The 115,343-nt window shown below is 70.6% G+C and carries 88 protein-coding genes, 2 tRNA genes, 1 other RNA gene and 11 pseudogenes (2 of these 102 running past the window's edge); 53 read left to right on the forward strand and 49 right to left on the reverse strand.

Annotation, left to right across the window (positions count from 1 at the left end):
* Both B1L07_04185 and B1L07_04190 read left to right on the forward strand, forming a co-directional pair.
* Positions 1–494, forward strand: the 3' portion of a protein-coding gene (locus tag B1L07_04185) for a 3-deoxy-D-manno-octulosonic acid kinase (GenBank protein AUZ54438.1). It extends 256 nt beyond the left edge of the window; the window shows 494 of its 750 coding nt (coding positions 257–750); the start codon falls outside the window, past its left edge; it ends in the stop codon at positions 492–494.
* Positions 494–1,258 (forward strand): MBL fold metallo-hydrolase, encoded by a 765-nt coding sequence (locus B1L07_04190; GenBank protein AUZ54439.1) that lies wholly within the window; start codon positions 494–496, stop codon positions 1,256–1,258. The genes B1L07_04185 and B1L07_04190 overlap by 1 nt, the downstream gene beginning before the upstream one ends.
* Positions 1,259–1,385: 127 nt before the next feature.
* On the opposite strand, the gene ffs is transcribed toward B1L07_04190, so the two are convergent.
* An RNA gene (gene ffs / locus B1L07_04195) (signal recognition particle sRNA small type) lies at positions 1,386–1,482 on the reverse strand.
* 74 nt (positions 1,483–1,556) lie between these two features.
* A tRNA-Ser gene (locus B1L07_04200) sits at positions 1,557–1,649 on the reverse strand.
* A gap of 331 nt (positions 1,650–1,980) precedes the next feature.
* On the opposite strand from B1L07_04200, the gene B1L07_04205 reads away from it, so the two are divergent.
* The 5 genes from B1L07_04205 to B1L07_04225 all read left to right on the forward strand — a co-directional run bounded on the left by B1L07_04205 (position 1,981) and on the right by B1L07_04225 (position 6,653).
* Entirely contained in the window at positions 1,981–3,900 is a 1,920-nt protein-coding gene (locus tag B1L07_04205; GenBank protein AUZ54440.1) for a DNA polymerase III subunit gamma/tau, read from the forward strand.
* Between the two features lie 6 nt (positions 3,901–3,906).
* Entirely contained in the window at positions 3,907–4,227 is a 321-nt protein-coding gene (locus tag B1L07_04210) for a YbaB/EbfC family nucleoid-associated protein (GenBank protein AUZ54441.1), read from the forward strand.
* A 93-nt stretch (positions 4,228–4,320) separates the two neighbouring features.
* Positions 4,321–4,920, forward strand: a complete 600-nt coding sequence (locus B1L07_04215; protein ID AUZ54442.1) for a recombination protein RecR — start codon at positions 4,321–4,323, stop codon at positions 4,918–4,920.
* Positions 4,921–4,971: 51 nt separating this feature from the next.
* Complete coding sequence (locus tag B1L07_04220; GenBank protein ID AUZ54443.1) at positions 4,972–5,322, forward strand: histidine triad nucleotide-binding protein; 351 nt, start codon at positions 4,972–4,974, stop codon at positions 5,320–5,322.
* Between the two features lie 23 nt (positions 5,323–5,345).
* Positions 5,346–6,653, forward strand: coding sequence for a hypothetical protein (locus B1L07_04225; protein ID AUZ54444.1), 1,308 nt, complete (start codon positions 5,346–5,348; stop codon positions 6,651–6,653).
* Between the two features lie 66 nt (positions 6,654–6,719).
* Here the strand turns inward: B1L07_04225 and B1L07_04230 are convergent, their stop codons facing one another.
* From B1L07_04230 to B1L07_04245, 4 genes and pseudogenes are all read right to left on the reverse strand, one after another.
* Positions 6,720–7,247, reverse strand: a complete 528-nt coding sequence (locus B1L07_04230; protein AUZ54445.1) for a hypothetical protein — start codon at positions 7,245–7,247, stop codon at positions 6,720–6,722.
* Positions 7,244–9,252, reverse strand: a pseudogene (locus tag B1L07_04235) (hypothetical protein). Before B1L07_04235 ends, B1L07_04230 begins: the two are co-directional and overlap by 4 nt.
* 33 nt (positions 9,253–9,285) lie before the next feature.
* On the reverse strand, positions 9,286–10,242 hold the full coding sequence (locus B1L07_04240; protein ID AUZ54446.1) for a hypothetical protein: 957 nt from the start codon (positions 10,240–10,242) through the stop codon (positions 9,286–9,288).
* Between the two features lies 1 nt (position 10,243).
* A complete protein-coding gene (locus B1L07_04245; protein AUZ54447.1) occupies positions 10,244–11,194 on the reverse strand; it encodes an ATPase in 951 nt (316 codons plus the stop codon).
* A 40-nt stretch (positions 11,195–11,234) separates the two neighbouring features.
* On the opposite strand from B1L07_04245, the gene B1L07_04250 reads away from it, so the two are divergent.
* The 3 genes and pseudogenes from B1L07_04250 (at position 11,235) to B1L07_04260 (ending at position 15,946) form a co-directional block, all read left to right on the forward strand.
* Positions 11,235–13,082 carry a hypothetical protein gene (locus tag B1L07_04250; protein ID AUZ54448.1) on the forward strand — a complete coding sequence of 616 codons (1,848 nt, stop codon included), beginning with the start codon at positions 11,235–11,237 and terminating at the stop codon, positions 13,080–13,082.
* Between the two features lie 67 nt (positions 13,083–13,149).
* The gene (locus B1L07_04255) at positions 13,150–14,094 is read left to right on the forward strand and encodes a glycosyl transferase (protein ID AUZ54449.1); all 945 of its coding nucleotides are present in this window, start codon (positions 13,150–13,152) and stop codon (positions 14,092–14,094) included.
* Positions 14,095–14,345: 251 nt separating this feature from the next.
* A pseudogene (locus tag B1L07_04260) lies at positions 14,346–15,946 on the forward strand (hypothetical protein).
* Between the two features lie 7 nt (positions 15,947–15,953).
* Here B1L07_04260 and B1L07_04265 read toward each other — a convergent pair.
* Positions 15,954–16,526, reverse strand: coding sequence for a septum formation inhibitor Maf (locus B1L07_04265; protein AUZ54450.1), 573 nt, complete (start codon positions 16,524–16,526; stop codon positions 15,954–15,956).
* Positions 16,527–16,639: 113 nt separating this feature from the next.
* On the opposite strand from B1L07_04265, the gene B1L07_04270 reads away from it, so the two are divergent.
* The 13 genes from B1L07_04270 to B1L07_04330 all read left to right on the forward strand — a co-directional run bounded on the left by B1L07_04270 (position 16,640) and on the right by B1L07_04330 (position 27,349).
* The gene (locus B1L07_04270) at positions 16,640–17,149 is read left to right on the forward strand and encodes a hypothetical protein (protein ID AUZ54451.1); all 510 of its coding nucleotides are present in this window, start codon (positions 16,640–16,642) and stop codon (positions 17,147–17,149) included.
* 106 nt (positions 17,150–17,255) lie between these two features.
* Positions 17,256–17,450, forward strand: a complete 195-nt coding sequence (locus B1L07_04275) for a 50S ribosomal protein L32 (protein AUZ54452.1) — start codon at positions 17,256–17,258, stop codon at positions 17,448–17,450.
* A gap of 90 nt (positions 17,451–17,540) precedes the next feature.
* Positions 17,541–18,506, forward strand: a complete 966-nt coding sequence (locus tag B1L07_04280) for a 3-oxoacyl-ACP synthase (GenBank protein AUZ54453.1) — start codon at positions 17,541–17,543, stop codon at positions 18,504–18,506.
* 72 nt (positions 18,507–18,578) lie between these two features.
* Entirely contained in the window at positions 18,579–19,361 is a 783-nt protein-coding gene (locus B1L07_04285) for a serine/threonine protein phosphatase (protein AUZ54454.1), read from the forward strand.
* Between the two features lie 95 nt (positions 19,362–19,456).
* Positions 19,457–20,401 carry a [acyl-carrier-protein] S-malonyltransferase gene (locus tag B1L07_04290; GenBank protein ID AUZ54455.1) on the forward strand — a complete coding sequence of 315 codons (945 nt, stop codon included), beginning with the start codon at positions 19,457–19,459 and terminating at the stop codon, positions 20,399–20,401.
* A gap of 76 nt (positions 20,402–20,477) precedes the next feature.
* Positions 20,478–21,221 carry a 3-oxoacyl-ACP reductase gene (gene fabG / locus B1L07_04295; protein ID AUZ54456.1) on the forward strand — a complete coding sequence of 248 codons (744 nt, stop codon included), beginning with the start codon at positions 20,478–20,480 and terminating at the stop codon, positions 21,219–21,221.
* 148 nt (positions 21,222–21,369) lie between these two features.
* The gene (locus tag B1L07_04300) at positions 21,370–21,609 is read left to right on the forward strand and encodes an acyl carrier protein (GenBank protein ID AUZ54457.1); all 240 of its coding nucleotides are present in this window, start codon (positions 21,370–21,372) and stop codon (positions 21,607–21,609) included.
* A 237-nt stretch (positions 21,610–21,846) separates the two neighbouring features.
* Positions 21,847–23,109 (forward strand): beta-ketoacyl-[acyl-carrier-protein] synthase II, encoded by a 1,263-nt coding sequence (locus B1L07_04305; protein ID AUZ54458.1) that lies wholly within the window; start codon positions 21,847–21,849, stop codon positions 23,107–23,109.
* A 166-nt stretch (positions 23,110–23,275) separates the two neighbouring features.
* Positions 23,276–24,619, forward strand: a complete 1,344-nt coding sequence (locus B1L07_04310) for an aminodeoxychorismate synthase, component I (GenBank protein ID AUZ54459.1) — start codon at positions 23,276–23,278, stop codon at positions 24,617–24,619.
* Between the two features lie 130 nt (positions 24,620–24,749).
* Positions 24,750–25,811 carry an aminodeoxychorismate lyase gene (locus B1L07_04315; GenBank protein ID AUZ54460.1) on the forward strand — a complete coding sequence of 354 codons (1,062 nt, stop codon included), beginning with the start codon at positions 24,750–24,752 and terminating at the stop codon, positions 25,809–25,811.
* Entirely contained in the window at positions 25,808–26,767 is a 960-nt protein-coding gene (locus tag B1L07_04320) for a DNA polymerase III subunit delta' (protein AUZ54461.1), read from the forward strand. The genes B1L07_04315 and B1L07_04320 overlap by 4 nt, the downstream gene beginning before the upstream one ends.
* Positions 26,764–27,117 carry a pilus assembly protein PilZ gene (locus B1L07_04325; GenBank protein AUZ54462.1) on the forward strand — a complete coding sequence of 118 codons (354 nt, stop codon included), beginning with the start codon at positions 26,764–26,766 and terminating at the stop codon, positions 27,115–27,117. The genes B1L07_04320 and B1L07_04325 overlap by 4 nt, the downstream gene beginning before the upstream one ends.
* Positions 27,118–27,274: 157 nt before the next feature.
* Positions 27,275–27,349: transfer RNA gene (locus tag B1L07_04330), tRNA-Val, on the forward strand.
* A 121-nt stretch (positions 27,350–27,470) separates the two neighbouring features.
* Here B1L07_04330 and B1L07_04335 read toward each other — a convergent pair.
* From B1L07_04335 to B1L07_04355, 5 genes are all read right to left on the reverse strand, one after another.
* Complete coding sequence (locus B1L07_04335; GenBank protein ID AUZ54463.1) at positions 27,471–28,718, reverse strand: hypothetical protein; 1,248 nt, start codon at positions 28,716–28,718, stop codon at positions 27,471–27,473.
* 82 nt (positions 28,719–28,800) lie between these two features.
* Entirely contained in the window at positions 28,801–30,417 is a 1,617-nt protein-coding gene (locus B1L07_04340; protein AUZ54464.1) for a hypothetical protein, read from the reverse strand.
* 63 nt (positions 30,418–30,480) lie between these two features.
* On the reverse strand, positions 30,481–33,825 hold the full coding sequence (locus B1L07_04345; GenBank protein AUZ54465.1) for a hypothetical protein: 3,345 nt from the start codon (positions 33,823–33,825) through the stop codon (positions 30,481–30,483).
* A 125-nt stretch (positions 33,826–33,950) separates the two neighbouring features.
* Positions 33,951–34,940, reverse strand: a complete 990-nt coding sequence (locus B1L07_04350; GenBank protein ID AUZ54466.1) for a hypothetical protein — start codon at positions 34,938–34,940, stop codon at positions 33,951–33,953.
* Entirely contained in the window at positions 34,915–35,505 is a 591-nt protein-coding gene (locus tag B1L07_04355; protein AUZ56450.1) for an RNA polymerase subunit sigma-24, read from the reverse strand. The genes B1L07_04350 and B1L07_04355 overlap by 26 nt, the downstream gene beginning before the upstream one ends.
* 438 nt (positions 35,506–35,943) lie before the next feature.
* Here B1L07_04355 and B1L07_04360 point away from each other — a divergent pair.
* Both B1L07_04360 and B1L07_04365 read left to right on the forward strand, forming a co-directional pair.
* A pseudogene (locus tag B1L07_04360) lies at positions 35,944–36,929 on the forward strand (hypothetical protein).
* The gene (locus tag B1L07_04365) at positions 36,926–38,881 is read left to right on the forward strand and encodes a hypothetical protein (GenBank protein AUZ54467.1); all 1,956 of its coding nucleotides are present in this window, start codon (positions 36,926–36,928) and stop codon (positions 38,879–38,881) included. Before B1L07_04360 ends, B1L07_04365 begins: the two are co-directional and overlap by 4 nt.
* Positions 38,882–38,976: 95 nt before the next feature.
* On the opposite strand, the gene B1L07_04370 is transcribed toward B1L07_04365, so the two are convergent.
* Entirely contained in the window at positions 38,977–39,816 is an 840-nt protein-coding gene (locus tag B1L07_04370; protein AUZ54468.1) for a pyrroline-5-carboxylate reductase, read from the reverse strand.
* Between the two features lie 267 nt (positions 39,817–40,083).
* On the opposite strand from B1L07_04370, the gene B1L07_04375 reads away from it, so the two are divergent.
* The 5 genes from B1L07_04375 (at position 40,084) to B1L07_04395 (ending at position 54,376) form a co-directional block, all read left to right on the forward strand.
* The gene (locus B1L07_04375) at positions 40,084–41,121 is read left to right on the forward strand and encodes a twitching motility protein PilT (GenBank protein ID AUZ54469.1); all 1,038 of its coding nucleotides are present in this window, start codon (positions 40,084–40,086) and stop codon (positions 41,119–41,121) included.
* Positions 41,122–41,255: 134 nt separating this feature from the next.
* Positions 41,256–42,386, forward strand: coding sequence for a type IV pili twitching motility protein PilT (locus B1L07_04380; GenBank protein AUZ54470.1), 1,131 nt, complete (start codon positions 41,256–41,258; stop codon positions 42,384–42,386).
* A 560-nt stretch (positions 42,387–42,946) separates the two neighbouring features.
* A complete protein-coding gene (locus tag B1L07_04385; protein AUZ54471.1) occupies positions 42,947–43,540 on the forward strand; it encodes a hypothetical protein in 594 nt (197 codons plus the stop codon).
* A gap of 107 nt (positions 43,541–43,647) precedes the next feature.
* The gene (locus B1L07_04390) at positions 43,648–50,640 is read left to right on the forward strand and encodes a hypothetical protein (protein AUZ54472.1); all 6,993 of its coding nucleotides are present in this window, start codon (positions 43,648–43,650) and stop codon (positions 50,638–50,640) included.
* Between the two features lie 28 nt (positions 50,641–50,668).
* A complete protein-coding gene (locus B1L07_04395; GenBank protein ID AUZ56451.1) occupies positions 50,669–54,376 on the forward strand; it encodes a hypothetical protein in 3,708 nt (1,235 codons plus the stop codon).
* A 53-nt stretch (positions 54,377–54,429) separates the two neighbouring features.
* On the opposite strand, the gene B1L07_04400 is transcribed toward B1L07_04395, so the two are convergent.
* Positions 54,430–54,975: a DNA-3-methyladenine glycosylase gene (locus B1L07_04400; protein ID AUZ54473.1), complete on the reverse strand. Its 546-nt coding sequence runs from the start codon at positions 54,973–54,975 to the stop codon at positions 54,430–54,432.
* Positions 54,976–55,143: 168 nt separating this feature from the next.
* Here B1L07_04400 and B1L07_04405 point away from each other — a divergent pair, with 168 nt between their 5' ends.
* From B1L07_04405 to B1L07_04415, 3 genes are read left to right on the forward strand one after another with little or no spacing between them, the layout of a single operon-like run.
* Complete coding sequence (locus tag B1L07_04405; protein AUZ54474.1) at positions 55,144–55,710, forward strand: hypothetical protein; 567 nt, start codon at positions 55,144–55,146, stop codon at positions 55,708–55,710.
* Positions 55,703–56,170 carry a Holliday junction resolvase RuvX gene (locus tag B1L07_04410; GenBank protein AUZ54475.1) on the forward strand — a complete coding sequence of 156 codons (468 nt, stop codon included), beginning with the start codon at positions 55,703–55,705 and terminating at the stop codon, positions 56,168–56,170. The genes B1L07_04405 and B1L07_04410 overlap by 8 nt, the downstream gene beginning before the upstream one ends.
* Positions 56,171–56,185: 15 nt before the next feature.
* Complete coding sequence (locus B1L07_04415; protein AUZ54476.1) at positions 56,186–57,136, forward strand: aspartate carbamoyltransferase; 951 nt, start codon at positions 56,186–56,188, stop codon at positions 57,134–57,136.
* 42 nt (positions 57,137–57,178) lie between these two features.
* Here B1L07_04415 and B1L07_04420 read toward each other — a convergent pair whose 3' ends face one another.
* The gene (locus B1L07_04420; protein AUZ54477.1) at positions 57,179–57,979 is read right to left on the reverse strand and encodes a phospholipase; all 801 of its coding nucleotides are present in this window, start codon (positions 57,977–57,979) and stop codon (positions 57,179–57,181) included.
* 66 nt (positions 57,980–58,045) lie between these two features.
* A complete protein-coding gene (locus B1L07_04425) occupies positions 58,046–58,312 on the reverse strand; it encodes a hypothetical protein (protein ID AUZ54478.1) in 267 nt (88 codons plus the stop codon).
* A 136-nt stretch (positions 58,313–58,448) separates the two neighbouring features.
* On the opposite strand from B1L07_04425, the gene B1L07_04430 reads away from it, so the two are divergent.
* Both B1L07_04430 and B1L07_04435 read left to right on the forward strand, forming a co-directional pair.
* Complete coding sequence (locus tag B1L07_04430) at positions 58,449–59,033, forward strand: hypothetical protein (protein AUZ54479.1); 585 nt, start codon at positions 58,449–58,451, stop codon at positions 59,031–59,033.
* Positions 59,033–59,245, forward strand: a complete 213-nt coding sequence (locus B1L07_04435) for a hypothetical protein (GenBank protein ID AUZ54480.1) — start codon at positions 59,033–59,035, stop codon at positions 59,243–59,245. The genes B1L07_04430 and B1L07_04435 overlap by 1 nt, the downstream gene beginning before the upstream one ends.
* Positions 59,246–59,296: 51 nt before the next feature.
* Here the strand turns inward: B1L07_04435 and B1L07_04440 are convergent, their stop codons facing one another.
* From B1L07_04440 to B1L07_04505, 14 genes and pseudogenes are all read right to left on the reverse strand, one after another.
* Positions 59,297–60,658 (reverse strand): magnesium transporter, encoded by a 1,362-nt coding sequence (locus B1L07_04440; protein AUZ54481.1) that lies wholly within the window; start codon positions 60,656–60,658, stop codon positions 59,297–59,299.
* Positions 60,659–60,786: 128 nt separating this feature from the next.
* A complete protein-coding gene (locus B1L07_04445; GenBank protein ID AUZ54482.1) occupies positions 60,787–62,511 on the reverse strand; it encodes a phosphoenolpyruvate--protein phosphotransferase in 1,725 nt (574 codons plus the stop codon).
* Between the two features lie 58 nt (positions 62,512–62,569).
* Positions 62,570–62,839 (reverse strand): phosphocarrier protein HPr, encoded by a 270-nt coding sequence (locus B1L07_04450; protein AUZ54483.1) that lies wholly within the window; start codon positions 62,837–62,839, stop codon positions 62,570–62,572.
* Positions 62,832–63,224, reverse strand: a complete 393-nt coding sequence (locus tag B1L07_04455) for a PTS fructose IIA subunit family protein (GenBank protein AUZ54484.1) — start codon at positions 63,222–63,224, stop codon at positions 62,832–62,834. The genes B1L07_04450 and B1L07_04455 overlap by 8 nt, the downstream gene beginning before the upstream one ends.
* A gap of 65 nt (positions 63,225–63,289) precedes the next feature.
* Positions 63,290–64,168 (reverse strand): RNase adaptor protein RapZ, encoded by an 879-nt coding sequence (locus B1L07_04460; protein AUZ54485.1) that lies wholly within the window; start codon positions 64,166–64,168, stop codon positions 63,290–63,292.
* Positions 64,165–65,114: pseudogene (locus tag B1L07_04465) on the reverse strand (HPr kinase/phosphorylase). The gene B1L07_04460 and the pseudogene B1L07_04465 overlap by 4 nt, the downstream one beginning before the upstream one ends.
* Positions 65,111–65,563, reverse strand: a complete 453-nt coding sequence (locus B1L07_04470; protein ID AUZ54486.1) for a PTS fructose transporter subunit IIA — start codon at positions 65,561–65,563, stop codon at positions 65,111–65,113. Before B1L07_04470 ends, B1L07_04465 begins: the two are co-directional and overlap by 4 nt.
* 24 nt (positions 65,564–65,587) lie before the next feature.
* Entirely contained in the window at positions 65,588–65,902 is a 315-nt protein-coding gene (locus B1L07_04475) for a ribosomal subunit interface protein (protein ID AUZ54487.1), read from the reverse strand.
* Between the two features lie 58 nt (positions 65,903–65,960).
* Positions 65,961–67,391, reverse strand: a complete 1,431-nt coding sequence (locus B1L07_04480; GenBank protein AUZ54488.1) for an RNA polymerase factor sigma-54 — start codon at positions 67,389–67,391, stop codon at positions 65,961–65,963.
* Between the two features lie 42 nt (positions 67,392–67,433).
* The gene (locus B1L07_04485; protein AUZ54489.1) at positions 67,434–68,153 is read right to left on the reverse strand and encodes an LPS export ABC transporter ATP-binding protein; all 720 of its coding nucleotides are present in this window, start codon (positions 68,151–68,153) and stop codon (positions 67,434–67,436) included.
* A complete protein-coding gene (locus tag B1L07_04490; protein AUZ54490.1) occupies positions 68,153–68,683 on the reverse strand; it encodes a lipopolysaccharide transport periplasmic protein LptA in 531 nt (176 codons plus the stop codon). The genes B1L07_04485 and B1L07_04490 overlap by 1 nt, the downstream gene beginning before the upstream one ends.
* A complete protein-coding gene (locus B1L07_04495; protein AUZ54491.1) occupies positions 68,661–69,236 on the reverse strand; it encodes an LPS export ABC transporter periplasmic protein LptC in 576 nt (191 codons plus the stop codon). Before B1L07_04495 ends, B1L07_04490 begins: the two co-directional genes overlap by 23 nt.
* Entirely contained in the window at positions 69,233–69,781 is a 549-nt protein-coding gene (locus B1L07_04500; GenBank protein AUZ54492.1) for a phenylphosphate carboxylase subunit delta, read from the reverse strand. The genes B1L07_04495 and B1L07_04500 overlap by 4 nt, the downstream gene beginning before the upstream one ends.
* 63 nt (positions 69,782–69,844) lie before the next feature.
* Positions 69,845–70,846: a D-arabinose 5-phosphate isomerase gene (locus B1L07_04505; protein ID AUZ54493.1), complete on the reverse strand. Its 1,002-nt coding sequence runs from the start codon at positions 70,844–70,846 to the stop codon at positions 69,845–69,847.
* Positions 70,847–70,898: 52 nt separating this feature from the next.
* Here B1L07_04505 and B1L07_04510 point away from each other — a divergent pair, with 52 nt between their 5' ends.
* From B1L07_04510 to B1L07_04520, 3 genes are read left to right on the forward strand one after another with little or no spacing between them, the layout of a single operon-like run.
* Positions 70,899–71,129, forward strand: coding sequence for a BolA family transcriptional regulator (locus B1L07_04510; protein ID AUZ54494.1), 231 nt, complete (start codon positions 70,899–70,901; stop codon positions 71,127–71,129).
* A 33-nt stretch (positions 71,130–71,162) separates the two neighbouring features.
* Positions 71,163–72,434, forward strand: coding sequence for a UDP-N-acetylglucosamine 1-carboxyvinyltransferase (locus B1L07_04515; GenBank protein ID AUZ54495.1), 1,272 nt, complete (start codon positions 71,163–71,165; stop codon positions 72,432–72,434).
* Positions 72,431–72,751, forward strand: a complete 321-nt coding sequence (locus tag B1L07_04520) for a hypothetical protein (protein ID AUZ54496.1) — start codon at positions 72,431–72,433, stop codon at positions 72,749–72,751. Before B1L07_04515 ends, B1L07_04520 begins: the two co-directional genes overlap by 4 nt.
* Positions 72,752–73,065: 314 nt before the next feature.
* Here B1L07_04520 and B1L07_04525 read toward each other — a convergent pair whose 3' ends face one another.
* Complete coding sequence (locus B1L07_04525) at positions 73,066–73,950, reverse strand: outer membrane protein assembly factor BamD (protein ID AUZ54497.1); 885 nt, start codon at positions 73,948–73,950, stop codon at positions 73,066–73,068.
* Between the two features lie 110 nt (positions 73,951–74,060).
* Here B1L07_04525 and B1L07_04530 point away from each other — a divergent pair.
* From B1L07_04530 to B1L07_04545, 4 genes and pseudogenes are all read left to right on the forward strand, one after another.
* Positions 74,061–75,043 (forward strand): annotated as a pseudogene (locus B1L07_04530) (23S rRNA pseudouridine(1911/1915/1917) synthase).
* A gap of 3 nt (positions 75,044–75,046) precedes the next feature.
* Positions 75,047–75,826, forward strand: a complete 780-nt coding sequence (locus tag B1L07_04535) for a multi-copper polyphenol oxidoreductase (GenBank protein ID AUZ54498.1) — start codon at positions 75,047–75,049, stop codon at positions 75,824–75,826.
* Positions 75,811–76,422: a hypothetical protein gene (locus B1L07_04540; GenBank protein ID AUZ54499.1), complete on the forward strand. Its 612-nt coding sequence runs from the start codon at positions 75,811–75,813 to the stop codon at positions 76,420–76,422. The genes B1L07_04535 and B1L07_04540 overlap by 16 nt, the downstream gene beginning before the upstream one ends.
* On the forward strand, positions 76,415–76,843 hold the full coding sequence (locus B1L07_04545) for a hypothetical protein (protein AUZ54500.1): 429 nt from the start codon (positions 76,415–76,417) through the stop codon (positions 76,841–76,843). Before B1L07_04540 ends, B1L07_04545 begins: the two co-directional genes overlap by 8 nt.
* Before the next feature lie 220 nt (positions 76,844–77,063).
* On the opposite strand, the gene B1L07_04550 is transcribed toward B1L07_04545, so the two are convergent.
* The 4 genes and pseudogenes from B1L07_04550 to B1L07_04565 form a co-directional block, all read right to left on the reverse strand.
* Positions 77,064–78,431, reverse strand: a complete 1,368-nt coding sequence (locus B1L07_04550; protein ID AUZ54501.1) for an alpha,alpha-trehalose-phosphate synthase (UDP-forming) — start codon at positions 78,429–78,431, stop codon at positions 77,064–77,066.
* Positions 78,428–80,208, reverse strand: a pseudogene (locus B1L07_04555) (glucoamylase). Before B1L07_04555 ends, B1L07_04550 begins: the two are co-directional and overlap by 4 nt.
* 84 nt (positions 80,209–80,292) lie before the next feature.
* Positions 80,293–80,985 carry a trehalose-phosphatase gene (locus B1L07_04560; protein ID AUZ54502.1) on the reverse strand — a complete coding sequence of 231 codons (693 nt, stop codon included), beginning with the start codon at positions 80,983–80,985 and terminating at the stop codon, positions 80,293–80,295.
* A gap of 157 nt (positions 80,986–81,142) precedes the next feature.
* Entirely contained in the window at positions 81,143–83,578 is a 2,436-nt protein-coding gene (locus B1L07_04565; protein AUZ54503.1) for a ligand-gated channel, read from the reverse strand.
* A gap of 197 nt (positions 83,579–83,775) precedes the next feature.
* On the opposite strand from B1L07_04565, the gene B1L07_04570 reads away from it, so the two are divergent.
* The 3 genes and pseudogenes from B1L07_04570 to B1L07_04580 all read left to right on the forward strand — a co-directional run bounded on the left by B1L07_04570 (position 83,776) and on the right by B1L07_04580 (position 87,111).
* The gene (locus B1L07_04570) at positions 83,776–84,249 is read left to right on the forward strand and encodes a hypothetical protein (GenBank protein ID AUZ54504.1); all 474 of its coding nucleotides are present in this window, start codon (positions 83,776–83,778) and stop codon (positions 84,247–84,249) included.
* Between the two features lie 74 nt (positions 84,250–84,323).
* Positions 84,324–85,930: pseudogene (locus tag B1L07_04575) on the forward strand (hypothetical protein).
* Between the two features lie 435 nt (positions 85,931–86,365).
* Positions 86,366–87,111 (forward strand): annotated as a pseudogene (locus B1L07_04580) (hypothetical protein).
* A 155-nt stretch (positions 87,112–87,266) separates the two neighbouring features.
* Here B1L07_04580 and B1L07_04585 read toward each other — a convergent pair.
* From B1L07_04585 to B1L07_04620, 8 genes and pseudogenes are all read right to left on the reverse strand, one after another.
* Positions 87,267–88,026: pseudogene (locus B1L07_04585) on the reverse strand (hypothetical protein).
* Complete coding sequence (locus B1L07_04590) at positions 88,023–88,871, reverse strand: hypothetical protein (GenBank protein ID AUZ56452.1); 849 nt, start codon at positions 88,869–88,871, stop codon at positions 88,023–88,025. The pseudogene B1L07_04585 and the gene B1L07_04590 overlap by 4 nt, the downstream one beginning before the upstream one ends.
* A 16-nt stretch (positions 88,872–88,887) precedes the next feature.
* Entirely contained in the window at positions 88,888–89,220 is a 333-nt protein-coding gene (locus B1L07_04595) for a hypothetical protein (protein AUZ54505.1), read from the reverse strand.
* 54 nt (positions 89,221–89,274) lie between these two features.
* Positions 89,275–90,285 carry a cytochrome-c peroxidase gene (locus tag B1L07_04600; GenBank protein ID AUZ56453.1) on the reverse strand — a complete coding sequence of 337 codons (1,011 nt, stop codon included), beginning with the start codon at positions 90,283–90,285 and terminating at the stop codon, positions 89,275–89,277.
* Between the two features lie 167 nt (positions 90,286–90,452).
* Positions 90,453–90,752, reverse strand: coding sequence for a hypothetical protein (locus B1L07_04605; protein ID AUZ54506.1), 300 nt, complete (start codon positions 90,750–90,752; stop codon positions 90,453–90,455).
* 16 nt (positions 90,753–90,768) lie between these two features.
* Complete coding sequence (locus B1L07_04610; GenBank protein ID AUZ54507.1) at positions 90,769–93,171, reverse strand: hypothetical protein; 2,403 nt, start codon at positions 93,169–93,171, stop codon at positions 90,769–90,771.
* 520 nt (positions 93,172–93,691) lie between these two features.
* Positions 93,692–94,678: a hypothetical protein gene (locus tag B1L07_04615; GenBank protein AUZ54508.1), complete on the reverse strand. Its 987-nt coding sequence runs from the start codon at positions 94,676–94,678 to the stop codon at positions 93,692–93,694.
* Complete coding sequence (locus tag B1L07_04620) at positions 94,668–95,162, reverse strand: RNA polymerase subunit sigma (GenBank protein ID AUZ54509.1); 495 nt, start codon at positions 95,160–95,162, stop codon at positions 94,668–94,670. The genes B1L07_04615 and B1L07_04620 overlap by 11 nt, the downstream gene beginning before the upstream one ends.
* Before the next feature lie 390 nt (positions 95,163–95,552).
* On the opposite strand from B1L07_04620, the gene B1L07_04625 reads away from it, so the two are divergent.
* Positions 95,553–98,135 carry an ATP-dependent chaperone ClpB gene (locus B1L07_04625; GenBank protein AUZ54510.1) on the forward strand — a complete coding sequence of 861 codons (2,583 nt, stop codon included), beginning with the start codon at positions 95,553–95,555 and terminating at the stop codon, positions 98,133–98,135.
* Between the two features lie 91 nt (positions 98,136–98,226).
* Here B1L07_04625 and B1L07_04630 read toward each other — a convergent pair whose 3' ends face one another.
* Positions 98,227–99,891, reverse strand: a complete 1,665-nt coding sequence (locus B1L07_04630) for an enterochelin esterase (protein AUZ54511.1) — start codon at positions 99,889–99,891, stop codon at positions 98,227–98,229.
* Between the two features lie 200 nt (positions 99,892–100,091).
* Here B1L07_04630 and B1L07_04635 point away from each other — a divergent pair, with 200 nt between their 5' ends.
* On the forward strand, positions 100,092–101,378 hold the full coding sequence (locus tag B1L07_04635) for an O-acetylhomoserine aminocarboxypropyltransferase (protein AUZ56454.1): 1,287 nt from the start codon (positions 100,092–100,094) through the stop codon (positions 101,376–101,378).
* 90 nt (positions 101,379–101,468) lie between these two features.
* On the opposite strand, the gene B1L07_04640 is transcribed toward B1L07_04635, so the two are convergent.
* Positions 101,469–102,119 (reverse strand): histidine kinase, encoded by a 651-nt coding sequence (locus tag B1L07_04640; GenBank protein ID AUZ54512.1) that lies wholly within the window; start codon positions 102,117–102,119, stop codon positions 101,469–101,471.
* Between the two features lie 123 nt (positions 102,120–102,242).
* Here B1L07_04640 and B1L07_04645 point away from each other — a divergent pair, with 123 nt between their 5' ends.
* The gene (locus B1L07_04645) at positions 102,243–103,148 is read left to right on the forward strand and encodes a LysR family transcriptional regulator (protein ID AUZ56455.1); all 906 of its coding nucleotides are present in this window, start codon (positions 102,243–102,245) and stop codon (positions 103,146–103,148) included.
* A 23-nt stretch (positions 103,149–103,171) separates the two neighbouring features.
* Here B1L07_04645 and B1L07_04650 read toward each other — a convergent pair.
* Both B1L07_04650 and B1L07_04655 read right to left on the reverse strand, forming a co-directional pair.
* Positions 103,172–104,868: pseudogene (locus B1L07_04650) on the reverse strand (Kef family K(+) transporter).
* A 148-nt stretch (positions 104,869–105,016) separates the two neighbouring features.
* Positions 105,017–107,406: pseudogene (locus tag B1L07_04655) on the reverse strand (ligand-gated channel).
* A gap of 308 nt (positions 107,407–107,714) precedes the next feature.
* Here B1L07_04655 and B1L07_04660 point away from each other — a divergent pair.
* The gene (locus B1L07_04660; GenBank protein AUZ54513.1) at positions 107,715–109,592 is read left to right on the forward strand and encodes an ABC transporter ATP-binding protein; all 1,878 of its coding nucleotides are present in this window, start codon (positions 107,715–107,717) and stop codon (positions 109,590–109,592) included.
* 28 nt (positions 109,593–109,620) lie between these two features.
* Here the strand turns inward: B1L07_04660 and B1L07_04665 are convergent, their stop codons facing one another.
* A complete protein-coding gene (locus B1L07_04665) occupies positions 109,621–110,490 on the reverse strand; it encodes a LysR family transcriptional regulator (protein ID AUZ54514.1) in 870 nt (289 codons plus the stop codon).
* Between the two features lie 166 nt (positions 110,491–110,656).
* Here B1L07_04665 and B1L07_04670 point away from each other — a divergent pair, with 166 nt between their 5' ends.
* From B1L07_04670 to B1L07_04680, 3 genes are all read left to right on the forward strand, one after another.
* A complete protein-coding gene (locus tag B1L07_04670; protein AUZ54515.1) occupies positions 110,657–111,547 on the forward strand; it encodes a class A beta-lactamase in 891 nt (296 codons plus the stop codon).
* 70 nt (positions 111,548–111,617) lie between these two features.
* The gene (locus B1L07_04675; GenBank protein AUZ54516.1) at positions 111,618–112,865 is read left to right on the forward strand and encodes a sodium:proton antiporter; all 1,248 of its coding nucleotides are present in this window, start codon (positions 111,618–111,620) and stop codon (positions 112,863–112,865) included.
* A gap of 311 nt (positions 112,866–113,176) precedes the next feature.
* On the forward strand, positions 113,177–113,818 hold the full coding sequence (locus B1L07_04680) for a hypothetical protein (GenBank protein ID AUZ54517.1): 642 nt from the start codon (positions 113,177–113,179) through the stop codon (positions 113,816–113,818).
* Positions 113,819–113,851: 33 nt separating this feature from the next.
* Here B1L07_04680 and B1L07_04685 read toward each other — a convergent pair whose 3' ends face one another.
* Positions 113,852–114,829, reverse strand: coding sequence for a hypothetical protein (locus B1L07_04685; GenBank protein AUZ54518.1), 978 nt, complete (start codon positions 114,827–114,829; stop codon positions 113,852–113,854).
* Positions 114,830–114,987: 158 nt separating this feature from the next.
* Between B1L07_04685 and B1L07_04690 the strand changes: the two genes are divergently transcribed.
* A protein-coding gene (locus tag B1L07_04690) for an aspartate--tRNA ligase (GenBank protein AUZ54519.1) crosses the window boundary here: on the forward strand, positions 114,988–115,343 show its 5' portion. Its footprint extends 1,402 nt past the window's final position; 356 of the gene's 1,758 nt are visible here — the first part of the coding sequence; the start codon lies at positions 114,988–114,990; its stop codon lies off the right edge, out of view.

Genomic DNA, 115,343 nt, shown 5'->3' on the forward strand with positions numbered 1-115,343 from the left:
ACCTGTGGCAGGGCGCCGACCGTACCCGCAGCTTTGCCGAATTCCGCCTGATGCGGAAGCTGATCGCGCTGAAACTGCCGGTGCCGCGGCCGCTGGCGGCGTTCTACATGCGCCAGGGCGCCAGCTACCGCGCGGCGATCCTGATGGAGCGGCTCGATGGCGTGCGCTCGCTGGCCGACCGCGCGCTGGTGGCCGGGCGTGGCGCGCCCTGGGAGGAAGCCGGGCGCCTGGTCGCGCGCTTCCATCGCGCCGGGCTGGATCACGCCGACCTCAACGCGCACAACATCCTGTTCGATGCCGGTGGTCATGGCTGGCTGATCGATTTCGACCGCGGCGTGCTGCGCATTCCCGCCACGCGCTGGCGCGAGCGCAACCTCAAGCGCCTGTTGCGCTCGCTGCTCAAGCTGCGCGGCGAGCGCAGCCGCGAGGACGTGGAAAAGGACTTCGCGCGCCTGCGCCGCGCCTACGACCTGGCCTGGAACCGGGGCGTGTGATGGAGTGGTCGCTGCGCTTCCTCGGGGTCGGCAATGCCTCGGCGGTGGAACTCGGCTCGCCGATGGCGGTGATCGAGCGCGACGCCCGGCCGTGGTTGACCATCGACTGCGGCGGCGAAGGGCTGACCGCCTACCGGGCCCGCTATGGCGCGATGCCCGATGCGCTGTTCGTCACCCACGTGCACCTGGACCACGTCGCCGGCTTCGAGCGGCTGTTCGTCGATGCGTACTTCAATCCGGGGCGACGCGGGCGGGTGCGGCTGTACGTGCCGGCGCCGCTGGTGCCGCTGTTGCACCGGCGCGTCGGCGATTACCCCAACGTGCTCGCCGAAGGCGGTGCCAATTTCTGGGATGCGTTCCAGCTGGTGGTGGTCGGCGAGGCGTTCTGGCACGACGGCATGCGCCTGGAGGTGTTCCCGGTACGCCATCACTGGCCGGAGACCGCCTGGGGCCTGCGCCTGCAGGGCGCGCTGGTCTGGACCGGCGATACCCGGCCGATCCCGGAGATGCTGGCCCGCCATGCCGATGACGGCGAACTGGTCGCCCACGACTGCGGCCTGCATGGCAACCCGTCGCATACCGGCGTGGATGACCTGGAGCGCGAGTACCCGGCGGAACTGCAGGCGCGCATGGTGCTGTACCACTACGCCAGCGCGGCCGATGGCCAGGCGCTGCGCGCGCGCGGCCACCGCGTGGCCGATCCCGGCGAATGCCTGGCACTGGCCGAACCCACCGCGCCGCGGGCGCTGCCGTTCCAGGGCTGATCGCGGCAGCGGCGCCGGTCGCATCTGGAGCAGCGGTCATCTGGCGTCGTAGGGCTGTACGCGGCGGGCGGCGCGTGCCCAAGCCGTGACCAGGCGTGGTGGGTGCATGGGCCCGGAAAAGGTGGCGGCCCCGCCGGCTGACCTCGGCGCCCGCGTCGATCGATACCGTTGCTGCCTTCCGGCCCTGGCGGGATTTTCGACCTAGCGTCGCGAGGGGCCGACGGGGCCACCATAGACGCGGGCCGCGCATCGCGCGGCCCGGGTTCACTGTTCCGGATCAAGACCGGACGCATGAATCTGGCGGAGAGAGGGGGATTCGAACCCCCGAAGCGCGGTTTAGACGCTTACACACTTTCCAGGCGTGCTCCTTCAACCACTCGGACACCTCTCCGTGACCTGCCGCTTCCCGAAGGCGCTGCAGGGGCGCAGATTCTATAGGGCCGGCGCTGCGGCCACAAGTCGAATGTGCGGCGGCGCGCGCCGGGCCATCGCGCGCGCCCGGCGGGGTGGCGCCGGTGCCGCGGCACCGCGGCCGATCCATCATGCCGGCACGGGGCGGGCCGCCGGCGACCGGCGCTGTTCCCCGGCCGTTGGCGGCCTGTGCGCGTCCCGGCGCCGGGCGCGGCCCATCCATTCAGCGGCCGCCGCCGCGTCCCTGTCCGGGGCGGGCCGGCGGAGCGGGGGCGTGGCACAATGTGGGTTCAGATGAAGACGGTTGCCTGATGTCCTATCTCGTCCTCGCCCGCAAGTGGCGCCCGAAGCGTTTCGCCGAGCTGGTGGGCCAGGAACACGTGGTCCGCGCGTTGAGCAATGCGCTGGACAGCGGCCGCGTCCACCATGCCTTCCTGTTCACCGGCACCCGCGGCGTCGGCAAGACCACCATCGCGCGCATCTTCGCCAAATCGCTGAACTGCGAGCATGGCACCAGTGCCGACCCGTGCGGCCAGTGCCCGGCCTGCCTGGACATCGACGCCGGCCGCTACATCGACCTGCTGGAGATCGACGCCGCGTCCAACACCGGCGTGGACGACGTGCGCGAGGTGATCGAGAACGCGCAGTACATGCCGTCGCGCGGCAAGTACAAGGTCTATCTGATCGACGAAGTGCACATGCTGTCCAAGGCGGCGTTCAACGCGCTGCTGAAGACGCTGGAGGAACCGCCGGAGCACGTGAAGTTCCTGCTGGCCACCACCGACCCGCAGAAGCTGCCGGTCACCGTGCTGTCGCGCTGCCTGCAGTTCAACCTCAAGCGCCTGGACGAGGAGCAGATCCGCGGGCAGATGACGCGCATCCTCGGTGCCGAGCAGATCGAGTTCGAGGATGGCGCGATCACCCAGCTGGCGCGCGGCGCCGACGGTTCGCTGCGCGATGGCCTGTCGCTGCTCGACCAGGCCATCGCCTATGCCGGCGGCGCGCTGCGCGACGACGTGGTGCGGGCGATGCTCGGTACCGTCGACCGCACCCAGGTGGCGGCGATGCTCGACGCGCTGGCGGCGGGCGACGGCGCGCGCCTGCTGCAGGTCGTGGCGACCCTGGCCGATTTCTCTCCGGACTGGAGCGGCGTGCTCGACGCGCTGGCCGAAGCCCTGCATCGCATCCAGGTACAGCAGCTGGTGCCGGGCGCGCCGGTGCCCGGTGACGGCATCGACGCGGTGGCGTTCGCCGCGCGGCTGCGCCCGGAGGTGGTGCAGCTGTGGTACCAGATGGCACTGGGCGGCCGCCGCGACCTGCACCTGGCGCCGAGCCCGCGCGCCGGTTTCGAAATGACCGTGCTGCGCATGCTGGCGTTCCGCCCGGCCGGTGCGGTGCCGGCGGTGCCGGAAGGCGAAGGTCCGGGCACCGGGGCGGTGTCGTCGTCGGCTGGCGGTTCCACGCCTGCCGTGACCGCGGCTGCCGTCGCTGCACCGGCGGCGCAGCCGGTGGCGGCTGTGCCGGTCGCCGACCCCGTTTCCGCCCACGCGGCCCCGAAGCGCGAAGACGTCGTGCCGCTGGCGGCGCGCGCGCCGCAGGCCGATGCGACGTCGCTTTCCCCGGTGCCGGCCGCCAACCCGGTGCAGGCGCGCGCGGACGACGACCTGCCGCCATGGATGGAGGAAACCGCCGCGGCGCAGGCGCACCACGAGGTGGCCGACTCCATGCCGCCGGCGCCACGCCAGGCGCCACCGTCGCCATTCCGTGCCGAGGGCATCGCCATCGCGCCGGCCGCGCGCCCTGCGGCGCCGGCAACGGCCGCGGCCGGCGAACCGCCGCGCGCGCTGGACAACGCCGAACAGTGGCTGGACCTGGTCGCCACCAGCGGCCTGTCCGGGCCCTCGCGCGAGCTCGCCGCCAACGCCGCGTTCGTCGGTTACCACAACGGCGTGCTGCGGCTGGCGCTGCTGCCGGGCTTCGAATACCTGCAGTCCGAACGTTCGCTGGGCGCGCTGGCGCAGACCCTGGCGCAGGCGCTGGGCAACGCGCCGAAGATCGTGATCGAGACCGGCAACGCGCCGGCCGAAACCCTGCACGAGCGCGCCGACCGCCAGCGCGGCGAGCGACAGAATGCGGCCGAGGCCGTTTTCATGGCCGACCCCCAGGTGCAGCACCTGCTCGCGCAGGGCGCCCGGGTCGTGCCCGATTCCATCCGTCCCCTTGAAGAGTAGGAAACCATGCGCGGCAATATCGCCCAACTGATGCAACAGGCCCAGAAGATGCAGGAGAACCTGCAGAAGGCCCAGGAAGAACTGGCCAAGCTGGAAGTCACCGGCAGTGCGGGTGGCGGCATGGTCAGCGTGACTCTGACCGGCAGCAAGGAGTGCCGCAAGGTGCGCATCGATCCGTCGGTGCTGTCCGACCAGGAAATGGTCGAGGACCTGATCGCCGCGGCGTTCAATGACGCCTCCAACAAGATCGATGCCGAGTCGCAGGCGCGCATGGGCTCGGCCACGGCCGGCATGAAGCTGCCGCCGGGGATGAAGCTGCCGTTCTGATCACGCTGTGCCGGCCGCGCCCGGCCACCCGTACTGCCCACGTCGCGAAGCCCCCGGGCTTCGCGCGTTCGTTTCGACCATGAGCCCGATGCGATGAGCCTGCCGCTGCTGGAACAACTGATCGAGGCCTTCCGGGTGCTGCCCGGCGTCGGCCAGAAGAGTGCGCAGCGCATGGCCTACCACGTGCTCGAGCGCGCGCGCGATGGCGGCCTGCGGCTGTCGCAGGTGCTGGGCGAGGCGATCGAGCGGATCGGGCACTGCGCGCAGTGCCGCGATTTCAGCGAGGCCGAGGTGTGCCCGCTGTGCGCCAGCGCCAGCCGCGAGCGGGAGACGCTGTGCGTGGTGGAGTCGCCGGCCGACCGCCTGGCCATCGAGCACGCCACCAGCTACCGCGGCCTGTACTACGTGCTGCAGGGACGGCTGTCGCCGCTGGACGGCATCGGCCCGCGCGAACTCGGCCTGGACCAGTTGGAGGCGCGGCTGGCGCAGGGCGAAGTGGTCGAACTGATCATCGCCACCAATTCCACCGTCGAGGGCGAAGCCACCGCGCATTACCTGGCGCAGCTGGCGCGCCGCCACAAGGTGCGGCCGAGCCGGCTGGCGCAGGGCCTGCCACTGGGCGGCGAGCTGGAATACGTGGACCGCGGCACGCTCTCGCACGCCTTTGGCAGCCGCAGCGAAATCGGCGAATAGGCCACGGCGGGGCGGTAAGCTGTAGGCCGTTCAACGCCAGTGAGCCGCCGCATGACCGATACGATTTTCGGCAAGATCATCCGCCGCGAAATTCCCGCCAGCATCGTCTACGAAGACGACGAGGTGCTGGGCTTCAAGGACATCGCCCCGCAGGCGCCGGTGCATGTCCTGTTCATTCCCAAGAACGAGGTCATCCCCACCCTGGACGACCTGCAGCCGGCGCAGGCGCACCTGGTCGGCAAGCTGGCGCTGGCCGCCGCCGAGTACGCGCGTCGGGAAGGTTTCGCGCAGAACGGCTACCGCATCGTCATGAACTGCCGCGAGGATGCCGGGCAGACGGTGTTCCATATCCACCTGCACCTGCTGGCCGGCGCGCCGCTGGGGCATTTCGGCGCGGCATGAGCCGGCATCCGCGGGACCCGGCGATGCAGGCCGTGCGCGGTCGCCTCCGCCGGTGCATCGGCCTGTTGCTGCTGGCGCTGCCATCGGTGGCGTCCGCGCAGGCGCTGCCGGACGCATCGGCGGCGGGCGCGGTCTTCCAGCGCATGCAACAGTTGTGCGCGGCCGATGACGGCAAGGCCTGGGGGGTGAGCCTGTGCGGGCCGGTGCTGCTGGTCGATCCGGCCAGCCGCCAGTTCGTTGCCAGCATCGACGGGGCCGATACCGCACTGGAACGCGACGGCCCGGTGTTCCGTGGCCGCCTGCCCGACAACGTCCCGGTCGCCAATACCGCCGTGGGCTGGAACGGGCGCACCTGGACCATGTTGATGCTGCCGCTGCCCGAAGACCCGGCGGCCCGCTCGATCCTGCTCATGCACGAGGCCTGGCACCGCATCCAGGCCGGAATCGGGCTGGCCGCGACCCACGCCGACCAGGAGCAGCTGGAGACCGAGCAGGGACGCACGGCGCTGCGGCTGGAGCTGCGTGCGCTGGCGGCGGCGCTGGAGGCAACCAGCGCGGAGCAGCAGCGGCAGGCCATTGCCGACGCGATGACCTTCCGCGCCTGGCGCCACGCGCGGTTCCCGCAGGCGGCTGCCGCCGAGGATGCGATGGAGCGCCACGAGGGCATCGCCGAGTACACCGGGCGCATCCTCGCGCAGGACGACGCGCTGCAGGCCCGGCTCGCCGCGCATCTGCGCCGTGGCGACGCGGTGACGGCCTATGCCCGCTCCTTCGCTTACTACACCGGCCCGGCCTACGGTGTCCTGCTGGACGGTGCCGCGCCGGGCTGGCGCAGTCGCTGGAACCGGCAGGACGGCCTGCCAGGGCTGCTCGCGGCCGCGCTGGGCATGCAGGCCGATGCCGGCGATGCCGCCTTCCGGCGTGCGGGCGCGCGCCATGGCCTGGCCGAGGTGGCGGCCGCCGAGCAGGCCCGCGCGCGGCACCAGGCCGGCGTGGTGGCTGCCCTGCGCGCGCGCCTGGTCGACGGCCCGGTGCTGGCCGTGCCGGTCAACGGTGCCAGTTTCAGTTTCGATCCGAACCGGGTGACGCCGTTGCCGCCGCAGGGTTCGGTGTATGGCGTGATCCGCGCCGCGGCCGCCTGGGGCGTGCTGGAGGTGCGCGGCGATGGGCTGTTGTCCACCGACTGGAAGCGGCTGTCGGTGGCCCACGCCGGGGTGCGGCAGACGGCGGCTGGCTGGGAAGGCGAGGGCTGGGTGCTGACGCTGGCGCCGGGCTGGGCGCTGCAGCCCGGTGCCCGCCACGGCGACTGGACGCTCCGCAGGCTGGAGTGAGCCCTGCGGCCACAACGGGAAACGCCGCCCGAAGGCGGCGTTTGCAGTGTGCTGCGGACGCCGGGCTTACCACCAGCCGCCGCGCCAACCCCAGCCCCAGCCGGGGCCCCAGGCCGGTCCCCACGGACCGTACGGGTAGGCCGGCACTACTTCGACTTCGCGCTGCACCGGCCACAGATACACCACGTCGGCGGCGATCTTCGGCAGTGGGTAGTCGTATTCGCCGATCTTGGTGGTCTGGTAGCCGTCGATGCGGCCGATGAAGGTCACGTCGCGGCCGGGCTCGAACACCGCCGGGTCGTAGAAGCCGGCGCGGCAGGCGAGGAAGCGGCCATCGCTGGCGTCGGCGGAGGTGGTGCTCGGGCGGCCATTGCCGTTGAGCGGACGGGCGATCATTTGGAAACAGGTTTCGCCCTGGCCGGGAATGGTCTCGATGATGCGGCCACCCCAGCGCACCGGCGTGCCGGTCTGCTTCTGCGCGACGCTGTCACGCGGGGACACCGTGCTGAACTGTCCCTGCAGCGGCTTGGGCGCGGTGGCACAGGCGGCCAGGGTCAGGCTGGCGGCGATGGCAATGAGGATGCGGGTCTTCATGTTCGTGCTCCGGTCGGTAATCCGGGTTGGGGGCGGTGCCTGTGCAGGTCACGCAATAATGAAGCCAGGTCCGACGAGGCGCCAGCGTAGCGCGCATCGCTGAAACGCTGGCTGAGCAGTACCAGCCCGCTGCCGGGCCGCACGGCGTCCACGCGTGCGGCCCAGGCGCCGGCGGTTTCGTGCGCCTGCCGGCCGAGGCCGAGGCGGGTGTAGCGGCGGTCCAGCCGGCGCCAGGCGCGCAGCAGCGGATCGCGCTCGCGTTCGCCGCGCGCCAGCAGCCAGGCCATGGCGGCGACGGCGACAAGCGCGAAGGCGGCGAGCAGCCCGACCAGCTGCGCCGGTTCCAGTCGCTCGATGCCGAACGGGCTGAGCAGCCGCTGCTGGCGGCGCGCGTCGAAGGACAGCACCAGGCCGTTCCAGCTGCGGCGCAGCCAATCGCCGGCCTGCGCGAGCTGCAGCCAGCGCGTTCCCATGTCCAGTCCGCCGCCGGCGGAGTCGCCGCGCGCCAGGCGGTCCTCCAGGGTGTCGCGGATACGCTCCGGGGCGACCGCCGCGGTCGGGTCGACGCGGGTCCAGCCGCGCTGTGGCAGCCACACCTCGGCCCAGGCGTGCGCGTCCATCCTGCGTACCAGCCAGTAGTCGCCGTAGCGGTTGCGGGTGCCGCCGGCGTAGCCGGTGACGACCCGCGCGGGGATGCCGGCGCCACGCATCAGCACCACGAAGGCGGAACTGAAGTGCTCGCAGAAGCCCGCTTGCCAGTCGAACAGGAACTCGTCGGCGCCGTGGCGGCCGGGCAGCGGCGTGCTCAGGGTGTAGCTGAAGTCGCGGCGGATCCACTGCATCGCGCGGCGGACGATGGCGGCGTCGTCATTGCCGGCCTCCAGGCGCCACTGCCGGGCCAGCGCCAGCGTGCGTGGATTGAAGCCGCGCGGCAGTTGCAGCGCCTGCGCGCGCAGCTCCGGCGGCAGCACCTGCTGGAAGCGCACCGGCGCCGCCGAACGCAGGTGCCAGCGGGTCAGCGTGGCCAGCGGCCGGGTGCTCACCAGGGTGTAGTCGGCGTCCAGCCAGGTTTCCTCGGGTGCGGCCAGCGGCAGGTCCAGCGCCACCAGTTCGCGCCGTTCGGTGGCTTCGTACTCGATCTGGTAGTCCCACTGCGGGGCGGCGCCGGCAACCGGTGGTGGCGGGCGCCGGCGCTGGCTTTCCAGCCGCGTCCAGGTGCGCCCGTCGAAGCGGGTGAGCACCGGGCCCCGCCAGTACCGCTGTTCGGGCGGGGGCGCGGCGCCAATGAACTGCGCGCGCAGTGCGGGGCTGTCGTCGGCCATCAGGTCCAGCCATTGCCCGGGCGCCATGGTGTCCGACAGCCCCGGGCGCGCCACCGCCCGTTCGGGATGCCCCACAGCGGTGTCGGCAGCCGCGGCAACAGCCAGAACCCGGCCAGTGCCAGCGGCAGCGCGACCGCCAGCAGCCGGCCGACGGTCCGCAACTGCAGCATGGTCGGCTGTGCCGCCGCCCCGGTCTCGGCGTCGGCCAGGTGTTGCAGCCCGAGCAGGGCGCTGGCGACCGCCGCCAGCGACAGCAGCAGGGTGGTCGGGCCCTGGTCGAGCAGGAAGGCGGCAAACGGCGCGAACAGCGCGAAGCCCAGCAGGCTGCGTGCGTCACGCAGGCTGCGCAGTTCGCTGGACTTGATCGCCAGCATCGCCGCCAGCAGCGCGCAACCGGTGTCGCGCCCCGGCGATGCGCCCATCTGCCAGTAGATCGCGAGCAGCATGGTGGCGACCAGCAACAGGCGCAGCGGCAGCGGCAGCGGGCGGCGCCAGGCCAGCAGCGCCACCAGCAGCGCGGTGCCGGCGAACACCGCGGCCAGCACGCCCGGCAACTGCAGCAGCAGCGGCAGCAGGGCCAGCGCGGTGGTCAGCAGTGCCGCGTTGCGCGCGGTCGGGTTCAAGGGGGCAAACGGGCGCGCCCGGTCATGGCACACCTGCGCGCGCGCCGGCGTGCGCGCCATGTTGTCGTGGAAAGCGGCGGTCCGTCGGCTTGTTCATGCGTCGGGCATCAGTGCCAGCGCACGCAGGCACTGGTGGCGGTGGGCGTCGCCGGTGGCCGGCCCCAGCGGGGGCTGGCCAGGCAACAGCAGGCGGTAGCGGCGGCCTTCGCGTTCGGCATCGTCCACCCAGCGCGCCAGGCGCGCGATGCGGCGTTCGTACGGCAGCGGGCCGAGCGCTTGCCAGTCCAGCAGCAGTTCGGTGCCGGCCGGGCGTTCGTACTCGCGCACCAGCAGGGTGTCGCGGCGGGCGGAATGTTTCCAGGCGATCGCACGGCGCGCATCACCCTGGCGATAAGGCCGCAACTGCTGCAATTCGTCGCCGAGCGGATGCGGGCGGGTGCGGGTGGAGGCGTCGCCGCTGTCGGGCAGCGGCGGCGCGGGGTGTTCCGGGGCGGGGTAGACCAGCACTGGTGGCGCCGGCCAGATCCAGCTCCAGGCACGGACCAGCCCCAGCGGCTGGGTAGTGGCGAGCTGGATCCGCTGCAACTGCAGCCAGCCGCGGCGCGCGGTGGGCAACCACAGGTCGACTTCCGTGCGATCGCTGCCGGCAAGATCCGCGAAGGCGAAGGCCGCGCCGCTGGATGCCCGCAGTCCGCGGCGCGGGCGGCGGTCGTCGCGGGCCAGTGCCAGCCGCAGCCGCAGCGGCTGCCCGGCCGCCACCGGCTCGGCCGAGACCGCGTCCACGCGCAGCCCGGCCAACTGCAGGTGCGCCTGCAGCGCGCTGGCCAGCGCAGTGGCCGCAAGCAGCAGTGCCAGCAGCAGCGCCGGATTGTTGTTGTAGTTCAGGGCGCCCAGCAGCATCACCGCCAGCAGCGCGGCCAGGAACAGTCCGAAGCCGGTCGGCAGCACGTAGATGCGGTGGCGGTCGAGCGTGACCGGCAGCGGCTCGGGCCGGCGCGGGCGTGCGAGCCGCTGCAGGGCCTGCAGGCGGGCGTGCAACCAGGCCCGCATCTCAGTCGACCTGCACGCCGTGCAGGATGGTGCTGGCCAGCGCGGTGCCGGAGGACGCCTCCGCCTCGGCGACCAGCCGGTGTCCGGCCACGGCGACGAACAGCGCCTGCACGTCATCGGGCAGCACATGGTCGCGGCCGGCCAGCAGCGCATGCGCCCTGGACGCGCGCAGCAGGGCGATGCCGGCGCGCGGCGACAGTCCCACACGAACCCCGGGCTGCTGCCGGCTGCGCGCCAGCAGGCGCTGCACGTAGTCGACCAGCGCATCGCTGGCATGTACCTGCTCGACCGCCAGGCGCAGGTCGCGGATGTCCTGTTCGGCAAGGCTGGGCAGCGTCTGCGCGATCATGTCGCGGCGGCTGGCGCCGGCCAGCAGGGCACGCTCGGCCCCGGCATCGGGATAGCCGAGGGTGAGCCGCAGCAGGAACCGGTCCAGCTGCGAGTCCGGCAGCGGGAACGTGCCGGACATGTCCACCGGGTTCTGCGTGGCGATCACGAAGAACGGATCGGGCAGCGCATGCGTGGTGCCGTCGATGGTCACCTGCTGCTCGGCCATCGCCTCCAGCAGCGCGCTCTGCGTGCGCGGCGGCGCGCGGTTGATCTCGTCGGCCAGCAGCACGTTGCTGAACACCGGCCCCGGATGGAACCGGAAGCCGCGGCTCTCCGCCTCGTAGATGGACACTCCCAGCACGTCGGCGGGCAGCAGGTCGGAGGTGAACTGCACGCGCTGGAACTGCAGGCCCAGGGTCGATGCCATGGCGTGGGCGAGGGTGGTCTTGCCCAGTCCGGGCAGGTCCTCGATCAGCAGGTGGCCGCCGGACAGCAGCGCGACGAACGCCAGCCTGACCTCGGCGGTCTTGCCCAGCAGCAGCGCGTTGACCTGCTGCTGCGCCTGCTGCAGGGCCTGGAAGGCGACATCGGTTAGCATTCTTGGTGACGGCAACGGAGCCATGGTCGTCTCGGATCAGGGGTCGAAGGGAGTTTAAGCGCCAATGCAGGTGGGTCAGCGTGCGCGCAATGCGTTCGTCGTACTTTGGGTGACGGTCACGGTGCTGAAGGCGATCGTGGCGGCGCGCCTGCCATTGTTCGTCGACGAGGCGTTCTACTGGCAGGAGGGGCGGCACCTGGCGGCCGCCTACTCGGACCTGCCGGGGCTGACCGCCTGGATGACCCGGCTCGGCGGCGAACTGGCCGGCCACCATGCGTTCGGCATCCGCCTGCCATTCCTGCTGATGGGGGCGCTGCTGCCGTGGATGGTGGTGCGGGTATCGACGCGCTGGTTCGGTGCGCGGGTGGGCTGGCAGGCCGGGTCGCTGACGCTGTTGATGCCGCTTTCGGCGACGCTCGGCATCCTCGCGGTGCCGGACGTGCCCATGGCGTTCGCGGCCCTGCTGTGCCTGGCGGCCGGCGCCCGCCTGCTGCGCAGCGTCGATGCCGGCGGTGCGCTGATGCTGGCCGCCGGCCTGGTGCTGGGCGCGTTGAGCCACTATCGCTTCATCGGGGTGATCGCGGTCGGCTTCATCGCGCTGCTGCTGTTGCCGGAGGGCCGGCGCACGCTGCGCGACGCGCGGGTGTGGATGGCGCTGACGGTCGGCATCGTCGCCTGGCTGCCGCTGCTGTCCTGGAACATGGACAACCAGGATGCCGGCCTGAAGTTCCAGCTGGTCGAGCGCCACCCGTGGGCCTTCCAGGCCAGTGGGCTGTGGTTCCTGGTCATCCAGCCGCTGCTGGTGACGCCGCTGCTGTGCGTCGCGCTGTGGCAGGCGTGCGTCTCCGGCCTGCGCCCGCAGCCCGCCGGCCACCAGCACCGCGTGCAATGGCGCTATTTCGCGCTGGTCGGCGGCGTTTCCACGCTCGCGATCTTCCTGCTCGGGTTCTTCACCGACGTCGAGCGCATCAGCTTCCACTGGCCGCTGCCGGGCTATTTCGCCCTGCTGGTGGTGGTGCCGCTGGTCCTGGGCCGCTGGCGCCGCGGCTGGCGCCGGCTCGCCTGGGCGCTGGTGCTGCTGGGCGCGGCCTGTGCGTTCGGCTACTACCTGACCGCGGCCTCGCCGGCACTGCGCGCGCAGCTTGCCGGCAACAAGTTCTACCCACGCAATTTCGCCGGCTGGCAGCCGCTGGCCGACGCGGTGCGCGAGGAGCTGGCGGCCATGCCGGAAGGCACCCGGGTGCTGGCCGGCAGCTTCAAGGTCGGTGCCGAGCTGGGATTCCTCCGCGATGACGCGTCCATCCACGTGTTGCCGCATCCGCTCAACGACAAGCACGGGCGTACCGCGCAGCTGGCGCTGTGGGGGCTGATCGGGGAAGAGCACCGCAGCGGCCCGCGGCTGCTGGTGCTGGCGCCCGGTGACCAGCGCTACCGCGACCTGCTGGCGCGCTACCACCAGGTGTGCGCCCTGGTGGGGCCGCTGCCGCCGCCGCGGGTCGTGTCAACCGATCATGGCTACCAGCGCTTCCTGCTGTTCCGGCTGCCCGCGACGAAGCCGTCCGGCCCCTGCGTCACCCCGGCGATGGCCTGGGTCGATGCGCCGCTGCCCGGGGCGCAGGCGCGCGACGCGCTGGAGGTGTCCGGCTGGGCCTTCAAGGATGGCGTGGGCCTGGCGGCGGTGGAGATACTGGTCGACGGCGAGGTCGCGGCGCGGGCTGATTACGGGCTGGAAAACGACGTGACCGGCTTCTGGAAGATCTCCACCGATCCCCATCATCCCCGCGTCGGCTTCCGCGCGCGCCTGGATGTCCGCGCGCTGCCGCCCGGCCGCCACTGGCTCGGCCTGCGCCTGCACGGCACCGACGGCAGCGTCGAGGACTGGTGGGAGCAGCCCTTCCAGGTCGCGCGCTGACCTGTTCTCGCGGCCGCTTCCGCTGCCACCCCCGTTTGCCTGTTCCTTGTCGCTGGTACCGATAGTCATGGATAGAACCCGCATCGCCGTCCTCGTGCCCTGTTACAACGAGGCAGCCACCGTCGCCAAAGTGGTCGGCGATTTCGCCCGCCACCTGCCCGGGGCGGACATCATCGTGCTGGACAACAACTCCCGCGACGGCACCGCCGGGGTGGCGCGGGCGGCGGGTGCGCGGGTGATCGAGGTGCCGCTGCAGGGCAAGGGCAACGTGGTGCGGCGTGGATTCGCGGACATCGATGCCGATGTCTACGTGCTCGTCGATGGCGACGACACCTACGAAGCGGCGGCCGCGCCACGGCTGGTGCGGCGGCTGCTCGACGACGGCCTGGACATGGTGGTGGGCGCGCGCCGTGACCAGGAAAAAGCGGCGTATCGCCCGGGCCATCGCATCGGCAACGTGCTGCTGACCCGCTGCGCGGGCATCCTGTTCGGCAACAGTTTCGACGACATGCTGTCCGGTTACCGGGTGTTCTCGCGGCGCTACGTGCGCTCGTTCGCGGCCCATGCGCGTGGCTTCGAGATCGAAACGGAGCTGGCCGTGCATGCGCTGCAGTTGCGGATGCCGGTGGCCGAGGTGGATACCGCCTACGGCGTGCGCCCGGAGGGCTCGGAGAGCAAGCTCAGCACCTGGCGCGACGGCTGGCGGATCCTGCGCACCATCGCCAAGCTGTTCAAGAGCGAGCGGCCGCTGTTGTTCTTCTCCATCGGCGGCATCGCCAGCATGGTGCTCTCGGTGGTACTGGCGGTGCCGCTGCTGGTGACGTACCTGGAGACCGGGCTGGTGCCGCGCTTCCCGACCGCTGTCCTGTGCGCGGCGCTGGCGCTGATGGGTTTCCTGCTGCTGGCCTGCGGGCTGATCCTGGACACGGTGACCCGTGGCCGCATCGAAGCCAAGCACATGGCCTACCTGGCTGTAGCGGCGCCGGCGCGGGCCGGCGGGGACGGGCAATGAGCGCCGTCCGCGTGTCTGGCGCGCGACGGATCCGCGCACCGCTGCGCCGCCTCGCCGCCGTGCTGGAACGCTGGTTCGCCTTCGATACGCCCGGCAACGTGGTCCGCGCCACCGCGGCGATCATGCTGGCCGGCGGCATCGTCTCGCTGCTGCTGGGGCAGGACGCCAACTGGGACCTGCGCAACTATCACCTCTACAACGGCTATGCGTTGCTGCATGGCCGGCTGCTGCAGGACCTGGCGCCCGCGCAGATGCAGAGTTACTTCAGCCCGTTGCTGGATGTGTTCCATTACCTGCTGATGGCGCGGTTGCCGGCACCGCTGGCGGGGTTCGTGCTGGGGGCGCTGCATGGCCTGGTGTTCCTGCCGGTGGCCGGTATCGCCTGGCTCGCGCTGCGCGGGCAGCCGCGACGGGCCCGGCTGGCGCCGCTGCTGGCAGTGGCGGGGCTGTGTACCAGCGCCTTCCTGTCCGAGTTCGGCGGCAGCATGGCCGACAACACCACCGCGCTGTTCGTGACCGCGGCGCTGTACATGGTGCTGCTGGCGCAACGCCGCCAGGCCGACGGCGCGCGCCGCGCCGAGCTGCTGGCCTGGACGGTGGCGGGCGCGGTGCTCGGCATCGCCGTGGCGCTCAAGCTGACCAACGCCATCTACGCCGTGGCGCTGGGGGTGGCGGCGGTGTGCGCGGGCGGCGCATGGTGGCGCCGGCTGGCCGGCGCGGGCGTGCTGACCCTGGCTGCGCTGGTGGTGGCCGCGGCACTGGCCGGCGGGTGGTACCTGCGGGTCTGGCAGGCATTCGGCAACCCGCTGTTCCCGCAGTTCAACGCGCTGTTCCAGGGGCCGCTGGCCGCGCCGATATCGGTGGCCGATGTGCGCTGGCTGCCGCGCGGCGCCTGGGAACACCTGACCTGGCCACTGCAGTTCGCGGTCGATCCGCTGCGGGTGAGCGAAATCCGGCTGCTGCAGCTGGTCTGGCCGTTGCTGTACCTGGCGACCCTGGCGCTGCTGTTGCGCCGCTTCGCGCGCGGGACCCTGGCGCCACCGGCGTTCGCACCGGCGATGCGGGGCGTGCTGGTGTTCTTCGGCATCGGCTACGCACTCTGGCAAGGCCTGTTCAGCATCCACCGCTACCTGGTCGTGCTGGAACTGCTGGCGCCGCTGGTGCTGTGGTTCCTGTGCCAGCGCCTGCTGCCGGGTGGGCGCGCGGCCAGGGTGGGCGGCTGGGCCATCGGCGTCGTGGCAGTGGCCTCGCTGCTGGGCTGGAACACGTGGGGGCACGAACGTTGGGCGCGCCAGGGCTTCAGCGTGGAGGCGCCGCCGATGCCGGCGCCGGAGCGCAGCGTGGTGCTGCTGGTGGGCGGCGATCCGCAGGCCTGGCGCGTGCCGTGGTTGCCCGGCCAGGCGCGCTATGTGGGAGTGGCGACCAATTTCCCCGAGTCTGCCGCCTACCGCGCACGACTGGCCGCCATGGTGGAGGCGCGGGAACAGCGCTTCGCGATGCTTCCTGCCGCGCAGCGCCAGGATGGGGCGCGCTGGGCACGCCTGAACCGCTGGGCGCAGGTTTTCGGCCTGACCGCGGGGCGTGGCTGCGACCGCCTGCGCTGGCTGGCCGGCAAGGCGCGGGATTGCGCGCGGAGGTGGAGGTGCCCGACCCGGGGCAGTGCCGCCTCGGGCCGCGTCGCGGCGCCAGCCAGGAACCGGTGGATGCCTCGGTACAGGCACGTAGCCAGGCACGCCAGCAACTGGCCGGCTACGGGCTGCTGCTGGATGAAGGATCGTGCGTGACCCTGGACAGCCGCATCGGCCAGGGCCGTTACCCGTACCAGTGGTGCCGGGTCGGGCTGGCGCGCTGAGACGGGTTCAGGGCAGCGCCAGGCCGGCTTCGCGCAGCAGCCTGGACAGGCCGATCAGCGGCAGGCCGACCAGTGCGGTCGGGTCCTGCGAATGGATGGCCTCGAACAGGGTGATGCCCAGCCCCTCGCACTTGAAGCTGCCGGCACAATCCAGCGGCAGCTCCGCGTCGACATAGCGTTCGATCTCGTCCGCGTGCAGGGTGCGGAAGTCGACCCGGGTCAGGTCGACCGCCTGCAGGTGGCGCTCGCCATCACTCACGCAGACCGCGGTATGGAACAGCACCTGGCGGCCGGACATCGCGGCCAGCTGCGCGCGGGCGGCTTCGCCGGTGCCCGGCTTGCCGAGCGGCGCACCGTCCAGTTCCGCGACCTGGTCCGAGCCGATGACCCACGCGCCGGGGTGCGCGGCGGCCACCGCGGCGGCTTTCGTCCGCGCGAGCCGGGTGGCCAGTTGCCGCGGCGGTTCGGCCGCCAGCGGGGTCTCGTCCACCGCCGGCGCCACGCAGCTGAACGGGAGCCGCAGCCGCGACAGCAGGTCGGCCCGGTAGCGGGAAGTGGAGGCGAGGATCAGGGCAGGCATGCGACAATACCGGGGTGAAAGCGGCGCCGAGTCTGCGGCGCGGCCGCCGTGGTGGCAATGCCGGCACGATGGATTTGACAGCCGGCAGGCCTGTCCTTAACATTCTGCTGCTTATGTCCGCGAACGTGCCCGAATTGCTGGATGCTTGGCGGATGGTCGCAGCGCGCAGGCGCTTCGAAGGCCGGGTGTCGTTGTCCGCACTGGCACGCCTGCAGGGGCTGGTCGCCGATGCCGAGGGAGAGTGCAGTTATGCGCTGGAATTCGGCCGCGACGAGATCCTGCGGGTCGCCTATGTCGAGCTGACCATCGATGCCGCGCTGCCGCTGGTGTGCCAGCGCAGCATGCAGCGTTTCCTGTTGCCGGTGCACCTGGTGCAGCGTCTGGGCCTGGTACGCGACGAGGACGAGGAACAGGCGCTTCCGCCGGATTACGAAGCGCTGCTGGTGCCGGAAGACGGCAACCTGCGGCCGCTGGACCTGGTGGAAGACGAGCTGGTGATGGCGGTGCCGGTGGTGCCGGTGGCGCCGGGAAGCGAAGCGGTCGAGCGCGACTTCTCCGCGACCACCGAGGAACTGGGCAAGGCCAATCCGTTCGCGGCGTTGGCGGCGCTGAAGAAACAATAGCAGCCGGTTGTCGTCGGCGGCTGCGGCGAAAGCAAAACCAGTGCCGGATGCTCGCATCACGCGCACTGCAACGACGAAACGAACGAACCGAGTTTGGAGCAATCCCATGGCTGTGCAGAAATCCCGTGTTACCCCGTCCCGCCGCGGCCAGCGCCGTTCGCACGACTCGCTGAGCGCCAAGCAGCTGTCCACCGACCCGACCACCGGCGAAGTGCACCTGCGTCACCACATCACCGCTGACGGTTTCTATCGCGGCAAGAAGGTGATCACGACCAAGACCTCGGTCGTCGAAGAAGATTGATCCGCGTCGGGCCGCCACCGCGAGGTGGCGGCCCCCGCACCGATTTCTTCCGGGCCCGCCGCACGGCGGACCCGCGCAACAGGAACCAGCATGAGCAAGCGGATCTACTCGAGGATCGCGGGCACCGGTAGTTATTTGCCCGAGAAGGTGTTGACCAATGATGATCTGGCCAAGATCGTCGACACCAGTGACGAGTGGATCCAGTCGCGAACTGGTATCCGCGAGCGGCACGTCGCCGCCGACGGACAGACCACGGGCGACCTCGGCTACAACGCCGCGCTGCGCGCGCTGGAAGCGGCCGGCATCGAGCCGTCGCAGCTGGACATGATCGTCGTGGGCACCACCACGCCGGACCTGATCTTCCCGTCCACCGCCTGCCTGATCCAGGCGCGCCTCGGCGCGGCCGGCGCGGCGGCGTTCGACGTCAACGCGGCATGTTCGGGCTTCCTGTTCGCCCTGAGCGTGGCCGACAAATTCATCCGCAGTGGCGATGCCCGGCATGTGCTGGTGATCGGCGCGGAAACCCTGACCCGCATCGTCGACTGGAACGACCGCACCACCTGCGTGCTGTTCGGCGATGGTGCCGGTGCCGTCGTGCTCAAGGCCGACGAGGAAACCGGCATCCTCAGCACCCACCTGCATGCCGATGGCAGCAAGAAGGAACTGCTGTGGCACCCGGCCGGCGTGTCGACCGGCCTGGACAAGCCCGGCAAGCTGACGATGAAGGGCAACGACGTGTTCAAGTACGCCGTCAAGGCGCTGGACTCGGTGGTCGACGAAACCCTGCAGGCCAACGGCCTGGACAAGTCCGACCTGGACTGGCTGATCCCGCACCAGGCCAACCTGCGCATCATCGAAGCCACGGCCAAGCGCCTGGAGATGTCGATGGACCAGGTGGTGGTGACCGTGGACAAGCATGGCAATACCTCGGCCGGCTCGGTGCCGCTGGCGCTGGACCACGCGATCCGCTCCGGCAAGGTCGCGCGCGGCCAGCTGCTGCTGCTGGAAGCCTTCGGCGGCGGCTTCACCTGGGGTTCGGCGCTGCTGCGCTATTGATATGCCGGATTGGCCGGGAGCATGAGGCTCCCGGTGCGGCCCCACGGGCCGCCGTTTCCGGGAGGTACCGTCATGGCTGAACCCATTCTCATCGAAGGGCAGCGCGCATGGCTCAAGCATTATGGTGAAGGCAGCCGGGCAGTGGCCCTGGGGCTGCTGAATTTCGTTGCCCGTCGTTTCCAGCTCGATGCGCTGCGGCCGCCGCCGCACCGTGGCGGCGCGCAGGCGCGCGCCGTCGAGGCCCGGCGCCTGGTCGAGCTCAAGGCGCAGGGCGTCAATGTCCCCGAGGTCATCGGCCACGGTCGCGCCGCGCTGGTGCTGGAGCATACCGGGGCCTCGTTCAACGCCTGCCTGCGCGAAGCCGACGCCGCCGCGCGCGACCGCCTGGTGGCGGCCGCCGTCGCCGCCATCGCCGAGGCCCACCGCGGCGGCGCCTATTTCGGCCAGCCGCTGCCGCGCAACATGACCTGGGACGGCAACCGCGTGGGCTTTATCGATTTCGAGGAAGATCCGCTGGAGGTCATGGACCTGGAGCAGGCGCAGGCGCGCGACTGGCTGATGTTCGGCTACGGTGTGGCCCGGTACTACGAGGACCGCCCGCAGGCGCTCAAGGCGCTGCTGGCCGGTGCCATGGAAACGGCGGAGCGGCCGGTGGTCGCCCATGCCCACGACGTTACCGGCCGGCTGCGGCGGCTGGCCCGCGTGCTGCGGCGCGCGGGCAGGTCGGGACGGGCGCTGGCGCACGCCATCCTGGTCGTGCATGCGGCCACCACCTTTGGCTGCGTTGCACTGGCGGCGCTGTCGCTGGACTGGCTTGCCGACGGCGAACTGGACCTGCTGGCGCTGTTGACCTGAGCCGGCCGCCAGCGGGCTGCATACGCGCCAGTACAGACGGGCGGGGGCATTCACGCTTATGATGCGCCGCTTCGATTCATGCAGCAGATGACCGCGTGACTGACTCCCGACTCGCTTTCGTATTCCCCGGCCAGGGCTCCCAGTCGCTGGGCATGCTGGCCGAACTGGCCGAACTGCACCCGCAGGTCCGCGATACCTTCGCCGAAGCCTCCGAAGGCGCCGGCGTGGATCTGTGGGCGCTGTCGCAGGGCGGCCCGGAAGAGCAGCTCAACCGCACCGAGTACACCCAGCCGGCGCTGCTGGCCGCGGGCATCGCGGTGTGGCGGCTGTGGGGGGCGAACAACGGCGCCTCGCCGGCCGTGCTGGCCGGGCACAGCCTGGGCGAGTACACCGCGCTGGTCGCGGCCGGCGCGCTGTCGCTGCGCGATGGCGCGCACCTGGTGCGGCTGCGCGGCCAGCTGATGCAGGAGGCCGCGCCAACCGGCGTCGGCGCCATGGCCGCGGTGCTCGGCGCCGAGGACGCGCTGGTGCAGGAAATCTGCGAACAGGCCAGCGGCAGCCAGGTGGTGGTGCCGGCCAATTTCAATTCCCCGGGCCAGATCGTGATCGGCGGCGACGCCGCCGCGGTCGACCGCGCGCTGGCGTTGCTGGCGGAAAAGGGCGTGCGCAAGGCGGTCAAGCTGGCCGTGAGCGTGCCTTCGCACACGCCGCTGATGCGCGAGGCCGCCAACCGCCTGGCCGTGGCCATGGCCGGGCTGGACTGGCGCACGCCGTCGCTGCCGGTGGTGCAGAACGTCGATGCCCAGGCCCATGCGGGCGTGGACGCCATCCGCGACGCGCTGGTGCGCCAGCTCTACCTGCCGGTGCAGTGGACCGGTTGCGTGCAGGCGCTGGCCGCGCGCGGCGTGACCCGCGTGGCCGAATGCGGCCCGGGCAAGGTGCTGACCGGCCTGGTCAAGCGCATCGACAAGAGCATCGATGGCCGTTCGCTCGCCACCCCGGCCGATTTCGCCGGCGCGCTGGAAGAGTGGGCCGCCTGACCCCTACGATACGGCCGGCGTCCGCGCCCGGCCCCGACCTGCAGCCGCAACCTGCGGCGCACCAAGAGGAAACCGCATGAGCAAGCCATTGCAGGGTGAAATCGCGCTCGTCACCGGCGCCAGCCGTGGCATCGGCGCGGCCATCGCCGACGAACTGGCCGCGCAGGGCGCCACCGTCATCGGCACCGCCACCACCGAATCCGGCGCCGCCGCGATCGGCGCGCGCCTGGCCGCGCAGGGCGGCCACGGCCGCGCGCTGAACGTCACCGAGCCCGGCGCGGTCGACGCGCTGATCGATGCGGTCGGCAAGGAATTCGGCGCCATCAGCATCCTGGTCAACAACGCCGGCATCACCCGCGACAACCTGCTGATGCGGATGAAGGACGAGGACTGGCAGGCGATCCTGGACACCAACCTGACCAGCGTGTACCGCACCTCCAAGGCGGTGATGCGCGGCATGATGAAGGCGCGCAAGGGCCGCATCATCAACATCGCCTCGGTGATCGGCGTGACCGGCAATGCCGGCCAGGCCAACTACGCCGCGGCCAAGGCCGGCATCATCGCGTTCTCCAAGTCGCTGGCCAAGGAAATCGGCAGCCGCGGGGTGACCGTGAACGTGGTCGCGCCGGGCTTCATCGATACCGACATGACCAAGGACCTGCCCGAGGACGCCAAGACCGCGATGCTCGGCCAGATCGCGCTGGGCCGCCTCGGCGAGCCGGCGGACATCGCCCGTGCGGTGGCGTTCCTGGCCGGCCCGTCCGCCAGCTACATCACCGGCGAAACCCTCCACGTGAACGGCGGCATGTACATGCCGTAAGCGTGCGGCGCATGGAATGCGCCCAAGTGGTTGATCGCCGTGGCATTTTGCCAGAATGCAAGGCTCCGGCGCTTTCCACTACACTATCCCACGGCCATCGCTTCCGATGGCGCCTTTTGAACCACTACTCCATCTGGAGCGATATCCAATGAGCACCATCGAAGAACGCGTCAAGAAAATCGTCGTCGAACAGCTTGGCGTCAAGGAAGAGGAAGTCACCAACAGCGCATCGTTCGTCGATGACCTGGGCGCTGACTCGCTGGACACCGTCGAACTGGTGATGGCGCTGGAAGAAGAGTTCGAGTGCGAGATCCCGGACGAAGAAGCCGAGAAGATCAGCACCGTGCAGGCCGCCATCGATTACATCAAGGCCCACGTCAAGGCCTGATGACCGGCGGCTGATGCGCGGCGGCGGCACGTCCGCATGCCGCGCACGGCAAGCCCATGGGGCCGCGACAGCGGCCCCATCCCATTCGGGCGCCGGCCGCGCAGCGGCCCGTCCGGTGGGCGTGGACGCCGCGCCAGCGGCGCGCCCACGCAATCTGGAATCCGGCCGTGAACGGCCATGTGCATCCGCGTCCCCCGCGTCATACCCGCATCGAGCACCGGGTCAGGAGAAACCGCAATGAAGCGTCGCGTCGTCGTTACCGGCCTGGGCATGGTCTCGCCCCTGGGCAATGATCTGGCCAGCAGCTGGCAGGGCATCATCGAAGGCCGTTCCGGCATCGGTCCGCTGACCCACATCGCCGACGCCTACCTGGAACGCTTCACCACCAAGATCGCAGGTGAGGTCAAGGAGTTCGACATCACCGCCGACAACGAACAGTTCGGCAAGTACCGGGTCAGCGGCAAGGATGCCAAGAAGATGGACCCGTTCATCCATTACGGCCTCGGTGCCTCGTTCATGGCCCTGCACGATTCGGGCCTGGAGATCACCGAAGCCAACGCCGAGCGGGTCGGTGCCATCATCGGCGCCGGCATCGGCGGCCTGCTCGGCATCGAGGAACAGACCATCGAGTTCCACGAGGGCAAGAAGATCTCGCCCTTCTACGTGCCCAAGACCATCATCAACATGCTGCCGGGGCAGCTGAGCATCATCGCCGGCCTGAAGGGGCCGTCGTTCTCGGCGGTTTCGGCCTGCGCCACGTCCAATCACTCCATCGGCACCGCGATGCGCATGATCCAGTACGGCGACGCGGACGTGATGGTGGTCGGCGGCGCCGAGCGCGGCTCCTCGCCGACCGCCGTGGGCGGCTTCTGCGCGATGAAGGCCATGTCCACCCGCAACGATGACCCGGCCCGCGCCTCGCGGCCGTGGGACAAGGACCGCGACGGCTTCGTGCTGGGCGACGGCGCCGGCATCCTGATCCTCGAGGAATACGAGCACGCCAAGGCGCGCGGCGCGAAGATCTACTGCGAACTGGCCGGCTTCGGCGCCAGCTCCGACGCGTACCACATGACCGCACCGAGCGAGAACGGCGAAGGCGCCGCGCGCTGCATGGTCGCGGCGATGAAGGACGCCGGCGTCACCCCGGAGCAGGTCGGTTACCTCAACGCGCACGGCACCTCGACGCCGCTGGGCGACGTGGGCGAGACCATGGCGATGAAGACCGCCTTCGGCGACCACGCCTACCGGATGATGGTCAGCTCCACCAAGTCGATGACCGGCCACCTGCTCGGCGCCGCCGGCGGCGTGGAAGCGATCTTCTCGGTGCTGGCGCTGCGCGACAACGTGATCCCGCCGACCATCAACTTGGACGAGCCGGGTGAAGGCTGCGACCTGGACTACGTGCCCAATGTCGCGCGCCAGGCCAGGGTCGACGTGGTGATGTCCAACGGCTTCGGCTTCGGCGGCACCAACGGCACGCTGGTGTTCAAGCGCGTCTGAGCCGCCGTCTGCTGCGCCCTCTCCCTGCCGGGAGAGGGGGCGGCGCGCGGGCGCACCGGGTCATGCCCGGGTCCACCCGCACCGGCGGCGCGGTTCCCGCACCCGCGCCGCAGGGAATCTTCCCCCGCCGGGCGCAGGCGCCGCCCTCCTGATCTCCGGGCCACCGATGCATCTTTTCCCCCTGCACGCCGACACCGACCTGCTGGCGCTGCATCGGCTGTCCCCGCAGCGCTACCCGCTGCTGCTCGAATCCACCGCCGCCGGCCGCCAGGGCCGCTGGGACCTGCTGCTGGTCGCCGATGGCGGCCAACTGCGGCTTGATGCCGATGGCACGGTGCGGCGCGAAGACGGTACCCCGGTCGAAGGCGGCTTCCTGGACGCGCTGGACCGCGACTGGCAGGCGCTGCGCATCGCGCGCGATCCGGACGCTGCGGCGGTTCCGTTCCGGGGTGGCTGGGCGCTGCTGCTCGACTACGAGCTGGCCGGGCAGATCGAACCGGTGCTGCGGCTGCCGGCGCGCGTCGACGGCCTGCCCGCCGCGCTGGCCCTGCGCTGCCCGGCGGCGGTGCTGCGCGACCGCGACAGCGGACGTTGCATCGCGCTGGCCGAGGACGGCCGCGACGCCGTGTTCGCGCAGCTGCGCCAGGACCTGCACGCGGCGCGGCAACTGCCGGAGCTGCCGGCCTGGCAGCCGCCGCTGGCACTGGACGAGGACGCCGACGCGCAGTTCATCGACGGTGTCCGCCGGGTGATCGATTACCTGCATGCCGGCGATGTGTTCCAGGTCAATCTCTCGCGCCGCTGGCAGGCGCGCTTCGCGCGGCCGCTGGCGCCGGCGGCGCTGTACGCGCGCCTGCGCCAGGCCAATCCGGCGCCGTTCGCCGGGCTGTTCGCTGCGGCCGGGCGCGCGGTGGTCAGTTCCTCGCCGGAGCGGCTGGTGTCGGTGCACGGCGATGTGGTGCAGACCCGGCCGATCGCCGGCACCCGCCCGCGCTTCGACGGCGACGACGATGCCGCGCGCATCCGCGAACTGGTCGGCCACCCCAAGGAGCGTGCCGAGCACGTGATGCTGATCGACCTGGAGCGCAACGACCTGGGCCGCATCGCGGCGCCGGGCAGCGTCGAAGTGGACGAGCTGATGACGGTCGAAAGCTACGCCCACGTGCACCACATCGTCAGCAACGTGCGCGCGCGGCTGCGCCCGGAGGTGAGCCCGGGGCAGGTGATCGCCGCGACCTTCCCGGGCGGCACCATCACCGGCTGCCCCAAGGTGCGCTGCATGGAGATCATCGCCGAGCTGGAACAGACCGCGCGGGGCGCCTACACCGGCGCGTTCGGCTGGCTCAACCGCGATGGCGACATGGACCTGAACATCCTGATCCGTACCGCCGAGGTGCAGGGCGACACCGTGCGCTTCCGCACCGGCGCCGGCATCGTGGTCGATTCCGACCCGTCGCGCGAACTGGACGAGACCCGCGCCAAGGCGCGCGGCCTGCTGCGCGCGCTGTAGCGCCGCGGCCACCGCCATGGCGGGAAGCCTGCCGGGCCGTCAACGCCGGCAGCCGCGCCGGGCGATTGCTTGGCGGCCGCGACGCGGCGCGCGGTATCCTGCGCGGCAGGATCGGACTTCGAGGTAATCCATGGGGCTTGGCAAACGCGGCTGTCTGCTGACGGTGCTGATGCTGCTGCTGACGCTGGCCGGCATCGTCGTCGGCATCGGCGGCTGGTTCTACTACCGGCAGGCGCAGTTCGCCGAGGTGCGGCTCACGCCGAGCCAGGACAGCGTGGTGGTCGCCCGCGGCGATGGCCTCAACGCCGTGCTCGACAAGCTGCGCCAGGCCGGCATCGGCGAAGGCCGCGATTACCAGTGGCAGTTGCTGGCACGTCAGCTCGACGCCGCCGGCAAGCTCAAGGTGGGCGAGTACGCGCTGGATGACGCGCTCACCCCGCGCGAACTGCTGCTGCGCATGCGCCAGGGCAGGGTGCTGCAGCACCGCGTGACCCTCGTCGAGGGCTGGAACATCCGCCAGCTGCGCGCCGCACTGCGGCGGGCCGAGCCGCTGCTGCACGAAACCGATGCGCTGGACGATGCCGAGCTGATGCGCCGCCTGGGCTTTCCCGACCAGCACCCGGAAGGGCGGTTCCTGCCGGAGACCTATGTCTACCAGCGCGGCGACAGCGACCTGGACGTGCTCAGGCGCGCCCATGCAGCGATGGAAAAGGAACTGGCCGCAGCCTGGGCCGCGCGCAGCGAGGACCTGCCGCTGGCCTCGCCCTATGAACTGCTGATCCTGGCCTCGATCGTCGAGAAGGAAACCGGCCTGGCCGCCGAGCGGCCGCAGATCGCCGGGGTGTTCGCGCGCCGCCTGAAAATGGGCATGCGCCTGCAGACCGACCCGACCGTGATCTACGGCATCGGCAGTGCCTATGACGGCAACATCCGCAAGGTCCACCTGACCACCGACACGCCGTACAACACCTATACCCGTGCCGGCCTGCCGCCCACGCCCATCGCCATGCCCGGCAAGGATGCGCTGGCCGCGGCCGCGCGCCCGGCGCCGGGCGACGCGCTGTATTTCGTGGCGGTCGGCGACGGCAGCGGCGCGCACGTGTTCTCGGCGACCTACGCCGAACACAACGCGGCCGTGGCGCGCTACCTGCGCCAACTGCGCGACAACCGCGCGGTGGAGGCGCAGCAGTGAGCGACGTTTTCGCCCCCTGGCAGCAGCGCGCCCATGACCAGACCGTGGCGGCGCTGGACGCCGGCCGCCTCGGCCATGGCCTGCTGCTGTGCGGGCCGGCCGGCATGGGCAAGCGCGCGGTGGCGATGGCGCTGGCCCGCCACGTGCTGGATACCGGCATGGACGCGGCCGGACGCGCGCGCAACGCGCAGCTGATCGCCGCCGGTACCCACCCGGACCTGCAGGTGGTGTCCTTCATCCCCAACAAGACCGGCGACAAGCTGCGTACCGAGATCGTGATCGAGCAGGTGCGCGAGATCTCGCAGAAGCTGGCGCTGACGCCGCAGTACGGCGCGGCCCAGGTGGTGATCGTCGACCCGGCCGATGCGATCAACCGTGCCGCCTGCAACGCGCTGCTCAAGACCCTGGAAGAGCCCGCGCCCGGTCGTTACCTGTGGCTGGTCAGCGCCGACCCCGCGCGCTTGCCGCAGACCATCCGCAGCCGTTGCCAGCGGCTGGAGTTCCGGCTGCCGCCGCGCGAGGAAGCGCTGGCCTGGCTGCAGCGCCAGGGGCATGCCGAAGGCGCCGCGCGCGAAGCGCTCGACGCCGCGCGCGGCCATCCCGGGCTGGCCGACCGCTGGCTGCAGGGCGAGGGCATGGCGCTGCGCCGGCAGGTGGCCGAGGAACTGGACAGGCTCGCCGGCGGGCGCGTCGGCGCGGTGGAGCTGGCCCAGCGCTGGAGCGGTGACGAACACGCCGACCTGCGCCTGCGGCATGCCGCCGATCTGGCCCTGCGCCGGGCCACGGACGGCTTGACCGATCCGGGCCGATTGCACAAGCTGGCCGCCTGGTTCGATGCCGCCAACCGCACCCGCGACCTGCTGCGCACCACGGTGCGCGCCGATCTGGCGATGGTGGAGCTGCTGCTGGGCTGGGCCGCGGCCAACCCGCCGCCATCCAAAGGAAACAACCGATGAGTGCGACGAACGCGCGCCAGGGCATTCTTTCCCTGGCGGTCAAGGACAAGGCCGCGCTGTACAGCGCCTACATGCCGTTCGTGAAGAACGGCGGCGTGTTCGTGCCCACGCCCAAGCGCTACTTCCTCGGCGACGAGGTGTTCGTGCTGCTGACCCTGCCCGATTCCAGCGAGCGCCTGCCGGTCGCCGGCAAGGTGGTGTGGGTCACGCCACTGGGCGCGCAGGGCAACCGCCAGGCGGGTATCGGCGTGCAGCTGGCCGACGGTGCCGACGGCGAGGCCATCCGCGGCCGCATCGAGACCCTGCTGGCCGGCACCGCCGGTTCGGACAAGCCGACCCACACCATGTAGGTGGCGTGGGCGCCGCCGGCGCCCCGCAGGGGCGGGATGCACGCGCCGGCAGGCCGCCTTGGCGGGCCCGTCGCGGTACCGGGCCGGGCCTGCAAAAAAGTTGCATTGATCCGTTGACGTCTTCGCGATTCCCCCTATAATGAGCGGCTCGCAACACGGGCGGTTAGCTCAGCGGTAGAGCATTGCCTTCACACGGCAAGGGTCGCAGGTTCGAACCCTGCACCGCCCACCAAGACACTGTTGCAACGCATGAAGACCGGCCCCAGGCCGGTCTTTTGCGTTTTGCCTTCCGTGGTCTGGATCGCCCGTCGTCCGGGCTGCACCGCGGGTTGCGCGATGCGCCCGGTTTGCGCTCACTGCGCCGGGTAGGGGCCGAACGCCGCCTTGACCCGCATCCGCTCGTCGCCGTCATCGACCACGAACACGCGGTAGCTGTCGCCCCCGGGAGCGGTGCGGATCACCACGTGGCCCTGGGTGCTGCGCGCCTGCCGCTCGATGCCGTAGGTGGTGCGCGCGGTGGCCTCGGACACGTGGGTGACGAAGATGTCGCGCTCGCCGGGCCACAGCGCCTTCGAGGTGAGCCGGTGCCAGGTGTTCACCGCCGGGTGGCCTTCGGCGCGTGCGGTCACCACGATCACCCGCGGGCGCAGCGCCGCCAGGAACGCGGCGCTGTTGGCGTCCCAGCTGCCGTGGTGGTTGGCCTTCATCGCATCGATCGGGCCGGCGGCTTCGGCCACTGGCCGTTCCACCTGTTGCCACGCACCGTCGCCATCGGGCAGGGCGACGCGCTCGTCGCTGAGGTCGCCGCCGCTGAAATAATCGAACCTGCCATAGCGGATGACGAAGGCGTTGCTGAGAATGTTCTCGATCGGCTGCTGGTCCTTGCCCAGGGTGTGCAGCGGCGGGAACAGGTCGCGGGTGGCGTTGCCCTGGCCGGTCCAGACACGGCCGTTGCCATACAGGTTGCGGATCTCGAAGCCCGGGTAGTTGCCGGCCGCATGCAGCAGCGCGATCTGGTCGTTGCGGCCGGGTGCGAAGCGTTCAACTTTCAGGCCGCGGTGCCGGATCTGCCAGTCGAGGAACCGGCGGTAGTTGTCGAGCGTGGCGTTGCGGATCGGCGCCGGGAAGTCGTAGTGCGGCCAGCCGCGATCCAGGATCGTGGCGATCGGCACGGATTCGGCGACCTGGGTGATGCCGCTGAGCCGGTAGGCGCCGTTGGCGGCGAGCGGGGAGTCGGCGGTGATCGCGCCCATGTGGTCGCCATGGAAATGCGAGAGCAGCGCGTAGTCGATGCCGCCGTGGCCGCGCGGCAGCACCCGCTGGACGTAGCGCGCGACCCATTCCCCCGGCGGGCGCGACGCATCGGGCCGGCTCGGCAGCGAGAACGGCGGCGCTTCGACCGTCTTGCCGCTGGCGTCCTCCAGCAGGGTGGTGCCGTCGGGAAGGATGAAGAACAGGGCGTCGCCGCGCCCGGTGTTGATGTGGTGGATGTCCAGTTCGCCGTCGCGCCATGGCGGCAGCGGCTGGCCGATTTCCGGTGGCCGTGCGAAGGCGCTGGCGGCCAGAGCCGGCAAGGCAAGCAACAGGATGCGTGTGTTCATGGGCGTGTAGGCGGGAGCGCGGCCGACGGGCAGCCGCGGAAATGCCGATGCGGAAGTGGACGTGGAAGTACCGGCGCGGGTGTCATGCGCGGTGCAGCTTGGGCACGTGCGGTTCGACGATGAAGCTGGCGCGGGTGGAGATCCGCCCGCCCTTGCGCTGCACCTGGTCCATCACCCTGATATCGGTGCGCCATTGCGTGGCGCTGATCTCGTGGACGTGGTAACCGCGCAGGTTGTCGATCAGCTTCAGGAACGGGTTGTCGGCCTGGTCGAAGCGGCGCACGCTCGGCGAATCGACGGCGCCGTCGCCATTGGACGAGATCGAAGTGGCGAGGAACTCGGTCGCCACCGCGGGGCCGTCGCGCTCGTCGTCGCGCAGCGGCACTTCGGCCACGGCATTCATGTGCGCATCGCCGGTGGCGATGACCACGTTGCCGAGCTTGCGGTCGTGGATGCCCTGGAGCAGGCGTCGCCGCGAATCCGGGAAGCCGTCCCATTTGTCCTCGTACGCGCCGTGCAGGCGGCCGTCGGGGTCGCGTCCCTGCAGCGGCATCACCCAGACCTGCTGGGCGATGAGGTTCCAGCGGCTGCCGCCGCCCAGGCCTGCATGCAGCCAGGCTTCCTGTTCCGCGCCGAGGATGTTCGAGTCCTGGCCCTGCTCGAAGCGGCATTTGGCCAGCGACCTGGGATTCGGGCAGATCTGGTTGCTGCGGTGGCTGCGCGTGTCCAGTACGTGCATGCGCAGCAGGTTGCCGTAGTCCAGCCGCCGGAAATACGCGGTGCCGCCATCGGCACGCGGCAGCTGCGCGCGGCGTACCGGCGAGTTCTCGTACCAGGCCTGCATCGCGTGCAGCCTGCGCAGCGCGAACAGTTCCGGCGGGGTGCGGTCCTGGTCCCAGGGGCCGTTCCAGTCGTTGTCCACTTCGTGGTCGTCGAACGAGCAGATGAAGGCGACGGCGGCATGCGCGGCCTGCAGGTCGGTATCGCTCTTGTACTGCGCGTAGCGGCGGCGGTAGTCGTCCAGGGTGTACAGCTCGTCGCCATGGTGCAGCCGCTCGACCGGGTTGCCGGCCGCGTCGCGGATCGCGTACCCGGCCTTGCGCGACGCCGCTTCGCTGCCTTCGTAGATGTAGTCGCCGTAGTGGAACAGGGCGTCGAGCTCGGGTTCCTCGCCGAGATGGCGGTAGGCATCGAACCAGCCATGGAAGTAGGCCTGGCAGCCGGCCACGGCGATGCGCAGGCGCTCAGGGATGGCGCCGGCGCGCGGCGCGGTGCGTGCGCTGCCGGTGGCGCTGGCGTCGCCGCCGTCGATCATGAAGCGGTACCAGTACGGACGCGCCGGCTGCAGCCCGGCCACTTCCACGTGCACGCTGTGGCCGAGTTCGGGCCGTGCCAGGTACTCGCCGCTCCGGACGACGCGCGCGAAGTGCGCGTCCTCGGCCACCTGCCACTTCACCGGCACCGCGACCATCGGCATGCCGCCGTGCTCATGCAACGGCCTGGGCGCGAGCCGGGTCCAGATCACGAAGCCGTCGGGCCAGGGGTCGCCGGCGGCGACGCCGAGGGTGAAGGGGTAGCCTTCGAGCGGCGGTGCGGCGCGTACGCCGCGTGCCGGCGCCAGGCCGGCGAACAGGGCCAGCGAGCTGGCGCCGAGCAGGAACCTGCGGCGGCTGAGTTCGGGAAACGTGCGCATGGTCATCCTCGATGTGCAGGAGGCGGCGCACCGCGCGGTGCGCGCGCCGGAGGGATGTGGACGGCCCGCTCAGAAGCGGGCGCGGATGCCGATCGAGGCCTTCTGCCCGCTGTAGATGTCGATCTGGCTGTGGTGGCCGCTGCTGCCGGGCCAGATCTCGTCGTTGGCGTACCAGGTGCCGCGGTGGCGCCTGAGCAGGTTGTTCACCGAGAAGAACGCCTCCAGCCCCAGGACGTTGTCGCGGGTCTTGCGGATGAAGGTGTAGCTGCCCGACAGGTTGACCTCGGCGTAGGGAATGAACGGCTGCGACTGGGTGATGGTCCCGCCCGGGGTGGCGATGTTGCCGGTCTGGCCACGGTCCTTCTCGTTGGAATAGACGCTGTTGAGGCTCAGCCGCACGCGCCCGTACTTCCAGCCGACGCCGAACTGCGCCACCTGCGAGGCCACCCGCGGCAGCGGCTCGGACGGATTGGCGTACATGTACGCGCCGCGCACGGTCAGGCCACGCAGCACGCCGGGCAGGTAGTCCATGGCATGGTTGAACTCCAGCTGCCAGGCATCGACGCTGATGGCGCGGTCGGACTGGTTGGCCGACGTGCTGAAGGTGGCGTCGGCATACTGGTCGCCGCTGTAGCCGAACTCCTGCGCGGACAGGTTGCGGGCGACGATGCCGTTGCGGATGCGGTTGTGGTAGTAGTTCAGCGCGACCAGGCCTACCGGTTCCCAGTACTTCACCGCGCGCAGCGCGAAGTTGTCCGAGTACTCCGGCTTGAGGTTGGCGTTGGGCGCGGTCACCACGGTCCCGTCCTCGGTCTCGGCAACCGACCACACCCCGGCGATCACGCCCACGTCCGGGCGCTGGATGGCGCGGTTGTAGCCGGCGATCAGGTCCAGGCCATTGTCGAAGGAGTATTTCAGCGAGGCGCTGGGGAAGAAGTCGTCGTAGCGGCTGCGGCGCTCGATCCGGTCGCGGGTCAGGTACTGGTACTTCAGTCCCTCGATGGTGGTGGCGCGGCCGCTGCCGGCGTCCACGGCATGGCCGGCGGCCGCCACTTCCTGCGCGCTGAGCGGGTCGAACTCATGGCCGGTGTTGCGGGTCTGCTCCCAGCGCACGCCGAACTGGCCCTTGAGGCGCGCGCTGAAATCGGCCGTCGCCATGACGTAGGCCGAACCGATCTGCTCGTCCAGCCGGCGCGAGTTGGCGATATGGGCGTCGTACCAGTTCGCCGCGGTCAGCGTGTTGCTCCATTGTTCCGGGTTGGCCTGCATCATCTGGTACAGCCTGGTCAGGCTGGGCATGTACAGGCTGCCGCCGTTCAACGTGGTCACGGTCATGCCGCCACGGCCGAAGGTGAACACGTTGTCGCTGCGGATGTGTTCGAGCAGTTCGGCCTTGCCCATCGGCCCGGTGTAGGTCCACTTGTGCGCGGCGGAGGTGTTCTCGTAGGCGTAGCGGGTGGTGGACAGCTTCAGCCCGGTCTTCCAGGTCACCGGCACGCTGCCGATGTCCTGGAAGATGCTCAGGTCCAGGCTGCCGCCGCTGTTGCGCGCCTCGGCGGTCTTGCCGCTGCGGGTGGTGACCGTCGCCGGGCCGCTGAAGGTGTAGCTCGAGGGCAGGCTCCAGTCCGGTCCGCTGGTCTGGACGATGTTCCAGTCCTGCGCGTACTGGCTGCTGCGCGAGGCGCTGAAGTTGCCGGTCGAGGTGACCGGGTTGAAGGTCTGCACCTGGCCCTTGCGGGTGGAGTCGTACTGGCTGTCGGAGTTGGAGTAGAACAGGTTGCCGGCCAGGCGGAACTTCTCGGTGCTCCACTCGAAGCTCGGGATCAGGTTGCGGCTGTGGCCGAACTTGTAGTTGTAGGTGCTGGCCGTGCTCAGGGTGGTGGCGGTGGCGGTGGAGCGGGTGGTGAAATCCAGCGCGGGGTCGCCCTGGACGCCGCGCGAGCGCGCATTGGTGGTGAACGTGGGCGCGGGCTGCGCCGCTTCGATGTCGCCGCGGCTGGCCGAGGCCATCAGCGACAGGATCAGCTGGTCGGTGGCCTTGAAATCCACGCCGAGCGAGGCGGCCCGGCGGTTGTACTCGCGTTCGTAGTTGGTGCCGACGATCGAGGTGACCGCATACGGCTCCGGGCTCGCCGCGGTGGGAATGTAGTTGCGGTTGGCGGTGGTCTGCACATGCTCGACCAGGCTGGTGCTGTTGCTGATGCCGGCGGCGACGCCCAGGCGCCCGTCGAGGAACACGTCGGCGTAGCTGGCCTTGAAGCCGGGCAGGAACCTGCGGTCGTAGCCGCCCTCGCGCGGGCCGCTGCGGTACTTGTCCCACAGCGCGGCGTGGGTGGCGCCGCTGACATCGACGGTGATGCGCCGGCCCTTGCCGTCGAACGCCTTGCGGGTGCGGATGTCGATGGTGCCGGCCGGGGCGTTGGCGTCCATGTCGGCGCCGCTGGTGGTGTAGACGGTGATCGAATCGACGCCGGTCAGGGCCGATTGCTCGAAACTGAAGGTGCGCGAGGCGGCGGCGCCGTCGTTGGCATCCACGCCGGCCAGCTTGACGCCGTTGATGGTCACCCCGGTGTACTGCTGCGGCAGGCCGTGCAGCGAGATGTTGCGCGGCACGTCGTCGGCGGTGACGTCGAAATCCACGCCCGGCATGTTCTTCAGGAACTCGCCCGGGTTGCCGTCGATGATCTCGCCGTAGCTGTCGGCCGAGAGCGTGTTGGTGATGTTCATCGACGCGCGCTGTTCCATGATCGCGCGGGCGTCGCCTTCGCGCGCGCCGACCACCTGCAGCGTGTCCAGGGTGGTGTCGGCGCCGTCGCCGCGCCCGGCGAGCGTGCTGTAGAGCTCGATGTCCACCCGTTCGCGGCCGTCGTCGTCCAGTCGCACGGTCTTCTCGACCTCGCCGAAGCCGGCGTAGCTGACGCTGATGGTGACCTCGCCGGCCGGCACGTCGGCCAGCGCGAACTCGCCACGCTCGCCCGAGTACACCGTGCGGGTGCCGGCGGCGCTGGTGATGCGCACCGCGGCATTGCGCAGGAAGCCACCGGTGGCCGGGTCGAACACACTGCCGGTGATGTAGCCGGTGCCCTGTGCGGGCGTGCCGCCGGCGGCCTGCTTCCTGCGCAGGGTGATGATGCCGCCGTCGTCCGAACGGATCTCCAGTCCGGTGCCCTGCAGCAGTCTGCGCAGCGCATCGCGGGCATCCATTTCGCCGCGGATGGCCGGCGTGTGGATGTCCTGCAGTGAGCCGGCGGGCGCCACGATCTGCACGCCGGCCTGGCTGGCGAACTCGGGGATCGCATGCGCCGCCGGCTGCGCCGGTACGTTGAAGTGGCGCTGCTGCGCCATCGCCTGGGGCGTGGACGCCAGTGCCAGTACCACGGCGCTGGCCAGTAGGAGCTTCTTCGGTTGGATCATTTCGCTGCTCTTGGTGTGGGGGTGCCCGACGGGGTCCCTTCATAGAGCTGCGGCACCGGGTGCTTCCTCCATCTGTCACGAAAAATTCATGGGCGTGCCGGCGCGGCGGCAGGCGCCGGCATCGGTCACGGCCGCCGGCTGAGCACGACCACGCCGTCGCGTTGATGGGCCTGCGCACCGAACACCGCGGCCGCGGCACGCGCGAAGCCGACCGGGTTGCTGGCGGCGAACAGGCCGGTAATGGGTTCACCCGCAAGGTCCGGGTCGGTGATGACGATGCGCACGTCGCTGTAGCGCGAGAAGCTGTGCGCCGCGTCCGCCAGCGACTCGCCGCGGAAGGCGATCTTGCCGTCGCGCCATGCCAGCTCCTGCTGCAGGTCGGTGGCCGACAGCGGCGTGGGCGCGGCCGCCGCGTGCCCGGCCGGAAGCGACAGGCGCATGTTGGCGCCGATGCCGGCGCGCACCGCGCCGCCGTCCACCGCATCGAGCCAGCCGGTCTGCACCACGATCTGCGCCGGCTGGCCGGCCAGCCGGCGCACGGCGAACGCCGCCGTGCCCGCGTCGAAGCGGCGGCCATCGACCTCCACCCGCAATGGCGTGGCATTGGCCGCGGCCTCGAAGAACACTTCGCCGCGCTCCACCTCCACCCGCAGGCGGCCGTCGTCGTCGTGGATGCTGACCCGGCTCTGGGTGTTGAGGGTGAGCGTGGAGCCGCCGGCCAGCGGTACCCGGCGCATCTCGCCCTTGGCGGTGGCATAGGCGGTGGGTACCGGGACGCTGACGAACAACAGCGCGGCCAGCACCAGCGAGGCGGCCACCGCGCCGGACCAGCGCAGCAGTGCACGGTAGCGGCCATCGCCGCGGTTGCGGGCGGGCGCCGTGGCGGTGGCGCTGGCGGCGGCCTGCAGGTGCGCGCGGTGCAGCGTGTTGCCGGCAGCGTGGGCCTGCTGCCACAGCGCCTGCGCGCGTACCAGCGCGCCGCGGCGGCGGATATCGCCTGCCAGCCAAAGCCGCAGCCGCTGCTGGTCGGCCGCGTCCAGCGGCGCCCGGTCCATGCGTGCCACCCAGGCCGCGGCGGCCCGTGCGATCTCAGCGCTGCTTTCGGGTCCGTCCATGGGGCGATCTCGTGTCCGCATGTTGCGTGGAGGGGGAAGGGGCATGGGCCAGGCCGGCGCTGATCCAGTCGCCGAGCCAGCGGATGCCACGGGAGATGTGTTTTTCCACCGTGCTTTCGGACAGCCGCATGCGCCGGGCGATTTCCCGCTGCGGCAGGTCGTGCACGCGACGCAGCACGAACGCTTCGCGGGTCTGGCCGGGCATCGCGGCGATGGCCTGCGCCAGCTGCCGCAGTTCGTCGCGGTCGATGGCGCGCTCTTCCGGGGTGGCGGCGGCGTCGGCGAATTCGACGTGGCCGAAGTCCTCCATCGCCTGGATCGACACGATCCGCGCGCGGCGCAGGTTGCGTATCACCAGCGACTGCGCGACCTGGAACAGATAGGCGCGTGGATTGAGGATGTCGTCCAGCCGGGGGCGCTCGGCCAGCAGCGCGTAGCTTTCCTGCACGATGTCGTCGACATCGAAGCCGGCGCCGTGGCGGCGCCCGAGCCAGGCCCGCAGTGCCGGCTCGTGCGGCAGGATGTGGCGCACGAACCAGCGTGTCCTTGCGCCGTCGTCGAGCAGGGCATCGACGGCCCCGGTCTCTTCAATTGAAAGCGACAAGTGTTCTTCCCCAGCCCCGGCACCCCGCATGCAAGGGCGGGATCATGCCGTCGCCGCGGTTGCAGTCTGGTTACAGCCACCGCGGCCGCAGCTGCCGCGATGGACCACGCGGCGCACCCGGACCACCGCCACCGGGCGTCGATTGCTGCCGGCCGCCGGTGCCACGCATGCGCCGCGGTGCCAGTCGCGTTGCCGTTGCGGGCACATGTTTCACTCGGCTTTGCGCGGCCCGCACGCTATCGTTGCGCCGCCGGAGGATGGAACAGGATGGAGCGATCGTGGCGGCGGACGAAGGGACGGCCCGGCGGTGCGCAAGGCGTTGCGGGCATGGGGGCGTGGGTGGCCACAGGTAGGGCGACGGCCGCGGGCCGGGCATTGCACGCGCTGGGAGCGGCCGGGCTGGCGCTCGCCTGCCTGGTGGCAGGCGCCTGGGGCGCGCTGGCGCTGTGGTTCCAGTTCCCCGGCGGTGCGCTGGCACGGGGCGTGGCCGTCGCGGCCTGGTGCGTTCCCTGGGCCTGGGCGCTGCGTGCCAGCTTCGCCCCGCGCGGCGTTGGCGGTCGCTGGCGGTGTTCGCCGCGGGGCTGGTGCTGCTGCTCGGCTGGTGGACGACGATCCAGCCGCGGCAGGACCGGGCATGGGCCGACGACGTCGCGCAGCCGCTGCGTGCGCGGATCGAGGGCGGGCGCCTGCTGCTGGACAACGTGCGCGATTTCCACTGGCGCACGGAGGACGACTACGACATCCGTTGGGAGCGGCGCGAGTACGACCTGGCGCAGGTGCGTTCGGTCGACCTGATCCTGTCCTACTGGATGGGGCCGGCGATCGCGCACACGCTGGTCTCGTTCGGCTTCGCCGATGGCCGGCAACTGGTGTTCTCGCTGGAGATCCGCAAGGAGCGCGGCGAGTCGTTCTCGGCGCTGGGCGGCTTCTTCCGCCGCTTCGAGGCGGTGCTGGTGGCCGCCGACGAGCGCGATATCGTGCAGGTGCGTACCAGCGTGCGCGGCGAGGACGTCTATCTCTACCGCCTGCACGGCCTGGACCCGGACGCGATGCGCGCGCTGCTGCGCGATTACGTGGCGCTGGCGCAGGCGCTGCAACGGACCCCGGTGTTCTACAACTCGCTGACCAGCAACTGCACCACCATCGTGTACGAACTGATGCGGCGGGTGGTGCCGACGCTGCCGCTGGACTACCGGCTGCTGCTGTCGGGTTACCTGGCCGAATATGCCGCCGACGTGGGCGGGCTGACCCCGGGCGTGCCCTACGCGACGCTGCGCGCGCGCGGCCGCATCACCCTGCGCGCCCGCGAGGCGGGCGACGCGGCCGATTTCTCCCGCCGGATCCGCGAAGGCGTCCCCGGCATTGCCGAGGAACATGTTCCATGACGCACGGGCTGCAGGCGCGCATGCGCCGCTGGCTGTTCCCGCTGTTCGCCGCGGCGATGCTGCTGTGCAGTGGCTGCGCGATGGTGAAGGTCAAGCCGGTCACGCCGGCCGACTACACGATGCTCAAGCGCGACGACATCCTCAACAGCGGCCGGTTGAGCGCGCTGTCACAGGAAGCGCTGAGCGTGATCGGCCTGACCGCCGCGCAATGCGCGCGGGATCTGCCCGCCTGCCGGCAGACGGTGGCCACCACCGATGGGCTGCAGACCGAGCAGCGCCTGTCCACGCTGGCCGAGCTGTGGATGCAGCAGGCGCTGGCGCTGACGCCCAAGGCCAGGGCGGGCGAAGCGGCCACGCTGTCCGACGCCGCGCTCGACGCCTGGCTGGAAACCGCGCGCTATGCCTATGCGTACCTGTTCTTCAGCGGGCGGACGCCGGCCGAGCGCGCGCTGGAGGACCGGCTCACCCAGGTGCGCGACTACTACAACTACGCCGCCGAACAGACCGCCGCGGTGGTGTTCCAGCAGACCCGCGCCCGTGCGCTGGAGGGCGCCGATTACCGCAGCCCGGTGCAGGTGGACCGCTGGACGATCCGCGCCGATTTCGACCGGCTGCGGCTCAATGGCGTCCCCCGGCAGCTGGTGCCGGCCGCGTCGCTGAGCTTCGCCGGCCTGCGCAGCACCTACCGTCGCGATGGCTTCGGCGCCGAACTGGTGGTGGTGATGGAGGCGCCGCCACTGGCGGTTCCGGTGGACGGCGCCGGCCCGGTCGCGGCACCGGTGTTCAGCGAGATGCCGGCGATCAACGCCACCGCGCTGCTGCGGTTCGGCGGCGGCACCCTGGACGAGGTGCTGGCCACGCGCGAGATCCGCCTGGAGGCGTGGTCGCCGGACACCACCAGCAGCTTCCGCCTGGAGGGCCAGGAGGTTCCGCTGGCAGCCAATTTCACTGCTGCCTACGGGCTGTGGATGGCGCAGTCCGGGTTCGCCACCGAGTCGCTGCGCACCCTGTTCGGCCGGGGCGAAGGTATCCGCGAACCGCATATCTACCTGATGCAGCCGTACGATCCGGACCGCCGCATCATCTTCATGCTGCATGGCCTGGCCAGCAGCCCGGAGGCATGGGTGAACCTGGCCAACGAGATCATGGGTGATCCGGAAATGCGCCGGCACTACCAGATCTGGTCGGTCTACTACCCGACCAATGCGCCGATCGCGTTGAACCGCTACACCATCAGCAACGCGTTCAACCGCACCCTGGACCACTTCGACCCGGGGCGCACCGCCGCGGCCAGCCACGACATGGTGTTCATCGGCCACAGCATGGGTGGGGTGATCGCGCGGCTGATGCTCAGCGAATCGGGCGACACGCTGTGGAACGGCGCGGTGGAGCGCTTCAACCTGCGCGGCGAGCGCCTGCGCCGGGTGGAGGCCCGGCTGCGGCCGCTGGCGCGCTTCTCACCCCAGCCCGATGTCGGGCGCGCGATCTTCATCGCCTCGCCGCACCGTGGCACCGATATCGCCGGCAACCGGCTGGGGCGGCTGATCGGCAAGCTGGTGCGGCTGCCACTGACCATCCTGGGCAAGTTCGAGGACGTATTCCTGGCCATGCAGGATGGCGGGCCGTCCGCGGACACGTCCAAGCCGCCGCGCGTCGGCAACAGCATCGACAACCTCAAGGCGAGCGACCCGTTCATCAGCGCTTCGTCCGCGCTGCCGATGGCGCCGGGGCTGAAGTACCACTCGGTCATCGCCCGGCGCAAGGCGGACGTGCCGCTGGAGGCATCCGACGACGGGCTGGTGCCGTACTGGAGCGCGCACCTGGACGGGGCGTTGTCGGAAAAGGTGATCCTGTCCGGGCACAGCGTGCAGGAAACCCCGGAAGCGGTGCTCGAGGTGCGCCGCATCCTGCGCCAGGACCTGCGCCTGCACGACGGCGGCACCGCCCGCTGAGCGGTCCCGCGCCGGCGGGCGGCGGCCGTCGGCGCCAGCGGGCCGAGCGGTCCGCGGTGATGCGCCGCGGCCGTGCCGCCGGCGGGTGGCCGGTGTCAGCCGGCCCCGGCCAGCTCCCGGCCGCGCCGCGCCGCCGCGGCCACCGCGTCGCCCACCAGGGCGTGGAAGCCGCCGCCGGCCAGGGTTTCCAGCGCGGCCTGGGTGGTGCCGTTGGGCGAGGTGACGGCCTGGCGCAGGGATGCGGGGCTCTGCCCGCCCTCGGCGAGCATGCGCGCCGCGCCGAGGATGGTCTGCACCACCATCTGCCGCGCGGCGTCATCGGCCAGCCCCTGCGCGCGGGCCGCGTCCTCCATCGCTTCGGCGAGCGCGAACACATAGGCCGGGCCGCTGCCGGACACGGCGGTGACCGCATCCATCAGCGCCTCGCGTTCGATCCAGCGGATCTGCCCGGCCCCGGCGAGGATGGCCTGGGCGAGCTGGCGTTCGGCATCGCCGACCTCGGCGCCGGCGTACAGCCCGGTCATGCCGGCGCCCAGCAGCGCCGGGGTGTTGGGCATGGCGCGCACCAGCACCGCGGCGTCCCCCAGCCACCCGCGCAGGGCGGCCAGGGGGATGCCGGCGGCGATCGACACCACCAGGGTGCCGGTGCGCAGCCGTGGCGCCAGTTCGGCGCAGACCGCGGCCATGACCTGCGGCTTGACCGCCAGCACCACCACCTGGCCGTCCAGCGCCGCCGAGGCGACGGCGGCGGCGGTGCGCACCCCATGCTCGCGCTGCAGCGCCTGGCGCAGGGCGTCCTGGGGTTCCACCACCTCGATCGCGGCGGCCGGCACGCCGGCCCGGGTCACGCCCGCGATCAGGCTGCGGGCCATGTTGCCGCCGCCGACGAAGCTGATGCCGGTGGGAAGGGAAGACGTCGGGTGGTTGCCGCTCATGCAGGCCTCGTAACGATCGGGGGCGGGTCTCACCGGCCGCCGCCGCATGGCAGCGCCCGGGCGCACAGTGTAGCCAGCCACGCGGCGCGGGGTGCCCGGGCGGCGGCCGCACGCGGGCCGGGCGGCCCGGCGCCGGCGGTCGCGGCGGCGGTTGTGACGCGCTGCCTGCAATCGGCCGCCATGGATCGACCTCTTACGCCGGAGGGCTATACTGGATGGCAGGGGAAACACCTTCCAGCCATCCGCAAACTTGGGGAAACACAGCGCATGGACATCGCTGAACTTCTGGCGTTCTCGGTCAAGAACAAGGCCTCGGACCTGCACCTGTCGGCCGGCCTGCCACCGATGATCCGCGTCGACGGCGACGTGCGCCGCATCAACATCCCGGCACTGGACCACAAGCAGGTTCACGCGCTGGTGTACGACATCATGTCGGACAAGCAGCGCCGCGATTACGAGGAGTTCCTCGAGGTCGACTTCTCCTTCGAGATTCCCTCGCTGGCGCGCTTCCGCGTCAACGCGTTCAACCAGAACCGCGGTGCCGGCGCGGTGTTCCGTACCATTCCCTCGGAAGTGCTGACCCTGGAGGACCTGGCGTGCCCGCCGGTGTTCCGGCAGCTGATCGAGCAGCCGCAGGGGCTGATCCTGGTCACCGGCCCGACCGGTTCGGGCAAGTCGACCACGCTGGCGGCGATGGTGGACCACATCAACAAGAACGAGTACGGCCACATCCTCACCGTCGAGGATCCGATCGAATTCGTGCACACCCCGCAGAAGTGCCTGATCAACCAGCGCGAAGTGCACCGCGACACCCACGGCTTCAACGAGGCGCTGCGCTCGGCGCTGCGCGAGGACCCGGACTACATCCTGGTGGGCGAACTGCGTGACCTGGAAACCATCCGCCTGGCGCTGACCGCCGCGGAGACCGGCCACCTGGTGTTCGGTACCCTGCATACCAGTTCGGCGGCCAAGACCATCGACCGCATCATCGACGTGTTCCCGGCCGGCGAGAAGCCGATGGTGCGCTCGATGCTGTCCGAATCGCTGCGCGCGGTGATCTCGCAGGCGCTGCTGAAGAAGGTCGGCGGCGGCCGCATCGCCTCGCACGAGATCATGGTGGCCACCCCGGCGATCCGCAACCTGATCCGCGAGGACAAGGTCGCGCAGATGTACTCGGCCATCCAGACCGGCCAGCAGGCGGGCATGCAGACCCTCGACCAGAACCTGCAGGACCTGGTCAAGCGCAGCCTGATCACCCGCAACCAGGCCCGTGAATACGCCAAGGACCGGCGCCTGTTCGAATAAGGCGCAAGGTGACGGCGCGGCACGCCGCGTCGCCGTTGCGCCGCGCAAGGCGTACAGTCGGTACCGGCAACGCCGTCGGCCCCGGGGAGGGCGCCGGCGCCGGCCTGCAGATCAAGGTTCCACAGGAGCCCGTTATGAGCACCATTGATTTCACTTCATTCCTCAAGCTGATGGCGCACCAGAAGGCGTCGGACCTGTTCATCACCGCCGGCATGCCGCCATCGATGAAGGTGCACGGCCGGATCAGCCCGATCACGCAGACGCCGCTGACCCCGCAGCAGAGCCGCGACATGGTGCTCAACGTGATGACGCCGGCGCAGCGCGAGGAGTTCGAGAAGACCCACGAGTGCAACTTCGCCATCGGCCTGTCCGGCGTGGGCCGCTTCCGCGTCAGCTGTTTCTACCAGCGCAACCAGGTGGGCATGGTGCTGCGCCGGATCGAGACGCGGATCCCGACGGTGGAGGAGCTGAACCTGCCGCCGGTGATCAAGACGCTGGCGATGACCAAGCGCGGCATCATCCTGTTCGTCGGCGCCACCGGTACCGGCAAGTCGACTTCGCTGGCGGCGATGATCGGCTACCGCAACCAGAACTCGACCGGGCACATCATCACCATCGAGGACCCGATCGAGTTCGTGCACAAGCACGAGGGCTGCATCATCACCCAGCGCGAGGTCGGCATCGACACCGACAGCTGGGACGCGGCGCTGAAGAACACCCTGCGCCAGGCGCCGGACGTGATCATGATCGGCGAGGTCCGCACCCGCGAGGGCATGGACCATGCCATCGCCTTCGCCGAGACCGGCCACCTGGTGCTGGCGACGCTGCATGCCAACAACGCCAACCAGGCGATGGACCGCATCATCAACTTCTTCCCCGAGGACCGCCGCAGCCAGCTGCTGATGGACCTGTCGCTCAACCTCAAGGGCGTGGTCGCGCAGCAGCTGGTGCCGACGCCCGATGGCAAGGGACGCCGGGTGGCGATGGAGATCCTGCTGGGCACGCCGCTGGTGCAGGACTACATCCGCGACGGCGAGATCCACAAGCTCAAGGAAGTGATGAAGGAATCGGTGCAGCTGGGCATGAAGACCTTCGACCAGAGCCTGTTCGAGCTGTACCAGGCCGGCGAGATCAGCTACGACGACGCGCTGCGCTACGCCGACTCGCAGAACGAAGTACGCCTGCGCATCAAGCTCTCGCAGGGCGGCGATGCCAAGACCCTGTCGCAGGGGCTCGATGGCGTGGAGATCGCGGGTACGCGCTGAGCGATCGCCCGCTTGACCGCCCTGCCCGCATGGGCAGGGCGCGCGCCCGCCGTGCAGGCGCGACCCGCCGCTGGTTTCCCGCCACCGCGGCGCCACGCACCGTCCCCCCCCCCGCGCGTGTTGCCGCCCGCGGGCACCCGTCTGCAGTGACCTTCCCGGGACTGTGTCGCGCGCGCCCGCGCGTGCCCGTCCGCGGTGGGCGCATGCGCGCCGCATGCCGTCGCTGCCGGGCCCGCGGCGCCGCCGGCAGCGGCCGTGGCGCCGTTTGCGGGGCGGGGCCGGCTCCGTAAGCGGTTGTTGTAATTTTGTGAAGTAAGCGTGAAAATGTGACCCGTGTTGGAATTGTTCTGCGGTCTGCAGCCCAATTCCAGATCAGGGGGCTTCTGTCTTACATGCAACGCGTTGCTGCTGAATGGCGGCGACGGCGGATGCGTGCGCGGGTAGGGATGTCATCCCCTCCCGGCGGCGGATGGGGCACAGGGCAGTGCTTTGCAGATGGGGGCTTGATGGTTCAAGTGCTTGAAGATGCTGCCCGGGCCGCGTTCGCGTGCCTGCCGGGCATGCCGTTGCCGCGCCTGGCGCGCCGCTGGCCCAGGGTGGCCAGTCTGCTGCTGCTCCTGCTGCCGTGCGTGGTGTCCGCCGCACCGGTTGCCGGGGGCGCTTCGCCTGCCGCCGGGGCGACCCTGCCGGCCCGCAAGCCGGGACTGTGGGAAGTGACTCTGGCCGCGCACGCGGCGCAGGGCCCGGGGAGCGCGATGCAGCCCGAGGTGACGGTGCGCCAATGCACCAGTGCCGCCGTCGAGCCGGTCATGCTGCTGGCACTGTTGCCGGCGCACGAGAACTGCAGCCGTACCCAGGTCACCCGGCGCAGCGGGCAGGGCGGCGGCCATGAGATCGCCACGACCTGCAGCACCCACCAGAGCCCTGTGCAGGGACGCATGGAACTGTGGGGCGACCTGCGGTCGGTCTATGCCGGCACCTTCAGCGTCCGTTTCCCGCAGGCACCGCAGAACAACGTCGGCCCGGTGCGGTTCCAGGGGCGCTGGCTGGGGCCCTGCGGTGCCGGACAGCGCGCCGGCGACATGCGCCTGCCCCACGGCATCACGGTGAACGTTGCCGACGATGCCGCGCGCGTCCAGGGCCATGCCCACTGAATGACATCGCCTGTTCCGGCCCCGCGTCGCGCGGGCACCGCGAGCCGCGGCCACCGGGTGGCCGCTCTTCCAATCCACATGCCGCATTCGAATCACGGGTACCGCCCATGAAGGCTTCAGCTCACCCCTTCGACACCACCGCACCCACCCTGCGCGAGGCAGGCGGCCTGCAAAGCCGGCGCGCCGGTGTCCTGCACTGGCGGCTGCGCATCGGCGCGGCACTGGCGGCGCTGGGCCTGTTCTCGCTGCTGGCGCTGGCGCCCGCGGCGCAGGCGCAGATCAGGAACGGCGGTTTCGAGACCGGCAGCTTTTCCGACTGGACGCTGCGCGATTACGACCGCCCGGATGTCCTGGCCACGGATGCACCGACTACCATCGCGCAACTGGGGCTGGTGGCCACCGGGACGACGACGACCGGCGGCAACGGCAGCGGCTACCGCGCGCAGATCCTCACCTCGCCCGGCACCGCGGCCAACACCAATGGCATCCTGCAATTCCCGTTCTCGGGAACCGCATCGGCCCTGGTCGGTGGCAACGACGGGCAGGCGGCGAAGGCGACCTCGATCGAGCAGCAGGCCACGATGACGCTGGCCGACGTCGATCCCGTCGATGGCAAGGTGCATATCCGCTTCGCGATGGCGCCCGTGCTCTACGACGCCGGGCACAGCGCGGTGGAACAGCCGTTCTTCTTCGTGGAAGTGGTCAACAAGACCAAGGGCAACACCCAGCTCTTCCAGACGTTCAACTTCGCCGGACAGGCCGGTATCCCGTGGACCCGGGTCGGCAGCTACCGCTCCACCAACTGGCAGGGCTTCGACATCGCCCCCGGCAATGGCCGCCTGGATCCGGGTGACGTGGTGGTGCTGAAGGTGTTCGTCTCCAACTGCCAGCCAGGCGCCGCCAGTCACACGGCACAGGTCTACATGGACGTGTTCGGCTCGAAGATGCCGGGCCTGAGCGTGGCCGCGTCGGGGCCGTCCACCACCAAGCCCGGCGAACAGGTCACCTATACCTACAACTACGTCAACAACAGCGGCGTGTATGCGCTGGGCTCGATGGTGCGCCTGGCCGCGCCGGTCACCGCGGACGGCAAGTACCTGGCATTCGTTCCCGGCAGCTACCCCAACACCTGCACCGGCATCCATGACGGCATCCCGCCGCGCGCGGACTACATTGATTGTCCGGTGGGCGACCTGGTGAACGGCGCCGGCGGCAGTTTCCCGGTCACCTTCACGGTACCGGCCGACGCCGCGACCTCGGGCAGCGGTGCGGTCATCAACAACGGCGACTACGACGTGCGCGCCAACACCGTCAGTCCGTTCATCGGACCGCTGGTGAAGACCCGCATCGCCGGCGGCGCGACGGCGCTGGTGGACCTGGGCATCGCGATCAGCAACGGCAACGTGCCGTCCTACCTGGTGGGTGACGCGGTCACCTACGAAGTGACGGTGACCAACCACGGCCCGGTCGACGTGGCCGGCGCACTCATCCGCCAGACCACGCTGAGCGGCGTGGCCAACACCGCCGCGGCCGCCTGGACCTGCAGCGCGGCGGGTACGGCCAGCTGCGGCGCGGCCAGCGGCAGCGGGCCGCTGGATACCACCGGCAACCTGCCGGTGGGGCAGAGCCTGGTCTATACGATCACCCAGCTCAATGCCGTGGTGGCCGGTGCGCCGGTCGTCACCGTGGTCGCGGTGACGCCGCCGTCGGGCATGACCGACAGCGTCTCCGCCAACGACTCCGCCGGCCTGAGCACCCCGGTCAGCGCGGACCAGTACACCCTGACCGTGAACACCGCCGGCACGGGCTCGGGCCGGGTCGATGCCGTGCCGGCCGCGCTGGCCTGCCCGGTGGCGTCGGTGCCCGCGGCGACCTGCAGCCAGCAGCGGCTGGGCCAGGACGAAGACGCCTACCTGACCGCCGTCGCCGGCACCGGCAGCATCTTCAAGCAGTGGGATGCGGCCGGCGACTGCGTGGCGGTCAACGGCAGCGAGTGCCATGTGAACATGGGCTCGGCCGACCGCAGCGTCACCGCCGTCTTCGCGCGTGCCTGGGTGGTATCGCCCACCGTCATCGGCGGCACCTGGACCGGTGAACCTTCGGTGGAGGAAGGGACGACCGGCACCTTCACGGTCACGCCCAACGTGGCCGGCAGCGTGCCCACCGTCGTTTCCGATACCTGTGCGGTCACCCAGAGCGGCCCGGCCGGCGGCAAGTACACCTACACGACGGGGCCGGTAACGGCGGACTGCGCGTTCCGCGTCGAGTTCCCCAGCCCGGTGCTGGCGGTCAGCAAGAGCGCCTCGGTAGCCAGCGCGGCGGTGGGCGCGACGTTCGACTATGTCATCGAGGTGCGCAACACCGGCGCCGTGGCCACCACCGCCGCGGTCCAGGTGAGCGATTCGATCCCCAACGGGCTGACGGTCGTGCCCGCATCGCTGCCCGCCGGCTGCGCGCAGAACCTGCAGGTGGTGTCCTGCACCATTGCCTCGCTCGCGCCCGCCGACACGGTGACCCGCACCATCAGCGTCACCGCCACGGCGGCCGCCACCGGCAGCACCAGCAATACCGCGACCGTGAGTGGCGGCGGCGACACCGCGTGCCCGGTGGCGACCCCCTGCCGCAGCAACACGGTGGTCGTGACGGTCGGCAACCGCCCGGACCTGGCCATCAGCAAGAGCGCCTCGGCGGCGACGGCGGTGGTCGGCACGGCGTTCGACTACACCCTCACCGTGACCAATACCGGTACCGGGGCCACGACCGCCGCCGCGACGGTGACCGACGTGATCCCGACGGGCCTGGCGATCGGCAGCCTGCCGACCGGCTGCGTGCTCGACCCGGCCGGCAGCCAGACCGTGGCCTGCACGGTCGCCGCCGGCCTGTCCAACGTGGCGCCCGGCAACACCGCGACCTACGTGATCCCGGTGACGCCGATGGCCGCGGCCGCGGCCGCAGGCAGCGTGAGCAACACGGCCAGCGTGAGCGGCGGCGGCGATCCCGACTGCACCGCCGGCTGCGCCAGCAACGCGGTGACGACCACCATCACCACGCCGGCGCTGGCCATCGCCAAGCGCGCCTCGGTGGCGACCGCGGTGGTCGGCGTGGCGTTCGACTACACCCTCACCGTGAGCAACACCGGCACGGCGGACACGACGGCCGTGGCCACGGTCGTGGATGACGTGCCGGCGGGGCTGACCATCAACGCCGCCCCGGGCTGCGGGATCGCCGGACAGACCGTGACCTGTGCGGTCGCGGCGGGGCTGACGGCCGCCACCCCGGTGGACTTCACCATCAACGTCATCCCGACGGCGGCCGCGGCCAGCAGTGTCGGCAACACCGCGCGCGTCAGCGGCGGCGGCGATCCGCTCTGCACCGCGCTGGCGCCGTGTGACAGCAATACCACGACCACCACGATCACCGCGCCGGCACTGGCGATCACCAAGAGCGGCCCGGCGAGCGCGATCGTGGGCGTGCCGTTCGACTACGTCATCACCGTGAGCAACACCGGCACGGCCGATGCGACCGCGGACGCCACGGTCACCGACGAGGTGCCGGCGGGCCTGCTGATCAACAGCGCCACCGGCTGTACCGTCAGCGGCCAGACGGTGACCTGCACCGTGCCCCGCGCCAGTCTCGCGATCAACGCCACGGCGACGATCACGATCAACGTGTCGCCGATCCTCCATGGCAGCAACGCGGTGAACAGCGCCCGCGTGGCGGGTGCTGGCGACCCGGCATGCCCGGCGGGCACGCCCTGCGCCAGTGCCGCGGTCACCACCGCGCTGATCGCGCAGAACCCGGTGCTGGACCTGGTCAAGAGTGCGGGCGTGCCGAGCGGCTACGCCGCTGGCGAGATCCTTGCCTATACCTTCGTGCTGACCAACGCCGGCAACGTGGCGCTGAGCGGCATCACGTTGAACGATCCGCTGCTGGGCGGTGCGGTGCCCTGCCCGGGCAGCACGCTGGCCGTGGGCGCCTCGATGACCTGCGGCCCGCGCCTGTACCTGCTGACCCAGGCGGACGTGGATGCCGGCGTTGTGGTCAATACCGCCACTGCCCGTGGCCTGCCGCCTGCGCCCGCGCCCGGCGTGGCACCGACGGCGGCCACCGGCAGCAGCAGCACCCGCACGCCGATCACCCATGCGCTGGACCAGGAGCTGAGCAAGGCCGTGACCGCGGACAGCAGCGGCGGCGATGCGGCCGTGGGCGACGTGCTGACCTACACGGTGACGCTCACCAACCGGAGCAACGCGACCCTGGCCAACGTGGAGCTCAGCGATGCCCTGATCACGCCGCGCAGCATCGTCTGCGCCAGCGTGGCGCCGGGCGCGGTCTGCCAGCTGGTGGGCACCTACACCGTCACCCAGGCCGACGCCGACGCCGGCATGGTCCGCAACACCGCGCAGGCCGGCGGCCCGTTGTGCCCGGCCGGCACCGGCGACCCACGGTGCACGACGACCCTCAGCACCCCGGTGGTGTCCATCCGCGCCAATGACGATGGCGCCACGACCAAGGCCGGCATGCCGGTGACCACCCCGGTGCTGGACAACGACACCCATGTCGGCGGCGCGATCGATCCGGCCAGCGTGACGCTGACCGCGACCTCGGCGGACGGCACCGTGAGCGTCGATCCGGCAACCGGCGCGATCACCTTCGTTCCCGCCCCCGGTTTCGCCGGCACCACCACCTATTCCTACCGGGTGTGCCTGGCCGCGCCCAACGCGACGGTGTGCGACACCGCCACGGTGACGGTGGTGGTGACGTTGCGGGTGATCGTCGCGGTGGATGACCTGCCGCCGGCAACCGATGGCAGCACCGGCGCACCCTCGCTGGGCAATGTGTACGACAACGACACCCTCGACGGGGCACCGGTCGACCCGGCAAAGATCACCGGCCGCGTGACCGCGCCGGCCACCTCGCCCAAGGGCGGCCCGGTGCCGGTGCTGGATCCGGCCACCGGCGAGGTCAGCGTGCCGCCGGCAACGCCGGCGGGCACGTACACCATCGGTTACCGCATCTGCGAGGTGCTGCATCCGGGCAACTGCGCCGATGCAGGCGTGACGGTGACGGTCACCGCGCCGGCGATCGAGCCGGTGGGCGACAGCGGCGAACCGCTGTCCGGCGATGGCGGCGGCACCACCCCGAGCGTGCTGGAAAAGCACACGCTCGGCGGGCGCCCGATCCGTCCCGGCGAGGTCACCGTGGTCCCCGGCGTGCCGTCGCACCCGGGCCTGAAGATGAACCCGGACGGCACCATCCGCATCGGTACCGCGATCCCGACCGGCACGTACACCTACCCGTACACGATCTGCGAGGTGCTGAACCCGGGCAACTGCGTCACCGCCACCGTGACCGTGGTCGTCGCCGGCCAGGTGCAGCTGCGGGTGAGCAAGGTTGCCGGCATGCGCGAGGTGCGCCTGGGCGACCTGGTGCGCTACACGCTGACCGTCGAGAACAGCGGCAGCGTCGGCCTGGTGGCGGGCAGCGTGATCGACACCCCGCCGGCGGGCTTCAGTTACGTGGAGGGTTCGCTGCGGGTCGAGGATGGCGACAATGCCGCCACCGTGGCCGGCCAGCACCCGCTGCGCTTCGACGGGCTGGACGTGCGCGCCGGCGGCAAGGCGCGGCTGGTGTACCTGATGCGGGTGGGTGCGGGCGTACGCGCCGGGACCCTGGTCAACCAGGCGCAGGCGCGCTCGCCGGAGGGCGAACCGCTGTCCAACGTGGCCACCGCCGAGGTGACCCTGGCGGGCGATCCGCTGCTGGACGACAGCCTGGTGTTCGGCACGGTGTTCAACGACCGCGATGGCGATGGCTGGCAGGACAGTGCCGCGCTGACCGGCGTCACCGTGCAGGGCGGGTTCGCGCCGGAGGCGTACGTGGCCCATTCCACCACGCTGGATCGTGGCGACGGCATGCAGCCGCAGGCCGATGCCAGCGCACCGCTGCTGCATGGCATCGTCGTGGGCGCGATCGGCGGACGCCAGTCCGAAGCCGAGCCCGCCGATGCGCGCCAGGTGGTGGTCCGCCAGCGCCTGCGGGCACTGGATTTCAGCGACGACTTCGTGCTGACCAGCGACCAGGGCGTGAGCGTGCGCATGGACCGCGCGGGCGTGACCACGGTCCATCGCGACGGCGAGGCGGCCAAGGGCATGAACGCGGCGGCACCGACCGTGGAGCGGCGCATCGCCCGCGGTGCGGACGACTACGTGGTCGACTACGTGATCGGCAATGCCGGCATCGACGAGCGCGGCATTCCCGGCGTGCGCATCGCGTCGGTGGAAGGGCTGCTGGTCGAAACCGACCAGTACGGCCGCTACCACCTGGCCGGCATTCCCGGTGGCGCGTGGGAGCGCGGTCGCAACTTCATCCTGAAGGTCGATCCGTCCACCCTGCCGACCGGCGCGGCGTTCACCACCGACAATCCGCTGCTGCGCCGGGTCACCCCGGGCATGCCGGTCCGCTTCGACTGGGGCGTGAAGCTGCCGGAACGCGCGGTCGAGGGCGGCGCGCGCCAGGTGGAGATGGAAATGGGCGAAGTGTTCTTCGCGCCCGGCAGCGCCCAGGTACAGCCGCGCTACCAGCCGGCGGTGGAAGCCATGGCCGCGAAGGTGCGCGAGCACCCGGGCATGGAGGTGGTGATCCAGGCCGAGGCCAGCAACGAAGCGCTGGCATTCGAGCGCACGGCGGCGGTCAAGGCCGCTCTGCTGGCGCAGCTCGACGAGGCCACGGCCAGGACCTTGCGCGTGGTCGCGCGGGCCAAGGTGGGCGACACCGCGCCGCTGGTGGCCGGCATCGATGGCCAGGGCGTGCTGCTGGGCACGCTGCTGTTCGATACCGGCAAATCGGCCATCCGGCCGGGCTTCGATGCGTTGCTGGACACGGTGGCCGCCGCGCTGGAGCGGCTGGGCAGCGGCCGCGTCTCCATTGTCGGCCACGCAGACGTGCGCGGTTCCGACGCCTACAACACGGCGCTGGGCCTGGCGCGCGCCAGGGCGGTGTCCGACGCATTGGGCGAACGCCTGGGCGCCGAAGCGCGAAGCAGGCTGCGGGTGGACATCGCGGACGTGCCGGCGGTGCCGGCTGGCGTGCGCAAGTAAGGGGCCGGTCATGGACAAGCGTATGAAGATGAAGGTGCTGGACTACACCCTGCTGTGCCTGCTGGCCGGCGCGACCACCCCGCTGGCCACGGCCGCGGCGACGCCGGACGGCGTCGCATCCGCCGAGCCGGCCGAACCCCGCGCGGGCGCGCCGGAACCGGCGCCTGCGGCGCTGGACTGCGGCGCGGACGCCTGCACCGGCGACGACGGCCTGCTGTTCCAGCTGCGCACGCGCAGCCATGCCGCGCCGGTGACCCGGGGCACCCATGCCGGTTCGTCGTCCGACGCCCTGCAGCCCGATCGCCGGGTCGAGGTGTCGGTCGAACCGCAGGGCCGGGCGGTGGCGATGGGCAAGTACTCCATCGACCTGCCCGGTGGCGGGGTGGTGTGGGCGACCGAGGATCCGACCCTGGGGTCACCGGAGCTGTCGGTATCGGCGCCGTCGATGGTGGCCTTCGACGGCGAGCGCCTGCTCAAGCCGGTGCAGTTCTATGCGCGTGGCAACTATCCGGCCTTCATCGAACGCATGGAGGTGCGCCTGTACCGTGCCAGCGATGCCGACCTGATCGAGCCGCTGGCGAGCGTGCCGCTGGACGTGGCGGCGGTCAGCCATGGCGAGTGGGACGGCGCGTTGCCGGGCAAGTACCGCTTCCGCAAGGGCGATGAGCTGGTCTACGTGTTGCGTGCCACCGGCGCCAACGGCCAGTTCGACGAGACCTCGCCGCGCGTGCTGCAGCTGGTGTCGCCGGAAGATGCCGAGCGCGGCGCCAATGCGCTGCGCAACAGCACCGAGAAGCGGCTGGGCAATGCCCTGAGCGCCGAGCAGGCGCAGACCCAGAGCCTGATCGACGATGTCTTCGCGGGTAGCGGCCTGCGCCAGCAGAACATCCCGCTGTACGGTTCGCGCATCCGCATCCAGGGCCGCAACATCCCCGCGGGCATGGCGCTGAGCATCAACGGCGAAAGCTATCCGGTGGACCTGGAGCGCAAGTTCGTCGCCGAGTACCTGATGCCGGTCGGCACGCACCGCTTCGACATCGGCGTGGGCGGCGAGGGCGGTCCTGCCCACCCCCTGGACGTGGACGTCACCGGTCGCTACTTCTTCGGCGTCGCGCTGGCCGACGTGACCATCGCCCAGAACAAGGTCAGCGGTTCCAACGAGCCGTTCCGCGGCGACGCCAACTACCGGGACGATGTCATCAGCGACGGCCGCCTGGCGTTCTACGGCAAGGCCAAGCTGCGCGGCCGCTACCTGGTGACCGCGCAGGCCGATACCACCGAGCGCGACCTGGACCGGCTGTTCAACGGTTTCGGCAAGGCCGACCCGCAGGACATCTTCCGCCGGCTCGATCCGGACCTGTACTACCCGGTCTACGGCGACGATTCCAACACCCGTCGCGACGTGGACACGATGGGCCGGTTCTACCTGCGCATGGACTGGGACAAGAACCAGGCGCTGTGGGGCAACTACGCCACCGGCCTGACCGGGACCGAGTTCGGCCAGTACCAGCGCGCGCTGTATGGCGCGGCGCTCAACTGGCGCTCGAACGCCAGCAACCGCTGGGGCGATGCCGGCAGCGAACTGCGCGTGTTCGGTTCGCAGGCCGAAACCGCGCCGGGCCACAATGAATTCATCGGCACTGGTGGCAGCCTGTACTACCTGCGGCATACCGACCTGCTGCCGGGTTCGGACGTGGTGACCCTGGAGATCCGCGACCGCAGCAGCGGCCGTACCGAGAACCGGGTGGTGCTGCAGCGCGGGGCCGACTACGAGATCGACGAACTGCAGGGCCGCCTCCTGCTGACCCGCCCGTTGGCGCAGATCACCCGCGACAACAGCCCGACCCTGACCCGCGATGCGCCGCTGGACGGCTTCGAACAGCGCCTGCTGGTGGACTACGAGTGGGTGCCGGCCGGCTTCGATGCGGACGACGTGACCGTGGGCTTCCGCGGCAAGCACTGGATCGGCGACCACGTCGGCCTCGGCGCGACCTGGGTCGACGAGAACCGGGCCGGCGAGGACTACACGCTCAAGGGCGCCGACCTCACCCTGCAGGCCGGCAAGGGCACCTACCTGAAGGCCGAGTACGCGCATACCGAATCCTTCGGCGTGCCGGCGTTCTTCTCCGACAACGGCGGCCTGAGCTTCATCCAGCAGAATGACACCGCGTTGAACCGCAAGGGCGATGCCCGCTCGCTGGAAGCCCGCGCCAATTTCAGGGAACTGGGCTGGACCGAACAGGACTGGGCCGCCGGTGCATGGTGGCGCCAGACCGACGCCGGCTATTCGGTGTCCCGCTACGACACGGGCCTGCCGGTGACCGAGTACGGTGCCGAGCTGCTGGGCCAGTTCACCCCGGACCTGGGCCTGTACACCCGCTACACCCGCGCCGAGCGCGGTGCCGACACCCTGGCCCAGGCCCAGGCCACGCTGCAGTGGCAGGCCAGCGAGGCGGGGACCCTCAGCGCCGAACTGCGCCGGGTCGACCAGCAGGGCAGCTACCTCGATGCCATCGGCACGCTGGCGGCGGTCAAGTACCTGCACCGCTTCGGCGCCACGATGGAGCTGTACGGCGTGGCCCAGCTGACCGTGGACGATGACGGCGGCAAGTACGCCGACAACGATGCCCTGACCCTCGGTGCCAAGCACCTGTTCGGCAACAACTCGTCGGTGGGCGCGGAAGTGACCGACGGCGACCGTGGCAACGCCGCCACCGTCAATGCCGAGTACCGCATCAGCCCGGAACACGCCTTCTACGGTGGCTACACCTATTCGGCCGACACCACCGAACGCGACCCGCTGTTCAATCCGGGCGGGCAGAACGGCTGGACCCTGGGGCAGCGCTGGCGGGTGTCCAGCCAGGTCAACGTGTTCAACGAAAGCCAGTTCCTCAAGGAGCGCGGCGAGGCCGGCCTGGCGCATACCTTCGGCATGGACTTCTACCCGGCGCAGGGCTGGAACACCGGTTTCACCCTGTCCAACGGCGAACTGGAAAGCACCGGCGGCGGCGTGGTCGAGCGGCGCGCGGCCAGCATCTCCGGCGGGCGCACCTCGCCCGATACCGATTGGCAGAGCAAGCTGGAATGGCGCCGCGACAGCGGTGCCGAGCGCCGCGAGCAGTGGGTCAGCACCACCCGCATGACCCACCGCATCAACGACAGTTGGCGCATCGCCGCGCGCTTCAACTACGCCGATACCGACGACCGGCTGGATCCGGCCGAGGGCGCCCGTTTCGTCGAAGGCAACTTCGGCTTCGCCTACCGCCCGTGGAACAGCACCCGCTGGGGCCTGTTCGGCCGCTACACCTACCTCTACGACCTGGCGTCGATGGGCCAGCTGGGCGGCGCGCAGTACGACCAGCGTTCGCAGATCGTTTCGTTCGAGGGCGTCTACCGCCACGACCAGCACTGGGAATTCGCCGGCAAGCTGGCCCGCCGCGAAGGCGAAGTGCGCATGGGCCGCGGCGGCGGTACGTGGCTGGATTCGGCCACCACCTTCGGTGCCCTCCAGGCGCGCTACGAACTGCGCGCGCAATGGCATGCGCTGGGCGAATACCGCCAGCTGCAGGTCAAGGACGGGGGCACCCGGCAGGGCTTCCTGGTGGGCGTGGACCGCGACCTGAGCGGGAACTTCCGCATCGGCGCCGGTTACAACTTCACCGAGTTCAGTGACGACCTGACCGACTTCGACTACGACCACAAGGGCTGGTTCGTGAACCTGAGCGGTCGCTACTGACCCCGTCGCGGCGCCAGCGCCGCTGCAGCGGCGCCGGCCGGTGCCGCGCGCGATCAGCCGCCGGCGCCGCCCAGCCACGGTGGCGCCGCCGCGCGGATGTCGGCCATCACCGGGCAATCATCGCGGTGCGCGCCGGGCAGGTAGCCCAGGCTCATCAGGAACTCACCGGTGATCTCGCCGCCGGTGAAGCGGAACGTCTTCTTGAACAGCTTCACCCAGTCGGCTTTGGGCCGCGGGTGGTGCGCGTCCAGCCACTGCGCGAAGCCGCCGTGCGAATCGCGCAGGCCGCGGATCACCCCGGCGTTGTGGATGGCGGCCAGGACCTTGAGCCGGTTGCGGATGATGCCGGCGTCACCCAGCAGGCGGGCGATGTCGGCCTCGCCGTAGGCGGCCACGGCATCCACGTCGAAGCCGTGGTAGGCGCGGCGGAAGCCCTCGCGCTTGCGCAGGATGGTTTCCCAGCTCAGCCCGGCCTGGTTGATCTCCAGCAGCAGGCGCTCGAACAGTTCCTGCTCCGCACGCTGCGGGAATCCGTATTCGCGGGCGTGGTAATGGGCGTGGACCGGATGACCGGGCGCGATATCGCAATAGGCGCTCATGGACGGTGATGGACCCAGGGCGGGCCAGTATAGGCGCGCTGCCCATGCGGCCGCGGCCGCGCATGGAGGCGCGCGCCGCGCCGCGGCTTCGACGCGGTGGGCCGGTACCGGGCATGGGCGGCGCGTGCGCGCCGGGCGCGGCTGCGTGGCTGACGGTAGAATGCGGCCATGTCCACGCATTTCGACAATCTGGCCAATCACCTGCTGGTCGCCTTGCCCTCGCTGACCGATTCGGGATTCGCGCGCAGCGTCGCGCTGATCTGCCAGCACGACGACAACGGCGCCATGGGCGTGGTGGTCAACCAGCCTTCGGAATACACCCTGGGCGAAGTGCTCTCGCAGATGGAGATCGACACCGGCGACGAGCGCCTGCGCGCGCTGCCGGTGCTCAATGGCGGCCCGGTGCATACCGGGCGCGGCTTCGTCATCCACGACGATGCACGCGACTGGGATTCCAGCCTGGCCGTGGGCCAGGGCCTGTACCTGACCACCTCGCGCGACATCCTCGAAGCCATGGCCCGGGGCGACGGCCCGCGCAACGCGCTGGTCACCCTGGGCTGCGCCGGCTGGGGCGCCGGGCAGCTGGAGCAGGAACTGGCCGAGGACAGCTGGCTGACCGTGCCGGCCGACCCGGTGGTGCTGTTCGAGGCGCCGCTGGACGAGCGCTGGCAGCTGGCCGCCTCGCGCATCGGCGTGGACCTGTTCCGCCTGGCCGGGTACAGCGGCCATGCCTGATCCGGCGGCGCTTTCGCCCGACAGCACGGTGCTGGGGTTCGACGTCGGCTCGCGCCGCATCGGCGTGGCCATCGGCAGTGCCTTCAGCGTCGGCGCGCGCGCGCTGGCGGTAGTCGAGGTACGCGGCGACGGCCCCGACTGGGCCGCGCTCGACCGGTTGCAGCGCGAGTGGCGCCCGCATGGCCTGATCGTCGGCGACCCGCTGACCCTGGACGGCGACGACCAGCCCAACCGCAAGCGCGCGCAGGCCTTCGCCCGGCAACTGCGGCAGCGCTACCAGGTCCCCGTGCTGCTGGTGGACGAACGTTCCAGCTCGGTGGAAGCGGCGCGGCGTTTCGCCGTCGACCGCGCCGAGGGCCGCAAGCGCCGCCGCGACGCCGCCAACCTGGACGCGGTCGCCGCCGCGGTCATCATCGAACGCTGGCTGTCCGCGCCCGGCGACGCCACCCCCGTTTCCTGACCCCCAAGACCTGCCATGACCGCCTCCCAACTCGATGCCGACGGACGCCTGCGCCACCTGCTGACCCTGGAGGGCCTGCCGCGCGAACACCTGCTGCAGCTGCTGGACCGCGCCGGGCAGATCCGCGACGCGGCGGTGGGCCGTGTCGGCAACAAGCGCGGAGTGCTGGCCGGCACCGCGGTGTGCACGCTGTTCTTCGAACCGTCCACCCGCACCCGCAGTTCGTTCCAGCTGGCCGCGCAGCGGCTGGGCGCGGACGTGCTGAATTTCGACGCGTCCACCTCGTCCACGCGCAAGGGCGAGACCGCCTGCGACACGCTGCGCAACCTGGAAGCGATGGGCGTGCGCGGCTTCGTGGTACGCCACCCCGACGACGGCGCGGTGGCCGAGCTGGCTGCCGCCGCGGGCGAGGGCACCGCGCTGATCAACGCCGGTGACGGCCGCAGCGCGCACCCGACCCAGGGCCTGCTGGACATGCTGACCCTGCGCCAGGCCAAGGGCCCGGACTTCTCGAAACTGAAGGTGCTGATCGTCGGCGACGTGAAGCACTCGCGCGTGGCGCGCACCGACCTGCATGCGCTGCGCACGCTGGGCGTTGGTGAAATCCGCGTCTGCGGCCCGCAGTCGCTGTTGCCGGACGCAGACACGCTGCGCGGCTGCGTGGTCGGGCAGGATTTCGACGCCATGCTCGAAGGCGCCGACGCGCTGATGATGCTGCGCCTGCAGCGCGAGCGCATGGAAGAAGGCCTGGTGCCGTCGCTGGAGCAGTACCACGCCGAGTACGGCCTCACCGCCGCGCGCCTGCGGCGCGCCGCCAGCGACGCGGCGGTGCTGCATCCGGGCCCGATCAACCGCGGCGTGGAAGTCACCGACGAAGTGGCCGACGGCCCGCAGTCGTGGGTATTGCGCCAGGTCGCTAACGGCGTGGCCGTGCGCATGGCGGTGCTGGAAACGCTGCTGGGCTGAGCCCGGCCGTGACGCCGGCGCCGCGCCGGCGCACTGGCGGCGTCAGCGTTCCTGCGCGAACAGCCAGCGCCACATCGCCGGGTCGGCGTAGGTGGCGTCCCAGGCGTTGTGGTTACCCTGCGGGTATTCGGTGTAACGCGCGTCGCGGGCAGCGACTGCCTGGAAGGCGGCATGCAGCCGGCGGTCGTCGTCCGGGCGCACCACGTCGTCGCGCGCGCCGTGGAAGATCCAGACCGGCGTGTCCTTCAGGCGCAGGGCCATGGCCTGGTAGGGGTCGGATTCCGCGGCGACGGCCTCCACCCGCAGGCCTGGCCGTTCGGCGCGCGGAGGGCGCACCGCGCCGCACACCGGCACCAGCGCGGCGAAGCGCCCCGGGTCGGCCAGGGCGATGTTCCAGCTGCCGTAGCCGCCCATCGACATGCCGGTCAGGTACTGGCGCCGCGGATCGGCGTCGAACTCGCGCATCGCCGCATCCAGCGCGGCGACCGCCAGGCGCGCGTTGCGCCCGCTCCATTCCCCGCCCCTGGCCACCTGCGGCAGCACCACCAGCGCCGGGAAGTCCGCCGCATGGGCACGCAGGTAGGGCCCCAGCCCGGCCTCGGTCTGGCGCCTGCCGTCCTCGCCGCGCTCGCCCGAGCCGTGCAGGAACAGCACCACCGGCAGCGCGCCGGGAGCGCGCGCAGACGTCGCGGGCACGAACACCTGGTAGGGCATGCGCACGCCATCGAACTCGATGCTGCGGGCGACGAACCGCCCCTCGTCGCTCGCGGGGAGCGCGGCACAGCCGCCGAGCACGGCCATCAGCACGAGCAGGGGCAGGTGATGCAGACGAGGCCAGGCCATGGGACGCTCCGCGCCGGGGTGTGGCCATCGTAGCGGCGCTGGCGGCCTGCTGCCCGGTGCGGCGCATCATCGGCGGCGTGGCACGCTGGCGAGGATGGCCAGCTGTTCGCCGGCCTCGGCATTGCCGGCCGCGGCGGCGGCCTGGACCTGCGCCAGGTCCGGGTGCAGCACCACCAGCAGCGGGAACTCGCATTGCGGACAGGCGTACTCGCTCTGCTCGTCATGTAGTTCCAGCTCCATCTGCCGGGAACCGCCCTGCCATCCGCAGGCGGGGCAGGCGTGGTCGTGTTCGCGCCAGCCGGGCTGGTAGTAATCGGTAATGGTGGTGGTCATGGCGAAGTGTCCGGCGTGTCGCCCGCATGATAGCCGGCGGGCGCCGCCGTCCGTCGCCAAGGCCGTGGCCAGAGGCGTGGCTTCGGCTAGAATTGCGGCGCCCGTCCGGGCATCAATTCACACAGGAAGTGAACGCATGAAGAAGGAAATCAGGGCCGCCTGCGCCGGGGCCGCCGTGCTGGTGGCGATGGCCGGAATGCAGGACGCGCAGGCGCAGCGCGCGCCGTGGTGGGAGCGGCAGAAGGCGGCGCAGGCGGCCGCGCAGGCCGACGGCGGCGAAACCGCCACGCAGGCTGACGCCGCGCGACCCGCCATACCCCAGCCTGCGTCGCAGGCGCCCCTCGTCAGGCGTGAGAAGATCGAAGGGCCGGGCTATACCTGGATCGAGGCCGGCGTGGCCCGGCTCGACGTGGACCTGTACGACGCCGGCGAGCACGGCAATGGCGGTTACGCGCGCGGCTCGGTGGCGGTAACTGACGGTCTCTACGTCTTCGGTGGCTACGACCGGGTTTCCAGGGACTGGAACATGGGCGTCCAGCAGCTGGAGGTCGCCATCGACCAGGCCGAGATCGGCCTTGGCACGAGCCTCTCCCTGTCCCGCGCGCCGATTTCGTCAGCGAACTGTCGCTGCTGCGGCTGGGCGCGAGGCTGGACTACCGCGACGGGGACTACCCGCAGGACGGTTTCAGCGGCCGCGATCACCTGTATGCCGGCAAGCTGATGCTGGGCATCCGCGCCCGGCCGGTACGCAACCTGGAGCTGTGGGCCAAGGCCGGTTACCTGCGGGTGGACGACAACCTGCTGGTCGACCATTCGATGGTCGGCAATGTCGGCCTGCAGTACCGCTTCACCCCGGAATGGGGACTGGTGGGTGAAGCCGAGTTCTACGAGGACGTGCGCTTCTACCGCCTGGGCGTGCGCGCCAGCTTCTGAGCGCACGGCAGCATCCGTCGCCGGACCGGCGACGGTTCGGGCGCGCCGTGCTCAGCGCAGCAGTACCAGGGTCGCCAGTCCGAGGAAGGTGAAGAAACCCATCGAGTCGGTGATGGCGGTCAGGAAGATGCCGCTGGCCAGCGCCGGGTCGAACCCCAGCCGCTTGAGCGTCATCGGGATCAGCACGCCGGCCGACGCCGCCAGCAGCAGGTTGCAGGTCAGGGCGATGAAGATCACCAGGGACAGCCCGGGGTTGTGGAACCAGACCAGCACGATCAGCCCCAGCACCGCGCCCATCAGCAGGCCGTTGAGCAGGGCCACGCGCAGTTCCTTCCACAGCAGCGCCTTCACGTTGGAGGCGCCGACCTGGCCCAGCGCCAGGCCGCGCACCATCAGCGCCAGCACCTGGGTGCCGGCGTTGCCGCCGAGGCCGGCGACCATCGGCATCAGCACGGCCAGCGCCACCAGCTTGTCGATGGTGCCTTCGAACTGGCCGACCACGTTGGCGGCGACGAACGCGGTGCACAGGTTGACGAACAGCCACACCAGGCGCCGCCGCATGGCGCGCCAGACCGGGCTGAACAGGTCCTCGTCCTCGTCCAGGCCGGCGGCGCCCAGCGCCTGGTGTTCGGCCTGGGCGCGGATGATGTCCACCACGTCGTCGATGGTGATGCGCCCGATCAGGATGTTGTTGTCGTCCACCACCGGCGCCGACACCCAGTCGTGGTCGGAGAATTGCCGCGCGACCTCGTCGGCGCTCTCGCCCACGTCGATCGCCGGCTGCTCGTCGTCCACCAGGCGGTTGATCGGGGTGCTGTCCTCGTGGGTAACCAGCGAGGCCAGCGACACCCGGCCCAGGTACTGGTGGCGGCGGCTGACCACGTACAGGTAGTCGGTGTGGTCGGGCAGTTCGCCGCGCAGGCGCAGGTAGCGCAGCACCACGTCGATGTTGACGTCGGCGCGCACGGTGACCACGTCCGGGTTCATCAGGCGCCCGGCGGTGTCCTCCGGATAGGACAGCACCTGCTCCAGCCGCTCGCGGTTCTCCCGGTCCATCGACTTGAGCACTTCGTCGATGACCGTATCCGGCAGGTCCTCGACCAGGTCGGCCAGGTCGTCGATGTCCAGGTCTTCGACCGCGGCGATGATCTCGTCCGGGTCCATGTCGGCCAGCAGGCTTTCGCGCACTTCCTCACCGACGTGGACCAATACCTCGCCGTCGTCTTCCTGGTCGACCAGGCCCCACACCACCTCGCGCTTGCCCGGCGGCAGCGATTCGAGCAGGTTGCCGATCTCCGCCGGCGCCAGCGTGTTGACCAGCCGCCGCACCGGCCCCAGCCGGCCACTGTCCAGCGCGTCGGAAAGCATGCGCAGCTGGCGCGCGGTCTTGTCGTGGCGTACGGCTTCGGCCATCGGGACTCCGGGAACGGGAGGGCCGCGATGCAGGATGCGGCAGGGAAGGTGTCGGGCGCGTCATTATCACGCGCCGGTGTTTCGGTGCACACCCTCCGCGCCGGTGCGTGGTGCCCGGGCGCCGGCGCTCAGGGCGGGCAGCTGCCGGCGAGCCAGCGCTCGATGCCGCGGCGGTCGCGCGCCTGCAGCAGCTTGCCGGCGCGTGCGCGCAGTTCGCCATGGTCGCAGTCGCGGATCGCCCGGCGTACTTCCAGCAGCGTCGCCGGGTGCAGGCTGAATTCGGTCAGGCCCAGGGCCAGCAGCAGCGGGGTCATGCGCGGGTCGCCGGCGATCTCGCCGCACACCGCCAGCGGCGTGCCGTGCGCGCGCGCGGTGCCGATCACCTGCGCCAGCAGCTGCAGCACCGCCGGATGCAGCGGCGAATACAGCTCGCCCACCGCTTCGTTGTTGCGGTCGGCCGCCAACAGGTACTGCACCAGGTCGTTGGTGCCGACGGACAGGAAATCGACCTGGTCGATGAAGGTCGGCAGGGCGATGGCCGCGGCCGGCACCTCGATCATCGCGCCGACCGGCACGTGCTCGGCCAGCACGTGGCCTTCCTCGCGCAGCGCCGCCGCCTGCCGGGTCATGCGCCGCTTGAGCGCGAGGATTTCCTCGCGGGTGCTGACCATCGGTACCAGCACGCGCACCGGCCCGTAGCCGGAGGCACGCAGCAGCGCGCGCAGCTGGGTGTCGGCGACCCTGGGATTCGCCAGCAGCAGGCGGATGCCGCGCAGGCCCAGCGCCGGGTTGTCCTCGCGGCCCAGCACCAGCCCGCTGCGATCGGCCTTGTCCGCGCCCAGGTCGAGGATGCGGATGGTCACCGGCCGCCCGCTCATGCCGAGCACGGCGTCGCGGTAGTGGTGGAACTGTTCTTCCTCGTCGGGCAGGCCGTTGCGCTGCAGGAACAGGAATTCGGTGCGGTACAGGCCCAGCCCATGCGCGCCCAGGGCGTGCGCGTGGGCCACGTCCTCGCGCGATTCGGCGTTGGCCAGCAGGGTGATGTCCACCCCGTCCACGGTGCGGCTGGGCTTGGAGCGCAGGTGGCCGAGCTCGCGCTGTTCGCGCGCCAGTTCGCGCAGGCGCTGGCGGTACTGGCGCAGGTCGTCGGCGGCCGGCTCCAGCACCACCTCGCCGCTGCCGCCGTCCAGGATCAGCACGTCGCCGTCGTTGATCCGGTTCAGCACGCCGCTGGCGCCGACCACCAGCGGCAGGTGCAGGCTGCGGGCGAGGATGGCGCTGTGCGACAGCGGGCTGCCGGCACTGGTGACGATGCCGACCACGCCCTGCGACTGCAGTTGCGCCAGCTCCGAGGGGGCGACGTTTTCGCACACTAGGATTTCGCCCGCCAGGCCCTTCATGCCGGCCGGGCGCTTGTGCAGGAAGGCGTTGATGCGGCCGATGACGTGGTCCAGGTCATCCAGGCGGGCGCGCAGGTAGTCGTCCTCCATGCCCTCGAACACCTGCGCCAGGGTGTCGCGCTGCAGGCGCAGCGCATAGGCCGCGCTGTAGCGCTGGCTGCGGATGCGTTCGTCCAGCGCCAGCAGCAGCTCCGGGTCGTCCAGCAGCATGGCGTGCAGATCGAGGAACTCGCCGACCTCGGCCGGCAGCGCGCCCTGCAGGCGCTGGCGCAGTTCGCGCATCTCGGCGCGGGCCGACTCGATGGCCTGGTGCAGGCGCTGCAGTTCGGCGTCGACCGCGCTGGCGGGGATGCGCTTTTCGGTGACGTCCTGCGCATGCGGCAGGCGCACGCGGGCGCGGCCGAGCGCGCTGCCGCGCGATGCGCCATGGCCATGCAGGCGCAGCGCGGTCATGCCGCCACGCCTCCCGGCGTGGTGCGGGCAGGAACCGCCGCCGCGTCCGCCGCCGCCATCAGCTGTCCTCGTCGAAACGGCGCTCGAACAGATCCACGACCGCCGCCATGGCGTCGGCCTCGTCCTCGCCCTGTACCCGCACCGTGACCGGCGTGCCCTGGCCGGCGGCCAGCAGCATCACGCCCATGATGCTCTTGGCGTTGACCTCGCGGCCCTTGGCCACCAGCGTGGCATTGGCGCGGAAGCCGGACAGCAGCTGCACCAGCTTGGCGGTCGCGCGGGCATGCAGGCCCAGGCGGTTGGATACGGTGAGTTCGCGTTCAAGCATCGTCGATGATGGCTCCATTTCGGGCGCCCGCCGCGGCGGTGGCGGGCAGTTGGTCCAGTCCCTGTTCCGGATAGTTCATCACCCGCAGCAGCATCGGCAGGCTCAGTGCCGATACCCGCCGCACCGGCGTGCCCAGCCGCGCCAGCCGCGCCGCCAGGTTGCTGGGGCTGGCCCCGTACAGGTCGGTCAGCACCAGCACGCCGTCCTCGCCTTCCACCCGGCGCATGGCCGCCGAGGCCAGCGGCAGCTGCGCGTCCAGGTCCGCGTCGAACGGAACCTCGAAGGCCTCGGCATTGAGTGGCAGCTGGCGCAGCAGGCGGGTGGCCACTTCCAGCAGGGAAGAGCCGACGCCGGGATGGGTCACGAGAAGGATGCCGCAGGTCATTACTGAACGTTAACAGGTCGGATGCAGTCCGCGATAGCGCCTGGATCGCGCTTTGCGCGCACCATTCAGTCCTGTTCGCGGTGGAAGGTGGCCACGTCCGGCCAGCCCTGCGCGCGCGCATGCCGGGCCAGGCGCTCGGCCAGGTACACCGAGCGGTGCTTGCCGCCGGTACAGCCGAAGGCCACGGTCACGTAACTGCGGGTGTCGTTGCCCAGCTTGGGCAGCCAGGTGTCGAGCAGGTCCTCGAGCTGGGCCGCGTAGCGCACCACTTCCGGCTGCGCGTCCAGGTACTCGCGGACCTCGCGGTCGCGGCCGCTCAGCGAGCGCAGTTCCGGGTCCCAGTGCGGGTTGGGCAGTACCCGCGCGTCGAACACGAAATCGGCCTCGGCCGGCACTCCGCGCTTGTAGGCGAAGGACTCGAACAGCAGCGACAGGCCGCTGCCGTGGCCGAGCGCGTATTCGGTGATCAGCTTGCGCCGCAGCTGGTGCACGTTGAGCCGGCTGGTGTCGATCACCGCGTTGGCCTCGCGGCGCAGCGGCGCGGTCAGTTCGCGCTCGCGCACGATCGCCTCGGGCAGGGACAGGCCGAGCTGGCTCAGCGGATGCCGCCGCCGGGTGTCGGCGAAGCGCGCCAGCAGGGTGTCGTCGTCGGCCTCGAAGAACAGCAGGGTGGCATCGATGTCATGGTCGCGCGCCCGCTGCCGCCAGCTGGCGAGCTGGCTCAGGTCGCTGCGGCCGCGCACGTCGATGCCCAGCGCCAGGCGCCGCGGCCGGTCGTCGGTGCGTTCGCCGAGCACCCCACGCACGAACTCCGGCAGCAGGTTGACCGGGATGTTGTCCGAACAGTAGTAGTCCAGGTCCTCGAAGGTCTTCAGCGCCACCGACTTGCCCGAACCGGACAGGCCGCTGACGATGACCAGCACCGGGGCCGGCGTGGCGTTCATGGGATGCGTTGCTCCAGCAGGTTGCTGTGGCGGGCGATGAACATCGCCGCCGGGTCGATGCCCTTGGTGCGCAGGATGTGCAGGCGCGTGGCCGCCTCGGTCAGCACCGCCAGGTTGCGCCCGGGCATCACCGGCAGGGTGATCAGCGGCACGTCCAGGTCGAGCACGTGGCGCTTGCCGGAGTCGCCGGTCAGGCGTTCGTAGCCGTAGCTGCCGGGTTCGGTCATCGGTTTGGTCAGGTGCACGATCAGCCGAAGGTACTTGTTCTTCTTTACAGATGTGTCACCGAACATCTGGCGCACGTTGAGCACGCCCAGGCCGCGCACCTCCAGCAGGTCCTGCAGCAGTTCGGGGCAGGTGCCGTCGAGCACGTCCGGGGCGATCTGGGTGAACTCGGGGCGTCGTCGGCCACCAGCCGGTGGCCGCGGCTGAGCAGTTCCAGCGCCAGCTCGCTCTTGCCCGAGCCGGCCTCGCCGGTGATCAGCACGCCGATGGAGTAGATCTCCATGAATACACCATGCAGGATGATCCGCGGCGCCAGCGTGCGTGCCAGGTGGTAGGACAGGTGGTTGAGCAGTTCGTGGCCGCGCCGCGGCGACACCCACAGCGGGGTCTGCGATTCGTCGGCGGCCGCGCGCAGGTCCTCCGGGCAGCCGTGGCTCTTGGTGATGACCAGCGCCAGCGGCCGCGCCTGGATGATGCGCTCGATCACTTCCCAGCGCTGGCGCGAATCCAGCGAGTCCAGCCAGGCCAGTTCCTCGGTGCCGAGGATCTGCACTTTGTTCGGGTAGATGGTGTTGAGGTAGCCGGCCAGCGACGGGCGCCGCGCGACGGTGTCGCCGGCGTCCAGCTCGCGGTTGCCGCCGGCCTGGCCCGCGGCCCAGCGCAGGTCCAGTTTCTCGCGCTGCTGGTCGAACAGTTCGCGGGCGGTGATGCGGGTGTTCATGAGGGTCGGATCCGCTGCGGATGGTCGAGGATCTGTTTCAGCGCGCTGCCGTCGTTGGCCGCGCGCAGGGCATCGCGGACGTGGGCGTCGGAGAAGATCTCCGCCAGCTCGGACAGCAGCATCAGGTGCTGGTGGGTGTAGTGCTCGGGCACCGCCATGGCGAACACCAGGTCGACCGGTTCGGCGCCGCCGAAATCGATGGGTTGCAGCAGCCGCAGGAAGGCGCCGCGCGGGTGTTGCAGGGTGGGGGAGCGGCCATGCGGGATGGCGATGCCGTGGCCGATGGCGGTACTGCCGACGTTCTCGCGGTCGCACAGGCTGCGGAAGATGCTCTCGGCGCCGGCTTCGCGGCAGGCGAGCAGGCCGGCGGCGGCGCGCAGGGCGCTGTCGCGGTCGGCGGCCGCGAGTACCCGGGTACTCACGGCCGCCATCAGGTCATTCAGGGGCATGACTGCAACGGACGGTGACGGATGTCAGCCATTGTCGCGCAGTGCATGGGAGGCGTGGGGCAGATGCTTTTCCTTGTGCTTGATCACCAGCCGGTCGAGCTTGTCGGCCAGCACGTCGATCGCCGCGTACATGGTCTGTCCGCCGGCCTCGGCGTGCAGGGTCTGGCCGGGGAGATTGGCGCTGGCATCGACATGGTGCTCGTTCTTCTGCAGCGACAGGGTCACCCTGACTTCACAGTGCTGGTCGAAGTGCTTGCCCAGCCGTTGCAGCTTGGTCTCCACGTACTCCTTCAGGGCGGGGGTGACTTCCACGTCTTTGCCAAACGTTTCGATACGCATCGGATGCCTCCTGTGGTTCTTCGGTTGCCAATGAACCCTGCCGCCGGCCGCGAACGTTTCAGACAAGGCGTACGCGTTCGTGGGAGGCGGAGATGTTCATGGCTTCACGATACTTCGCCACGGTGCGGCGCGCCACCGGTATTCCGCTGCCCTTGAGCATGTCGGCCAGCTTGGCGTCAGAAAGCGGCTTGCGCGGGTTTTCGGCCTCGATCAGGCGCCGGATCATCGACTGGATCGCGGTGCTGGAGGCCTCGCCGCCGCCGTCGGTGTCGATGCCCGAGGCGAAGAACGCGCGCAGCGGCAGGGTGCCGCGCGGCGTGCGCACGTGCTTGCCGGCGATGGCGCGGGAGATGGTGGATTCGTGCAGCTCCAGCTCCGCGGCGATCTCGCGCAGGGTCAGTGGCCGCAGCGCCTGCGCGCCGAACTCCAGGAACCCGGCCTGGTGGCGTAGCAGGCTGTTGACCACGCGCAGCAGGGTCTCGCCGCGCGCCTCCAGGCCCTTGAGCAGCCAGCGCGCTTCCTGCAGTTGGCCGCGCAGGTAACTGGCGTCGGCGTCGCCGCAGCGGCGGATCAGCTGCTCGTAGCCACGGTGGATCACCACCCGCGGGCCGGCATGGCCGGCGAGGGCGGCCTTCCACATGCCGCGCTGGCGCCAGACCACGCAGTCGGGCACCACATAGGCGTCCGCGGACACGTCGCCCAGCTGCCGGCCCGGGCGCGGGTCCAGCGTGCGCAGCAGCTGCACGGCCTGCTCGACGGCCTCGGCCGGTTGCCGCAGTTCGGCGGCGATACCGGGGATGCCGGCCCGCGGCAGGCGTTCCAGCGGCCCCGCGGCGATCTGCCGGGCCAGGCTCAGGCCCGGGGTGGCGGCGGGCAGGGCGTCGAGCTGCAGCGCCAGGCATTCGCCCAGGGTGCGGGCGCCGACGCCGGGCGGGTCGAAGCGCTGGATCCGGTGCAGCATGGTGAGGATCTCGTCCTCGCCGGCGGCGATGTCCGGGCGCAGCGTCTGGGCAATGGACAGAAGCGGTTCGCGCAGGTAACCGTCCTCGTCCAGCGCATCGACCAGGGCGACGCCGATGGCGCGGTCGCGCGCGCTCAGGTGGGACAGGTGCAGCTGCCACAGCAGGTGGTCGGCGAGGGTGTCGGCCCCGGCGACGCGGTCACGGGCATCGCTGTCGTCGTCATCGAACGAGCCGCCCTGGCCGCCGCTCCACTGCTCGCCCTCGCCGGGCCAGTCCATGCCCGCGTCGGCGTGGCTGTCGCCGGCATCGGCCGCGGCGCTGGCGTCCCCCGGTTCGGAGCCCGGGTCGGGGCCCGGCTCGCCGGGCGCGGCTTCGTCGGCCCATTCCAGCAGCGGGTTGCTCTCCACCGCCCCGGCCAGTTCCAGCTCCAGCTCGGTGCTGGACATCTGCAGCAGGCGGATGGCCTGGCGCAGCTGCGGCGTCATGACCAGCTGCTGTCCCAGCGATGTCTGCAGCCGTGCTTTCATCCCGGTTCCAGGCAGAAGGGGGAACGGCCTGCCGCGGCTGGATCAGAGCGTGAAGCTGTCTCCAAGGTAGACACGGCGGACGTCGGGGTTGGACAGCAGCGCTTCCGGTGCGCCCTGCGCCAGCACGCTGCCCTCGTTGAGGATATACGCGCGGTCGCAGATTCCCAAGGTCTCGCGGACGTTGTGGTCGGTGATCAGCACGCCGATGCCGCGCTGCTTGAGGTGGGTGACGATGCGCTGGATCTCGCCGACCGAGATCGGGTCGACGCCGGCGAACGGTTCGTCGAGCAGGATCAGGCGCGGCTTGGCGGCCAGCGCGCGGGCGATCTCGCAGCGGCGGCGTTCGCCGCCGGACAGGCTGGCGCCGGCCTGGTCGGCGACATGGCTGATCTGCAGTTCGTCCAGCAGCGCCGACAATTCGCGCTCGCGGCCGTCGGCGTCCAGGTCCTCGCGCAGTTCCAGCACCAGGCGGATGTTGTCGGCCACGCTGAGCTTGCGGAACACCGACGGTTCCTGCGGCAGGTAGCCGACCCCCAGCCTGGCGCGCGCGTACATCGGCTCGCCGGTGATGTCGCGGCCGTCCAGCACGATGCGGCCGGCGTCGCTCTCGACCAGGCCCACGATCATGTAGAAGCAGGTGGTCTTGCCGGCGCCGTTGGGGCCGAGCAGGCCGACCACCTCGCCGGCATCCAGCGACAGGCCGAACTCGCGCACGACCTCGCGGTTTTTGTAGCGCTTGCGCAGGCCTTCGGCGACGAGCATTACTTCTTCTCTCCCGCCGCGGCCGGCGCCTTGTTCTTGGGCTGGATCACGGTGCGCACGCGGGTGCCGTCGCCGCCGCTCTGCATGTCGCCGCTGCGGGTGTTGTAGACCATGCGCTGGCCGGCGTTGGAACCCCGCTCGGAGTCGACCTTGTAGTTGCCGGTCAGCACGATCACCTCGCTGTTGACGTTGTAGTCCATGTTGTCGGCGCGGGCGTTCATCCAGGTGCCGTCGTCCATCTGCTGCTTGAGCGTGGCCTGCTTGCCGGTAAGCACGACGCGTTCGGTCTCGCCGTTCTTCTGGATCACGTCGGCGGTGTCGGCATGGATCTCCAGCGTGCCCTGGACGATGACCACGTTGCCGCTGAAACGGTACTTGCCGTTGCCGCCGGCCAGGTTGCCGCCGCTGTTGTCGGCGACGATGTCCATGGGCTGGTTGCGGTCCGATTCCCTGGCCGTGGCCACGCCGGGAACGAGCGTGGCGGCGAGCAGGACGGCCGGCGCGAGCTTAGCGAGCCTGGCGGGCAGCATTGGGTTCATAACGGGTCTTGACCTGGGAAAGAAGGGAATACTGCCGGGATTTCAGGTCGGCCTCGAAGCCGACGCCGCTCTGCCGCAGGCCCGGGCGGGCCATGGTGACGGGCTCGGCGGTACGGGCCAGGCTGCGTTCGGGGAACACGTCCAGCGCGGTGGTGCGGAAGGTCGTCGGCGGGGTGCCGCCCTGCTCGGGGCTGTCGCCGGCGACGTTGCCGCGCAGGCGCAGTTCGTCGCCCTTGGCGCTGACCCAGCCGGTGTCGGCGCGCAGCTGCCAGTGCCGGCCCTCGGCGTCGGGCAGCAGGAACAGCGGCCGCGCGATGACCGAGGTCTGGTCGGACGCATTGCGCTCCATGGACGGCGCGCGCAGCGTGGCTGCCTCCTGGCCGTCCTTGTCCAGGGTGACGATCTCGAAATCGCCCAGCACGTAATCGGCACGTACCTGCGAGGCGCCGGCCGGCGCCAGGGTCGCGCGGTGCCGCCAGGCCGACCAGCCGCTGGCCAGTGCCGCCAGCAGCAGGCCGGTGCCGATGAGCATGCGCCAGTTCATCGCGCGTACTCCGCCACGACCGTGTCCAGCCGGCCCTGCAGCGCCAGCAGCACGTCGCACAGCTCGCGCGCGGCACCGCGGCCGCCCTCGGCGCGGGTCTGCCAGTGCACGCGCCCGGCGATCAGCGGGTGCGCGTTGGCCGGCGCCACCGCCAGCCCGACCGCGCACAGCGGGGCCAGGTCCGGCAGGTCGTCGCCCATGAACGCCACCTGCGCCAGGCCGATGCCGAAGCGCTCGCACAGCGCGCGCACGCTGGCCAGCTTGTCGCCGACCGCGATCTGGGTGTCGATGCCCAGGTCGGCGCCGCGGCGCTGCGCCGACAGGCTGTTGCGCGCGGTGATCAGCACCGGGTGGATGCCGTGCTTCTGCAGCAGTTTCAGGCCCAGCCCGTCCTGCACGAAGAACGCCTTGCTCTCGTTGCCGGCGTGGTCGTAGTACAGGCGCCCGTCGGTCAGGGTCCCGTCCACGTCGAAGCACGCCAGCCGGATGGTGGCAGCGACGGCATGCAGCTCGGCGGGAAAGTGGGCGAGGGGAGACCAGGACATGGTGCGGGCGATCCGTTGCGGCGGGGGCGGGCCATCGGGCCCGAAGCGTGATTGTGCGGGCTTTTAAACCACTTTTGCCCGCAACAGGTCATGAATGTTCAAGGCGCCGACGGCGCGGCCTTCGCCGTCGACGACGATCAGGCCGTTGATCTGGTACTGCTCCAGCATGCGCGCCGCCTCCACCGCCAGCTGGTCGGCGCCGATGGTGCGCGGCGCGCGGGTCATCACCTGGGCGATGCCGGCGGTGCGCACGTCCAGGTCGGTGTCCAGCGCGCGGCGCAGGTCGCCGTCGGTGAACAGCCCGACCAGGCGGCCATGCGCGTCGACCACGGCGGTCATGCCCAGGCGCTTGCGGCTCATCTCCACCAGCGCTTCGCTGAGGCTGGCGTCCTCGCGCACGCTGGGCAGGTCGGCACCGCCGTGCATCACGTCGGTGATGTGCAGCAGCAGGCGCCGGCCGAGGCTGCCGGCCGGGTGCGAGCGGGCGAAGTCGTCGGCGGTGAAGCCGCGCGCGTCGAGCAGGGCCACGGCCAGGGCGTCGCCCATGGCCAGCGAGGTGGTGGTGCTGGAGGTCGGCGCCAGCGCCAGCGGGCAGGCCTCGTGGTCCACGTTCACGTCCAGGTGGATGTCGGCGGCGCTGGCCAGGCTGGACTGCGGGCGGCCGGTCATGGCGATCAGCGGGTTGCCCTGGCGCTTGAGCACCGGCAGCAGCATCAGCACCTCGTCCGATTCGCCGGAGTAGGACAGCGCCAGCACCACGTCGTCGGCGGTGATCATGCCCAGGTCGCCATGCCCGGCCTCGCCCGGGTGCACGTAGAACGCGGGGGTGCCGGTGGAGGCCAGGGTGGCGGCGATCTTGCGCGCGATATGCCCGGATTTGCCCATGCCGGTGGCCACCACGCGGCCGCGCGAGCCCAGGATCAGCCGGCAGGCGGCGGCGAACTCGGTGCCGATGCGGCCGCCGACCCGTTCCAGCTCGGCGCGTTCGATCTCGAACACGCGGCGGCCGCTGGCGATCAGGTCGGCGTCGTGCAGCGAGTCCGGCGAAAGGGGGGAAGCAGCCATGCGGGCGCCACTCGGGGAGTAGAATGGGCGTTCATTTTATTAGGAAAGCGACTTGGACGCCGAGACCATCCAGAACCTGATCGAAGCCGGCCTGCCGGGCGCCCGCGCCCAGGTGAGTGGCGAGGACGGCGTGCACTTCGAGGCCACCGTGGTCTGCGAGGCCTTCGCCGGCAAGCTGCCGCTGGCCCGCCACCGCATGGTCTATGCGACGCTGGGCGAGCTGATGGGCGGCGCGATCCACGCGCTGGCCCTGAAAACCGTCACCCCCGGCGAAGCCGGCTGAGCCGGCCCCCTCCAACCTACTGGCCTCACACACATGGCGAAAATCGTGGTCACCGGCGGCAATGCGCTGAACGGTGAAGTCAATGTCTCCGGCGCCAAGAACGCCGTCCTGCCGATCCTCTGCGCGACCCTGCTGGCCGATGCGCCGGTGGAGATCACCAACGTGCCGCACCTGCACGACGTGATCACCACGGTGAAGCTGCTCGGCGAACTGGGCGCCAAGGTCACCATCGACCAGGGCACCCTGTCGCGCGGCAGCGCGATCGTGGTCGACCCGCGCAGCGTCAACCAGCACGTGGCGCCGTACGAGCTGGTCAAGACCATGCGCGCCTCGATCCTGGTGCTCGGCCCGCTGCTGGCCAAGTACGGCGCGGCGGAAGTGTCGTTGCCCGGCGGCTGTGCGATCGGCTCGCGCCCGGTGGACCAGCACATCAAGGGCCTGCAGGCGCTGGGCGCGGAAATCACCGTGGAGAACGGCTTCATCAAGGCGCGCGCGGAGCGCCTGAAGGGCGGTCGCTTCACCTTCGACATGGTCAGCGTCACCGGCACCGAGAACGTGCTGATGGCCGCGGTGCTGGCCGAAGGCACCACCGTGCTGGAAAACGCGGCGATGGAGCCGGAAGTCACCGACCTGGCGCACTGCCTGATCGCGCTGGGCGCGAAGATCGAGGGGCTGGGCACCGCGCGGCTGGTGATCGAGGGCGTCGAGCGCCTGGCCGGCGGCCGCCACGCGGTGCTGCCGGACCGCATCGAGACCGGCACCTTCCTGGTCGCCGCGGCGATGACCGGCGGCCGCGTGGTGATGCGCAACGCCCGCCCGGACACGCTCGACGCGGTGCTGGCCAAGCTGGCCGAGGCCGGCGCGACGATCGAGACCACGCAGGACACCATCACCCTGGACATGCACGGCCGGCGGCCGAAGGCGGTCAACCTGACCACCGCGCCGTACCCGGCGTTCCCGACCGACATGCAGGCGCAGTTCATGGCGCTCAACTGCATCGCCGACGGGGTGGGCGTGGTCAACGAGACGATCTTCGAAAACCGTTTCATGCACGTCAACGAGCTGCTGCGCCTGGGCGCGGACATCCAGGTCGAGGGCCATACCGCCATCTGCCGCGGTGTCGAACGGCTCAGCGGGGCGCCGGTGATGGCCACCGACCTGCGCGCGTCGGCCAGCCTGATCCTGGCCGGGCTGGTGGCCGATGGCGATACCACCATCGACCGCATCTACCACCTGGACCGCGGCTACGAGAACATCGAGGAAAAGCTCGGTGCGCTCGGTGCCCGCATCCGGCGCGTGTCATGATCCTGCGCGGCCGATTCACCCCGCGACGCCGCGCGCTGCTGGTACTGGTGCTGCTGGCGCTGGGCTGGCTGGGCTGGGCCTGGTACGCCGGCATCGCCATCACCCGTGGCGTGGAGAAGGAGCAGATGGACTGGAACGGTGACGGCCAGGTCAGCCGCGACGAGTTCTTCCAGGCGTTCTACGCGGTGAAGGTGGCCGATTCCCAGGAGGGCAACCGCCACTGCCGCAGCTTCGCCTGGCGCCGCACCGGCGAGGAGTTCCGCCGCGACTGCCGGACCGTGTTCAAGGCCGACGACGCGGCCGCCGCCAAGCCGTAACCGCCCCGGTCGCGGCGCACTGCGCCGCGACGCGGCGTGCCCGCTAAGGCCTGGCGCCGCCCCGCGAACGCTGCGCGGGGCACCCGCCACAGCCCCTGCCGGCCGCGCCCGGGCACCCGTGGCGCAGATGCCGGGGCTGTCCCGGCCACTTTCCCGACCCTGCAACCGGGCACCGCGCCGGTGCCCGGCGTGCCCCTGACTGCCTGTGCGCCCGGGACTGTCGTGGCCGCCGGGGCGGGGCTTTGCCCTTCCCATGAACGCAAAACGCCCCTTGCGGGGCGTCGTACGTGCGACCCGGCCGTGGCCGGCGCGGATTACTTGCGGTTCATCCGCGCGTTGCGCTGGCCGGTGGCGGCGGATTTCTCGCCGGCGAACGGGTTGAGCTTGCGCGCGATCCACGGGTACTTCGGCCATTCGCCCTGCAGCCACGGGTGGCTGGGCTCGTTGAGCTCGAGCACGCGCCGGGCGTCGTCTGCCAGGGTCTTGTTGCCCAGGTGGACGTAGGACTCGCCGAGCAGCGCCACCGCGTCGTTCTGGAAGGCGCTCTGCGGGTAGGTTTCCAGCAGGTAGGTGGCGCGACCGGCGGCCGAGACCCAGGCGCCGCGGCGGGCGTAGTACAGGGCGTTGTCCATCTCGTGCTGGGCGAACACGTCGCGCAGCTCGATCATGCGCTGGCGCGCGTCGGCGGCGTAGCGGCTGTTGGGGTAGCGCTCGGTGACGATATTGAAGTCGGCGTAGGCCTGGCGCGGCGTGGACAGGTCGCGGCGGCTGGAGTCCAGCGACCACACCCGGCGCAGGAACACGGTGTCGCTGTTGCCGTTGGCCAGCCCGCGCAGGTAGTACAGGTAGGCGATGTTGCGGTGGGTCGGGTAGGTGCGGATGAAGCGGTCGATGCTGGACACCGCGTCGTCGTTCTTGCCGGCCTTGTACTGGGCGTAGGCGCTTTCGATCATCGCCTGCTCGGTGTACGGGCCATACGGGTACTGGGCGATCAGCCGCCGGAAGCTGGCCTCGGCACCGGACCAGTTGCCGCCTTCCATCAGCTTGTGACTCTTCTCGTAGAGCCTCTCGACCGGCATGCCCTCGTCGGCGTTCTTGCCCTTGGCGCCGCGGTGGCAGCCGGTGGCGGCGAAGACCAGGACCAGCAGCAGGGCGGTGATGCGGACGGGAGCGGACAGCAGCGGGGAGCGTCGGATCATGGGTCGGGGCGGGACGCGGCAGGAATACGAAGGGGCGATGATAGCCTAGTGGCCTGTCCTGCGACTGACTCCTGTCGCCGGGACCCCCGAATTCCGCCGATACCCCTGCCATGTCCGACAACGCTTCCCTTCCTTCCCGCCAGGCGCGGGTGCCCGACGCCGCCGCCGGCCGCCGTTTCGACGCCGTGCTGGCCGAGCTGTTCCCGAATTCTCCCGTTCCCGCCTGAGCGAATGGATCAAGTCCGGGGCAGTGCTGCTGGACGGCGTCCCGGCGCGCCCGCGCGATCCGGTGCGGGGCGGCGAGCTGGCCACCCTGAATGCGACGCTGGACACCGAGACCAACGCCCTGCCCGAGGACATCCCGCTGTCGGTGCTGTACGAGGACGAGCACGTCTTCGTGATCGACAAGCCGGCCGGGCTGGTGGTCCACCCGGGAGCCGGCAACCCCACCGGCACCCTGGTCAACGCGCTGCTGTTCCGCGACCCGTCGCTGGCGTCGGTGCCGCGCGCCGGCGTGGTCCACCGGCTGGACAAGGACACCAGCGGGGTGATGGTCGTGGCCCGCACCCTGCAGGCGCAGACCGCGCTGGTAGAGCAGTTGTCCGCGCGCGAAGTGCACCGCCAGTACCTGGCCGTGGTGAGCGGCGCGCTGGTGTCCGGCGGCACCGCCGACGCGCCGATCGACCGCCACCCGCGCGACCGCCTGCGCATGGCCGTGCGCGAGGATGGCCGCGACGCCGTCACCCATTACCGCCTGCGCGAACGCTTCCGCGCCCACACCGCGCTGGAATGCCGCCTGGAAACCGGTCGCACCCACCAGATCCGCGTGCACATGGCGCACCTGAAGCACCCGATCATCGGCGACCCGCTGTACGGCGGCGCGCTGAAGCTGCCCAAGGGCGCCACCGACGAACTGGTCGCGCAGCTGCGCGGCTTCAGGCGCCAGGCGCTGCACGCCGAGACCCTGGAATTCATGCACCCGATCACCGGCGAGGCGATCCGCAACAGCGCGCCGGTGCCGGCCGACATGCTGGCGCTGATGAAGGCGCTGCGCGAGGACAGCGTCCTGTTCGCCGAACGCGAGCGGCGCTGAACCATGGCCGCCGCGTTGCCACTGCTGGCGGCGGACTGGCCCGCGCCCCCCGGGGTGCGGGCGTTCACCACGCTGCGTTACGGCGCGGGCGGCTCGCTGCCGCCATTCGACCGTTTCAACCTGGGCAACCGCAGCTCGGCCGAAGGCGACGACCCACAGCAGGTGCAGCGCAACCGCGATGAACTGCAGCGGCTGGCGGGCCTGCCTTCGGCGCCGCACTGGCTGCGCCAGGTGCACGGCACCGGCGTGCTGCGCTTCGACGCACCGCCGGTGGCGCAGGGCGTGGACGCCGAACCCGTCGCCGATGCCGCGGTGACCGCGGTGCCGGGGGTGGTCCTGGCGATCCTCACCGCCGACTGCCTGCCGGTGGTGTTCGCCGCCCGCGACGGCGGCGAAGTAGCCGCCGCGCACGCCGGGTGGCGCGGGCTCGCCGACGGCATGCTGGAGGCAACGCTCGCGGCCATGCGGGCGCCGGCGTCGGAGGCCATCGCCTGGCTCGGCCCCGCCGCCGGGCCGGCGCACTACGAGATCGGCGCCGACGTGCGCGACGCCTTCCTGGCACATGCGGCCGCTGCCGAAGCGGCCTTCACCGGCACCCGGCCCGGGCACTGGCGGGTGGATCTGTACGCGCTGGCACGGCAACGGCTGCAGGCCGCCGGCATGGACCCGGCGGCGATCCATGGCGGCGACCAGTGCACCATCGCCGATCCCGCGCGCTGGTTCTCGCACCGCCGCGATCGTCGCAGCGGACGCATGGCCACGCTGGTGTGGATGGCGCGGTGACCGCGCCGCTGTTCGCGCGGGTGCTGGGCGCCGCCGCGTTCGCCCGGCTGCCGCCGACCCTGCAGGCACTGCATTCGGTGCAGGGCCGGCAGCGCTGGCGCGGCGAGGCCTGCGTGCGCCGCGGCGACCATTGGCTGGTCGCGCCCTGCGCGTGGCTGGCACGGCTGCCCGCGGCGGCGGACGCGGTGCCGGTGACGGTCGAGTTCGTGGCCGAGGGCGCCGGCGAGCGCTGGGACCGCCGTTTCGGCGACGCGCGCATGGCCTCGCGGCTGTGGTCGCGCCAGGGGCGCCTGTTCGAGCGCCTGGGCGCGGTACGCTTCCGTTTCGCGCTGGAGGCCGTGGATGGCGAAATCCGCTGGCGGGTCGAGCGGGCCTGGGCGTTCGGCAGCGTACCGTTGCCAGCCGCCTGGTTCGCCCAGGTGCGCTGCCGTGAACGCGTCGATGGCGACCGCTACACGTTCCTGGTGGACGTGGCGATGCCGCTGCTCGGGCCGCTGATCCGCTACGAGGGCTGGCTGTTGCCGCTCGGGAACCGGGAGGCAGAACCGGACGTCCCCGTCAGCGGCCGCATCGGCGGAGGCCGCGGCGATGGGTAAAGGGACGTCCGACTCCGCCTCCGGCCCTGCGCCGGTGATCGTGTTCGATGGCGTCTGCACACTGTGCAGTCGCTGGGTGCGGTTCCTGCTGCGTTTCGACCGCCGCGGCCGCTACCGCTTCGCGGCGATGCAGGGCGCGCACGGGCGCCGGCTGATGCGTGCCCATGGCCTCGATCCGGATGACCCGCTGTCGTTCCTGCTGGTCGAGCAGGGCCGCGCGCATACCGATACCGACGCCATCGTGCGCGTGCTGGCCGGCCTGGGCGGCATCTGGCAGCTGGCCCGGCTGGCGCGCCTGCTGCCCCGTCCGCTGCGCGACCGTGGTTACCGCTGGCTGGCGCGCAATCGCTACCGCTGGTTCGGGCGCCACGACGCCTGCTACCTGCCGACCCCGGCGCAGGCGGCGCGTTTTCTGGACTGAGAAGCCTGTGCGGGCGTAGATGCGGGGCTTGCCCCGCATGGGGCTGTTCCGGTGAAGCTCTGTGCGGGGCGAGCCCCGCACCTACGGGGAATCGTGCGTTTGCAGGCAGGTCCGGATGGTGCGTTCCCGGGTTCGACCGGGACAACGCCGCAGGCGCGTGGTTCATCCGGGACAACGCAGCGCGGACGTAGATGCGGGGCTTGCCCTGCATGCAGCTCTCTCAGTCGCCTTCCAGCGCCTGCAGGTAGTCGCGCCGCCAGCGGTTGATGTCGTGCTCGCGCAGGTGCTGCATCATTGCCTGCCAGCGCTCGATGCGTTCGCCGCGCGGCATGTTGGCCGCGGTGGCGATGGCATCGGCGACGCCGTCCAGGTCGTGCGGATTGACCAGCAGCGCCTGCTTCAGTTCGTCGGCGGCGCCGGCCAGCAGCGACAGCACCAGCACGCCGGGATCGTCCGGGTCCTGCGAGGCCACGTACTCCTTGGCCACCAGGTTCATGCCGTCGCGCAGCGGCGTCACCAATCCCACCGCGGCCTCGCGGTAGAACCCGGTCAGGGTGCTGTGGGCGTAGTTCTGGTTGACGTAGCGCAGCGGGGTCCAGTCGGCCTCGGCGTGGCCACCGTTGATGTGCCCGGCCAGCCGTTCCAGTTCGCTGCGCAGCGAACGGTACTCGGCCACGCTGCCGCGCGAGACCGGCGCGATCTGCAGGAAGGTCATGCTGCCCTTCTGCTGCGGGTAGCGGGTCAGGTAGCGCTCGAAGCCATGGAAGCGTTCGGGCAGCCCCTTGGAGTAGTCCAGCCGGTCCACGCCGATGGCCAGTTTGCGTTCCTGCAGGCTGTGCCGCAGCGCGCGCACCGCGCTGTTGCCGGTAGCCACCCGTGCCTGCCGGGCGATGTGCTCGGTATCGATGCCGATCGGGAACGCGGCGATGCGCACGCTGCGCCCGTCGGGCGACCGGATGTGCCCGCTGTCGATGGCGCTGCCACCGCCGAACAGGCGCGCCCAGGAGCGGAAGCGGTCCACGTCGCGCCGGGTCTGGAAGCCGAGCAGGTCGCAGGCGTACAGCGCCGAGAACAGCGAACGATGTTCGGGCAGCGCCTGCACCAGGTCGGCCGACGGCACCGGCACGTGCAGGAAGAAGCCGATGCGGCAACCGATGCCGCGTTCGCGCAGCAGCGCCGCCAGCGGGATCAGGTGGTAGTCGTGGATCCACACCGTGTCGTCGTCGCGCAGCAGTGGCGCGAGCCGGTCGGCGAACAGCGTGTTGACCCGCCAGTAGCCTTCGCGCTTGCTGCGGTCGTAGTCCACCAGGTCCAGGCGGAAATGCAGCAGTGGCCACAGCGCGCGGTTGGAGAAGCCGTTGTAGTAGCTGTCCAGGTCGGCCCTGGACAGGTCAAGGGTGGCATAGCGGATGGCGCCGTCGCTGTGTTCGTGCAGCTCCCCGCTGGGGCCGGACACGCTGCGCCCGCTCCAGCCGAACCACAGCCCGCCGCGTTCCTTCAATGCCGCCAGCAGCCCCACGGCGAGCCCGCCGGCGCGGCTTTCGCCGGGCATCGCGACCCGGTTGGAGACCACCACCAGGCGGCTCACGAGGCCTCCTGCCAGCTGCGCGACAGCCGCATCGCCGCGGTGATCAGGCCTACGTGCGAGTAGGTCTGCGGGAAGTTGCCCCATTGCTCGCCATCGCTGAACGCCAGGTCCTCGGACAGCAGCCCGAGGTGGTTGCGCCGTGCCAGCACGCTTTCGAACAGGGCGCGGGCCTCGTCCATGCGGCCGATCGCGGCCAGCGCATCGATGTACCAGAACGTGCAGATGGTGAAGCTGGTCTCGGGCGCGCCGAAGTCATCCGGGGCGATGTAGCGGAACAGCGCGTCGCCGCGACGCAGGCCGTGACCGATGGCCTCCACCGTGGCGACGTAGCGCGGGTCGCCCGCTTCGATGAAGCCGATGTCGGCCAGCAGCAGCAACGACGCGTCCAGGTGGCTGCCATCGAAGGTGTCGGTGAAGTGGCCCAGCTGTGGGTTCCAGCCGCGCTCCAGCACCCGCTGGTGGATGTGGTCGGCGCGCTCGCGCCACAGCGCGGCACGCTCGCCGAGCGCCAGGCGCGTGGCGATCTTGGCCAGGCGGTCGCAGGCCGCCCAGCACATCGCGGCGGTATAGGTATGCACCGCGGTGCGCCCGCGGAACTCCCACAGCCCGGCGTCGGGCACGTCGTGCAGGGCATAGGCGCGTTCGCCCAGCGGTTCGAGCCGGGCGAAGGTGTGCGCGTCGCCCGGGTCCTTCAGGCGCTGGTCGAAGAACAGCTGGGTCGAAGCCAGCACCACGGAGCCATAGACATCGTGCTGCCGCTGCAGCCAGGCCAGGTTGCCGCGCCGCACCGGGCCCATGCCACGGTACCCCGCCAGCGACGGCACTTCATGTTCGTCGAGCCGTTCCTCCAGGCCGATGCCGTACAGCGGTTGCAGGCTGCCGTCGGTGGTGGCCAGGTTGAAGATGTAGCGCAGGAAATCCTCCATCGACCGGGTGGCGCCCAGCCGGTTGAGCGCGCGCACCACGAACGCGGCGTCGCGCAGCCAGCAGTAGCGGTAATCCCAGTTGCGGGCGCTGCCCGGGGCCTCGGGATGGAGGTGGTCATCGCCGCGATGATCGCGCCGCTGTCCTCGTACTGGCACAGCTTCAGGGTGATCGCGCTGCGGATCACCGCGCCCTGCCATTCCAGCGGAATGGACAGGTAGCGGGTCCATTCGCGCCAATAGTCCTCGGTGCGCTGCTGCGCGTCCTGCGCGTAGTTGGCAAGCGCGCGGTCCAGCGGTTCGTCCACACCCAGCACCAGCTCCATGGGGTGGGCGAGCACGAACGGAAGCGCATCGCGGATGAAACGCACCGGTACGTCCGTGGTCAGGCGCAGGGTGAAGCCGGGCAGCAGCCAGCGCAGGTGGTTGCTGCCCCAGGTGCAGTCGGGAACGCGCGCGCCCCAGTCGGCCAGCGGCCGCGCCACTACCCGGATGCGCGGGTTGCCCGACAGCGGGCGGATGCGGCGTACCAGGCTCGGCGGCCGGTAGAAGCGGTCGTGGCGGCGCCAGCGCGGCGCGAAGTCGATCACCTCCACCTGGCCACCGTGGCTGTCGCGCAGCACCGTGCGCAGGATCGCGGTGTTGGTGATGTAGTGCTGCTCGCTGCCGGCGTAATCCTCCAGCTCGATGGCGAAGTCGCCGCCGTCATGTTCGCGCGGCGACAGCAGCGCGCAGAACGCCGGGTCGCCATCGAACGCGGGCAGGCAACTCCACACCACGCGCGCATGGCGGTCGATCAGGGCACCGAAACTGCCATTGCCGATGACGCCCATCTCGAGATTGGCTTGAAGCATCGCTTCCTCCTTGCTGGTGGGGCGGCCGTGCCGTCCCCGGGTGCGACCGCGCCCGGGTCGATGGCCCGGTGCCGCGGTGTGGCATCAGGCCGCGCCGGCGCGCAGCCACGCGTGCATCGCGGCCACATCCGGCAGGGCATGGCGCGCCTGGCTGGGCGAGCGGTCGCCGACCAGGATTCCGTAGCCGCCGAGCCGTGTCGCCGCGGCGAAGCCGTACTCGTCGGTCAGGTCGTCGCCGACGAACACCGGGCGGCGCCCGGCGAAGGGCGGCGCGCGCATCAGCGTACTCACCGCCGTGCCCTTGTCGTGGCCGGCGGACACCAGTTCGACCACGTGGTTGCCCGGTTGCAGGCGGACGCCGGGCAGCCGCGGCAACTGCGCGCGCGCGAAGGCTTCGACCGCGGCTGCGGCATCCGGTGCATTGCGCCAATGCAGCGCCAGGGCCTGGCCCTTGGCTTCCACCCGTACGCCGGGGTGCGCGTGCGCCAGGCGCATTGCCTGCACATGCAGGTCATGCAGCCAGTGGGCGGGGTCGGCGTCTGCCGGCGCGTCGTCGTCGGTGCGGCGCAACTGCGCGCCATGCAGGCCCGCGGCGGGCAAGCGCAGTGGCGCGAACAACTGGTCAAGCTGTGCCAGCGGGCGTCCGCTGACCAGCGCCAGGGCGCCACCGAGGCGTTCGCCGATGCGGGCTATCCAGTCGCGCACCTGTGGTGGCAGGCGGACATCTTCGGGTTGTGCCGCGAACCCGACCAGCGTGCCGTCCACGTCAAGGAACAGGGCACAAGCGGGATCCAGCGCGGGGGCGGGCTGATGGACGCTTTGACCATTTCCCTACCATGCCACGCGGCACGTGAGAGGAAAGTTATCGTTCCGCCGCGGGCGCATGAAGGCGGATGCTGGAAGCCGGGCACTGGCCCGGCTTCCAGCCGCCGGGTCAGAACGCGTAGCGCACGCGCCCGTACCAGTACGCGCCGTTGCTGCCGATCGGCGACAACACGTCGTAGGGCAGGTTGCCGAAGTAGTGGATGTCGTCGTTGGAGCGGTCCGGGTAGTTGTCGGTCAGGTTCTGCCCACCGACGGCCACGCTCCACTTCGCGGTGACGCGGTACTCCACTTCCGCATCGAGCTGCCATTCCGCGCCATAGGTCTGGGTCGGCACATAGCCGCCACCGAAATCGAACACGCGTCGCGCGCTGCCATGGCGGCTCAGGCGGCTGCCCAGCGACCAGCGCGCGTCGGCCCAGCTCGCCGCCAGCTGCGCGCGGGTGCGCGGCGCCGCGTCGGTGAGCGTATTGCTTTCCTCCACGCCGAACAGCACGTAGTCCGGGTCCAGCGCCAGCAGCTGTGGCGGCGTGGCCAGCACGTTCTTCAGCTCGGTCCTGGCGTAACTCCAGGTGCCGGTGAGCAGCAGGTCGCCGCCGCCCAGCGTCTGCCGCCAGTTGGCGACGAACTCGGCGCCGCGGGTGCGTGTATCGGCGGCATTGACGAAGTAGTGCGCGCTCTGCAGCCCGCTTACGCCGAAGCGCTGCTGCACGAAATCGGTGAGCGCGTCGCCGGTGATGCTCTCCGACAGCGCGATGCGGTCGTCGATGTCGATCTGGAACAGGTCCAGCGACAGGTCCAGGTGGCTGCCGATCTGGCTGGTGAAACCGAGGCTGTAGTTGATCGACTTCTCCGGCTTCAGGTCGCGGGCGCCCAGTGCGCGCGCGATCGGGTTGTTCACCGACAGCAGCCGGCCCTGCACCAGCTGGCCGCCGGCGGTGTAGCCGGTGGAGGTGGATTCGAAGCCGGTCTGGCTCAGCGACGGCGCGTGGAAGTTGTTGGAGATGGCGCCGCGCAGCGCGAACGCCGGTGCGAACGCGTAACGTGCGCCGAGCTTGCCGGTGAGCTCGCCGCCGAAGTCCTGGTAATGCTCGTAGCGCGCGGCGAGGTCGGTGGAGAACTTCTCGCCGAAGGTCGAGGACAGGCTGCCATAGGCGCTGAACACGTCGCGGGTGAGGTGGGCCTCGTCCTGTGGGGTCAGGCCGCCGCCGGCCTGCGAGCCGGTGGGACGATCGGTGTACGCGCCGGCCGCATAGCTGGCCGGGTCGCCGGCGCCGGTCTCGTAGCGTTCGTGGCGCGCTTCCACGCCGAAGCCGAGGCTGTGGCTGTCGTCGGCGCGCACGAAGATGCGACCGACATCGAGGTTGGCCACGGTCTGCTCGAACGCGTAGTCGCCCGTCTTGAAGCGGGTGGGGCTGGCAGGGCCGAGCGAGGCGTTGAGCGAATCGCGCAGGCGGTAGGTGAATTCGTTGCGGCCGTGGTCGAGGCTGGCGTCGTAGTTCCAGTCGCCCCACTGGCCGCGCGCGCCGGCGACCAGCTGCAGGTCCAGGTTCTCGCCTTCGGAAACCGGGCGGTAGCCGTTGGGATACAGCTGCTTCCAGTTGGCTTCGCCGTCCGGGTAGCGGAAGTAGTTGGCGCCTTCGGTATCGCGCTGGTTGTAGGTGCCGAACGCATAGGCCTTGGAGGTGGCGCCGAACGGGATCTCGGTATTGAACCAGGCGTTGAGATCCTTGCTGGCACCGTCGCCCAGGGCGTAGTTGCGCTTGCCGGCCAGGGCCAGGTTGTCCGGGGTCTGCGCTTCCCACGGCGGGATCTGGTCGAAGCCGGCGCGGTTGGTGGCCTCGCGGTTCTTCAGCTCCAGGCCCACGCGCAGGAAGCCGCCCTGGTCGCTCAGCACGGTGCCGACCTTGGCGCTGAAATAGCTCGTCTGGCCATCGGTGAGGGTGCGGCCGATCGGCTTGAGGTCGGTGTGGTGCGCACCGAAGCTGGCCTCGATGGCGCCGCCCTGCGGGGCATCGTCGAGGATCACGTTGATCACCCCGGCCACGGCATCGGAGCCATACAGCGCGCCGGCGCCGTCGCGCAGGACTTCGATGCGCTTGATCGCGCTGACCGGGATGGCATTGAAGTCCACCGGTGTGGTGCCCTTGCCGATCTTGCTGTCGGTGTTGACCAGCGCCGAGTTGTGGCGGCGCTTGCCGTTGACCAGCACCAGCACCTGGTCCGGCGACAGCCCGCGCAGCTGCGCCGCGCGGACGTGGTCGGCACCGCCGGAGTTAGACTGCCGCGGGAAATTGAACGACGGCAGCAGCGCCTGCAGCGCGCTGCCGAGTTCGCCGTTGACCACGCCGGCCTTGCGGATGTCCTCGGCGGTGAGCACGTCCACCGGCGAGGTGGATTCCAGGACGGTGCGGTCGCTGGCGCGGGTGCCGGTGACGATCACCGTGTCGAGCGTGGTCGCCGGGGCGGACGCGTCCTGGGCGTAGGCGGGCGAGGACAGTGCCAGCACGACGGCCAGGCCGAGCGGTGCCGGGGAAATACGGGCCATGGGGGAAACTCCGGGGTGACGTGGGGGAAGGGGTTTCCGGATGCTTTGTTACATTCATCCGGATGGAGCGATATGTTATCTTCGCGTGATGCCGGCGCCCGGTGCAAGCCCCGCGTGGCATCAGCTCATCCGTAAACGTGATATGCCGCTGCAGCGACGGCCACGCCATCCTTGCAGGCTCCTTCCAGAGGTCATCCATGAAGTCGTCCGCTTTGCTGTTCCCGTTGTTGCTGTGCCTGGGCGGGGTTGCCACCGCCGCCGCTCCCGTCGACCCGCCGGCGGCCACCGCCGCGCTGCACGGCGACGCCGCGCGCCCGGCCGAGGGCGCGCACTGGGTGCGCAGCGAGCTGTATTTCGGCGTCGGCCGCGAGGACGGCGACTCCCGCCGCGAACAGACCGACGCCATCAGTGACGCGCAGTGGCGGGCGTTCCTCGACCGCGAGGTGACCCCGCGCTTCCCCGACGGCCTGACCGTGTTCGACGCCTACGGCCAGTGGCTGTTCCGTGGCGCCGCCGGGCCCGAGCGCCTGCGCACCAAGGTGCTGGTGGTGCTGCACGAGGACACGCCGCAGCGCCGCAACGACATCGAGGCGATCCGCCTGGCCTGGAAGCAGGCCACCCATCACCAGTCGGTGTTGTGGGCGCGCCAGGCGGTGGACGTCTCGTTCTGAGCAACGCGCGCCGGGGCAGGGCGTGGCGCCCGCGCCCCGGCGATGGTTTTCCCTTCCTTCCTCCCGGTTCCCGCATGGCTTCCCTTCCCGCTGCCCCGCGCCCACGCTGGTTCGTCGCCGGCGACCTCAACGGTTTCTTCGGCCTGGTGGTCGACAACCTGTCCATCCTCGGTTTCATCGCCATGGCGCTGGTGGGCATCTTCCAGTTCCCTGCCGAGGTGGTGTTCGGGCGCATGTTCCCCGGCACCGCCTTCGGCGTGCTGGTGGGCAATCTGCTGTACACGCTGATGGCGCGGCGCCTGGCCGCGCGCACGGGCCGCGACGACGTCACCGCGATGCCGCTGGGGCTGGATGCCCCGACCAGCATCGGCATGGCGCTGCTGGTGCTGGGGCCGGCGTTCGCCGGGTTCCGCGAGCAGGGCATGGACCCGCAGGCCGCGGCGATCGCCACCTGGCAGCTGGGCATGGCGGCGCTGGTGATCATGGGCCTGCTCAAGCTGGTGCTGTCGTTTTTCGGCGAGGCGGTGACCCGCGCGCTGCCGCGGGCCGCGCTGCTGGGCTCCATCGCCGGCATCGCGCTGGTGCTGATGGGCCTGCTGCCGCTGCTGGAAGCGCTGCGCTCGCCGGTGGCCGGCTTCGTCACCCTGGGGCTGCTGTTGTACGTGCTGGTCGCCAAGGGGCGGCTGCCGGTACGCGCGCCCGGGGTGCTGGTGGCGTTCGTGGTCGGTACCGCGCTGTACTACGGGCTGGGACTGGCGGGGCTGGGCGCGCCGGGCTTCGCCCTGCCGCAGTGGACGCCACCGCAGGTGGTGCTGCCGCTGCCGACGCTGGGCTTCATCGACGGCCTGCCGGCGGCGCTGGACTACCTGCCGCTGCTGCTGCCGTTCGGGCTGCTGATGGTGGTCGGTGGCATCAACGTGTCCGAAAGCGCGCGCGCGGCCGGCGACGACTACCGCACCCGCGACATCCTGCTGGTGGAAGCGGTGGCCACGCTGGTGGCCGGGTGCTGCGGTGGCGTCGCCCAGACCACGCCCTACATCGGCCAGCCGGCCTACAAGCACATGGGCGCGCGCAGCGGCTACACCCTGCTGACCGGCCTGTTCGTCGGCATCGGCGGCATGCTCGGGTGATTTCCGGCCTGGTGCAGTGGCTGCCGCTGGCGGTGTTGGCGCCGATCATCGTGTACGTGGCCATCGACATCACCACCCAGGCGTTCGAGGCCACGCCGAAGCGGCATGCCGCGGCGATGGTGCTCGGCTTCCTGCCCTCGGTGGCGTACCTGCTGGCGATCAAGGCACCGGGCTGGATCGCGCCGGAGCGGCTGGCCGAGCTGACCACCACGCTCGACGGCCACGGGCTGCCGGAGCTGGCGGTGATCTTCACCCTCGGCAACGGCTTCATCATCACCGCGATGCTGTGGATCGCCACGGTGGTGGCGATGATCGAACAGCGTCCGCGGCGCGCATCGGTCCTGCTGCTGGTCGCCGCGCTGCTGACCCTGTTCGGCCTGATCCACTCGGTGGACCCGCGCGGCGGGGTGTACCTGCCATGGGCACTGCAGGGGCTGCAGCGCAGCATCAGCTGGCAGTTCGCCGGCGCTTACGTGGCGCTGGCGGCAGTATTGGGCCTGCTCGGTTCGTTCCGGCCAGCAGGAGGCCAGGACGCCCGGGCAGAGGGATAAGCCAGGCCTCACGCTCGGGTTGATCCGGGGCGGAGGTCGAACGAAGCACGGAGCGGGCAGGGGGCGATCCCGTTTCCGGCAAGGCGCCCGGGCGCGTGAGGCGGGATTGCGGGCACTGCCCATTGGCGTTGCCGGGCCGTCGCCTCGGATGGGAGATGGGCGTTGCCGCCAGGGGCGCGCGATTTTCCTGTTGATTCTCAAGGCATCGGTGCGCGCGGGATAGCCGGGGAATCCGTTTCAGCGGATAACCGGCAGGCTGCGGTGCCTGCGCCGGGCATGTGCATGGAGAGCCCGTGCCCCGGGTATAATTTGAGAATGATTATCATGTTCATGATGGCCGGCGCGATTTACGCGGCGCCGGCGACAGCGGAGATCCTCCCGATGCCGAGGCACCCGGCAGGGGCTGCCTTGAACGCAGCGCCCGGCCGGGCCGGCATGAGGCGCACGAAACGCACGCTGGCCGATCATGAGCGGCGCATGCATTGGCTGGCGGCGGCAAGCACCGTGCTGCTGCACCTGGCCGTAGCGGTGGCCGCGTTGGGGGCTGGGCACGGATGCCGGTGCCGGCGAAGGTTGCGGAGGAGACCGTGCGGGTGCAGTTGAGCCTGTTGCCGCCCGCGGCCCCGGCGATGCCGCTGGCACAGTTGCAGGCACCGACGCCGACCCCCGCCAGCACGGCGTCGCCGCCGCGCTCTTCCGCTGCGCTGGCGCCGCCGACCTCCGAGCGGGTGCTGGCCGAGGCCATGCCTGCGGCCGCGCAGTTTCCCGACCTGGTTTCCGAAGCGATACCTGAGCCGTCCCCATCGCCCGCGTCGCCGGATCAAGCCGCCGAACGCAGCCAGCAGGCCGCGCCGCCCGCACCCTCGCTGCCGCCGGCGCCGCGCCATGCCGGCAGAACGCAGGCGAACTGGACCGGCGAGGTGCTGGCCCGGCTGGAGCGGTTCCGCCATTATCCGCGCGCGGCACAGGTCGCGCGGCAGCAAGGGGTGGCATACGTGCACGTGCGCATCGACCGGCAGGGGCGCGTGTTGTCGGTGGCATTGCAACGCAGCAGCGGCCATGCGTCCCTCGACGAGGAGGCATTGCAGACCTTCCATCGCGCGCAGCCGCTGCCAGCGCCACCGGCTTCGCTGCCCGACCCGGTGGAACTGGAAGTGCCGGTGGAGTTCTTCCTGCGCTGAAGCGCAGCACGCCGCAGCGTTGCTGCCACCGCAAGCATGCCTGCCCACCTGGTCGTGGTCCTTCCGGGCGGACGTGTGCGCGCATATCCGGCATCTCCTGCGCTTCGCCCTGCCGTACGGATGACAAAGGCGCGCGGCGTCGAAACCCGCGCCGGTCAATCGGCCTGGTCGGGCCGGATGCCGAGCACGATGCCCTGCTGCCGCCAGTGCCGCAGCAGGTCGTACCCGGCTGCCATGAATGCGGCGGGATCGGGCGCGGCGGTTTCACCGGCCAACCGGGCAAGTGCTTCGGCCGCGCTCGGCGGTCGTGGCTGGGCCAGCCATTCCAGCAGGCGGAAGCTGGCCGGGCTGAGCTCGGCGAAACACACCTGGCCGGTTGGCGCACGCCACACCAGCAGCAGTGTCGGCATGGCCGGGGGCGTGTCCTCGGGCAGCCGATCCCCGCCGAGGCGATGCACCGGCCAGCGGTAGGCCAGCGCGCGCAGCCATGGCGACAGCACGGGGGGCCGGTCTGCAGGTCCCCCTCCGCGAGGTGCGCCGGCACCGGGTCGTCGGCGGTCTGCAAGGTCAGTTCGACTGCTTCGTAGTGCGCCAGTTCAACCAGCCAGGCCGGTGCTTCGGCTTGTGGGGTCTGCAGGTAGGCGACGAATTCGGACGGGATGCGGGCGAACAGCGGGCTCTGGCAGCGGTGCCGGGCATGGAAGCGGCGTACCCGGGCTTGCCATGCGCTTTCCCGAGCAGGGTCCGGCAGACGGGGAAGGCGGCGTCCAGCATGCGTTGCAGGTTGCCGAGGACCAGCTCGCGGTACAGCGCCAGCCGGCGCGCCTCGATGCCGGGCGGTGGCGGCGCATGGTCCGGGTCGCGGAGATGGTGGGCGAACTGCAATTGCTGCCGGCGCAACGTGTCCTGGTTCATCGCGGCCGCCCGGCTGTGGCGGCGGCCTGGATGCGGCGGACGTGCGCCACTTCGTCCAGCAGCTCGGGCAGCGGCGGGAAACCAAAGTCGCGCTCCAGCAGGGTGGGGCGTACGCCATGGAGGTCGAAGGCCAGCGCCAGCAACCCCCAGACCGGCTCGCTCACCGCGCTGCCATGGGTGTCTACCTTCAGATCCGGCGCGACATCCAGATGCCCGGCGACGTGGTAGCCCGCGACCCGCCGGGAGGGCATGCGCGCGATGAAACCGGTGGCGTCATAGCCGTGATTGACGGCGTTGACCTGCACGTTGTTGACGTCCAGCAGCAGATCGCAGTCGGCTGCATCGAGCACCGCATTGATGAAATCGGCCTCGTCCATGTCGCGCCAAGGGGCCGCGTAGTAGGCGATGTTCTCCACGGCGATACGCCGCCCCAGCAGGTCCTGGGCCTGGCCGATGCGTGCGGCCACGTGGCATACGGCCGCTTCGGTGAAAGGCAGCGGCAGCAGGTCGTACAGGTGGCCTTCGTCGGTGCAGTAGCTCAGGTGCTCGCTGTAGTGGCGTACGCGGTGGCGGTCGAGGAAGGCACGGGTGCGGGCGAGGAATTCCCGGTCCAGCGGCTCCGGCCCGCCCAGCGACAGCGACAGGCCGTGGCAGGTCAGCGGATGACGGGCGGCCAGCGCGGCCAGCGCCTCGCCCGCTGGGCCACCGATGCCGACCCAGTTGTCGGGCGCGCATTCGAGGAAATCGAAGGCGCCATCAGGCGCTGCGGCCAGCTCCGCCAGCAGGTCCCGCCGCAGGCCGAGTCCGGCCGATGCGGCAGGCAGGAAGGAGGCGGGGGCCGGCATGCCGAAGGCCGTAACGTCAGCGCCCGGCGCGTGGCGATGGTGCGGCGGCAGCCGCATCCGTGGCGGGCTGTGCCTGTTGCGGCGTGGGCTTGGGCTTGGCGTTGGGGGCAGGAGCCGGGGCGGCCGGAGGAGTGGCCGGGGTAGCGGGTGCGTGGGCCCCGCACTTGCCTTCGCCGCACTTGCCTTCCTGGGCCTTCTTCGCCACGGCCGGGGCGGCCTGCGGGCTGGCGGCTGCATCCTGTGCGTAGCCGCCGGCCAGCGCCTGCATGGCGAAGGTGGAGCCGGCCAGTGCGAGGCTGCCGGTCAGGGCCGAGCGGAGGATGCGGGAGGTCGAGGTGTCATCAGGCATGGGAGTCTCCAGGTGCGGCCGGGCCGCAAGGAATGAGGGAATTGCCAAGGCAGGCTACAGGCTTTGCAGGAATTCGGTGATGGCTTCCAGCTCGGTCTTGTGCAGGTCCAGCACTTTCAGCAGCGGGTCCGGTTGCGGAAACAACGGGTCGTCGGCCTGGCCCGGCTTCGGTTGCGGGCGTGGCATGCCGACGTTGTACATGTTGACGATACCGCGCATCTGGGTGAATCCGCCCGTATGCATCCATGGTCCGGTACTGCTTACGTTGCGCAGCGAAGGGGTGCGGAATTTGCCGCTGTCGGCAGGGTCGCCGGTGATCTCGTAGCGGCCCAGATCCTGTTGCGGACGGCCGTAGAAGTGCAGGCCGAGGTTGTGGAAGCCGTTGTTGGTCAGGGCCGGGCCGCTGTGGCAGTTCATGCAGCGCGCATGGGTGCGGAACAGGTGCAGGCCCCACAGCTGCTGGTCGCCGAGCAGGTTGCGGTTGCCTTCGAGGAAACGGTCGAAGCGGTTGTTGCGTGGCACCAGTGTGCGCTCGTAGGCGGCGATGGCCTGGCCTACTTCGCGCACGCTGATCCTGCGGCTGCCGAACACGCGGGCGAATTCGGCCGGGTAGTCCTTGCTGCGGTTCAGGCGGTGCTCCAGTTCCCGGGTGGTGAAGGCCATTTCCCGGGAGTCCTGGATCGGAAACGCGGCCTGTTCTTCCAGCGTGGCGGCGCGTCCGTCCCAGAACAGGGGATGCGCATACGCGGCCATCGCCACGCTCATCGCGTTGCGTTTGCCGGCCTGGCGGTCGTGGCCGAAGGACACCCTGCGGCCATCGCCCCAGCCCAACTGGCGGTCGTGGCAGCTGGCGCAGGCGATCTGCCCGGAGCGCGACAGGCGTGGATCCTCGAACAGCTTCCTGCCCAGTGCGATCTTTTCCCGGGTGCCCGGATTGTCGGCCGGCTCGGGAGGGTGTTTCGGCAGCGGCGCCAGTTCCTGCCATTGCACGCCCTTGTCGATGTGGGGCGCGGGCCATTGCGCGATCGGCTGGGCATAGACGCGGCGCAGGCAATCGAAATCGATGCTCGGCGCGCTCGGTGCGATGCGCTGGCGGCATTGCTCCAGCGTGGGAGAAGCGTCCGGCGCATTGGCGCCGGTTTGTGCCTGGGCAACGTACAGGCTGCCCACCGAGCACAACAGCAGGACTGCGGGCAGCAGGCGTGATGGAGAAAGGATACGTGGCATTCGAGTCAGAACCCGTTGGCGATCATGGAGGGGCGTGCCGCCACCGGCCAGACTGGAATCATCGGCAGGCGCAGCGGCCAGCGGATACGGTCTGCAAAGGGAAGCGGCACCCGCCCGGGCAGAGGGCCGGCGGCAGTCAACAACAGGCTGCCGCCGGCCAACACGTTGCGGGCATGCGTAGTGCCAATGGACACACCCAGCGGACGGAGCAGCACGATCTGCAATGCCACCATCGCCAACGCTACCCACATCCGCGTGTCGGCGATGCGGGCCGGTCGGACATGCAGCGCGGCAGGCGTGCTCATCGTCTGCATCCCCCGGTCAGAACCTGTAACCCAGTTCCAGCCAGAAGCTGCGGCCGGACTCGTAGTACATCGAGCTGCTGGTGGTGCCGCTGATCTTGTTGGCACGGTTCAGGAGGTTGGCGACTTCGACGCGGGCATAGGCCTGCTGCTCGCGTGGCAGCTCCAGGGTGTATTCGAAGGTGCTGTCGAAGGTGAAGGCGCGCGGGTAGTCGCGGTCGACGTAGGCGTCCAGGCTCTCGCCGTTGTAGTCGCCGCTGCCGTCCCTGACGATGTCGCGGAAGCCGGCGCGGTAGCGCAGGAAATTGCTCCACAGCAATTCGCCTTGCCCCAGCGGCAGGCGGGTCTGGGTGGACAGGCGTGCGGTCCACTTGCGCGCAAAGTCCCTGGCCGGCAGGTCGTACAGCCACACCGCCTCGCCCTTGTACAGGACCAGCTCGTCGCTGGCATCGCTCCAGCTGGTCTGGTAGTCGGTGTAGTTGCGTTTGGTGTCGGTGTAGTCGAAGGCAAATTGCAGCCTGGTATGGCTGCGGCCCCAGTCCAGCGCCTGCGCCGGGGCGGCGCTCAAGGTGTGGATGCTGCTCCGGCTGCGGCCCTTGTTGACGTACTGGTAGACGCTGGTGGAGTAGTAGCCGCTGGCGTCGCCGCTGCGCACCGATTGGCGCAGCACTTCGTCCTTGTTGTCGCGGTTGACGTATTTCAGGCTGACGTCCCAGCCCTTCCAGTGCTGGTCGAAGCCGAGGGTCCATTCATCGGTGTGGGGGATGTCCACCTCGGAGATGCGGTTGGTCGAGGTCGCCAGGGTTCCGGTCACGCTGTCCCACGAGGTGCTGCTGCTGGTGCGCAGCTTGACCTCGGTCAGGCGTTCGCGGCCTTCGCGCAACAGGTAGCTGAAGAAATTGCGCCCGTAGTAGCGGTTGACGCCGGCGGTCAGCACCGATTCGCGATTGCCGAGGATGTCCCATGACGTGGCCAGGCGCGGTGACAGCGTGGTCCGGTTCCAGATGTTGTCGTCCTCCACGCGCAGGCCGGGACGCACGCTCCAGTTGCCCATGCGGATGTCGTCCTGCACCCAGCCGGCCCATTCGCTGCCGCTGACGCTGAACCTGCCGGCGTGGTAGGTGGTCAGGCGGCGGAAGTACTGGCCCTGGCCGACCACCAGGACGGGGGCGGTGACCGTGCCGGTGGAGGCCTGCACCGGAGACAGCGAGCAGCCGTCGCTGTCCACGCTGCCGTCGCTGAAGGCGCAACGGGTGGTGGCGTAGGGCTGCAGGTAGCTGAAGTGGTCGTTCAGGCGCTCATAGTCGGCCTTGCGCTGCTGGTAGGACGCACCGAACTGCAGCGTGTGGCGGCTGGCCCCCCAGTCGAAGGCCGCGCGGTTGGCCTCGAACCGGTAGCCGGTTTTGCGGTCGTGCTGGTCGATGTTGCCCCAACTGCCCTCGAAGCTGCTGTTGTTCACGCCCCAGTCGTGGGCATCGGATTTGGCCCAGGCCTTCCAGTAGTCCACCTGGCTGCGGCGCGAGCTTTCCAGGTCGCTGTAGCTGAGCGTGTTGTTGAACGACCACGCGGCGCGTTCCAGGTTGGCGCGCAGGCTGAACACGGGGCCGCCCTGCTTTATGTCGAACCAGGCGTCCCTGGCGTTCATGATGAAGTAGCGGTCTTCGGTGGGCGCATGAACCAGGTTCGCGCCCAGCGTCAGCCCTTCGCCGTTGCTCCAGTCCAGATTGAGGGTGGCGGCGGTGTTCTCGCGGGTCTGGGTCTTGCTGTTGGCATCGGTCGTGCTGACGTTGCCTGCGCTGTAACCGCGCAGCGGAATGTCCGAACGCGTGCGGGTGAGCGTGCCGATCATGCCGATGCCGGCGGCGGTGCGGCCTTCCAGGCGCACCCCGAACTTGTACTTGTCGTAGCTGGGCTGGTAGGCGAAGGTGGCCGACTGATCCCAGGTGGTTTCCTGGCCGCGCGGAATGATGACCTCGTCCCAGGCCGAGCGCGCCATGCGGAACCAGACCTTGCCGTGGAGTGCGTCGCCGGCCTTGCGCGTCTGGGCATCGACCACGCCGCCGGTGAAGTTGCCGAAGCTGGCGGGCACGTTGCTGTCATAGACGGTCACGCTTTCCAGCGTGTCGGTGTCGATGGCGATGCCCTGCGACTGGCTGGGTACGTCGTTGATGTTGTTGACGTCGGCGACGGAGGTGAAGGCGTTGGCAGGGTCGATGTCATTGTTGACGCTGACGCCGTCGAGCAGGAACGCGTTCTGGTAGAACGGCGCACCGTTGATGCTGATGTCGGCCGGGCGGATTTCGCCGCCGTTGCGCGAGCTGCGCGCGGTTTCGCCGGACTGCACTGCCGGGTTGATGCGCAGCAGGGTGGCGAGGTCGCCGTTGCCCTTGTTGGTGTCCTGGATGTAGGCCTGGTCCAGCACGGCACCTTCCGAATAGGGGAAGGCGCGCTGCGCGCCGATGCGCAGCGGTGCCAGCGGGATCGTGCCGTTGCCGGCCGGTGCCTTTTCCAGCGTGTAGCTGCCGTCGGACAGGGCGATCAGGCGCAGGCCGGAGCCCGCCAGCAGGCGTTCCAGCCCTTCCCGGTCGCCGACCGGGCCACGCAGCGCGGGCGCCTGCAGGCCCGTGGTCAGCGCTGGCTGGTAGGCCAGGGCGATACCGCGCTGGCTGGCGAAGGTGGCCAGCGAGCGGCCGAGCGGACCGGCCGGCAGCTCGGTGTTCGTCCCGGACTGGGCGGCGGCTGCGGGGACGAAGGGGGCAGCGGGGTTGCTGCGAGGGCGGCCGCGAGCAGGCTGACGCGGAACGGGGAGGGCAGTCGGCGCATGGGGAATGTTCGAGATGAAGGGGGTACCTGATGTCTGCCACGCGAGACCGCAGAAAGTGTCAGGCGTTTCGCATTCGACGCGTTGGCCATCGCCGGATGCGGCGTGGAAGGGGCAGGGTTCAAGCCCCGCGCGGGCCTACCGTGATCCACCAGCCGCCTGCACCCCGGCGCACGGCGAGCGGGTAGATGGCTTCGAGCATCGCCAGGCTGCGCTCGATGTCGTCGAGCGGAAATGCGCCGGAAACAGCCAGCGCGGCCACCTCGGGGTCGCAGCGCAGGCGGCCGCTGCGGTAGCGCGCCAGTTCGCCGAGCAGCTCGCCCAGCGGCATGCGGTCGGCCGCGAGCATGCCGCCGACCCAGGCAGCCTGCGCAGGGTGGGCGTCGAGCGACGCGCTGCAGCCATAGGCGTCGAACCATGCCATTTGTCCGGCATTGACCATCCGGGTTGCCGTCGTGGGCAGGCCGATGTCCAGGCGGACGGCCCCTTCCAGCACCATGACCCGGTGGCGGTCGCCGAGGGCGCGGACTTCGAAACGTGTTGCCTGCGCCTGCAGGCTGCCCAGGGCGGTGCGCACCCGGAACGGGCGCGGCGGGGAGAGCGGATCGGTGGCGGTTTCCACCAGGATCCTGCCCTCGCGCAGGCGCACGCCGCGCTCGCTGGCGTCAAAGCGCAGGTCCAGCGCGGTGGCGGTGTCCAGTGCAACCCGGCTGCCATCGGGCAGGCGCAGCTGGCGGCGCTCGCCGGTGGCGGTGCGCTGGTCTGCGCTCCAGTCGCCGCGCTGCCACAGTTGCCAGCCCAGCCAGCCGCCGGGGGCGGCGGCCAACAGCAGCGCCAGGTGCTTGATCGCATTGCGGCGCCCCGCGTTGGCCGGGCGGCCCAGCACTGGCAGGGCAAGGGCTGGCGGTACCTTGCCGAAAAGATCCTGCAGGCGCTCCACCCGCGCCCAGGCGCGGGCGTTGGCGGGCGATGCGCAGCGCCAGCGCTCGCAGGCCAGGCGGTCGGCCTCGCTGCCGGCCCCGTCATGCAGGCGCAGCATCCACTCGGCGGCCTGCTCCATCGCGGCCGGTTCCAGCGGGTCTTCCCGATGTGGCGTGTCAGGGCACATGGGACAGGCAGCCGACGAGGGCGCGCTTCATGTGGCGTTTGACCGTACTCAGGGAAATGCCGAGCCGGCGGGCAATTTCGTCGTAGCCGATGCCTTCGAACTGCGCCAGCAGGAACACCTGGCGGACATCGCCGGGCAAGCTGTCGAGCATGGCGTCGATCAGGTGCAGGGCCTCGCGGACCAGCGCCTGATGCTCGGCCGAGGGCATGCTTGGTTCGGGCAGTGCCGCCAGGCTTTCCCGATAGGCGCGCTCCAGCGATTGGCGGCGGCACCAGTTGGCCATCAGGCCCTTGGCGACGGTGGTCAGGTAGGCGCGCGGCTCCAGCACACCCTGCAGGTCGCGTCCGGCCATCAGCCGCGCGAACGTATCCTGCGCGAGGTCGGCCGCGACTTCGCGACAGCCGAGCCGGCCGGCCAGCCAGCCGCGGAGCCATACGTGGTGGTCACGGTAGAGCGTGACGAGGGTTTCGGATTGGGCCGCCATGAGGGTCACAGGAAGTGGGACTGGGGCGCCTGTTCACCTTTCGGCGGCGTGGCCTGATCCGTTGATCAATGACAATTGAGAATCGTTATCAATTATGACGGCGCTGCCGCTGCTTGACCAGCTTGGGACGCTGGTGGGTGCGACCGCCAGCGGGATCTCCGCTGCGGCAGGGGGTGCGATGACGGCCTTGGCGGCATGGGTGAAGCTTGCGGAGGGGCAAGGTGATTGCGCGGGATCAAAGGCGTCGCACCTGCCGTGTCTGATACTGGAAAGACGGGAGGATTGCGGCTGAATGGCAGCCTGTGGCGGGCTTGAATCACACCGTTGCAACCGCATCTGAACCAGTATCGCCAGCGACGCTGGCCCCCCTTTATTCGAGGAAGAAGACCCATGCGGATGGACAAGCTCACCTCCAACTTCCAGAAGGCGCTGTCCGACGCGCAGTCCCTGGCGGTCGGTCGCGACAACAACATCATCGAACCGGTGCACGTGCTGGCCGCGCTGCTCGACCAGGCCGGGGGCAGCAGCCGGCCGCTGCTGGCCCAGGCCGGGGTCAACGTGCCGCTGCTGCGCGAGCGCCTGGGCGAGGCGCTGGACGCGCTGCCCAAGGTGTCCGGCCAGGCCGGCAACCTGTCGATGGGCAACGACCTGAGCCGCCTGCTCAACGCCACCGACAAGCTGGCCCAGCAGCACAACGACCAGTTCATCGCCAGTGAATGGTTCCTGCTGGCCGCCACCGACGACGGCGGTGCGGCCGGCATGGCGCTGCGCGCGGCCGGTGCCGACCGCAAGAAGCTGGAAGCGGCGATCGACAAGCTGCGCGGCGGCGAGACCGTGCAGAGCGAAAACGCCGAGGAGCAGCGCCAGGCACTGGAGAAGTACACCATCGACCTGACCGCGCGCGCCGAGAGCGGCAAGCTCGACCCGGTGATCGGCCGCGACGAAGAGATCCGCCGCACCATCCAGGTGCTGCAGCGCCGGACCAAGAACAACCCGGTGCTGATCGGCGAACCCGGCGTGGGCAAGACCGCCATCGTCGAGGGCCTGGCCCAGCGCATCGTCAACGACGAGGTGCCCGAGGGCCTGCGTGGCAAGCGCGTGCTGTCGCTGGACATGGGCGCGCTGATCGCCGGCGCCAAGTTCCGCGGCGAGTTCGAGGAGCGCCTGAAGGGCGTGCTCAACGACCTGGCCAAGAACGAGGGCCAGATCATCCTGTTCATCGACGAACTGCACACCATGGTCGGCGCCGGCAAGGCCGACGGCGCCATGGACGCGGGCAACATGCTCAAGCCGGCGCTGGCGCGCGGCGAGCTGCACTGCATCGGCGCGACCACGCTCGACGAATACCGCCAGTACATCGAGAAGGATGCCGCGCTGGAGCGCCGCTTCCAGAAGGTGTTCGTCGGCGAGCCGACGGTGGAGGACACCATCGCCATCCTGCGCGGGCTGAAGGAGCGCTACGCCGTGCACCATGGCGTGGAGATCACCGACCCGGCGATCGTCGCCGCGGCCACGCTGTCCAACCGCTACATCACCGACCGCCAGCTGCCGGACAAGGCCATCGACCTGATGGACGAGGCCGCCTCGCGCATCCGCATGGAGATCGATTCCAAGCCGGAGGAGCTGGACCGCCTCGAGCGCCGCCTGATCCAGCTCAAGATCCAGCGCGAGATGCTGAAGAAGGAGAAGGACGAGGCGTCGCAGAAGCGCCTGGCCGACCTGGAGGCGGACATCGACGGGCTGGAGCGCGAGTTCTCCGATCTCAACGAGATCTGGAAGTCGGAGAAGGCCGCGCTGCAGGGCACCACCAGGATCAAGGAGCAGATCGAACAGGCGCGGCTGGAGCTGGAAGCGGCGCAGCGCCGCCAGGATTTCGCGCGCATGAGCGAGATCCAGTACGGGCTGCTGCCCAACCTGGAAAAGCAGCTGGCGGCGGCGCAGGAAGTCGAACGCAAGGATTTCAAGCTGGTGCAGGACCGGGTGACCGACGAGGAGATCGCCGAGGTGGTCTCGCGCTGGACCGGCATCCCGGTCAGCAAGATGCTCGAGGGCGAGCGCGACAAGCTGCTGCGCATGGAGGAGGTGCTGCACAACCGCGTGGTCGGCCAGGAAGAGGCGATCCGCGTGGTCTCCGATGCGGTGCGGCGTTCGCGCGCTGGGCTGTCCGACCCGAACCGCCCCAGCGGCTCGTTCCTGTTCCTGGGCCCCACCGGCGTGGGCAAGACCGAGCTGACCAAGGCGCTGGCCGATTTCCTGTTCGATTCGTCCGACGCGATGGTGCGCATCGACATGAGCGAGTTCATGGAGAAGCACTCCGTGGCGCGCCTGATCGGTGCGCCCCCGGGCTACGTCGGCTACGAGGAAGGCGGCTATCTCACTGAAGCCGTGCGCCGCCGCCCGTACAGCGTGATCCTGCTGGACGAAGTGGAGAAGGCGCACCCGGACGTGTTCAACATCCTGCTGCAGGTGCTCGACGACGGCCGCCTGACCGACGGCCAGGGCCGCACCGTGGACTTCCGCAACACCGTCATCGTGATGACCTCCAACCTGGGCTCGCACCAGATCCAGGAGTTGAGCGCCGACGATTCGCCGGAGGCGTACCTGCAGATGAAGGCGGCGGTGATGGGCGTGGTGCAGGCGCACTTCCGGCCGGAGTTCATCAACCGGCTGGACGACATCGTCGTGTTCCACCCGCTGGACAAGCAGCAGATCAAGCAGATCGCGCGGATCCAGATGCGCGGCCTGGAGAAGCGGCTGGGCGAACGTGGCATCCGCATCGAGTTGTCGGACAAGGCCTACGAGTTGCTGGGCAATGTCGGTTTCGACCCGGTGTACGGCGCGCGGCCGCTCAAGCGCGCGATCCAGCAGCAGATCGAGAACCCGCTGGCGCAGGAGATCCTGTCCGGCAGGTTCGTCAACGGCGATACGGTGAAGGTGGATGCCGAGGGCGGCCGGTTGGCGTTCGTGAAGTGAGCGCGGGCGGGCTGCGGCCCGCCATCGGGCAGGCGAAGAAGGCGGCCATGGGCCGCCTTCTTCGTTCCGGTGCCGGCGCGCTGCGAGGGCGTTACGGCGTGACCGCTCCAGCTCCGGCTGGCGCCGGTGCGGGTGCCGTGGGACGCTTCGCGCCCGGCCTCGCCAGTGCGTACATCTGCCAGGCGATGTCCTTGAGCAGCGCCTGGCGGTCCTCGCCGTCGGCATACAGGTCGAAGTGGGTGCGGTCCGGCACGAAGCGGAAATCCGAGCGGGCGCCCACCCCGTCCAGCGCCGCCTTCAGCCGCCGCGCGGCACCGTCCAGGTAGAAGTTGTCGGCGGTACCCACATAGACGTGCAGCTTGCCGTCCAGGTCGGGTTCCAGCCGCGGCCAGTCGCGGCGGATCCGCGCCGCGATGTCGTAGTGCTCGCGCCAGTACGCCACCACCTGCGGGTCGACCTGGCCGGTGCCGCGGTCGAACATCGGCATCGGCCGGCCGTCGGCGCCACGTGGCGAGAACACCCACTCGAACGAGGCCAGCTGGCCACCTACCGGGCCGGTCACTTCCTCCAGTTGCGCGAACTGCTGGAAGCTGGCCACCACCTTGCCCTGGTTGCGCACCAGGGGCCAGGGCTGGCCGTCGGCACGGCGGTAGACGTTGGCACCGGCCGTGTACAGGTCGATGCCGCTGAAGTCGTGGAAATCGCTGGAATCGGGCGCGGTGGCCCAGGCGCCGCCGAACAGCGCCGGATAACGCACCTGCAGCCACAGCGCGGCCCAGCCGCCGGAGGAATGACCGTTGAGAAAGCGCCCGGAGGCGTTGCCGTCCATCCGGTAGTCGCGCTCCAGCTGCGGGATCAGCTCCCCGGTCAAGGCCTGGCCCCAGGGGCCGTTGTTGACCGAATCGGCGAATTCGTGGGTGCCGGTCGCGCTGGATTGATCCAGCAGCACCCAGATCATCGGCGGCAGTTCGCCGGCGAGCATGCCCTGGTAGACGCTGGCCGCGGTGCCCACCAGCTTGCGCTGGTTGCCGGTGAAGCCATGGGTGTAATAGACCGCCGGATAGCGCGCCTGCGCGGCGGCATCGTAGCCGGGCGGCAGCACCACCCAGCCACGCATGTGGATCGGCCGGCCCCAGAATGCGCTCAGCGCCGGGCTGGTGAAATCGATCTCCCGGGTGGCGGCCCTGGCCGCGGGCGCCGCCTGGCGGACGGCCTCGGGGAGGCGTCCGGACAGTTCCCAGGGATCGCCGGCGGCGGCTTCCCGCTGGTCCAGCAGCAGCGTGACGGCGGGGGCTCCCTTGCCCAACACGACCCGGGTCGGCGCGCTCAGCAGGTCGTCGTGGCCGCGGCCGGCATAGTTGTTGTCGCGTTGGGTATCGAGCACCGCCTGCACGTAGTACGTGCCATCGGCCAGCTGCGGGAACGGCGCCGGCCAGGCCAGGGTTTCGGTGTCCACCGGCAGCGCCTGGCCGGGCGCGATGCGGGCAATGTCCATGCCCGCGACGGTGGCGTGGGTGCCGGCGAACAGGCTGGCCTCGACCGCAGGCACCTTGCCGTCCCTGGCGCGTGCTTCGGCGGTTGCGGCCGGCTCGGCGTACAGCAGCAGCCGGCCGGACGCGCCGGCCGCGGCGTCCGCGGGCAACTGCACGCGGATCTGGCCGGCGTGCGCCAGCGCGCACAACAACAGCAGGCCGATGGCATGGACCGCGCGCAGCGGCATCGGAGCGGACATGGAGCGCATCGCAGACTCCCGCATCTGTGAGTCCGCAGTGTGCGGCATGCGGACGGCGGGGTAAAACCGGCGTTGGCCGGGCGCCGGCGCGCGCCACGGGATATCCGCTCATGCATCCGGGTTATCGGCTGATCACCACGGATCAGCAGTAACCGTTGCAACCAGCGGCCATGGCCGGCAGCGGCTCGGCTATGGTCATGGGCCACCCCTGCATCGAGCCTGTGATGTCCGCGCCGAACTGGAAGCCTGAAACCATCGCCGTGCACGGCGGCTACCGACCCGACCCGACCACCCGCGCGGTGGCGGTGCCGATCTACCAGACCGTGGCCTATGCCTTCGACGACACCCAGCACGGTGCCGACCTGTTCGACCTCAAGGTGCAGGGCAACATCTACACCCGGATCATGAACCCCACCACCGACGTGCTGGAGCAGCGCATCGCCGCGCTCGAAGGCGGCGTCGGCGCGCTGGCACTGGCGTCCGGGCAGGCGGCCATCACCTACGCGATCCAGACCATCGCCGAGGCCGGCGACAACATCCTGGCCTCCAGCGCGCTGTATGGCGGTACCTACAACCTGTTCGCGCACACGCTGCCGCAGTTCGGCATCCAGACCCGTTTCGCCGACTACCGCGATCCGCAGGCGTTCGCGGCGCTGATCGATGAGCGCACCAAGGCGGTGTTCGTCGAGTCCATCGGCAACCCGCGCGGCAACATCACCGACATCGAGGCCATCGCCGCGATCGCGCATGCGCACGGCGTGCCGCTGATCGTCGACAACACCGTGGCCACGCCGTACCTGCTGCGCCCGTTCGATTTCGGCGCCGACATCGTGGTGCATTCGCTGACCAAGTACCTGGGCGGGCATGGCACCAGCCTGGGCGGGGCGATCGTCGATTCGGGGCGTTTTCCCTGGGCCGAGCACCGGCAGCGGTTCCCGCGCCTGAACACGCCGGACGTGAGCTATCACGGCGTGGTCTACACCGAGGCGCTGGGGCCGGCCGCCTACATCGGCCGCGCGCGCGTGGTGCCGCTGCGCAACACCGGCGCGGCGATCTCGCCGTTCAACGCCTTCCAGATCCTGCAGGGCATCGAGACCCTGGCGCTGCGCATGGACCGGATCAACAGCAACACGCTGGCGGTCGCGGCCTTCCTGCAGCGGCACCCGAAGGTGGCGTGGGTGAACTACGCGGCGCTGCCCGACCACCCCGAGCACGCGCTGGTGCGCAAGTACCTGCGCGGGCACGGCTCGGGGGTGCTGACCTTCGGCCTGCCGGGCGGCCGCGAGGCCGGCGCGCGGTTCCTCGACGCGCTGCAGCTGTTCACCCGGCTGGTCAACCTGGGCGACGCCAAGTCGCTGGCCACGCACCCGGCCTCCACCACCCACCGCCAGCTCGACGCGGCCGAGCTGGAAAAGGCCGGGGTGACGCTGGACACGGTGCGGCTGTCGGTCGGCATCGAGCACATCGACGACCTGCTGGCCGACCTGGAACAGGCGCTGGCGCAGGCCTGAGCGCGGGAGTTCAACGGGCCCCCGAGCTCCCCGGGCGCGGGTGGCGCGCGTCCGCTGCGCCACCCGCCGCCGTGCATCGCGCAGGCGGCCTTACCAGGCGATGGTGAAGCGCTGGCGCAGGTGCCGCGGCTGCTCCAGTTCGTCGACCACGGCCACGGCCAGGTCGGCCGGGCTGATGGTGCCGGGGCCGTCGGCGGCCATCAGCGGGGTGTCGCTGCCGGTGCGGTAGCGGCCGGTGCGCGCGGTCGGGCCACCGGCGTGGAAGCCCACCGGCGGGCTGAGGAAGGTCCAGTCCAGTGCGGATTCGCCCTTCAGGTCCTCCAGCGCGTCGCGCGCGGCGCGGGCGCCATCATGGAACGCCGGCGGGAAATCCGGCGTGTCCACCAGCTGCACGCCGTCGGCGGTGTACAGGCTGCCGGCGCCGCCCACCACCAGGTAGCGCTTGACCCCGGCGGCCTTGGTGCCGGCGACGATCGCGCGCGAGCCCTGCATGAAGTCGTGGTAGATGTCCGGGTTGTCCCAGCCGGCGTTGTAGGCGCTGAGCACCGCGTCGCTGCCGGCCACGGCGGCCTGCACCTGCGCGGGGTCCTGCACGTCGGCACGGACTACGCGCAGGTGGTCGCGCGTGGCGAGTTTTTCCGGGTGGCGGGCCAGCGCGGTGACCGCGTGGCCACGCGCCAGCAGTTCCTCGAGCAGGGCGCGGCCGACGAAGCCGGTGGCACCGATCAGGGCGACGTTCATGGCGATTCCTCGTGTGGATGGCAGGCCCCCAGTGTCCTCCCGGCGTGGTGGCGGCGGCAGTCCCCGGGGCCCACAATCACCTTGAAGCCGCGCTTCACGATGGCGCGGCGGCAGGAGGGGGCAGTGGAGAATCTCAGGCGCATGGCGCTGTTCGCGCAGGTGGTCCGGCACGGCTCGATGAGCGCCGCGGCGCGGGCGCTGGGCATGAGTACGTCGGCGATCAGCCAGCAGGTGCGCGCGCTCGAACAGGAGGCCGGCGTGGCGCTGCTGCACCGTTCGACCCGGCAGCTGTCGCTGACCGACGTCGGCGGCCGCTACTACGCGGCCTGCGCGCGCCTGCTGGATGCCGCCGGCGAGGCCGCGGCCGAGTTGTCGGCGGCGCGCCATGCGCCCAGCGGCGAATTGCGCCTGTCCGCGCCGCTGGGCATGGCCGACCATGTCGGGCCGGCACTGGGGGCGTGGCTGCGCGACCACCCGCAGCTGCGGCTGCACCTGCATTTCGAGGATGGCTGGACCGACCTGGTGCAGGCCCGCATCGACCTGGCGCTGCGCTTCGGCCGGTTGCCGGACAGCGACTGGATGGCGCAGCCGCTGGGGACCCTGCAGCGCTGGGCCTGCGCCGCGCCGGACTGGTTGCGGCGGCATGGCCCGCCGGCCGACCCGCTGCAGGTGCCGGCCAGCGAATGGCTGGGCCTGGCCCAAGTGCCCGGGCTGGCGTGGCGGCACCGCGCCTCCGGCCAGGAGCGGCAGGTGCCGGCGCATCCGCGCCTGGTCAGCCACAACCAGCCGGCGGTGCGCCAACTGTGCGTGTCCGGACTGGGCGTGGCGGTGCTGACCAGCCTGGACGTCATGCCGCTGCTGGCGGACGGCCGGCTGCTGCGGCTGCTGCCCGACTGGGACATCCCGGCGCTGCCGGTGTGGGCGGTGACCCCGCACCGGCAGACCCAGCCGGCCAAGGTGCGCCAGGCGATCGAACGGCTGGGCGATTACCTGGCGCGCCTTCCCGGCGCCGTCGCTGGCACGGCCTGAGCGCTCCCGGCGGCGCGGGGCCGTCAGTGGGCGGTGGCGCCCACGCGCAGCGCCCGGTACGGCGGCGTAGCCATGACCATTTCCGCCAGCGAGTGCGCCAGCTCGCGCTCGGCCAGCACCGTGCCGTCGGCGCCGTGCTCGAGCAGGTGCTTGACCTCGGCATCGCTGTGCGCGCGCGCCAGCAGGGTCAGGTTGGGGTTGATCGCGCGCAGCTTGGCCAGCGCTTCGCCGGCCTCCAGCGGCTGCGGGATGGCGAGGATGGCGATGCTGGCGCGTTCCGGATGGGCTTCGGCCAGCACCAGGTCGGCGGCGGCGCTGCCGCGGATGCCGGGAATGCCGGCGGCGTGCGCGCGCTCGACATGGTCGCGGTTGTCGTCGATCACCAGCACCGGCACGCCGCGGTCGCGCAGGACCTGCGCCAGGGTGCTGCCGACCCGGCCGTAGCCGATGACGATGGCGTGGTCGTGCAGGTCCAGCGACGGCCCGGGCGGGATGTCCGGTGCTTCCGGCACCGGCAGGGCTTCCTTGTGCCGCGCCTGCCAGCGGTCGAGCAGGCCGAACACCAGCGGGTTGAGCATGATCGACACCAGCGCGCCGGCCAGCACCAGCGACTGCCCGGTGCCGGGCAGGATCTTCAGCGCCACGCCAAGCCCGGCGATGATGAAGGCGAACTCGCCGATCTGTGCCAGCGACGCGGAAATGGTCAGCGCGGTGGCCTTGGAATGGCCGAACGCGCGCACGATGAAGAACGCCGCGGCCGACTTGCCGAACATGATGATCGCCACCGTGGCCAGCACCTGCCACGGGTGCTCGACCACGATCATCGGGTCGAACAGCATGCCCACCGAGACGAAGAACAGCACCGCAAACGCATCGCGCAGCGGCAGCGAATCGTGCGCCGCCTTGTGGCTCAGCTCGGACTCGTTGAGCATCATGCCGGCGAAGAACGCGCCCAGCGCGAACGACACGCCGAACAGCGCGGCCGCGCCGAATGCCACGCCCAGCGCGATGGCCAGCACCGCCAGGGTGAACAGTTCGCGCGAACCGGTACCGGCGATACGCTCCAGGATCCACGGGATCACCCGGCGCCCGACCAGCAGCATCACCGCCACGAAAAGGCCCAGCTGCACGAAGGTCCAGCCGATCGACGCCAGCACGCTGCCGAGGCTGTGGCTGCGGCCCTGCGCCTCGGGGCCGAACACCCCGGCGATCACCGGCATCATCACCAGCGCCAGCACGCAGGCCAGGTCCTCGACGATCAGCCAGCCCACCGCGATCTTGCCGCGGGTGGTCTCCAGCAGGCGGCGTTCCTCCATGGCCCGCAGCAGCACCACGGTCGAGGCGGTGGCCAGCGAGAAGCCGAAGATCACCCCGTGCAGCGGCGGCCAGCCCATCAGCGTGGCCACGCCCCAGCCCAGTACCGTGGCCACCGCGATCTGGCCGATGGCGCCGGGAATGGCGATGGCCTTCACCGCCATCAGGTCCTTGAGCGAGAAATGCAGGCCGACGCCGAACATCAGCAGCATCACCCCGATCTCGGCCAGCTGGTTGGCCAGCGCCTGGTCGGCGACGAAGCCCGGCGTGAACGGCCCGACCACCACCCCGCGACCAGATAGCCCACCAGCGGCGACAGCCGCAGCCGGTTGGCCAGGGCGCCAAGCACGAAGGCCAGGCCCAGGCCGATGGCGATCATGTTGATCAGGGCGGTGTCATGGTGCATCGGAACTCGCAGGCAGGGGGATGGGAGGATTCTACGGGTGCCTCCGGCGCAGACAAGGAAACCGCGCGGAAAACACGGTGTCGCGCGCGGAAAAGCAAATGCCCCGGTTTCCCGGGGCATTTGCCGACGCCTCAGGCGCGCGCGCCGCTTACCACTTGTAGCCGATGCGGCCGTAGACATAGGCGCCGTTGAAGCCGGCCGGCGCGTAGTTGCTGTACGGCATCTGGCCCCAGGCGTTGACGCTGGTGAACGCGGGGTTGACCTTGTCCGGGTGCGAATCGAGCACGTTGTCCGCGCCCACGGTCAGCGTCCACTGCGCGCTCGGCTTGAAACTGGCCGACACATCCAGCACCCACTGCGGGTCGTAGCTCTGGTCGAACGCCGGGTTGGTCTGGCGCACGGTGAAGCGGCCATAGCGGGTGGCGTTGAGGCCCACGCTCCAGCGGTCCGCGCTCCAGGTGCCGCCGACGATGGCCTTGTCACGCGGGAAGGCGTCCTCCAGCCGGCCGATCTCGTCGCGGCCCACCAGCGGCGTGGTCAGGCCCAGCCCGGTCAGCACGGCCGGCGACGGCGCCAGCCGCTTCACCTCGGTGGTGTTGTAGCTGTAGCTGGCGGTCAGGTCCAGGGCGCTGGCGGCCAGCGGGATGTTGTAGCTGCCGACCACGTCCACGCCGCGGGTGCGGGTATTGGCGGCGTTGTTGAAGTAGCGGAAGGCGGTGACGTTGTTGATCCCCAGCGAGGTCAGCAGGGCGTTGGTCGCCGGGTTGGTGTTGATGGTGGACGACAGCAGGATGCGGTCGTCGATGTCGATCTGGAACGCATCGACGGTCAGGTACAGGCGCTCGGCCGGCTGCAGCACCAGGCCCAGGCTGTAGGAGGTGGAGGTTTCCGCCTGCAGCGGCCTGGAACCCAGCGCCTGCGCCACGACGCTGGTGGCCGGGAAGGTGCCCGACTCGACGAACACGCCGTTGGAGTAGTTGCTGGTGATGACCTGGTAGCTCTGCTGCGCCAGCGACGGTGCGCGGAAGCCGTTGGAAACGGTGGCGCGCAGCGCCACGGTGTCGCTGAACGCATAGCGGGCCGACAGCTTGCCCGAGGTCTTGCTGCCGAAATCCGAGTAGTCCTCGTAGCGCACGGTGGCGCCGGCCGACAGCCTGTCGGTCAGGTCGGCTTCGAGGCCGGCGTACAGCGCGTAGTTGTGGCGGTCGGCGTGCACCGCGTTGATCGGGGTGAAGCCGCCGAAACCCTGCGCGCCGCTGCCGAAATAGGAGTTCGGTTCGCCCGGCGACTGGTTCCACTTCTCCTGGCGGTACTCGGCGCCGAAGGACAGCGTCACCGGGTAGGCCAGGCCCCAGTCCAGCGCCTGCGAGAAATCGGCATTGACGATGTTGTGGGTGTATTCCAGCGCGCCGTCACGGAAGCGGGTGGGGCTGGTGGCGCCCAGCGCGTAGTTCATCGTGTTGTCGGTGGCGAAATCGATGCGGCTGTAGCCGTAGTTGTAGCTCACGTCCCAGTTGAGCCCGCCTTCGCTGCTGCCCTTCAGGCCGGCGACCAGCGAACGGTCCTTGAGGTACTGGTTGATCTCCGGGACGAAGCCGTCCGGGTAGAGCAGCTTGGTCGCGGCGTTGTGGTTGCGCGAGCGGTAGAACGCGAACGAGGTGATGTCGCGGTTGCTGGCGATGGCCGTGGCGTAGCCGTGCAGGGTGTCGCTGAAATCGAAGCCGGCATTGGCCGACACGGCGCGGGTGTCCACTTCCGGGTCGCCGACCACGAACGCCTTCACGCCCACGCCCGGCCAGTTGCCGGTGTTCGGCGTCGGGTTGCCCGGCAGGCCGTAGGCGTTGAACGGGCCGGCGCGGTTGGTGCGGTCCTGGTGCGAGAGCTGGCCGGCGAAATGCACCGTGCCGCGGCCGTCGGCGAAGCTGACGCCGGTATCGCCGGAGAGCTGGTACTGGGTACCGTCGCCGGCCGAGTACTGGCCCAGGTCCAGCGCCAGGCTGCCGCCCTTGCCGGCGCCCTTGAGCACGATGTTGACCACCCCGGCGATGGCGTCCGAGCCGTACTGGGCCGAGGCGCCGTCGCGCAGCACTTCCACGCGTTCGATCGCCGCCACCGGGATGGTGTTCAGGTCCACGGCCGAGGAGCCGCGGCCCATGCTGCCGTTGACGTTGAGCTGGCCGGACAGGTGCCGGCGCTTGCCGTTGACCAGGATCAGCACCTGGTCCGGCGACAGCCCGCGCAGCTGCGCCGGGCGCACGCCGCTGGTGCCGTCGGTCAGCGCCGGGCGCGGGAAGTTGAGCGAGGGCAGGGCGCGCGACAGCGCGGTGGCCAGCTCGGTCGAGCCGGTGGCCTGCAGGGCCTCGGGGTGATGATGTCGATCGGCGACTGCGATTCGGCCACGGTGCGGTCGGCCACGCGGGTGCCGGTGACGATCACGGTGTCGAGCGTCTGCGCGCCGGACTGGGCGAAGGCGGGAGCAACCGGGAGGCCGAGGGCGATGGCGACGGCAACGGCGAGCGTACTGGACTTGCGGTTCATCTGTTTGCAGCTCCGGTATGAAGGGGCGGCACCTGCGGCGACGGAAGGTCCGTCACGGTGGGGTGGTGCGGTGCGCCATCATGGGTTAATGGAATTTTTACGTTGTGTCAAATGCCGCGGTGTCTGCCTATATCGTTGCTTTTGAAAGCATTTCGACCGGGATGCGCGGCGCGGGCGGTGGCGGGGGAGGGCGACCCGCGGGGTGATCCGTGCGCGGGAAGCGTCAGTCAAGTATTCGTTAACGCTAGAATCGCGTCGCAGGAATGTTGCTTAGGTGCACATTCCGTTTCGTTATAACGGACCCCCTCATGATTTCCCTTCGTAATTTCGCCCTGCGCCGGGGCGAGCGCCTGCTGTTGTCCAACGTCGACCTCACCCTGCATGCCGGCTACCGCGTGGGCGTGGTGGGGCGCAACGGCGCTGGCAAGTCCAGCCTGTTCGCCGCGGTGCGCGGCGAGCTGGAAGCCGACAAGGGGGACGTGTCGCTGCCGGGCAAGATCCGCATCGCCGACGTGGCCCAGGAAACCCCGGCGCTGCCCGACCGCGCCATCGACTTCGTGCTCGGCGGCGACGACGTGGTGGCCGCGGTACTGGCCGAGGAAGCCGCGGCGACCGCGCGCGAGGACTGGGAAGCGGTCGCCGATGCGCACCAGAAGATGGCCGAGCTGGGCGCGTACGACGCCGAGGCGCGCGCCGGCAGGTTGCTGCACGGCCTGGGCTTCCCGGCCGAGACCCACGCCCGCCCGGTGGCGGCGTTCTCCGGCGGCTGGCGCGCGCGCCTGAACCTGGCGCGCGCGCTGATGATGCCCAGCGACCTGCTGCTGCTCGACGAACCCACCAACCACCTCGACCTGGACGCGGTGTACTGGCTGGAACAGTGGCTGCTCAAGTACCCGGGCACGCTGCTGCTGATCTCGCACGACCGCGAATTCCTCGACAACGTCGCCACCCACACCCTGCACCTGCACGGCGGCAGCGCGCGGCTGTACACCGGCGGTTACACCGATTTCGAGCGCCAGCGCGCCGAGCACCTGCGCCAGCAGCAGATCGCGCACGAAAAGGAACAGGCCGAGCGCGCCCACCTGCAGAGCTTCATCGACCGCTTCAAGGCACAGGCCAGCAAGGCCACCCAGGCGCAGAGCCGCATGAAGCGCCTGGCCAAGATGACCGGTACCGAGGCGGTGCGCGCCGAGCGCGAATTCCGCATCGAGTTCTCCGAGCCGGCCAAGCTGCCGTTCTCGCTGATCCGTCTGAACCACGTCGCGGCCGGCTACGGCCAGGACGCGGTGATCCTGAAGGATGTCGGCTTCGGCCTGGAGGCGGGCCAGCGCGTGGGCCTGCTCGGCCCGAACGGCGCCGGCAAGACCACCCTGGTCAAGACCCTGGTGGGCGACCTGCCGCCGCTGGCCGGCGAGCGCAGCGCGCACCCGGACATGAAGATCGGCTACTTCGCCCAGCACACGGTGGAGTCGCTGCGCGAGGGCGCCACGCCGATGGACCACTTCCGCGAGATCGACCCGGACGGCGTCAACCAGAACTTCCGCGACTTCCTCGGCAAGTGGAACTTCCCCGGCGACCGCGCGTTCGAGCCGGTGGACGGTTTCTCCGGCGGCGAGCGCGCGCGCCTGGCGCTGGCGCTGATCGCCTGGCAGCAGCCCAACGTGCTGCTGCTCGACGAGCCGACCAACCACCTGGACCTGGAAATGCGCGAGGCGCTGGCCGAGGCGCTGAGCGTGTTCGAGGGCGCCATCGTCATGGTCTCGCACGACCGCCACCTGATCGGGCTGGTCTGCGACACCTTCTGGCGCGTGGCCGACGGCGTGGTCGAGCCGTTCGCCGGCGACCTCGACGAGTACGCCGCGTGGCTGCGCACCCGCGCCAGCGCGCAGGGCGCGCGCAGCAAGGCCGACCGCGCCGACAAGGGCGCAAAGCCGGCCGAACCGGCGCCTGCGCCGGTGGCCGCGCCGCCGGTGCCGGCGAAGAAGCCGGTCAACCCGCACAAGCTGGAGGCGGCCGAGAAGAAGGTCGAGCAGCTGGGCGCGGCGCTGGCCGATATCGACCGCCAGCTGGCCGACCCGGGCAACTACGCCGATGCGGCGAAGATGGGCCGGCTCGGCAGCGAGCGCGAGGTGCTCGCGCAGCAGCTGGAGCAGGCCGAAGCAGCGTGGATGGAGCTGCTCGACTAGGCGCTGCGGTCGGCCACCGGGTCGGCCGCTATGCGTGGCCCTGCGCCTGCAGCCACTGGCGGAAGCGCCGCAGTGGCTCGCGTTCTTCGCGCGAGCGCAGCCGCGTGAGCCAGTAGCGGCCCAGCGACAGGGTCTGCGCGAAGGGCTGCAGCAGGCGCCCGTCGGCCAGGTCCTGCTCGAACATGCGCAGCGGCAGCAGCGCCACCCCGGCACCCGCCGCGGCGGCGCTGGCCAGGGCCAGCGAGGAATCGAACACCGGTCCGCGCGCTTCCACCCCGGCCACCCCCGCGGCCTGCAGCCAGCACGGCCATTCGTCGTTGCGGTAGGAGCGCAGCAAGGGCACCCCCGCCAGGTCGCGCGGCTGTCGCAGGCGCCGCGCCAACGTGGGCGCGCAGACCGGCGCGAACGGCGCATCGAGGATCGGCGTGCAGGCCTGGCCCTGCCAGTCGCCGTTGCCGAAGCGGATCGCCAGGTCCAGCCCTTCGCCGGCCAGGTCGATGCGGTTGTTGTGGGTCTGCAGGCGCAGTTCGATATCCGGGTGCGCGGCCTCGAAATCGCCCAGCCGCGGCAGCAGCCAGCCGGTGGCGAAGGTGCCGACCACGCCCACCGTGAGCACTTCCCGGAAACGGCCGCCGGCGAAGCGGTCCAGGGCGATGGCGATGCGGTCGAACGCCTCGGTGAGCACCGGCTGCAGCGCCGCGCCCTCGTCGGTGAGCGCCACCCCGCGTGGCAACCGGTGGAACAGCGTGACCTGCAGGCGGTCTTCCAGGGTGCGGATCTGGTGGCTCAGCGCGGCCTGGCTGACGCACAGCTCCAGCGCCGCGCGGGTGAAGTTGAGGTGGCGCGCGGCCGCCTCGAAGGCGCGCAGGGCGTTGAGCGGCAGCTGGGGGCGGATCATGCCTGAGCCATGAAAGTGGGTGATGGGTGGCCCCATTATTCCCGCACGGAAGGCCGGAATTTCTGGCGTCGCCACAAATAAAACTGATGGCTGCCGATGGTTTTTCGTGCTGGTGGGCGACACGCGCGGCTTTCCATAATCGCGGCCACCCCGCAGGGAGCACCGCATGATCGCCCGCCGCCCGTTCATCGCCCTCGCCGGCGCCGCCCTTGCCGGGATCGTCGCCGGCCCCGTACTGGCCCGCACCGCCGGCGCGGTGGCGCGCCGCCCCGCGACGCCCGGCTTCGACGCCCTGGAGGCCGAAAGCGGCGGGCGCCTGGGCGTGTGCCTGTGGCATCCGGCCAGCGGGGCCCGCTTCGGCCAGCGCATGGACGAGCGTTTCCCGATGTGCAGCACCTTCAAGTTCCTGCTGGTCGCCGCGGTCCTGCACCGGGCCGCGCAGGGCCGGCTGTCGCTGGACCGGCGGGTAGCGGTGCGGGCCTCGGACCTGATCGCCCATTCGCCGGTAAGCGCGCGCCATGTCGACAAGGACCTGGGCGTGCGCGACCTGTGCCGGGCGACGCTGACCACCAGCGACAACGCCGCGGCCAACCTGCTGTTGCCGCTGGTCGACGGACCGGCCGGGTTGACCGCGTTCCTGCGCGCGCAGGGCGACGCGGTGACCGTCGCCGCACGCTACGAGCCCGACGCCAACCGCTTCGCCCCCGACGACCCGCGCGACACCACCAGCCCGGCGGCCATGGCCGGCAACCTGCAGCGTTTCGTATTCGGGCAAGCGCTGGACGCGGCGTCGCGCCAGCAACTGGCCGATTGGCTGATCGACAACCAGACCGGCGACGCGCGCCTGCGCGCGGGGCTGCCGGCGGGCTGGCGGGTGGGCGACAAGACCGGCAGCAACGGCCGCGACACCAGCAACGACATCGCCGTGCTGTGGCCGCGGCGTGGCGGTAGCCCCTGGGTGCTGACCGTTTTCCTGCAGGGTTCCGTGCTCGACGACGCGGGGCGCGACGCCATCCTGCGCCGGGTCGGCGAACAGGCGACCACGTACCTGGGATGAGCCGGGGCGGTGTGCCGGCGGCGGCGCCGCGTGTACCCTGTGCGCCAGTTGGGGAAAGGAAACCGGGCGCATGAGCCGCGAGCTGGTCTACCTGTTGTTGATCTTCGCGCTGCTGGTGATTCCGCGCGCACTGCAGCGCTTCTGCGTACCGGCGCCGCTGACCTGCCTGGTGTTCGGCATCGGCGTGATGCTGTGGCTGGGCGATGGCGCGCACGACCCGGTGGTGGGGCTGCTGGCCACGCTGGGCATTTCCTCGCTGTTCCTGTTCGCCGGCCTCGAGGTGGACCTGAAGGACCTGCGGCGCGGCATGTGGCCATTGCTGGTACACCTGCTGATCCGCAGCCTGACCCTGGCCGGGGTGGCCTGGCTGGGCTGGCGCTACGGCGGCCTGCAGTGGCAGGCGGCGGGGTTGCTGGCGCTGGCGCTGCTGACGCCATCGACCGGCTTCATCATGGATTCGCTCGCGCGCCTGGGGCTGGACGAGGCGGAACGGTTCTGGGTGAGCAGCAAGGCGATCGCTGGCGAACTGCTGGCGCTGGCGGCGTTGTTCGTGGTGCTGCAGGCCGGCGATCCCGCGCACATGGCGCTGTCCAGCCTGGTGCTGCTGGCGATGATGGTCGGCCTGCCGCTGCTGTTCGTCGGCCTCGGCCGCTGGGTGGCGCCGCATGCGCCGGGCTCGGAGTTCTCGCTGCTGGTGATGGTCGGCCTGCTCGCGGCCTACATCACCTATTCGCTGGGCGTGTACTACCTGGTGGGCGCCTTCATCGCCGGGCTGGTCGCGCGCCTGCTGCAGCAGCGCATGCCGCTGCTGGCCTCGCACGAGAACCTGCACGCGCTGCGCCTGTTCGCCTCGTTCTTCGTCCCGTTCTACTTCTTCAATGCCGGCACCAAGGTGCCCGGCGACGCGCTCAGCTTCGAGGCGCTGGGGCTGGGCGTGGTGATCACCCTGGTGGTGCTGCCGCTGCGCATCGCGGTGGTCTGGCTGCAGCGGCGGGTGCTGTTCGGCGAGAGCTTCATGTCCAGCCTGCGGGTGTCGCTGGCGTTGTCGCCGACCCTGATCTTCACCCTGGTGCTGGCCGGCATCATGCGCGAACGCTTCGACGCCCCGGCGGTGCTGTACGGCGCGCTGCTGCTGTATGCGGCGTTGAACACGCTGCTGCCGTCGCTGGTGCTGCGCGCGCCGCTGAGCGTGGATCCGCTGGGCAAGGACATCGCGCACGATGCGGACGTGGCGGTGCAGCCGCCCGCGCCGCCGCCGGCAGGCGCCGACCGGCCGGTGCTGATCGACGGCGCGCGGCCGCCTTCCGGCCAGGCGTGAGGTTTCATGGTCGTTCCCCGCTGGCCGGGGAAGGACGCTGATCCCGCCCGCCGCGGTTTCCATTCCCGCGAAGGCAACACCATGCACAGGAAGGTACGCCCGACCCGAAGGGGTGAGAGGTCGGGTCCGGGCAACGCGCCGACGCGGTTGCCCGGGTGCTGCGGATTCCCGCGACGATGGTGCGCAAGGGGGCATCAGGCCGGCGACGGCCCGCCGGATCGCCGCCGCCCGAACGTTGCCGCGCGCCCCGCCGCCGCGCCGGGCGACCGCCACGGCTTGCCGCCGCCGGAGGCAACGGCTAGGGTCGGGGCATGAAGCGCTCTTTTCCCGCAGGCCTGCTGCCGCTGTTGCTCGTCCCGGTCGCGTCGATGGCGGCGCCGGCCGCCCCCGCCGCCGACACCGGCGCCGCCGGGTTCCTGGCGGCCCTGGCCCAGCATTGCGGGCAGGCGTTCGCCGGCCGCGTGGTGGCCAACCGGCCGGCAAGCGCCACGCCCGATCCCTTCGAAGGCCAGGCCCTGGTGATGCACGTGCGCGGGTGCGACGCACCGGCGCAGGAGCTGCGGGTGCCGTTCCACGTCGGCGAGGACCGGTCGCGGACCTGGGTGCTGACCCGCGTCGGCGATCGCCTGCGGCTGAAGCACGACCATCGTCATGCCGATGGCAGCCCGGACAAGGTCACCCTCTACGGCGGCGATACCCGTGAGCCGGGTACCGCACGGCGGCAGGCGTTCCCGGTGGACGCCGCGTCCGTGGCGATGTTCGGGCGCGAGGGCCTGGCCGGGTCGCTGCGCAACACCTGGGCGATGGAAATCGAGCCGGGGCGGCGCTTCCTGTATGAACTTTCGCGGCCGGACGGGCGCCTGTTCCAGGTCGAGTTCGACCTCACCCGCCCGGTGGACGCACCGCCGCCGCCGTGGGGCGCCGATGCCGCCGCCACGGAAAAGGGCGCCTGACCGGCGCCCTTCGTTCCGATCCGATGGCGGCCCTCAGCGCGCGCCGAAGCGCGCGCGGCAGCCGCCGTTCACCCATACGCTGTTGCCGTTGTAGCCCCAGTTGCGGCCTTCCACGCACTGGGTCCGGGACAGCTGCTGGATCAGTACCGGGCGGCCCTGGCGACGTTCCCAGGCGCAGGAACGCATGCGGTTGTCCTCGCTGCTGCACTCGATGCTGTAGTTGGAACCGCCCCAGTTGCCACCGTTGCCACCGCCCCAGCCGCCACCGCGGCCCTCGGCGAACTCGGCGCGGCAGCCGTCGCTGACCCACACCGCGCCATTGCTGCTGCCCCAGCTGTGGCCTTCGATGCACTGCGACTTGGACAACTGCCGCACCAGCGTGGCGCGGCGCCAGTCGGTGCGGCACACGCGCTGGCGGTTGTCGTTGCTCTCGCAGCGGATGGTCTGGCCGTTGCCGGCATTGCCACCGCCCCAGCCGCCACCCCAGTTGCCGCCACGGCCTTCGGCGAACTCGGCGCGGCAGCCATTGTCGACCCACACGCTGCCGTTGCCGCTGCCCCAGTTGCGGCCTTCCACGCACTGGGTATTGGACAGCTGGCGCACCAGCACCGCGCCGCGCCAGCCGGTGTTGCACACGCGCTGGCGGTTGTCGTTGCTCTCGCAGCGGATGGTGTCGCCGTTGCCGCCCCAGTTGCCGTTGCCGCCGCCGTTGCTCCAGCCACCGCGGCCCGGGCCGAAGTCGGCGCGGCAGCCGTTGCCGACCCACACCGTGCCGTCGCGGCTGCCCCAGTTCTGCCCCTCGATGCAGCGGGTGCTGGACAGCTGGCGCACGATGATGGCGTCGCGCCAGCCGGTATTGCAGACCTGCTGGCGGTTGTTGATGCTCTCGCAGCGCACCGCCGCCACGGTGCCCGGGCCGTTGCCATAGGGCGATTGCGCGGCGGCGCCGGGGGCGAGCAGGGCACCCGGCAGGAGGGCGGTGAGTCCGGCGAGCAGCAGCGGGCGGTTCATGGCGGCGTCCCTGTTCAGGTTTGGATGGGCGAACTATAGGAAGAGTCTGGCTTAAGCGGGCGTGACTGCGGCGCGGATTTGCTCCGCTCGCCGGCCGGCCGCAAAATAGCCGGCTCGCCGGCACCCTCCCGCGCCGGTATTCCCCTGCGGAGCTTTCCATGCGTACCCACTTCTGCGGCCTGGTCGACGAGACCCTGATCGGCCAAACCGTGACCCTTGCCGGCTGGACCGACGTTGCCCGCAACCAGGGCGGTGTGTGCTTCATCGATCTGCGCGACCACGAGGGCATCGTGCAGGTGACGGTGGAGATCGACAACGCCGAGGTGTTCGCGGTGGCCGCGTCGCTGGGCTACGAAGACGTGCTGCAGGTCGAAGGCGTCGTGCGTGCCCGCCACGCGGTCAACGACAAGATGCGCACCGGCAGGGTGGAAGTGATCGCCAGCCGCATCACCGTGCTCAACAAGGCCGCGCCGCTGCCGTTCCACGCCCACGAGAACCCGGGCGAGGACACCCG

This window comes from Stenotrophomonas acidaminiphila, from assembly GCA_002951995.1.
GTDB classification, from domain to species: domain Bacteria; phylum Pseudomonadota; class Gammaproteobacteria; order Xanthomonadales; family Xanthomonadaceae; genus Stenotrophomonas; species Stenotrophomonas acidaminiphila_A.

Coding starts and splice junctions, on each gene's coding strand:
- B1L07_04680 (AUZ54517.1), top strand. CDS start 113,177: ATGAAGCGCTCTTTTCCCGCAGGCCTGCTGCCGCTGTTGCTCGTCCCG.
- B1L07_04310 (AUZ54459.1), top strand. CDS start 23,276: ATGCATCTTTTCCCCCTGCACGCCGACACCGACCTGCTGGCGCTGCAT.
- B1L07_04400 (AUZ54473.1), bottom strand. CDS start 54,975: ATGAGCGCCTATTGCGATATCGCGCCCGGTCATCCGGTCCACGCCCAT.
- B1L07_04210 (AUZ54441.1), top strand. CDS start 3,907: ATGCGCGGCAATATCGCCCAACTGATGCAACAGGCCCAGAAGATGCAG.
- B1L07_04345 (AUZ54465.1), bottom strand. CDS start 33,825: ATGATCCAACCGAAGAAGCTCCTACTGGCCAGCGCCGTGGTACTGGCA.
- B1L07_04430 (AUZ54479.1), top strand. CDS start 58,449: ATGAAGAAGGAAATCAGGGCCGCCTGCGCCGGGGCCGCCGTGCTGGTG.
- B1L07_04350 (AUZ54466.1), bottom strand. CDS start 34,940: ATGGACGGACCCGAAAGCAGCGCTGAGATCGCACGGGCCGCCGCGGCC.
- B1L07_04475 (AUZ54487.1), bottom strand. CDS start 65,902: ATGCGTATCGAAACGTTTGGCAAAGACGTGGAAGTCACCCCCGCCCTG.
- B1L07_04570 (AUZ54504.1), top strand. CDS start 83,776: ATGAAGTCGTCCGCTTTGCTGTTCCCGTTGTTGCTGTGCCTGGGCGGG.
- B1L07_04480 (AUZ54488.1), bottom strand. CDS start 67,391: ATGAAAGCACGGCTGCAGACATCGCTGGGACAGCAGCTGGTCATGACG.
- B1L07_04315 (AUZ54460.1), top strand. CDS start 24,750: ATGGGGCTTGGCAAACGCGGCTGTCTGCTGACGGTGCTGATGCTGCTG.
- B1L07_04420 (AUZ54477.1), bottom strand. CDS start 57,979: ATGGCCTGGCCTCGTCTGCATCACCTGCCCCTGCTCGTGCTGATGGCC.
- B1L07_04375 (AUZ54469.1), top strand. CDS start 40,084: ATGGACATCGCTGAACTTCTGGCGTTCTCGGTCAAGAACAAGGCCTCG.
- B1L07_04435 (AUZ54480.1), top strand. CDS start 59,033: ATGCTGGGCATCCGCGCCCGGCCGGTACGCAACCTGGAGCTGTGGGCC.
- B1L07_04425 (AUZ54478.1), bottom strand. CDS start 58,312: ATGACCACCACCATTACCGATTACTACCAGCCCGGCTGGCGCGAACAC.
- B1L07_04525 (AUZ54497.1), bottom strand. CDS start 73,950: ATGATCCGACGCTCCCCGCTGCTGTCCGCTCCCGTCCGCATCACCGCC.
- B1L07_04340 (AUZ54464.1), bottom strand. CDS start 30,417: ATGACCATGCGCACGTTTCCCGAACTCAGCCGCCGCAGGTTCCTGCTC.
- B1L07_04675 (AUZ54516.1), top strand. CDS start 111,618: ATGAGCCGCGAGCTGGTCTACCTGTTGTTGATCTTCGCGCTGCTGGTG.
- B1L07_04605 (AUZ54506.1), bottom strand. CDS start 90,752: ATGAGCACGCCTGCCGCGCTGCATGTCCGACCGGCCCGCATCGCCGAC.
- B1L07_04230 (AUZ54445.1), bottom strand. CDS start 7,247: ATGAAGACCCGCATCCTCATTGCCATCGCCGCCAGCCTGACCCTGGCC.
- B1L07_04440 (AUZ54481.1), bottom strand. CDS start 60,658: ATGGCCGAAGCCGTACGCCACGACAAGACCGCGCGCCAGCTGCGCATG.
- B1L07_04500 (AUZ54492.1), bottom strand. CDS start 69,781: ATGTCCTGGTCTCCCCTCGCCCACTTTCCCGCCGAGCTGCATGCCGTC.
- B1L07_04240 (AUZ54446.1), bottom strand. CDS start 10,242: ATGCGGGCCTGGTTGCACGCCCGCCTGCAGGCCCTGCAGCGGCTCGCA.
- B1L07_04395 (AUZ56451.1), top strand. CDS start 50,669: ATGAAGGTGCTGGACTACACCCTGCTGTGCCTGCTGGCCGGCGCGACC.
- B1L07_04470 (AUZ54486.1), bottom strand. CDS start 65,563: ATGCCCCTGAATGACCTGATGGCGGCCGTGAGTACCCGGGTACTCGCG.
- B1L07_04505 (AUZ54493.1), bottom strand. CDS start 70,846: ATGGCTGCTTCCCCCCTTTCGCCGGACTCGCTGCACGACGCCGACCTG.
- B1L07_04280 (AUZ54453.1), top strand. CDS start 17,541: ATGAGCAAGCGGATCTACTCGAGGATCGCGGGCACCGGTAGTTATTTG.
- B1L07_04490 (AUZ54490.1), bottom strand. CDS start 68,683: ATGCTGCCCGCCAGGCTCGCTAAGCTCGCGCCGGCCGTCCTGCTCGCC.
- B1L07_04615 (AUZ54508.1), bottom strand. CDS start 94,678: ATGTGCCCTGACACGCCACATCGGGAAGACCCGCTGGAACCGGCCGCG.
- B1L07_04370 (AUZ54468.1), bottom strand. CDS start 39,816: ATGAGCGGCAACCACCCGACGTCTTCCCTTCCCACCGGCATCAGCTTC.
- B1L07_04190 (AUZ54439.1), top strand. CDS start 494: ATGGAGTGGTCGCTGCGCTTCCTCGGGGTCGGCAATGCCTCGGCGGTG.
- B1L07_04535 (AUZ54498.1), top strand. CDS start 75,047: ATGGCCGCCGCGTTGCCACTGCTGGCGGCGGACTGGCCCGCGCCCCCC.
- B1L07_04390 (AUZ54472.1), top strand. CDS start 43,648: ATGAAGGCTTCAGCTCACCCCTTCGACACCACCGCACCCACCCTGCGC.
- B1L07_04335 (AUZ54463.1), bottom strand. CDS start 28,718: ATGAACACACGCATCCTGTTGCTTGCCTTGCCGGCTCTGGCCGCCAGC.
- B1L07_04285 (AUZ54454.1), top strand. CDS start 18,579: ATGGCTGAACCCATTCTCATCGAAGGGCAGCGCGCATGGCTCAAGCAT.
- B1L07_04640 (AUZ54512.1), bottom strand. CDS start 102,119: ATGAACGTCGCCCTGATCGGTGCCACCGGCTTCGTCGGCCGCGCCCTG.
- B1L07_04660 (AUZ54513.1), top strand. CDS start 107,715: ATGATTTCCCTTCGTAATTTCGCCCTGCGCCGGGGCGAGCGCCTGCTG.
- B1L07_04545 (AUZ54500.1), top strand. CDS start 76,415: ATGGGTAAAGGGACGTCCGACTCCGCCTCCGGCCCTGCGCCGGTGATC.
- B1L07_04565 (AUZ54503.1), bottom strand. CDS start 83,578: ATGGCCCGTATTTCCCCGGCACCGCTCGGCCTGGCCGTCGTGCTGGCA.
- B1L07_04635 (AUZ56454.1), top strand. CDS start 100,092: ATGTCCGCGCCGAACTGGAAGCCTGAAACCATCGCCGTGCACGGCGGC.
- B1L07_04445 (AUZ54482.1), bottom strand. CDS start 62,511: ATGACCGCGCTGCGCCTGCATGGCCATGGCGCATCGCGCGGCAGCGCG.
- B1L07_04225 (AUZ54444.1), top strand. CDS start 5,346: ATGCAGGCCGTGCGCGGTCGCCTCCGCCGGTGCATCGGCCTGTTGCTG.
- B1L07_04265 (AUZ54450.1), bottom strand. CDS start 16,526: ATGCCTGCCCTGATCCTCGCCTCCACTTCCCGCTACCGGGCCGACCTG.
- B1L07_04590 (AUZ56452.1), bottom strand. CDS start 88,871: ATGCCGGCCCCCGCCTCCTTCCTGCCTGCCGCATCGGCCGGACTCGGC.
- B1L07_04215 (AUZ54442.1), top strand. CDS start 4,321: ATGAGCCTGCCGCTGCTGGAACAACTGATCGAGGCCTTCCGGGTGCTG.
- B1L07_04515 (AUZ54495.1), top strand. CDS start 71,163: ATGGCGAAAATCGTGGTCACCGGCGGCAATGCGCTGAACGGTGAAGTC.
- B1L07_04245 (AUZ54447.1), bottom strand. CDS start 11,194: ATGGCTCCGTTGCCGTCACCAAGAATGCTAACCGATGTCGCCTTCCAG.
- B1L07_04630 (AUZ54511.1), bottom strand. CDS start 99,891: ATGCGGGAGTCTGCGATGCGCTCCATGTCCGCTCCGATGCCGCTGCGC.
- B1L07_04665 (AUZ54514.1), bottom strand. CDS start 110,490: ATGATCCGCCCCCAGCTGCCGCTCAACGCCCTGCGCGCCTTCGAGGCG.
- B1L07_04305 (AUZ54458.1), top strand. CDS start 21,847: ATGAAGCGTCGCGTCGTCGTTACCGGCCTGGGCATGGTCTCGCCCCTG.
- B1L07_04220 (AUZ54443.1), top strand. CDS start 4,972: ATGACCGATACGATTTTCGGCAAGATCATCCGCCGCGAAATTCCCGCC.
- B1L07_04670 (AUZ54515.1), top strand. CDS start 110,657: ATGATCGCCCGCCGCCCGTTCATCGCCCTCGCCGGCGCCGCCCTTGCC.
- B1L07_04520 (AUZ54496.1), top strand. CDS start 72,431: ATGATCCTGCGCGGCCGATTCACCCCGCGACGCCGCGCGCTGCTGGTA.
- B1L07_04255 (AUZ54449.1), top strand. CDS start 13,150: ATGGATAGAACCCGCATCGCCGTCCTCGTGCCCTGTTACAACGAGGCA.
- B1L07_04595 (AUZ54505.1), bottom strand. CDS start 89,220: ATGCCTGATGACACCTCGACCTCCCGCATCCTCCGCTCGGCCCTGACC.
- B1L07_04385 (AUZ54471.1), top strand. CDS start 42,947: ATGCCGTTGCCGCGCCTGGCGCGCCGCTGGCCCAGGGTGGCCAGTCTG.
- fabG (AUZ54456.1), top strand. CDS start 20,478: ATGAGCAAGCCATTGCAGGGTGAAATCGCGCTCGTCACCGGCGCCAGC.
- B1L07_04685 (AUZ54518.1), bottom strand. CDS start 114,829: ATGAACCGCCCGCTGCTGCTCGCCGGACTCACCGCCCTCCTGCCGGGT.
- B1L07_04380 (AUZ54470.1), top strand. CDS start 41,256: ATGAGCACCATTGATTTCACTTCATTCCTCAAGCTGATGGCGCACCAG.
- B1L07_04275 (AUZ54452.1), top strand. CDS start 17,256: ATGGCTGTGCAGAAATCCCGTGTTACCCCGTCCCGCCGCGGCCAGCGC.
- B1L07_04365 (AUZ54467.1), top strand. CDS start 36,926: ATGACGCACGGGCTGCAGGCGCGCATGCGCCGCTGGCTGTTCCCGCTG.
- B1L07_04625 (AUZ54510.1), top strand. CDS start 95,553: ATGCGGATGGACAAGCTCACCTCCAACTTCCAGAAGGCGCTGTCCGAC.
- B1L07_04300 (AUZ54457.1), top strand. CDS start 21,370: ATGAGCACCATCGAAGAACGCGTCAAGAAAATCGTCGTCGAACAGCTT.
- B1L07_04485 (AUZ54489.1), bottom strand. CDS start 68,153: ATGCTCGTCGCCGAAGGCCTGCGCAAGCGCTACAAAAACCGCGAGGTC.
- B1L07_04325 (AUZ54462.1), top strand. CDS start 26,764: ATGAGTGCGACGAACGCGCGCCAGGGCATTCTTTCCCTGGCGGTCAAG.
- B1L07_04415 (AUZ54476.1), top strand. CDS start 56,186: ATGACCGCCTCCCAACTCGATGCCGACGGACGCCTGCGCCACCTGCTG.
- B1L07_04410 (AUZ54475.1), top strand. CDS start 55,703: ATGCCTGATCCGGCGGCGCTTTCGCCCGACAGCACGGTGCTGGGGTTC.
- B1L07_04460 (AUZ54485.1), bottom strand. CDS start 64,168: ATGAACGCCACGCCGGCCCCGGTGCTGGTCATCGTCAGCGGCCTGTCC.
- B1L07_04270 (AUZ54451.1), top strand. CDS start 16,640: ATGTCCGCGAACGTGCCCGAATTGCTGGATGCTTGGCGGATGGTCGCA.
- B1L07_04450 (AUZ54483.1), bottom strand. CDS start 62,839: ATGCTTGAACGCGAACTCACCGTATCCAACCGCCTGGGCCTGCATGCC.
- B1L07_04205 (AUZ54440.1), top strand. CDS start 1,981: ATGTCCTATCTCGTCCTCGCCCGCAAGTGGCGCCCGAAGCGTTTCGCC.
- B1L07_04405 (AUZ54474.1), top strand. CDS start 55,144: ATGTCCACGCATTTCGACAATCTGGCCAATCACCTGCTGGTCGCCTTG.
- B1L07_04250 (AUZ54448.1), top strand. CDS start 11,235: ATGCAGGTGGGTCAGCGTGCGCGCAATGCGTTCGTCGTACTTTGGGTG.
- B1L07_04455 (AUZ54484.1), bottom strand. CDS start 63,224: ATGACCTGCGGCATCCTTCTCGTGACCCATCCCGGCGTCGGCTCTTCC.
- B1L07_04495 (AUZ54491.1), bottom strand. CDS start 69,236: ATGAACTGGCGCATGCTCATCGGCACCGGCCTGCTGCTGGCGGCACTG.
- B1L07_04620 (AUZ54509.1), bottom strand. CDS start 95,162: ATGGCGGCCCAATCCGAAACCCTCGTCACGCTCTACCGTGACCACCAC.